The 98,429-nt window shown below is 65.0% G+C and carries 89 protein-coding genes and 1 tRNA gene; 43 read left to right on the forward strand and 47 right to left on the reverse strand.

Features of this window, described 5'->3' with window-relative positions:
• Positions 1-291 precede the first annotated feature (291 nt).
• Positions 292-2,361, reverse strand: coding sequence for a glycosyltransferase (locus tag CH339_RS04950; protein ID WP_111433183.1), 2,070 nt, complete (start codon positions 2,359-2,361; stop codon positions 292-294).
• 207 nt (positions 2,362-2,568) lie between these two features.
• Between CH339_RS04950 and CH339_RS04955 the strand changes: the two genes are divergently transcribed.
• The 7 genes from CH339_RS04955 (at position 2,569) to CH339_RS04985 (ending at position 11,737) form a co-directional block, all read left to right on the forward strand.
• The gene (locus CH339_RS04955) at positions 2,569-3,603 is read left to right on the forward strand and encodes a sulfotransferase family protein (protein ID WP_111433184.1); all 1,035 of its coding nucleotides are present in this window, start codon (positions 2,569-2,571) and stop codon (positions 3,601-3,603) included.
• Between the two features lie 411 nt (positions 3,604-4,014).
• Entirely contained in the window at positions 4,015-5,004 is a 990-nt protein-coding gene (locus CH339_RS04960) for a dTDP-glucose 4,6-dehydratase (RefSeq protein WP_111433185.1), read from the forward strand.
• A 144-nt stretch (positions 5,005-5,148) separates the two neighbouring features.
• Positions 5,149-5,970: an NAD-dependent epimerase/dehydratase family protein gene (locus CH339_RS04965; RefSeq protein WP_111433186.1), complete on the forward strand. Its 822-nt coding sequence runs from the start codon at positions 5,149-5,151 to the stop codon at positions 5,968-5,970.
• 4 nt (positions 5,971-5,974) lie between these two features.
• On the forward strand, positions 5,975-8,539 hold the full coding sequence (locus tag CH339_RS04970) for a glycosyltransferase family 4 protein (protein WP_111433187.1): 2,565 nt from the start codon (positions 5,975-5,977) through the stop codon (positions 8,537-8,539).
• Positions 8,536-9,282, forward strand: a complete 747-nt coding sequence (locus CH339_RS04975) for a glycosyltransferase (protein ID WP_111433188.1) — start codon at positions 8,536-8,538, stop codon at positions 9,280-9,282. Before CH339_RS04970 ends, CH339_RS04975 begins: the two co-directional genes overlap by 4 nt.
• Positions 9,283-9,398: 116 nt before the next feature.
• Positions 9,399-10,826, forward strand: coding sequence for a class I SAM-dependent methyltransferase (locus CH339_RS04980; protein WP_170138409.1), 1,428 nt, complete (start codon positions 9,399-9,401; stop codon positions 10,824-10,826).
• Between the two features lie 239 nt (positions 10,827-11,065).
• Positions 11,066-11,737, forward strand: coding sequence for a hypothetical protein (locus CH339_RS04985; protein ID WP_111433190.1), 672 nt, complete (start codon positions 11,066-11,068; stop codon positions 11,735-11,737).
• Positions 11,738-11,753: 16 nt separating this feature from the next.
• Here the strand turns inward: CH339_RS04985 and CH339_RS04990 are convergent, their stop codons facing one another.
• Positions 11,754-12,734: a hypothetical protein gene (locus CH339_RS04990; protein ID WP_111433191.1), complete on the reverse strand. Its 981-nt coding sequence runs from the start codon at positions 12,732-12,734 to the stop codon at positions 11,754-11,756.
• A 195-nt stretch (positions 12,735-12,929) separates the two neighbouring features.
• Positions 12,930-13,676 (reverse strand): TylF/MycF/NovP-related O-methyltransferase, encoded by a 747-nt coding sequence (locus tag CH339_RS04995; RefSeq protein WP_170138410.1) that lies wholly within the window; start codon positions 13,674-13,676, stop codon positions 12,930-12,932.
• Positions 13,677-13,951: 275 nt separating this feature from the next.
• Here CH339_RS04995 and CH339_RS05000 point away from each other — a divergent pair, with 275 nt between their 5' ends.
• The 5 genes from CH339_RS05000 to CH339_RS05020 are packed head-to-tail and all read left to right on the forward strand — an operon-like array spanning position 13,952 to position 20,221.
• Positions 13,952-14,644 (forward strand): class I SAM-dependent methyltransferase, encoded by a 693-nt coding sequence (locus tag CH339_RS05000; RefSeq protein WP_111433193.1) that lies wholly within the window; start codon positions 13,952-13,954, stop codon positions 14,642-14,644.
• A gap of 14 nt (positions 14,645-14,658) precedes the next feature.
• Positions 14,659-16,734, forward strand: coding sequence for a DegT/DnrJ/EryC1/StrS family aminotransferase (locus CH339_RS05005; RefSeq protein ID WP_111433194.1), 2,076 nt, complete (start codon positions 14,659-14,661; stop codon positions 16,732-16,734).
• Positions 16,728-17,960 (forward strand): DegT/DnrJ/EryC1/StrS family aminotransferase, encoded by a 1,233-nt coding sequence (locus tag CH339_RS05010; RefSeq protein ID WP_201240840.1) that lies wholly within the window; start codon positions 16,728-16,730, stop codon positions 17,958-17,960. The genes CH339_RS05005 and CH339_RS05010 overlap by 7 nt, the downstream gene beginning before the upstream one ends.
• Before the next feature lie 5 nt (positions 17,961-17,965).
• Positions 17,966-18,682, forward strand: coding sequence for a WbqC family protein (locus CH339_RS05015; protein WP_111433195.1), 717 nt, complete (start codon positions 17,966-17,968; stop codon positions 18,680-18,682).
• Between the two features lie 3 nt (positions 18,683-18,685).
• Positions 18,686-20,221 carry a hypothetical protein gene (locus tag CH339_RS05020; protein WP_146610116.1) on the forward strand — a complete coding sequence of 512 codons (1,536 nt, stop codon included), beginning with the start codon at positions 18,686-18,688 and terminating at the stop codon, positions 20,219-20,221.
• Between the two features lie 112 nt (positions 20,222-20,333).
• Here CH339_RS05020 and CH339_RS05025 read toward each other — a convergent pair whose 3' ends face one another.
• The 3 genes from CH339_RS05025 to CH339_RS05035 all read right to left on the reverse strand — a co-directional run bounded on the left by CH339_RS05025 (position 20,334) and on the right by CH339_RS05035 (position 23,810).
• A complete protein-coding gene (locus CH339_RS05025) occupies positions 20,334-22,133 on the reverse strand; it encodes a tetratricopeptide repeat protein (RefSeq protein ID WP_111433197.1) in 1,800 nt (599 codons plus the stop codon).
• 26 nt (positions 22,134-22,159) lie between these two features.
• Complete coding sequence (locus CH339_RS05030; RefSeq protein ID WP_111433198.1) at positions 22,160-23,014, reverse strand: class I SAM-dependent methyltransferase; 855 nt, start codon at positions 23,012-23,014, stop codon at positions 22,160-22,162.
• Positions 23,015-23,734: 720 nt separating this feature from the next.
• Positions 23,735-23,810: transfer RNA gene (locus CH339_RS05035), tRNA-Ala, on the reverse strand.
• A gap of 169 nt (positions 23,811-23,979) precedes the next feature.
• Between CH339_RS05035 and CH339_RS05040 the strand changes: the two genes are divergently transcribed.
• From CH339_RS05040 to folD, 3 genes are read left to right on the forward strand one after another with little or no spacing between them, the layout of a single operon-like run.
• The gene (locus tag CH339_RS05040; protein WP_111433199.1) at positions 23,980-24,273 is read left to right on the forward strand and encodes a YggT family protein; all 294 of its coding nucleotides are present in this window, start codon (positions 23,980-23,982) and stop codon (positions 24,271-24,273) included.
• Between the two features lie 17 nt (positions 24,274-24,290).
• On the forward strand, positions 24,291-24,620 hold the full coding sequence (locus CH339_RS05045; protein ID WP_111433200.1) for a DUF167 family protein: 330 nt from the start codon (positions 24,291-24,293) through the stop codon (positions 24,618-24,620).
• A gap of 43 nt (positions 24,621-24,663) precedes the next feature.
• Complete coding sequence (gene folD / locus CH339_RS05050; protein WP_111433201.1) at positions 24,664-25,557, forward strand: bifunctional methylenetetrahydrofolate dehydrogenase/methenyltetrahydrofolate cyclohydrolase FolD; 894 nt, start codon at positions 24,664-24,666, stop codon at positions 25,555-25,557.
• A 147-nt stretch (positions 25,558-25,704) separates the two neighbouring features.
• Here the strand turns inward: folD and CH339_RS05055 are convergent, their stop codons facing one another.
• A complete protein-coding gene (locus tag CH339_RS05055; protein WP_111433202.1) occupies positions 25,705-25,944 on the reverse strand; it encodes a DUF1674 domain-containing protein in 240 nt (79 codons plus the stop codon).
• A 176-nt stretch (positions 25,945-26,120) separates the two neighbouring features.
• On the opposite strand from CH339_RS05055, the gene htpX reads away from it, so the two are divergent.
• The 4 genes from htpX (at position 26,121) to purH (ending at position 32,139) form a co-directional block, all read left to right on the forward strand.
• Complete coding sequence (gene htpX / locus CH339_RS05060) at positions 26,121-27,140, forward strand: zinc metalloprotease HtpX (protein WP_111433283.1); 1,020 nt, start codon at positions 26,121-26,123, stop codon at positions 27,138-27,140.
• A gap of 35 nt (positions 27,141-27,175) precedes the next feature.
• Positions 27,176-28,483 (forward strand): RsmB/NOP family class I SAM-dependent RNA methyltransferase, encoded by a 1,308-nt coding sequence (locus tag CH339_RS05065; protein WP_245408099.1) that lies wholly within the window; start codon positions 27,176-27,178, stop codon positions 28,481-28,483.
• Positions 28,484-28,619: 136 nt separating this feature from the next.
• Complete coding sequence (locus CH339_RS05070; protein ID WP_201240839.1) at positions 28,620-30,398, forward strand: heparinase II/III family protein; 1,779 nt, start codon at positions 28,620-28,622, stop codon at positions 30,396-30,398.
• Between the two features lie 124 nt (positions 30,399-30,522).
• Entirely contained in the window at positions 30,523-32,139 is a 1,617-nt protein-coding gene (purH, locus tag CH339_RS05075) for a bifunctional phosphoribosylaminoimidazolecarboxamide formyltransferase/IMP cyclohydrolase (RefSeq protein WP_111433203.1), read from the forward strand.
• A 395-nt stretch (positions 32,140-32,534) separates the two neighbouring features.
• Here purH and CH339_RS05080 read toward each other — a convergent pair whose 3' ends face one another.
• Both CH339_RS05080 and CH339_RS05085 read right to left on the reverse strand, forming a co-directional pair.
• A complete protein-coding gene (locus CH339_RS05080) occupies positions 32,535-33,062 on the reverse strand; it encodes an OmpA family protein (RefSeq protein WP_111433204.1) in 528 nt (175 codons plus the stop codon).
• Between the two features lie 17 nt (positions 33,063-33,079).
• Positions 33,080-33,712: a L,D-transpeptidase gene (locus tag CH339_RS05085; RefSeq protein ID WP_111433205.1), complete on the reverse strand. Its 633-nt coding sequence runs from the start codon at positions 33,710-33,712 to the stop codon at positions 33,080-33,082.
• A 319-nt stretch (positions 33,713-34,031) separates the two neighbouring features.
• On the opposite strand from CH339_RS05085, the gene leuS reads away from it, so the two are divergent.
• The 3 genes from leuS to holA are packed head-to-tail and all read left to right on the forward strand — an operon-like array spanning position 34,032 to position 38,247.
• Entirely contained in the window at positions 34,032-36,647 is a 2,616-nt protein-coding gene (gene leuS, locus CH339_RS05090) for a leucine--tRNA ligase (RefSeq protein WP_111433206.1), read from the forward strand.
• 46 nt (positions 36,648-36,693) lie between these two features.
• A complete protein-coding gene (gene lptE, locus CH339_RS05095; protein ID WP_201240838.1) occupies positions 36,694-37,182 on the forward strand; it encodes an LPS assembly lipoprotein LptE in 489 nt (162 codons plus the stop codon).
• A gap of 33 nt (positions 37,183-37,215) precedes the next feature.
• Positions 37,216-38,247, forward strand: coding sequence for a DNA polymerase III subunit delta (gene holA / locus CH339_RS05100; protein ID WP_111433208.1), 1,032 nt, complete (start codon positions 37,216-37,218; stop codon positions 38,245-38,247).
• A 350-nt stretch (positions 38,248-38,597) separates the two neighbouring features.
• Here holA and CH339_RS05105 read toward each other — a convergent pair whose 3' ends face one another.
• The 5 genes from CH339_RS05105 to mnmE form a co-directional block, all read right to left on the reverse strand.
• Positions 38,598-39,470 carry a ParB/RepB/Spo0J family partition protein gene (locus CH339_RS05105; RefSeq protein ID WP_111433288.1) on the reverse strand — a complete coding sequence of 291 codons (873 nt, stop codon included), beginning with the start codon at positions 39,468-39,470 and terminating at the stop codon, positions 38,598-38,600.
• Between the two features lie 87 nt (positions 39,471-39,557).
• Positions 39,558-40,388, reverse strand: a complete 831-nt coding sequence (locus tag CH339_RS05110; protein WP_111433209.1) for a ParA family protein — start codon at positions 40,386-40,388, stop codon at positions 39,558-39,560.
• A gap of 30 nt (positions 40,389-40,418) precedes the next feature.
• Complete coding sequence (gene rsmG, locus CH339_RS05115; protein ID WP_245408100.1) at positions 40,419-41,060, reverse strand: 16S rRNA (guanine(527)-N(7))-methyltransferase RsmG; 642 nt, start codon at positions 41,058-41,060, stop codon at positions 40,419-40,421.
• The gene (gene mnmG / locus CH339_RS05120) at positions 41,057-42,931 is read right to left on the reverse strand and encodes a tRNA uridine-5-carboxymethylaminomethyl(34) synthesis enzyme MnmG (RefSeq protein WP_111433210.1); all 1,875 of its coding nucleotides are present in this window, start codon (positions 42,929-42,931) and stop codon (positions 41,057-41,059) included. The genes rsmG and mnmG overlap by 4 nt, the downstream gene beginning before the upstream one ends.
• Positions 42,932-43,112: 181 nt before the next feature.
• Positions 43,113-44,444 carry a tRNA uridine-5-carboxymethylaminomethyl(34) synthesis GTPase MnmE gene (mnmE, locus tag CH339_RS05125; protein WP_111433211.1) on the reverse strand — a complete coding sequence of 444 codons (1,332 nt, stop codon included), beginning with the start codon at positions 44,442-44,444 and terminating at the stop codon, positions 43,113-43,115.
• A gap of 77 nt (positions 44,445-44,521) precedes the next feature.
• On the opposite strand from mnmE, the gene CH339_RS05130 reads away from it, so the two are divergent.
• Positions 44,522-46,537 (forward strand): thioredoxin domain-containing protein, encoded by a 2,016-nt coding sequence (locus tag CH339_RS05130; RefSeq protein WP_111433212.1) that lies wholly within the window; start codon positions 44,522-44,524, stop codon positions 46,535-46,537.
• A 42-nt stretch (positions 46,538-46,579) separates the two neighbouring features.
• The gene (locus tag CH339_RS24595) at positions 46,580-47,032 is read left to right on the forward strand and encodes a hypothetical protein (RefSeq protein WP_170138411.1); all 453 of its coding nucleotides are present in this window, start codon (positions 46,580-46,582) and stop codon (positions 47,030-47,032) included.
• Here the strand turns inward: CH339_RS24595 and rho are convergent.
• From rho to hemE, 3 genes are all read right to left on the reverse strand, one after another.
• Positions 47,029-48,294 (reverse strand): transcription termination factor Rho, encoded by a 1,266-nt coding sequence (gene rho / locus CH339_RS05140; RefSeq protein ID WP_111433214.1) that lies wholly within the window; start codon positions 48,292-48,294, stop codon positions 47,029-47,031. The genes CH339_RS24595 and rho overlap by 4 nt on opposite strands.
• A gap of 242 nt (positions 48,295-48,536) precedes the next feature.
• Entirely contained in the window at positions 48,537-48,911 is a 375-nt protein-coding gene (locus tag CH339_RS05145; protein ID WP_244668914.1) for a CopD family protein, read from the reverse strand.
• A 181-nt stretch (positions 48,912-49,092) separates the two neighbouring features.
• Complete coding sequence (gene hemE / locus CH339_RS05150) at positions 49,093-50,148, reverse strand: uroporphyrinogen decarboxylase (protein WP_111433216.1); 1,056 nt, start codon at positions 50,146-50,148, stop codon at positions 49,093-49,095.
• A gap of 385 nt (positions 50,149-50,533) precedes the next feature.
• Between hemE and CH339_RS05155 the strand changes: the two genes are divergently transcribed.
• The 5 genes from CH339_RS05155 to dnaQ are packed head-to-tail and all read left to right on the forward strand — an operon-like array spanning position 50,534 to position 54,187.
• Positions 50,534-51,373, forward strand: a complete 840-nt coding sequence (locus tag CH339_RS05155) for a pyruvate, water dikinase regulatory protein (protein ID WP_111433217.1) — start codon at positions 50,534-50,536, stop codon at positions 51,371-51,373.
• A 21-nt stretch (positions 51,374-51,394) separates the two neighbouring features.
• Entirely contained in the window at positions 51,395-51,991 is a 597-nt protein-coding gene (locus CH339_RS05160; RefSeq protein ID WP_111433218.1) for a Maf family protein, read from the forward strand.
• Complete coding sequence (locus CH339_RS05165) at positions 51,988-52,845, forward strand: shikimate dehydrogenase (RefSeq protein WP_111433219.1); 858 nt, start codon at positions 51,988-51,990, stop codon at positions 52,843-52,845. The genes CH339_RS05160 and CH339_RS05165 overlap by 4 nt, the downstream gene beginning before the upstream one ends.
• Complete coding sequence (coaE, locus tag CH339_RS05170; protein ID WP_111433220.1) at positions 52,842-53,459, forward strand: dephospho-CoA kinase; 618 nt, start codon at positions 52,842-52,844, stop codon at positions 53,457-53,459. The genes CH339_RS05165 and coaE overlap by 4 nt, the downstream gene beginning before the upstream one ends.
• Positions 53,460-53,482: 23 nt before the next feature.
• Positions 53,483-54,187, forward strand: coding sequence for a DNA polymerase III subunit epsilon (dnaQ, locus tag CH339_RS05175; RefSeq protein ID WP_111433221.1), 705 nt, complete (start codon positions 53,483-53,485; stop codon positions 54,185-54,187).
• 425 nt (positions 54,188-54,612) lie between these two features.
• Here dnaQ and secB read toward each other — a convergent pair whose 3' ends face one another.
• Positions 54,613-55,131: a protein-export chaperone SecB gene (secB, locus tag CH339_RS05180; protein WP_111433222.1), complete on the reverse strand. Its 519-nt coding sequence runs from the start codon at positions 55,129-55,131 to the stop codon at positions 54,613-54,615.
• A 128-nt stretch (positions 55,132-55,259) separates the two neighbouring features.
• Positions 55,260-55,763 (reverse strand): FxsA family protein, encoded by a 504-nt coding sequence (locus tag CH339_RS05185; protein WP_111433223.1) that lies wholly within the window; start codon positions 55,761-55,763, stop codon positions 55,260-55,262.
• A gap of 275 nt (positions 55,764-56,038) precedes the next feature.
• On the opposite strand from CH339_RS05185, the gene CH339_RS05190 reads away from it, so the two are divergent.
• The 4 genes from CH339_RS05190 to CH339_RS05205 all read left to right on the forward strand — a co-directional run bounded on the left by CH339_RS05190 (position 56,039) and on the right by CH339_RS05205 (position 59,110).
• A complete protein-coding gene (locus tag CH339_RS05190) occupies positions 56,039-56,761 on the forward strand; it encodes a Tim44/TimA family putative adaptor protein (protein WP_111433224.1) in 723 nt (240 codons plus the stop codon).
• Between the two features lie 132 nt (positions 56,762-56,893).
• The gene (gene mltA, locus CH339_RS05195; RefSeq protein ID WP_201240837.1) at positions 56,894-58,003 is read left to right on the forward strand and encodes a murein transglycosylase A; all 1,110 of its coding nucleotides are present in this window, start codon (positions 56,894-56,896) and stop codon (positions 58,001-58,003) included.
• The gene (locus CH339_RS05200; protein ID WP_111433226.1) at positions 57,990-58,628 is read left to right on the forward strand and encodes a Smr/MutS family protein; all 639 of its coding nucleotides are present in this window, start codon (positions 57,990-57,992) and stop codon (positions 58,626-58,628) included. Before mltA ends, CH339_RS05200 begins: the two co-directional genes overlap by 14 nt.
• Before the next feature lie 110 nt (positions 58,629-58,738).
• Positions 58,739-59,110, forward strand: coding sequence for a helix-turn-helix domain-containing protein (locus CH339_RS05205; RefSeq protein ID WP_111433291.1), 372 nt, complete (start codon positions 58,739-58,741; stop codon positions 59,108-59,110).
• Between the two features lie 260 nt (positions 59,111-59,370).
• On the opposite strand, the gene CH339_RS05210 is transcribed toward CH339_RS05205, so the two are convergent.
• From CH339_RS05210 to mutS, 5 genes are all read right to left on the reverse strand, one after another.
• Positions 59,371-59,817 (reverse strand): YaiI/YqxD family protein, encoded by a 447-nt coding sequence (locus CH339_RS05210; protein WP_111433227.1) that lies wholly within the window; start codon positions 59,815-59,817, stop codon positions 59,371-59,373.
• A 2-nt stretch (positions 59,818-59,819) separates the two neighbouring features.
• Positions 59,820-60,878 carry a tryptophan--tRNA ligase gene (trpS, locus tag CH339_RS05215; RefSeq protein ID WP_111433228.1) on the reverse strand — a complete coding sequence of 353 codons (1,059 nt, stop codon included), beginning with the start codon at positions 60,876-60,878 and terminating at the stop codon, positions 59,820-59,822.
• Positions 60,879-60,945: 67 nt separating this feature from the next.
• Positions 60,946-62,520, reverse strand: a complete 1,575-nt coding sequence (murJ, locus tag CH339_RS05220; protein WP_111433229.1) for a murein biosynthesis integral membrane protein MurJ — start codon at positions 62,518-62,520, stop codon at positions 60,946-60,948.
• A gap of 121 nt (positions 62,521-62,641) precedes the next feature.
• Positions 62,642-65,446 carry a [protein-PII] uridylyltransferase gene (locus CH339_RS05225; protein ID WP_111433292.1) on the reverse strand — a complete coding sequence of 935 codons (2,805 nt, stop codon included), beginning with the start codon at positions 65,444-65,446 and terminating at the stop codon, positions 62,642-62,644.
• A gap of 158 nt (positions 65,447-65,604) precedes the next feature.
• Entirely contained in the window at positions 65,605-68,316 is a 2,712-nt protein-coding gene (gene mutS / locus CH339_RS05230; protein WP_244668907.1) for a DNA mismatch repair protein MutS, read from the reverse strand.
• 164 nt (positions 68,317-68,480) lie between these two features.
• Here mutS and CH339_RS05235 point away from each other — a divergent pair, with 164 nt between their 5' ends.
• Positions 68,481-70,763, forward strand: coding sequence for an NADP-dependent malic enzyme (locus tag CH339_RS05235; protein WP_111433230.1), 2,283 nt, complete (start codon positions 68,481-68,483; stop codon positions 70,761-70,763).
• A 249-nt stretch (positions 70,764-71,012) separates the two neighbouring features.
• Positions 71,013-71,405 carry an acyl-CoA thioesterase gene (locus CH339_RS05240; protein ID WP_111433231.1) on the forward strand — a complete coding sequence of 131 codons (393 nt, stop codon included), beginning with the start codon at positions 71,013-71,015 and terminating at the stop codon, positions 71,403-71,405.
• A 4-nt stretch (positions 71,406-71,409) separates the two neighbouring features.
• Here CH339_RS05240 and CH339_RS05245 read toward each other — a convergent pair whose 3' ends face one another.
• Both CH339_RS05245 and nth read right to left on the reverse strand, forming a co-directional pair.
• On the reverse strand, positions 71,410-71,745 hold the full coding sequence (locus CH339_RS05245) for a hypothetical protein (RefSeq protein WP_111433232.1): 336 nt from the start codon (positions 71,743-71,745) through the stop codon (positions 71,410-71,412).
• Positions 71,746-71,932: 187 nt separating this feature from the next.
• Positions 71,933-72,709, reverse strand: a complete 777-nt coding sequence (gene nth / locus CH339_RS05250) for an endonuclease III (RefSeq protein ID WP_111433233.1) — start codon at positions 72,707-72,709, stop codon at positions 71,933-71,935.
• Between the two features lie 22 nt (positions 72,710-72,731).
• On the opposite strand from nth, the gene CH339_RS05255 reads away from it, so the two are divergent.
• Both CH339_RS05255 and CH339_RS05260 read left to right on the forward strand, forming a co-directional pair.
• Complete coding sequence (locus CH339_RS05255) at positions 72,732-73,235, forward strand: DUF2244 domain-containing protein (protein WP_111433234.1); 504 nt, start codon at positions 72,732-72,734, stop codon at positions 73,233-73,235.
• A 138-nt stretch (positions 73,236-73,373) separates the two neighbouring features.
• Entirely contained in the window at positions 73,374-74,261 is an 888-nt protein-coding gene (locus CH339_RS05260; RefSeq protein WP_111433294.1) for a methylated-DNA--[protein]-cysteine S-methyltransferase, read from the forward strand.
• 205 nt (positions 74,262-74,466) lie between these two features.
• Here CH339_RS05260 and coaA read toward each other — a convergent pair whose 3' ends face one another.
• The 10 genes from coaA to rph all read right to left on the reverse strand — a co-directional run bounded on the left by coaA (position 74,467) and on the right by rph (position 82,869).
• Entirely contained in the window at positions 74,467-75,420 is a 954-nt protein-coding gene (gene coaA / locus CH339_RS05265; RefSeq protein WP_111433235.1) for a type I pantothenate kinase, read from the reverse strand.
• A 52-nt stretch (positions 75,421-75,472) separates the two neighbouring features.
• Positions 75,473-75,793 carry a phosphoribosyl-ATP diphosphatase gene (locus CH339_RS05270; RefSeq protein ID WP_111433296.1) on the reverse strand — a complete coding sequence of 107 codons (321 nt, stop codon included), beginning with the start codon at positions 75,791-75,793 and terminating at the stop codon, positions 75,473-75,475.
• A gap of 244 nt (positions 75,794-76,037) precedes the next feature.
• Positions 76,038-76,658 carry a 2,3-bisphosphoglycerate-dependent phosphoglycerate mutase gene (locus tag CH339_RS05275; protein ID WP_111433236.1) on the reverse strand — a complete coding sequence of 207 codons (621 nt, stop codon included), beginning with the start codon at positions 76,656-76,658 and terminating at the stop codon, positions 76,038-76,040.
• Between the two features lie 54 nt (positions 76,659-76,712).
• Entirely contained in the window at positions 76,713-77,528 is an 816-nt protein-coding gene (gene dapB, locus CH339_RS05280; protein ID WP_111433237.1) for a 4-hydroxy-tetrahydrodipicolinate reductase, read from the reverse strand.
• 81 nt (positions 77,529-77,609) lie between these two features.
• The gene (locus CH339_RS05285; protein WP_111433238.1) at positions 77,610-78,107 is read right to left on the reverse strand and encodes a GNAT family N-acetyltransferase; all 498 of its coding nucleotides are present in this window, start codon (positions 78,105-78,107) and stop codon (positions 77,610-77,612) included.
• On the reverse strand, positions 78,104-78,406 hold the full coding sequence (locus CH339_RS05290; protein ID WP_111433239.1) for a DUF1330 domain-containing protein: 303 nt from the start codon (positions 78,404-78,406) through the stop codon (positions 78,104-78,106). The genes CH339_RS05285 and CH339_RS05290 overlap by 4 nt, the downstream gene beginning before the upstream one ends.
• Positions 78,407-78,797: 391 nt before the next feature.
• Positions 78,798-80,288, reverse strand: a complete 1,491-nt coding sequence (locus CH339_RS05295; protein ID WP_111433240.1) for a gamma-glutamyltransferase — start codon at positions 80,286-80,288, stop codon at positions 78,798-78,800.
• A gap of 70 nt (positions 80,289-80,358) precedes the next feature.
• Complete coding sequence (gene hemW / locus CH339_RS05300; RefSeq protein ID WP_111433241.1) at positions 80,359-81,504, reverse strand: radical SAM family heme chaperone HemW; 1,146 nt, start codon at positions 81,502-81,504, stop codon at positions 80,359-80,361.
• The gene (gene rdgB, locus CH339_RS05305) at positions 81,501-82,142 is read right to left on the reverse strand and encodes an RdgB/HAM1 family non-canonical purine NTP pyrophosphatase (protein ID WP_111433242.1); all 642 of its coding nucleotides are present in this window, start codon (positions 82,140-82,142) and stop codon (positions 81,501-81,503) included. Before rdgB ends, hemW begins: the two co-directional genes overlap by 4 nt.
• A gap of 13 nt (positions 82,143-82,155) precedes the next feature.
• Positions 82,156-82,869 (reverse strand): ribonuclease PH, encoded by a 714-nt coding sequence (gene rph / locus CH339_RS05310; protein ID WP_111433243.1) that lies wholly within the window; start codon positions 82,867-82,869, stop codon positions 82,156-82,158.
• Positions 82,870-83,045: 176 nt separating this feature from the next.
• On the opposite strand from rph, the gene hrcA reads away from it, so the two are divergent.
• Positions 83,046-84,128: a heat-inducible transcriptional repressor HrcA gene (gene hrcA / locus CH339_RS05315; RefSeq protein ID WP_207189511.1), complete on the forward strand. Its 1,083-nt coding sequence runs from the start codon at positions 83,046-83,048 to the stop codon at positions 84,126-84,128.
• Positions 84,129-84,714: 586 nt separating this feature from the next.
• On the opposite strand, the gene hisF is transcribed toward hrcA, so the two are convergent.
• Genes hisF through hisB form a run of 5 tightly spaced genes read right to left on the reverse strand, consistent with a single transcriptional unit; the run spans position 84,715 to position 88,039 of the window.
• Positions 84,715-85,494, reverse strand: coding sequence for an imidazole glycerol phosphate synthase subunit HisF (gene hisF / locus CH339_RS05320; RefSeq protein ID WP_111433244.1), 780 nt, complete (start codon positions 85,492-85,494; stop codon positions 84,715-84,717).
• A gap of 60 nt (positions 85,495-85,554) precedes the next feature.
• On the reverse strand, positions 85,555-86,280 hold the full coding sequence (gene hisA / locus CH339_RS05325; protein WP_111433245.1) for a 1-(5-phosphoribosyl)-5-[(5-phosphoribosylamino)methylideneamino]imidazole-4-carboxamide isomerase: 726 nt from the start codon (positions 86,278-86,280) through the stop codon (positions 85,555-85,557).
• Positions 86,277-86,927, reverse strand: coding sequence for an imidazole glycerol phosphate synthase subunit HisH (hisH, locus tag CH339_RS05330; protein WP_111433246.1), 651 nt, complete (start codon positions 86,925-86,927; stop codon positions 86,277-86,279). Before hisH ends, hisA begins: the two co-directional genes overlap by 4 nt.
• A gap of 17 nt (positions 86,928-86,944) precedes the next feature.
• Complete coding sequence (locus CH339_RS05335; RefSeq protein WP_111433247.1) at positions 86,945-87,433, reverse strand: DUF2628 domain-containing protein; 489 nt, start codon at positions 87,431-87,433, stop codon at positions 86,945-86,947.
• A 12-nt stretch (positions 87,434-87,445) separates the two neighbouring features.
• The gene (gene hisB, locus CH339_RS05340) at positions 87,446-88,039 is read right to left on the reverse strand and encodes an imidazoleglycerol-phosphate dehydratase HisB (RefSeq protein ID WP_111433299.1); all 594 of its coding nucleotides are present in this window, start codon (positions 88,037-88,039) and stop codon (positions 87,446-87,448) included.
• 147 nt (positions 88,040-88,186) lie between these two features.
• On the opposite strand from hisB, the gene pyrF reads away from it, so the two are divergent.
• Positions 88,187-88,900 carry an orotidine-5'-phosphate decarboxylase gene (gene pyrF, locus CH339_RS05345; protein ID WP_111433248.1) on the forward strand — a complete coding sequence of 238 codons (714 nt, stop codon included), beginning with the start codon at positions 88,187-88,189 and terminating at the stop codon, positions 88,898-88,900.
• Between the two features lie 176 nt (positions 88,901-89,076).
• Here pyrF and CH339_RS05350 read toward each other — a convergent pair whose 3' ends face one another.
• Positions 89,077-89,634, reverse strand: a complete 558-nt coding sequence (locus CH339_RS05350) for an HNH endonuclease (protein WP_111433249.1) — start codon at positions 89,632-89,634, stop codon at positions 89,077-89,079.
• A 184-nt stretch (positions 89,635-89,818) separates the two neighbouring features.
• On the reverse strand, positions 89,819-90,463 hold the full coding sequence (locus CH339_RS05355; protein ID WP_111433250.1) for a DNA-3-methyladenine glycosylase family protein: 645 nt from the start codon (positions 90,461-90,463) through the stop codon (positions 89,819-89,821).
• 135 nt (positions 90,464-90,598) lie between these two features.
• Here CH339_RS05355 and gluQRS point away from each other — a divergent pair, with 135 nt between their 5' ends.
• A complete protein-coding gene (gluQRS, locus tag CH339_RS05360; protein WP_111433301.1) occupies positions 90,599-91,453 on the forward strand; it encodes a tRNA glutamyl-Q(34) synthetase GluQRS in 855 nt (284 codons plus the stop codon).
• Between the two features lie 104 nt (positions 91,454-91,557).
• Positions 91,558-91,989 carry a peptidoglycan-binding protein LysM gene (lysM, locus tag CH339_RS05365; RefSeq protein ID WP_111433251.1) on the forward strand — a complete coding sequence of 144 codons (432 nt, stop codon included), beginning with the start codon at positions 91,558-91,560 and terminating at the stop codon, positions 91,987-91,989.
• Between the two features lie 67 nt (positions 91,990-92,056).
• Here the strand turns inward: lysM and CH339_RS05370 are convergent, their stop codons facing one another.
• A complete protein-coding gene (locus tag CH339_RS05370; RefSeq protein WP_111433252.1) occupies positions 92,057-93,013 on the reverse strand; it encodes an AEC family transporter in 957 nt (318 codons plus the stop codon).
• A 157-nt stretch (positions 93,014-93,170) separates the two neighbouring features.
• Here CH339_RS05370 and CH339_RS05375 point away from each other — a divergent pair, with 157 nt between their 5' ends.
• The gene (locus CH339_RS05375) at positions 93,171-94,370 is read left to right on the forward strand and encodes an ATP-binding response regulator (protein ID WP_111433253.1); all 1,200 of its coding nucleotides are present in this window, start codon (positions 93,171-93,173) and stop codon (positions 94,368-94,370) included.
• A 163-nt stretch (positions 94,371-94,533) separates the two neighbouring features.
• Here CH339_RS05375 and CH339_RS05380 read toward each other — a convergent pair whose 3' ends face one another.
• The 3 genes from CH339_RS05380 to CH339_RS05390 all read right to left on the reverse strand — a co-directional run bounded on the left by CH339_RS05380 (position 94,534) and on the right by CH339_RS05390 (position 97,428).
• On the reverse strand, positions 94,534-95,265 hold the full coding sequence (locus tag CH339_RS05380; RefSeq protein WP_111433254.1) for a DUF429 domain-containing protein: 732 nt from the start codon (positions 95,263-95,265) through the stop codon (positions 94,534-94,536).
• A gap of 18 nt (positions 95,266-95,283) precedes the next feature.
• Complete coding sequence (gene pdxY, locus CH339_RS05385; protein WP_111433255.1) at positions 95,284-96,156, reverse strand: pyridoxal kinase; 873 nt, start codon at positions 96,154-96,156, stop codon at positions 95,284-95,286.
• A gap of 96 nt (positions 96,157-96,252) precedes the next feature.
• Positions 96,253-97,428, reverse strand: coding sequence for an NAD(P)/FAD-dependent oxidoreductase (locus tag CH339_RS05390; RefSeq protein ID WP_111433256.1), 1,176 nt, complete (start codon positions 97,426-97,428; stop codon positions 96,253-96,255).
• A 93-nt stretch (positions 97,429-97,521) separates the two neighbouring features.
• Here CH339_RS05390 and CH339_RS05395 point away from each other — a divergent pair, with 93 nt between their 5' ends.
• A complete protein-coding gene (locus CH339_RS05395) occupies positions 97,522-98,415 on the forward strand; it encodes an HpcH/HpaI aldolase/citrate lyase family protein (protein WP_111433257.1) in 894 nt (297 codons plus the stop codon).
• Positions 98,416-98,429 lie beyond the last annotated feature (14 nt).

Genomic DNA, 98,429 nt, shown 5'->3' on the forward strand with positions numbered 1-98,429 from the left:
CGGAAGGTCTGCGAGCAGGTGCCGTGGTGGCGGTAAAAGGCCCCGACCGTGGCAAAGGCCGACGACCGGCCGGCCTTGACCTCCTCATATTCCCTGATCAGGAAACGCCACTTCTGAACATAGTTCCGTTCAATCGTCCGGTCATAGCTGTTGTCGCGCATGGGTCGCTCCTTTCCGCAATCCCATCAGCGAATATCTGAACTTGCACAGCAATGACGACAGAATGCGTGGCGTCATTGTGAGGAGGCCGCGAGGCCGACGCGGCAATCCAGACCTTCTTGCTCCGGCATATCACAAACCCAACAGCCGCCGCAGGCGCGCCCAGAACCCCGTCTTGCGCACAGGCGCCGGCGGCGGCTCCGTTCCTTGCGAGGGATCGACGCCGCCGCGGTGGAAGAGGCCCTGGGCATAGAGCAGCGCGAGCTGCGTGTCGCGCGGGTCGATTCCTGCGAGCAGCCGGAACACCTGGTGCCGGGCGCCCTCGTGGTTGGCCTTCTTCCAGTTCTTCTTGACCGCCCCGGCGCTTTCGCGGAACAGCACCACCGCCTCGGGCAACACGCCGATGCGCTGGCCGTGGGCGCTGAGGAGCGCCATCAGGTACCAGTCCTCGCTGACATAGCTGTAGCCCGGATCGGGAAAGCGGCCGACGGCCTCGAACGCCTTGCGGGTGACGACCATGTTGGTGTCGCCCATGGCGTTGGAAAACAGCGACAGCGCCCCGGCGCTGCCGGCAAAGAGCTGGCGCCGGTGGATGCCGGCCGCGTCCGAAGGCGGGGCGTCGCCCTCGAAACAGTCGAGCGGCGAGGCGACGGCATCGAACCGGCCGCTATCGACAGCCTTTGCATAGGCCCGAAGCGCATCCGGCGTCAGCGCGTTGTCGTCATCGAGGAAAACGATGGCCTCGCCCGTCGATGCGTCGAAACCGGCATTGCGGGCAAGCATCGGCGATAGGTGTTCGTCGAGCCGGACGATCTTCCAATCCTTGTCGGCGAATTCTGTTTCGAGGTCGGCGAGGAGTTTACACGCGGCCTCCGTCTCGCTGGCATTGTCGACGAGGACGACTTCGTCCGGCAGCCGGGTCTGGGCATCGAGGCTTTCCAGCGCCTGGCGCAGATAATCCGGCCGGTCGCGGTGCAGGATGATGACCGAGAGGTCGTGATTGAGCGGTGCTGGCGACGCGGTGCGGCCGGCAAGCGTGGTCGCATGGGCCGACCAAGCGGCGGCGATCCCGTCACGAGGAAGCGCCGGCATGGGCGCCGCAAAACCGTCGGCAAGCGCCGCGGAGATCGTGTCGGCAAGCGCGGTCATCTTCGGCGCCACCGCAGCGCTTCGGCTTTCCGGCGCCAACATGTCGGCAACGCCGTCGATGTCGGTGGTGACGAACGAAAAGCTCCCGGCAAGGAGATCGGCAATCAGCCGCCGGTCGGGCGCGGCGAGGAACGGCGCGACGACGAGGGCATTGTCGCGACGCTCTGCCAGAACGGCGATGGCCCCGTCGTAGCTCTCCGCCGGAACGTGGTCGAAATCGATCCCCCAGCGCGCCGTACGGTAGCCCAGCGAGCGGGCGGACAGCCCGTCGCCGCCGCGCTCCAGCGGCCCTATCGCCGTCACCTTGACGCCGGAGAGCGCGCCGCGGGCGATCAGCGTTTCGATGACATCGCAGAACAGCCAGACGCCCGAAGCCGCGTCGAGCCGGCCGAAAAAGACGATTTCCCCGATCGGCGCGGCCTGCGCCGTCGTTGTCCGTCGCCCCGCCATGGGGACCGGCAGCACGGCGGGCTGCGGCGCTTCCGGAACGATCCCGGTGAGGCGGTCGGCGACGGCCGGGTCGGGAACGACGACGGCATCGGCGAGGCGGACGACGTCGCGCTCCAGCGCATCCGAGAGCAGAAGCTCAGGGTGCGCGAGCGTCGCGTCCTGCAGCAGAACCGGATCGGCGACCGGCGCGTCCAGGACGGCCACCACGGGCATCGTGATGCCGCCAAGGCCCATCGCCCGGTCCATCGCGGCGACCGCCGCGCATTCCGGCGCGCCGACCGCATAAACCGCATCGAAGCTCTGCTCTTTGAGCCAGCGATGGAAGGTCTCGGCACGGATGAGCGCCGAACCGGGAGAACTCATATGCGGCTGAAAATCGCGGCGCGGGGCCTGCGGCGCGGAGATTTCCACAAGGCGGATGCCGTCATCGCCGGACAGAGATGACATCGCGCCCGGCCAATGGGCCAGCGTCACCTTGTGGCCGGCATCCGCGAAGGTTCGCGCCAGTGCCTCCGCGTCGGCCATGGCCTGCCAGCGGCGCCCCATGCCGGGAGCGGCCGGATCGACGGGAACGGCAACGCAAAGGGAAAGCGGGGCGGCCATGGCGATCGGTCGGGGCGTCCTTGTTGCGGCGGAATGCCGCCCGCCGGATGTAGCCCGCTTTCGCGCCCATGTGCAATCACCGGGCCGTTGACCCGCATCGCGGATCGTCCTCTCGACAGCGACGGGCGCCCGGAGTAAGTCTCTCGCGCCCGACCCGCCCGGCCCTGTTGCGGCGGGCCTGTTTACTCCGCGTTATCACGGGATCCCATGTCCGGATCAAGCGCTCCCCGCGAAATCGTCTTCGTCCATATCCCCAAGACCGCCGGGACGGCGGTGCGCAGCGCGCTCGTCAAGGCGCTTTCGGACTACGAGACCGTCTTCGACTACGGGCCCAAGTCGCCGGCGACGTCGGAAGCCTGGCGCGAGGCGCTCGCCGTTGCCGACAATCCGATGGCGCTCACCGGGTTTCGCCAGGCAATCGCGGACGTCGACCGGGTGCTGCTGGCCGGGCATTTCCCGGCCTTCAAATACTGGCACCTCTTTGCCCCGGAGAGCTTCATTGCGATCCTGCGCGATCCCGTCGAGCGGGTGCTGTCGGAGTTTTCCCACCATCGCGGCCGTTACGGCTACGAGGACCCGATCGAGGTCTTCATCGAGCGGCCGCGGCTGCGCAACGTCATGGCGCGTTATCTGCGCGGCACCGACCCGCGCCGCTTCGGCTTCATCGGCATATCGGAGCGCCTGGAGCGCGACATTCCACGCCTTTCGGAGCGTCTCGGCGTCAAGCTGAAGGTGCCGCGGACCAATATCGGCGTCCATGACGAGGTGGTCGCCGGCCACATGAAGGATGCCGCGTTGCGGCAGCTGATCCGCGAGCTCAACGCCGAGGACCAGGCGCTCTACGACTTCTTCCTCGACCGCGCACCGGGGCAAACGGTGCGCGACGCCCTGCCAGGCGTGCTCGCCGGCCTCGGCGTCATCGGCCGCGCTCGGGTGACGCTTGACGGCGAACTGCTCGGCTGGGCCGTCGACGGCGCGGACGAGACAATCGTCGAGCTGGAGGTACTCTCCGGCGAGCGTGTCATCGGCCGTATCCGGGCCGACGGCTTCGGCAAATGGCTGCTCATGCGCCAGCTTTCCCGCAATGGCATCGGCATGTTCTCGTTCGACCTGAAATCCGCTCTGATGGGGCTGCCCGAAGCCGAGCGGCTCGCCACCGTCACCGTTCGGCCCGTCGGCGGCCAGATGCCGATCGCCGGCACCCTGCGCGAAAAGCGCCTGTCGCTGGTGCTCGGCGGCTGACGGACGGACAACCGAAACCCGATCGGCGAGGCCCGCAATGTCCCGGCATGGCAACCTCGGGATCCACGCCGCCTTGCCCGAAGCATTGTCGCTTCGCCCGGAACACACGACCCGCTTCAGTCCGTTGTTCCGACGCCGTTTCGTGGCCCCGAAACACATCGCCTTTTGAGGGCACACGCTCGTCCCGCACCTTCCTGCTGTGCCCTGGAAACACGCCGGCCCGGCCACGACCTTTGGCCCGGGACAGCGCGCCCGCGAAGCGGTTGACTACCTTTCGGTCTACGCTTATCACTGCTCCACAAATCGCCGATGTTGTCGATCTGCAAGTATGCAGCAAGTACAAATTATCGAGTGATTAGCATTTGCTCGTGCGAACAGGCAGCCTGAAGGCTCCTTGCAAAGGAAAATCCGTTGTCGCTGAATTGTAAAAATGTAGTCGTAACTGGCGGCGCCGGTTTTGCTGGCTCACATATCGTTGATTTAGTGTGCCAGAGATTTCCCGATGCGGAAGTTCGCGTTGCAGACAAAATGACTTATGCGGGAGACATTCGCAATATTCTCCCCCTTATTTCGGCAAACCGGGTCAACCTCATGGTTGGCGACGTCAGCGACACCGATTTTTGCCACAGGGTCGTCAAGGGAGCGGATCTCGTCATCCACGCGGCGGCCGAAAGCCACGTCGACAACTCCTTCCACAGCTCGTTGAATTTCACGAAATCGAACGCCCTTGGCACCCACGCGATGGTAGAAGCCTGCCGCGATCTGGAGGTGCCCGCCTTCGTCCATATCTCAACGGACGAAGTCTACGGCGAGGTCATCGACGGATCGGCGCCGGAGGATGCGCCGTTGCTGCCGACGAATCCGTATTCGGCCTCCAAGGCGGCCGCCGAGATGATCGTGCGCGGCTATGCACAGAGTTTCAAGCTGCCGGTCAAGATCATCCGCGCGAACAATCTGTACGGCCCGCGCCAATACCCCGAAAAGATCATTCCCAGGTTCATCTGCCACATGATGCTGGGTCGGCCGTTGACGCTGCACGGCGATGGCTCGAACCGGCGCCACTACCTGGCGGTGGAGGATTTTGCCGAGGCGGTCCTGCACGTGGCGGAGCACGGGACGGTCGGCGAGACCTACAATATCGGCACGGATGAGGAATACCGGAACATCCATATTGCCGAGACCATCGCCGGGTTCTTTCAGAAGGACCTGGCATCGGTCGTCGAATACGTGCCGGATCGCCCGTTCAACGACGCCCGCTATTCGGTCGATGCCTCCAAACTGGAACGTCTCGGCTGGAAGCCCCGGCGCCGGCTCGCGGACAACCTGCCGGACGTGGTTGCCTGGTACAAGGAGAACTTCTTCCGATACGAACCGCTGTTCGGAACGATCGGCGACTTCTAGAGCGCGGTCCCCGACCGAAGGTTCCCGCCAGCGCAAGGCGGGCACCGGTAGCCGGACGAGAATACGCGCTAAAACAAAAGGTTAGAGCATTTCGCGTGGGCCCGCATTCGCGACGAATGCTCTCGATCAAAGAGCTGGACAGGCATGATCATCCTGGTGGGAGCGCATTCCTTCATTGGTCGGGCGATATCGACGATAGCCCCGCAATGGCAGGTCCTGTCCCACCGCGACGTGCTCGCCGATCCGTCCTGTCTCGACCGCGCCGCGGTCGTCGTCAATGCCAGCTACAACAAGGGCCTGGTGCATGACGGCTATCGCGAGGACCGGGATTTCGATCTGACGGTTGCCCGGCGCCTTGCGGAGCGGCAGGACGCTCGCATGGTGATGCTGAGCTCGCGCGCCGCCTATGGGCCCGCGCAGCCCGGACGGGCATTTTTCGAAGAAGATCCGTGCGCGCCGGCAGCGCCGTACGGGGTCGCCAAGCTGAAGGCCGAGCAAGCGGCCGGGGCCGTCCTGGGGGACCGCCTGACCGTCCTGCGCCTGGCCAATATTTTCGGCGACGAGCTTGAGGACGGGCGGCGCAGTTTCCTGTCCATCGCCCAGGGCGCCCTGAAGGCCAGCAACCGCATGGTCTTCGACATGAGCCCGTGCGTGGAGCGCGATTTCCTTCCGGTCGAGAAATGCGCCGAAGATATCGTGCGGATCGCGAGCGGGCCGAAGCCGGGCGTGTTCAATATCGGGTCGGGTTTCGGAACGCCGGTGGGCCGCATCGCGCAATGGCTTTCGGAAGGCTTTGGCGGCGGCGAGCTGCTGGTTACGGACCTTCGCGATTTCGACAATTTCCGGCTCGATATGTCGAAGAGCCGGGAGGCCTTCGACCTTGGCCCGGTCCATCCCGACGACATCAGAAAGGCTTGCCTTAAGGCAGGCGCCGCCCTGTTGCCATCAAGCAATCGCACAAGGTGAACACATGACGTCTGCTGACGATACGCAAGTTTCGCACGATGACAGCATATCGTATTGGGCCGAAGCGCTTTTTTTTGAACCCTTTTACGCAGAAAAGAAAATCGAGAAGAAGTTTCGCGATAACGATTCCACGTTGGAGAATTTCATTAGCTTCGGCGCGGAGCGGAATATTGCTCCCAGTCCGCTCTTCTCCATCCAGTATTATCGCCGTCTTCGAAGTGCGGACGCGGACGCCGGACCGGACCTGGCCAAGGGCGCGTTTTTCGACTGGGTCCGCCATGGCGTCGCCAGGCGGATCGTGCCGACCATCCATTTCGACAACGAATGGTACGAGGTCCAGTACGCCGACGACTTGGCCGACGGCCAGTGGGGCTTTGAGCATTACCTGACCCGCGGGCGTCTGGAGCCGCTTCGGTTTCAGCCCAATCCCTGGTTTTCGCCCGAGCAGCTTCTTGAGCCGGGGGCCAACACCTTCCCGCCCGACCGCGTCTATGAGGCTTGCCTACAAGCCGGCAACAAGCTGGGCCGGCCATTCAATCCGTACTTGCGAACCTGGGGTCGCCCCTACGGCCCGGCCTGGACGCCGGAAAATGCGCCACCGGTGGAGCATGTGAGCGGGATGCCGCCGAGACGCCTCCTGGATTCCCTGTGCCGGGGATGGGAGGGCGAGGAGGTGCGGCGCTACCTCCAGCATGTCTCGGTGCTGGTGACGATCTTTCAACGGGAATTCTACGTCCGGGTTGCCGAACTGGACCCGATGACGCCGCATGTGGATGCCTTTTTCGACTTCCTGCGCAACGGCATGGACCAAGGGTTGCCGCCGACCCCCTTCTTTGACCCCGACATCTATTTCGAACGGCTCGCCGAGGCCGGTCATGCGCTGCCGGAGCCGGAGCATGCGTTTCGGCATTGGCTGGAGCACCGCAAGGACCATGGCATCGTTCCGACGCTGTTGTTCGAGCGTGACTACTACATCAGCCAGCTCGAGGGTGCCGACGCCGAGGCCGCGGCGCGAGACCCGTTGATCCACTATCTGACCGCAGGGATCGTATCCCGTCTGTTGCCGGCACCCGATGTGACGAGGATCATTCTCGACAAGGCGATGCGCATCAACCCCGGCGACATTCCCGCTATTTATCGCTATCTGCTCTTCGCAGAGACCCACGAGGAGTATTTCGATGCCGGTCCGTCGGTCGCGGCGGTCATGGAGCGAACCTATCCCAACGGCGTATCGTTCGCGCTCAGCCGGCTTGAGACATACCTCATACAGGCGCGGCCGACACATATCCGCGAGCGCCTGAATGGGCCGGTCATTTCGGAGATATGGCGCCGCGCGGCGGCCCTGGAGCCCCGTGTCGGCCACACCGATTACACGTTTCGCGTGGCGATACCCCCTTTTCAGTCCGCCCTGGCGAAGGCAGTCAAGCAGGTACGTTCCTCGCTGGAAAAATCGCAATACGACACGGTGGTGTGCGTACCGCATTGCCGCATGTCGGGTGCGGCCCTGGTTGCGGGCGCGTTCTGCAAGGCGATGCGTGCCGCCTATCCGGAACGCTCCATGTTGCTGGTGCGCACCGACGGACCCTATTTCCAGCGACCGGAATGGTTTCCCGACGACATCGACAACCTCGATTTAAGCACGATCGCCAAAGAGGTCCCGAACCATGACCGGGACAGATTGCTGATGGATCTCCTGATCGGGGTGGCGCCCTCGACGATCGTCAACGTCAACAGCTACCTGGCATGGGAAACATTTCTGGAGTTCGGCGACCGCTTGAAGCTTTTCGCGGACCTCTACGCCTATATGTTCTGTTTCGATCACAACAAAAAGGACGTACTGACCGGCTACCCGGCGCGTTTCTTCGATACAACGATCGAGCATGTGAAAGGGATGATGTTCGATACGCAGTATCTGAAGGGTCAGTTGACCGACATCTTCAAGCTGCCGACAGCTATCCAGGACAAGCTTTGGCCGATCTACTCCTATGTTCCCATGGAGCCCCTGGACGAGCCGCTCGTGAACACCCTTGCCGACCGAGAGCGGCCGAACGACCGCTGGCGGGTGTTCTGGGGCGGACGCCTCGACCGCCAGAAACGCTTCGATCTGGTGATCGAGATTGCCCGGGCCATGCCCGACGTGGATTTTGTCTGCTGGGGCGCGGCGGTGTTGGACGAAAGTCCCTACGACCCGAGCACGTTCCCGGAGAACCTTACGCTCAACGAGCCCTACGAATCCTTTGCCAAATTGCCGATCGATGCGTGTGACCTCTGGCTTTACACATCGCAGTGGGACGGTCTGCCGACGGTGCTGATAGAAGTCGGGCTTGCCGGCCTGCCGATCGTTGCGTCCCGGGTGGGAGGCGTCGGCGAACTCGTCTCCGAAGAGACGGGCTATCCGGTCGACGACTACGCCGACCCCAGTGCCTATGTGGACCAGATCAGGGCCATTCAGCAGGCGCCGGGCGTCGCACGGGAACGAACCCTCCGGCTGCATGAACTCGCCATCACGCGGCATTCGCAGGGCCGATATGTGGAAGAGCTGAGGCTGATGCTGGGAGAACCATCATGACCGACGAAGTCGACATCACGGTCATCGTGACGGGTCATCACGAGGGCGTGCTCATGGGGCCGACGCTGGCAAGCCTTTGCGAAGCAGCCGATACCGCGCGCGACGACGGGCTTGTCGTTGAATGCATCGCCGTCCTCGACCGGGCGAGCGACCGCACCCGCGCCATGTTCGCAGCCGGTGCACCGATGGAAGGTGTTTTCCGCGTCGAGGAAGTCGATCTCGGCGATCAGGGGCTGGCGCGCAACCACGGCGTCTCTAAGGCGCGCGGCCGTTACCTGGCGATGCTCGACGGGGACGATCTGTGGAGTTTCAATTGGCTTTCCGCCGCCTACAAGCTTTGCCGGGAGGCCAGCACGCCCATTATTGTTCAACCTGAGTTCAATATCTTTTTTGAAAATTATCACGGCACCTATGTAAATGTCTCGTCGGAGTCCGAGCTGTTCGATGAGGATGCGTTCCGCGCCTTCAATTACTGGGATGCTCTGTGCTTTTGTGAACGATCGATCTTTCTCGACTATCCCTACGAGCGCCGCGACATCGCGAATGGATTCGCTCTGGAAGATTGGCATTGGGCTTGGGAGACCTATTGCGCGGGCATCAAGCACGTGGTTGCCCCCGATACGGTCCATTTCAAACGGCGCCGGATCCGGTCGCAGAGCGTTGAAGCCAAGGCGCGCCGGGCTTTGCCGCCCTTTCATCCCATTCAACGTTACGCCTGGCACGATCGCGCCAAGCAAGGGTAGGTGACATCGACACGGGCGCCGTGATGCGAAAAGCGGTCATTGGGCCGCGGCCCGCTTTCGCACGCAGTCGAAATTCGCTACGTACGGCCGTTCGGTCTTGGTCTGGAGAAATCGAAGTGATTGGAAGCGGTGAGCTGAGCGAGGACTCGCGCAGGAAACTTGAGGTTTCGCACGACGCGGCATTCCTGGAAATCTGGGATGCCGTTCAGCCCCTTACGACCACCTCGGTCGAGCATGGGCTCGGGCTTTTCCGGGCCTGCCGCTATCTGGCGGAGCGGCCCGTGCCGGGCTCGATCGTCCAGTGCGGCCTCGAGGACGTCGGATCGGCAATGATTGCCATGGCGACGTTGAAGACGTTCGGCTCTGCAGACCGGGCGTTTTTCCTGCTGGACGCATTCGACGCGGCGACGAACGACACCGGCGAGACGCCAGCGCCGGGCGCGCACGGGTCGCTCGATCAGCTTCGAGAGACCCTTGCCAAGACCGGATATGACATGGATCGCGTGGTCTTCGTCGAAGGCGACGTTGCCGAGACCCTTGCGAAAACACGGACCGGAGTGGCGGCGCTGATCAAACTCGATGCCGCATCCTATGACGTTACCCTCCTGGAGATCGAGGAGCTTTACCCGCGGCTTACCCAGCACGGCGTGATTGCGGTCGACGGCGGCGACCGTTGGCAAGGGATGCGCAAGGCGCTCGACACGTATTTCTCGCGCGATGAAACCGCGGACGGTTACCAGGTCAAGAAGCCGCTCTTTCAGCACACCGACCTCACGGCGTGTATCGCGATACGCTCGGCTCCGACGCCGCGGCGCCAGGTTTGGCGGTACGACTACGTTCCGCCGAACCTTGAGAAAATCGACCTCCTTCCGCATTTTCCATCGCTCGCGGAGACGGACACCAGGACGATCGGCTGGCGCTACCTGCGCAAGGAAGTGCCGCATATCTTCCGCACCGATCTGCGTTCCATCGTGCCCAATATCGGCGTCCTCTCCATGGAGGAGGCCCACATCCTCTATAACCTGGCAAGGGCGTTCGCCGGCAAACGCGGCCTTGAAATCGGCTGCCATCTCGGCTGGTCGACCGCCCATATCCTGGCCGGCGGGATCGACCTCGACGTCATAGATCCCCGATTGATCAAAGCCGAGCACCGCACGTCCGTGGAGGACTCCATTAGGCGCAGCAATCCCGAGGCAGCCGTGCGGCTTTGGGCCGGCTTCTCGCCTTCCATCGTTCCCGCCATCGCAGCCGCCGATGAGCGGCCGTTTTCCTTTGCCTTTATCGATGGCGACCATGACGGCGAGGCGCCGCGCCTGGACGTGGAAGCCGTTGCGCCCCTTTGTGCCGAAACAGCGTGCCTCGTGTTCCACGATCTGGTTTCCCCGGCCGTTGCAGCCGGCTTCCAGGCGGCGGGCAAGATGGGCTGGAACACCAGGATCTTCAATACGATGCAAGTCATGGGCGTTGCCTGGCGCGGCGATTTCACCCCGTTCGAACATATCCCGGACGAACGAACGCCCCCGTTCTCCCTGCAGGCTTCCTGAGGCACCTGAAGACCGAGGCAGCGGGCGGAAACCGGGCACCAGCGACCGCAGCGGCAGACGCCATCCGGCACCGCCCCGCCCCTGTAGCGGAACCGCCCGAGCGCCTGCTCGGAGCCATGGCGGCCAGGCTTGCGAAAGGCTGTTCGAGTGGCTATCACCGCGATTGATTTTTCTCATGAGCGCGCAATGGGCGGCAGCCCGCCAATGCCTCTCCTGAGATTTGGCAGAGGTGCCAGGATATGACGGAAGACGATCTGGAACTGGCCGGTCGAATTGTCTCCCTCGGGGACAATTGCGAGTTCGGCTTCGTGCAACGGCATCTTGGCCTTGAGCCGTCAGGTCTCCTCCGCTGGGCCATCGCTTGGCCGGAAAACGTCATCGCGCTTCTTGAAAGGATCGCCGCTGGCGACCCCCTGGAGGGCTTTTTTGCCTTTCCCGGGATTGAGCCCTACAACGCCGGCATGGTTCGCGAACCCGTCACGGGGCTTTTGTTCCATTCCCAAATGCGGTCTTCCAAGGACCCTGAGACCGGTGTTTTTTCCTTCCAGCTGCCAGACGACGCCCGGCGCGAGATACACAGCACCGAGGAAAGCAAGTTTTCCTACCTTTTACAGAAATTCCAGAGCACCTTGCGGGACGAGGCGCGCCTTTACGTCATCCGCGGCACCAAGAAGCTGACCGATGCGGAGATCAGCCGGGTGGACATGCTGCTGCGCGGGTTCAATCCGGGCAACCGTCTGCTGGTGCAGACGGCGGATCCGGAACGGCCGGGCACATTCGAGACCCGGGACGACGGCATCCTCATCGGCTATGTCAGGCAACTGGCGACATATGTGCAGGCCGACTGCTACGACCGCGAAGGCTGGGCGGATTTGATCAAGGCGCTCCGCGCCGAACTCAAGGCGTATTGAACGGTTTCAGGGACCGCTATTTGCTGAGCAGCATCCAGGCGAGGGCCGCTACCGCCTTATCGGCCTCGACGCCGCCATAGGGCCGTTCCGGCTCGCGCGCTCGAGGCGGCTTTTCGAAAAGCGGCCCGCCGTCAAAGTAGATCCGGGCGACCTCGCCGTTGCCGTCCTCAAAGCCAGCCAGCAGGTCGTCGAGTTCGGCCCCGCTCGCCACGGGGGCATCGGAGAAAAACCCGTCCATCTGCGTCGTCAGTTTCATCAGCTCATGGTGGAAGCGGCGCTTCTCGACGATTTCCAGCGGCAGGCGGTTGATGATGCGCTGGATTTCAAGGAGATCGCGATTGAGGCTGACATTGGTGCTCTGCCCCATCGCCTGTTGCGCGTCGGCAGCGATCGCCGGACACGCCAGCCCCCAGAAATCCGACATCAATCCCGGGCCGTCGACGTCCTGGCTCGGATAGCGGCGCACCAGCATGGTCTCCCTACCGAAGGCGTTCGACCAGCGCGCAAGCTGGCTCCGGTAGTCGCCCAGCCACATCTGCGCATGGAGCGCGTCCGCGAACGTGCCCGAAAACCCCTGGGCCTTCACGAGCTGATTGTACCAGGACACCAGCAGGTCGTCCTGGCGGCGCAGATAGACAATGACCTTGACCGCACGCCCCTCGAGAAGTCCGGTGTCGCGGACGAACTCAAACAGCCTTTCGGGCTGCGGAAAGAGGTAGAAATTCTCGCTCGAAAGAAGGACGTCGCCGTCGAATTCCAGGCACTCGGAACGAAGCGCGCCGGCAAGGTCGCCAAGAGGCCGATCCTGCGGCTTCGCCCAATCGGGGTAGCCTCCGTTCAGGAGAAAGGCGACGTCGTGGTGTCCAAAACCACGCAATGCCGCCGATGGATAAAGCAGGCCCTTCTCGCGCAGCAGTTGACGGTTCTCCGTGGCAAAGTGCTGGATCGCCGTGGAACCGGTTTTCGGAACGCCAATATGGATGTAGGTGGTGGACATACGCGCGCGATCGCTAAGAAATTTCGTCTAGAGCCGTACTCGTGACGGCGGGCTCACTTGAAATGCTCCGACCCGCGGGTCGGAAATACACTCACGCGCGGGTTGCGTTTTTCCCGAAACAGACAACGTGCCTCAGCCCTTTGTTGTGACGCGATTTCCCATCCAAAACACCGCTCGCCTCCCTTGGAACGCATGCTAGAGGCGAACCGCCATCCGACCCGTATAGTCGATCCAATGAAACAGCGGCGGCGGCGGCGCGTCCGGGAATTGGTCGCCGCTTCGCGAAAAGTATTCGTCGACAGCGCGGCGCGCGCCCTGCCAATGGCCGTAGTCGTCAACGATCAACACGCCCTGCGGCGTTAGCCGGGGATATAAGATGACCAGCTCGTCCAATGTGCTTCTATAGAAATCGGTATCCAGGCGAAGGATGGATATCGCTCCCGTATCGGTCTTCGGGAGCGTATCACTCACATCCCCTTCGATGAACGTCACCAAACCGGTATTGTAACCGGTCTTTGCGATGTTTTCGCGCACGACATCTATCGATGCCATCGCCCAGACGAGGGACTGCTCCCGGTTGCCGGAATCCTTTTCCAGCAGGTCTTCCGCATCGTGACCCTGCCAGTCCATGTCCTCTGTCGTGGGCGGCGTCATGCCATCGAACGTATCGAAGAGGAAGAACTCCCGATCGCCCGCGCCGAGCCGTTGCAACGCCAACATGGCGATCATCGCAGATCCGCCCTGCCAAACGCCGCATTCGACGAATGCGCCCGGCAACTGGCGCTCGACCACGTAGCGGCAGGCGCGGAAAAGGGCGTGACCGCGCTCGAACGATGTCATCGTATGAGGCTTGGCCATTTCCCAGATCGGCAGAAAATCCGCGTCCTCCGACGCCTCGAATTTCCTGCGCAGATCGGTCGTCAGCTCTCCGCGTCCAATCACGTCCCGCTCCCGAGAAAACCGCATTGGGCTTGTGTTTAGTCGGAACCTGATGGAACCGCAATGTCGGCCGCATGGAGCCGCCGCACCCGCCGCTGCCGGCGACGCTGACCGAGACGCCGATTTCGTGGCCACGCCGCCGTCACCCCCCTGGTCCCCGACCCGCAAACTCGTGATGAACCGGATTCCATCATGCAATGGCGCCGGGTCGTTTTACTGGCTATATGAGGCATGATATGAAGCCCGTGAATTCACGTCGAACGCTGGAGAAGCCTTAAATGCCTAGCCTGGAAGGTGCCTATGAAAGGCACGCGAGAAACTGCGACGAGCAGGATTTCTGGCGCCAAGTTCGACGGACGATCAACGGCCAGCCGGTCCCGGAAGACCAGATCCAAATGATCATTCGGGAAATGATCTCCTTGATGGATCTGGAGAGCGACGACGTTCTCCTGGATATTTGCTGCGGGAATGGCGCTCTCAGCACCTATTTCTGGGAGAAATGCAGCGGCGGCCTCGGCATCGATTATTCCGAGACGCTTATCGGCGTTGCCCAGAAGTATTTTTGCGACAAACCGTCGGTCAGTTATCGGGCGGGTGAGGCGATTGAGTTTTTGAGCAACGAGGAGAACCCGGAACGGTTCAGCAAAGCCGTCATCTTCGGCTCGATTTGCTTGTTCACACGGGAAAACGCCGAACGATTGCTGAAAATCACGCGTGACCGGTTTGTTAACATCAAGAGATTCGTCATCGGCAACGTCGTCGATCGCACCGGCATGGACGATTTTTACAAGCCCGGGGAATACGAACCGGGCATGGAAGATCGTCCCGACACCGCCATTGGCGTCTGGTGGTGGCCGGAGGACTTCAGCGAGATGGCGAAGCGCGCCGGATGGCGCACCGAGATCGTTAAAATGCCGGAAGACTTTTATCAGAGGCACTACCGTTTCGACGCGATCTTGCGGCCAATGTGATTGAAAGACCGGAAATGCTCGAAACGGCTATCTGGGTCACCGGCACGCCATTTTCCGGCGTGGAACTCGTCGCCAGTGCGCTCGCCGAAAAATGCCAGTCATCCGCCGTGGCCATCGACCCGTATCTGCGGTCGAATGCGGACATCGCAGATGTAACTGCGAACGGTTTCGAATGGGAAAGCGTCATCCGTTCGGCGATTGGTTCCCCGCAAGGGCGCCAGGGTTTCGGCACCGACGACCCTGCCGGAACCGGCCGTCCGGCAATCGTGCATTCGTTGCGCCATCACGAAGCTTATTCAGACATACTTGCAAAGGTCGGCTCGCTGAAAATACTCGCGGTCGTCGCCAATCCCGTCGCCTCGATTGCGACCTGGCTTGACGAAATCGGACCTGCAGCGGGGTCCGACGGCGCATCGCCCGACTGGCGCGGTGGGGCAGCGGAAGGCACCGGCAACGGAGCCTTTGGCGGTTTTGAGGACTGGAAACGGATCACGAGCCTTCAAATCGACGGCGCCCGACGGCACCCGGACCGCTTCAGGGTCATCCCCCTCGATGCATTCCAGGAAAACCGCGATGCCGTCGTTGAGGACGTGTTGAACTGGCTTGGCATTGAGCCCGGCCAGGCCCGCGCCCATCTCACGAGCGACGCCGACGCACCCGCGTTCGACGGACCTGCGTACGCCGCCAACGCCCTTGACGCGGTGGACCCGGCCGTTCGTTTCGAGATCGGGCGCGAGCTGGTCGGCACTCCCCTGGCACGGTTCTGTGACACCAGGACACTGGCGGTCGGAGCGGGTTGGACCGGACCGCCCGCCGACCGGAACGTTGGCAAAGCCAAGGCCGGCATCGATGACCTCGCTTTTTTTGGCGGCCCCGCCCTATTCCAGCGCGGCGCTCCCAGGCCGATTGGTCAACTGGTACAGCCGAGCGCCGAGGCTTTCAGCGATGCGGTCGATACGATTTACGAAACCCAGCGCATTTCCAACAATGGTCATCTGGTCCAGAGCCTGGAGGAACGCCTAAAAGCCTACCATTCGGTACGCAACTGCGTTGTCATGGCAAGTGCCTCGCTGGCGATCATCGGCCTGCTGCAACTGGCAAGCCGGACAGACCGCCGGAACATCGTTCTGCCGGCGTTTACATATGTTGGGTTGCCCCATTTGGCCCGCTGGGCGGGTTTCGAACCCCTCTTTTGCGATGTCGACCGGACCACGCACACGATTTCCCCAACGGACCTCGAGAGATTGATCGGAGACGATGTCGCTGCGGTGCTCGCCGTCCATCAGGTCAACGCACCGTGCCACCACGCCGAACTGACGGAGATCGGCGACCGGCACGGTGTGCCCATCATCTACGACTCGGTCCATGCGCTGGGGTGTACGTTGCCGGACGGAACGCCTATCGGCGCACTTGGCGTGGCGGAAGTCTTCAGTCTCCATGCAACGAAAATGCTGAATGGATTTGAAGGCGGCTACATCACGACCAACGACGACGACCTCGCCGAGAGACTTCGCAAAGTCAGGAACTTCGGGTACCGCAACGAAATTTCCACCGAGATGATCGGCCTGAACGCCAAGCTCAACGAGATTCACGCCGGCTTCGCGCTCGCCTCCCTCGATGAGATCGATGACGTCATTCGGCGCAACAAGGAACGATATGATCGCTACAAAGCCGCATTCGATGGCATTCCGGGCGTGACGATCCTGCCCTATGGCGAAGGCTATCGGGACAAGAACTTCGAATTCGCGCTGATTGATGTTTCCGAAAGCTGGCCATTGGGCCGCGACGAAACCGTGCAGCTGCTGCGCGCGGAAAATGCGCTGGCCCGCCAGTATTACAATGAGCCGCTCTATCTGCATTCGGACTATCCGAGCGCAGGGAACCGTCAAAAGCCCAACCTTCCGCAGTCGGTGGTGATGCCGCTGATGCCTGTGACGGACGCCCTGTCGCGGCGCATCATTCAGATGCCGGTCGGAGAATCCGTTTCCCTGGAAGACATTGACGCGATGGGTGAATGGTTCCGTTTCATTTCGTCAACGGCCTCGGATATCATCCCGCGGCTGCGTGAGACGGGAGCGCCGGTGTGGTAGCAAAACGCAGTATCGACGACCTGGCCCTCTTTGGCGGGGCGCCTCTATTCCAGACCGTTCGGCCCGTCGGCCAAATCTATATGCCGGCGCGGGATACGTTCGATACCTGGTTCGACGCGATAATCGAGCGACGTTATTACACCAATCACGGTCCGTTGGTTTCCCGTTTGGATCGTGCGATCGCCGAACGCCTTGACGTGAAACATGCCGTCTCCGTAACCAATGGGACGGTGGCGTTGATGGTTGCGCTGGTCGCCCTGGAACTGTCCGGCGACGTTATCGTGCCCGCGTTCACCTTCCCCGCGACGGTGCAAGCGTTGCATTGGGCCGGATTAACCCCGGTCTTTGCCGACGTCGACAGCAGGACGCATATGCTGACGGCGGAAAGCGTCGCCAAGGTGAAGACGGACCGCACCAGCGCCGTGCTGGGCGTTCACGTCTGGGGCCGCGCCTGCGCGCCTGCGGAATTGGAGGCCTATTGCCGGCAAAACGATCTCCGTCTCCTGTACGATGCTTGCCACGCATTCGGCTGCTCGTTCGACGGCAAGATGATCGGGAATTTCGGCGATGCGGAGGTGTTTTCGTTTCACGCGACGAAGATCGTCAACGCGGCGGAAGGCGGGTGCATCACCACCAACGACGACGACCTCGCCGCCCGCCTGATAACCGCTCGAAATTTCCATCGCTCACCGAAGGACCAATCCGTCTACGTTCGGTTGAACGGGAAAATGAGCGAAGCGCAGGCGGCAATGGCCTTGATGGCACTGTCGCAATTCGAGGAATTCGTCGACCGGAACGAGGCCATTTATTCGACCTATGAGCGCGGCCTTGAGGGCACGAGCGGAATAAAGGCAATTCGTTACGACAGACGTAATCGTAACAATTTCCAATATGCGGTTTTCGAGATTGAACCGGAAAGCTCCCTGTCCAGGGACCAGATTCTGGACGTTCTGCGCGCTGAAAACATCTACGCGCGCCGATATTTCTTTCCGAGCGTCCACCGATTGTCGCCCTATTGCGATGCCCTGGACGGCGAAAAACGCGAGCTCCCCGTAACAACGTCGCTGTGTCAGACCGTATTGCAGCTGCCGCTGGGCGCCCAAATCAATCCCGAGGACGCGGAGCTGATCGCGGCACTACTCGATCTTATTTTGGAAAATGGTGATGAAATAAAAGCAAGGGCTGAGGCCACGGCAGGTGCAAATAGTTTGCGAAGCGGTTGGTGACGCAAATGCGCTTGGGCATCATGCAGCCGTACTTCTTTCCGTATATTGGCTATTTCGACGTCATCGGCAAAACGGATCAGTGGATCGTCTTCGACGTAGTTAAATACCAGCCGAAGCACTGGATGAATCGCAACCGCATACTTGAGCCAAACAAGGGCGAACAATACATCACCGTTCCCGTCGACAAAGCATCGGGGAGCCTCCTGACCGAGGTTCGGACCAAGGACGCTGACGCGGCGCGGGACAAGATACTCCGCCAGCTCTCCCTTTACAGATCAGTCGCACCGTTTTTCGACGATGTGTATGCCTTGGTCGATGAAACGTTCGCCAGATTTGACGGCGGCCTCCTGCGCGACCTGAATGTTATCGGCTTGCAGCTTGTTTGCGCGCGCCTCGAAATTCCGTTCAATTATAGTTTGTGCTCCAGCCACGATTTCGATTTTTCAAATGTTTCTCACGCCGGTCAGTGGGCGCTTGAAATCTGCGACCAGTGTGGGGCAACGGGCTACGTCAACCCGCCGGGCGGGCGACCGATTTTCAAAATCGAAGAATGGCGCGAGCGCCAGATCGATATCGCGTTCACGTCCATGCCGGATTTCCGCTATGACGTCCGCAACCGATGGCAGTTCGTGCCGAACCTTTCCATACTCGACTGCATGATGTGGTCATCGCCGGATCGCATTCGCAGCTATCTCGCTGGCCTGAGCCTCGACCATCCATAACATTTGAACGCCGGCATGCGACCTCCACGATTTCTCAGATCCGTTTTCACCCGATCGGCGAAGGGCATCGATGCGCCCGTTGATGATGCCTTCTACAACAAGAATTATGCCTACGATCTTCGCGGAATAGCGCCGTCCAAACACTACAGAAAATATGGTCGGGAGCGCGGGTTTCTGCCATCCCAGGACGTCGATCCCGACGCACAAGCACTTCTGGGGGGCCTCGGCGGCGGTGCCGAAGCGGATTTAAGTCCGGCGGAAATCTACGAAAAGCTTTGTCGGCATATTCTCGTTCACTTCCCGGAGTATGACGGTTTTTTCTGGACGTTCCTGGACACTCAGGCGCCGCCCGTGGCGGGCGCCCGCCGCTCCTACGATGAGGACCAGATGCGCCGCCGGGAACGACTCGCCGAGATGTCGTTCACGCTCGGCGGGCGCACCTGCCAGATCGATCAGCCGTCGACAGACGAGTTCCTGTCGTCACTGTCGTCCTCGACCCCGGTCTTCCATGGCCGCTTGCCGCACGGGTTCTGGGATGCGCTCTCCAGGACCTTCACGATCCGGCGCATTCTGGCGGACCAGTTCAGTCAAGATCCCGCCGATGAAAAGACGCTTCGGCTCGCCATTCGCATCACGCGGGCGATCGCACCGCATACACCGGTCCTGTTTGAGAACGTCATTTCAGAGACCTTCGATATCGCGAACAAATTGCCGACGGATCTGGAAATCGCGTTGGCCTTCAAATCCTTCCCGGATGGCGGCCCGGGTATTTTCGGCAGCGCAGCGGAATTGCCGCCGCGCGCGCCGTTCGTGTTCGAGGCCGCCGCAGAATGCCTGGGCGAACGACGCGTGTTCGGCGACGCCATGCTGCTGAAGCGGGTTGTCATGGCCGGCGAGTTCAACGCCTTCATCGACACCATCCGCGGCCGGCCTGTTCTGTTGATTGCGAACGAGGGGCTTGCCGACTTTGGCCGGCGTTTTGATATCCCGAATTGCCTTTTCATAGAGATCCCCCCCTTCGACTCGCAGGAATTCCGGCAACAGATCCTGCAGAGGTGCCGCGAGGGGCTTCGCCACCTGTCGGATCAGAGCTCGCGCCAGACGCCGCCTATTGTCCTCACGCGGTGTGGCGGGTCGTTCAGCTTCTGGCTTTTCGGTCAGTTGCACGCCGAATTTCCGTCGGCATCCTATGTCGACATCGGACAAGCGATAAATCTCTGGTTCCTCGACAAAGAGGGCATCGTGTTGCCCGGCGGCTTGCCGTGGACAGCCGGGTTGGAAAAACAGCTCGCGCTCAACAAGTTGCAGGAATTCTACAGAGAGAAACTGCGCATCGATGATTTCAAATCATTCCATATCGAGCGCCACGGCGTTGCCGACCCGCAAACCCGTTGGCGCAGCGGCAGCCGCTTCATGGACTACGCCCGACTCCTGTCTCGTTTCGGCTTGATGGAGAACGTGCGCGTTTGCGTGGAGCGTGCATTGGAAGAACGCCCGGACGACCCAGCCGCACTGCAAATGCTGTCAAGATTGTCATAGCGCGGATTCCCGAAAAGCGGAAACCGGTTTGCCGGCAAGAATACGCGTCAAAACAAAAGGTTAGAGCAGTTCGGGCGATTCCGTAATCGCCTGAAATCATCCAAGCGTGCGGTCACGCACCCTGTTTTTTTACCAATTGGTTCAACCGGTTCGTAAATTGCGGTTTCTCGCCGAGTTGCCGCATTGCCTCCGTCAGCACGGCGATTGCCCGGTCGGCCCTGCCCGTCTTTTCATAGGCTATGGTCAATTGGATGACCGGGACACGCGATAGGTCGTCGCCAATACGCGAGGTCAAGTCGATGAACTCTTCAAACCGCCGTTCGTCGAATAGAATGGCGGCGTATATTTGCTTTGCGACAATGAGCGAGTCGTCCAGGTGAATCGCTCGCTCGGCGGAGAGCTTCGCTTCCGGAAGATTTCCGATGCGCCTGTAAAGGCGCGCAAGCAGAACATGCGTTCTGGACAGGTCCGGCGCCGTCTCCCTGGAGCGCTCCGCGAAAACCACAGCCCGTTCGTACAGTTCGAAACGATTAAGAAGGTTGGCAAAGTCGAGGTTGCCATCGAATTTTGGCAGGGATTTCAAATAGGTCCCATCGAAAAACCGCTGACGTAGAACATCCCTGCTGTCGGAAACGCCTAAGAGCTCGTCGTAGAACGAAAAAAGATCATTGGATTCAAGGATCTTCTCCCAAAAATCCTGCAACCAGAGCATATCCGGTTTGCCCGCCTCGGCATCATCGAGAAACCAGATGTTGATGGCCTGCCCGATGTCAAAATAGGCAGCATCCGGACAGCGCTGTGAGAGATGAAACAACAGCCAGAAGGCGAAGGACCCGCCGGCCTGGGTCAGCACGATCGGCACCTCCGTCGACCGCGATTCAGCTCGGACGGACGCCATGAATTCGCACACCTCATCGAGAATCCGGTGCCGTATCGCAAGGCTGTCCCAGGGCGGGATCTCGAAGTGATGGAAATCTCTCAATCCCCATCTGCGACCGAGATCGGCAAAGCCCGAATTCGCGATCAGAATGACGGTTCGGTCCCTCATGGCATCGATCAGGCGCCGGATGCTGCCGGTGGAGGCGTATCGCTTCCAGGCAATGCCATCTTCAAAGACAAAGCCGTCGGGAAAGTGCTTGATCAAGAACGCGGTCGTCGCCTCGAAGCGGCGCTGCGTGGGCGGAGCCGACCCGAACAAACCATCCGGAATCTCCGGATGCGCCTTCAGGGCCAGACACACCGAAAAGGTCCCGCCATTTTCGAGGAGGATCGATTCGACCTCCTCGACGAAATTCTCCGTGAACAATGGGTGATTGGGAAAGACCTGCTTGAGGATCCGGAGCCCCAGTCTCTGCGCTTTCTCTTCGGTGTCGACGATCGGCCATAGTCGTCCAATGATCGGCGAAATGACGTTGAGGCGCGCAATCATGTCCAGAAAGCCATGCGGCAAACGGGGAAACAGGCAGGCCTTGCCGGACGCGATTATCTCGCAGAGATCGTCGGGAGCCCGCTTTCTTAGCTGGAATTTCTTGTCGCCAGCGGCGAAGGAAATCGTGCCTGCCGCGTCGACCTTGTCCCATTGTCGCAACGTCGACCTGTTGCGCTTGAAATGATCCTTCTCGATCTGGGTATCGGAGAACCGCCAAAAAAAGGCGTCCGCATCCTCGACGCACGCCAGGACATCGCGCGCGATCGATTTGAGGAGCGCGTCCAGTCCGGCCTCGGCGATGCCGCGCGCCTGGGACTCTTCATCCAGATCCGGATAGCAAATCGCGGCGACCAACGGATCGAACGCCGCATTCGGCATCAGGCCTTTCGAGCGACCGTCCCGTTCGTAGTGTTCGCCAGGTGTCAGCGGCCCGCTCAGAAGTTTGTAATGCTGACGGTAAAAGACGTCATCAACGAACATCATGCACTCGCGGGAACACAAGGGTTTCTTTATTTTTTCTTCGTGAAGATCATCGCATAATCAGCGGGAAACTTTTCCGATTGCTGGCTCTTGTAGTCCCGGTTGATGTAGCGAGAGAGCATTCCATTCATTCGGGACAGTTCCCGATCGTTTGCGGCTTGCGCAAAATGTCCCATCGCGAACAGGGCCAGCGACAGGAAAAGATCGCCGTTTGGTCTGACCTCGAGGTTCAGGTCGTTGCGTTCGGCGTATTCGTGATAGATGTCGATTGTCGGTGTCCCGCACTCCAAGTGCTCGACAATCCACTGGAGCGGCCCGAAAACTTCGAGCAAGAATTTCTGACGTTCGACGGCATCCCCGGTATCGACGGGATTGCAGAGGATCACGCCCTTTTTTCCAAGCGCCAGCAAGGATTGGAAAAAATCTTCCTTATCGTCGTCGGGAATATGTTCGAAGACATGGACAGCGAGAGCGACGTCGAATTCGTAGCCAGCGGCCACAAGATCCGTCGACATCATGTTGTTGATCGTCGGCTCGCATAACAGGTAATTCGCATTTTTCAAGAACTGCGCGATGAAACCGGTGTGGCCGCCAATGTCGACGATGCTGAGGTCGTCATGGCCAAAATGCTCGAAGACGAGATCGGCCGTTCTCTGGTTCCTGGCGTAGCGCACCCCCTGATTGAGGAGCTGATCCCCGGTCATTTGTGTCGATGCAAGGTCATCCTGGTCGACGTCGGCACCGAGGAACTTGGCCGAGCGGAGCATGGAATGCGCGAGCACGATTTGCCCCGACGCCTTCGCACGCCTTGCGGCATCGACGTAAGCATTCGCATCGAAAATGTCTTCTTTTTCAATCCAAAGTTGGTTTTCGTTGCCAGGCACGTGACGCGACCAATCCTCTGTGAGGGAAAACTTGTCGGCAGAAATGGCGCCGCCAATCCCCCCGTTTAACCGTATCGATCCTTTACCATAAGCCACGCGAACGCGGCTATGACTTTCTCACCGGCCGCCCCGGAACAAGACAGCATTGTCTCGTCCGTTCGGGGGCCGGCCTCAAGGAGAAACACCGCACCGGAAAATGCTCGTGCAATGGCACGTTTCTTTTTTCATGAAATCGGTTTATTCGCAGGCGCCATGCCGCCGACACACCTTTCGAGGTTCAGCATAGATCTCGCGTCAACGGAACCGGAAACATAAGAATGCTTGGGGAAACCTGTGGATGCACCCGACGTGCATCGAAACCAATTGGCGGCGCACCCCGCGACTGCTGCGCATTGTCTCCGAAAACGAGGCCGCGGCCCGCGCCTTCGCCCGCCTCCGCGGAGCAAGGGAATGAACGGAGCTTCGTGGCCGGAAAACGGGTGGATGTGACCGGAACGATTTCCAGCCCCGTGGGCTCGCAAGGCCGAACGGCCGGCCCGGCCGCCCCCGCGGGGCCGCGAACAAGGTGAGCTGGCGTGAGCGGGACTATTGGAGAAATGGTGGACGTAACTGGAGTGAATTCGAACCCGCAGGGTTCGCAAGCGCGACCGCGCGCCGGTCGGTCAGACCGCCCCATCGGAGACCTGAGCGAAGCGAAGATACGTCGCGAGATATGGAAACTGGTGGAGCCGAGGGGAATCGAACCCCTGACCTCTGCAGTGCGATTGCAGCGCTCTCCCATCTGAGCTACGGCCCCGGAATGTCGGCCATTTAGAGTCCGGCCCCGGAAGCTGTCAAGCGCAATGCGGCGCACCGCCCCGTTTTCGCGCGGCAATTTGCGGGTGCCGCGGTCTTGCGGGGCGACGTCCGCACAGCTACATCTTGCCGAAATCAACGCAACACCCCAAAGCGAGCGGATCCGCTTCATGTGCTCTGTCACCCAATTGCTGCTGGTTATCCTCAACCTGATGATCTGGATCGTGGTCGCCAGCGCGATCTTCTCCTGGCTCTACGCCTTCAACGTGGTCAACCCGCGCAACCAGTTCATCGCCATGATCGGCAATGCGCTCTACCAGTTGACGGAGCCGCTCTACCGGCCGATCCGCCGCTTCCTGCCCGATCTCGGCGGGCTCGACCTGTCGCCGGTGATCGTGCTGCTCATCATCTTTTTCCTCGACATGCTGATCCGCAACAACCTGGTGCCGATGTTCTGCTACTGACCGGCGTCGCGGCGCCGATGGCGGACCTTGCCGGAATAGCGGAGATCGGGCCGGATGCCCTGACGCTGACGGTCCGGCTGACGCCGAAGGCGTCGAAAGACGGCATCGACGGCGTCAAGGCGCTGTCCGACGGCCGCCAGGTCCTGGCCGCCCGGGTCAGGGCGGTGCCGGAAAAGGGTGCGGCCAATGCGGCGCTGGAAAAGCTGCTCGCCAAGGCGCTCGGCGTCGGCAAGAGCCAAGTGGCCGTCGTTTCCGGCGCAACGTCGCGGCTGAAGACGGTCAGGATCGCGGGCGACGGCGCCGCGATCTCATCGGCGCTGCAGCGGGCGCTCGACGACACGGCGTGAGCTGCGCAAGCGCCAACAGTTTTCATTGCAGGGGAGTGGGGCCATGACGGCGACGATCATCGACGGAAAGGCGCGGGCGGCGGCCCTTCGCGAGGACGTGGCCGGCGAGGTCGCGACCCTGAAGCGGGACCATGACGTGACGCCCGGGCTCGCCGTCGTGCTGGTCGGCGAGGACCCGGCCTCCAAGGTCTATGTCGCCAACAAGGCCAAGCAAACGGTCGCCGCCGGCATGGTCTCCTTCGAGCACAAGCTGACGGAAGAGACCTCCGAGGCGGCGCTCCTGGAGCTCGTCGCCCATCTCAACGCCGATCCGGACGTCGACGGCATCCTGGTGCAGATGCCGCTGCCCAGGCACATCGACACCGACCGCGTCGTGGAGGCCATCGATCCGGCCAAGGACGTCGACGGCCTGCACCCGATGAACGCCGGCAAGATCGTGCTCGGCCGGCCGGGGCTCGTCCCGTGCACGCCGCGCGGCTGCGTGATCCTCGCCAAGGAGGCCATCGGCAATCTTGCCGGCAAGCACGCCGTCGTCGTCGGCCGCTCGATCCTCGTCGGCAAGCCGGTCTCGCTCTTGCTGCAGAACGAGAACTGCACGGTCTCCATGGCGCACAGCCGCACCGTCGACCTGCCGTCGCTCTGCCGCCAGGCGGATATCCTCGTCGCCGCCGTCGGCCGGCAGGAGATGATCCGGGGCGACTGGGTGAAGCCGGGCGCGTGCGTCATCGACGTCGGTATCAACCGCATCCCCGCGCCGGAAAAGGGCGACGGCAAGACGCGCCTCGTCGGCGACGTGGCGTTCGAGGAGGCGGTCGAGGTCGCCGGCGCGATCACGCCGGTGCCCGGCGGCGTCGGCCCGATGACCATCGCGTGCCTCCTCGCCAACACGGTAACGGCCGCGCGGCTCAGGCGCGGATTGCCGGCCGTGGATTTGTAGAAGGCCCCACACACAAAATACGTGCGCGATTCAAGGGCGATCGAGCCCAACGGGCTCGCAAGGCCGAACGGCCGCCCGAGCCGTTGCGAGGCCCCATCGGAGGCCAGCGAGCGTCAGCGAGCACTCCGCCGCGAGACAAACAACTTCTCAAAAATCGACGGCGATGCCCTTTTTCTCCCAGTCGCCATAGCGGACCGGTTCGAGCCCCTTGCGCCGGCCGCCGATCTCCTTGGGCTGCGGTTCGGCGGCATCGGCCAGGCGCCGCCGTTCGTCGGCCTCGGCAAGCGCCCGCTGCGCGGCCGGCGACAGTTTCGCCCGGCGGGCCTTCTCGGCGTCCGAAAGCGCGAGCCCGGCCCCATCTGTGCTTTTGTCTCCATCGTCCGCCATCGCCGTTTCTCCACTGAACGCTGCACCTTGCACAAACGTCTCCGGCCGCGGCGCCTTGCAGCAAGCCATGGCCGAACCCATCATATACTATGGCGCTCGCGCGGCAGGGCAAATCCCCGGAGGGGTCCGCCGCGCCGCGGTGCCTTTGTGTGATGGTGTTGGAGACGAACGACGCGATGAACTATTTCCGCACGGCCCTTCTGCTGGCCGCCATGACGGCGCTGTTCATGGGGCTCGGCTACCTGATCGGCGGCCCGACCGGCATGACGATCGCCTTCGTCGTCGCGGCCCTGATGAACGTGTTCAGCTACTGGAACGCGGACAAGCTCGTCCTCCGGATGCACAACGCCGTCGAGGTCGACGCCCGGACCGAGCCGCGTTTCTACAATCTCGTCGCCCGACTGGCTGAGAACGCCGGCCTGCCGATGCCGCGGGTCTTCGTCATCGAGGAGGCCCAGCCAAACGCTTTCGCCACCGGCCGCAACCCGGAAAACGCCGCCGTCGCGGCGACCCGAGGCCTGCTGCAGTCGCTGAGCGAGGAGGAAGTGGCCGGCGTCATGGCCCACGAACTCGCCCATGTGAAGAATCACGACACGCTGATCATGACGATCACGGCGACCATCGCCGGCGCCATCTCCATGCTCGCCAATTTCGCGCTGTTCTTCGGCGGCAACCGCAACAACAACCCGCTCGGCATCATTGGCGTCATCGCCGCCATGATCGTCGCGCCGCTCGCCGCCATGCTGGTGCAGATGGCAATCAGCCGGACACGGGAATACGCGGCCGACAAGGCCGGCGCGGAGATCTGCGGCCAGCCCCTGTGGCTCGCCTCCGCCCTCGGCAAGATCGCCGGCGGCGCGGCCCATATCCCCAACCGCAACGCGGAGGACAATCCGGCGACCGCCCACATGTTCATCGTCAACCCGCTCAGCGGCCAGAACATGGACAATCTGTTCTCCACCCACCCGGCAACGGAAAACCGCATCGCCGCATTGCAGGACATGGCGCGCAATGCACCGCCGTCGCGGCCCGCATCGCCTCCGAGGCCCGAGCCGTCCGGCACCAGCTCCGCACCGACCAGCGGATCGTCCTCCGGCCCGTGGGGCGGCAGCGGCCCCGCGCGGCCGCACGGCACCGGCAGCAGCAATCCGGGGCGTCCGCCCCGCACCGGCCGGCGCCGCGGACCCTGGGGGTGAGGCCAAAACGCTCAAAATCCGCAGAGCTCGCCCAGGTGGGACTTGCTGCCCGCCGCGCTGCCGTCGATATCGTGGAAGCCGTCACCGATCGCGGACGCCGGCTTGAAGACGTCCTGGAAGGCGAACTGGCGTCGGGCGCGGCAAGCGCCCTCATCGCCAAGGACCGGGCGCTGGTCCGCGCCATCGTCGGCACCACGCTCCGCCGCAAGGGCCAGATAACTGATGCCCTCGACAGGCTGATGAAATCGTCGCTGCCGGCCAAGGCCCACCGCCTCGACCACATCCTTGCCGTCGGCGCCGCCCAGATCCTCTTCATGGACGTGCCGGACCATGCCGCCGTCTCGCTGGCGGTGACGCAGGCCGTCGCCGAGCCGCGCCTCCGCCCGTTCAAGAACCTCGCCAACGGCGTGCTCCGCAATCTCGGGCGCCAGCGCGATACCATCCTCGCCGACCAGGACGCCGAAAGGCTCAACACGCCGGACTGGCTGTGGCAGCGCTGGCGGAAGACCTACGGCGCGGAAAACGCGCACCATTTCGCGGCCATGCACGCGATCGAGCCGACCCTCGACATCACGGTGCGGAGCGATCCGGCAGGCTGGGCCGAGCGCCTCGGCGCGACGGTCCTGCCGACCGGCTCCCTGAGGCTCGTCCCCTCCGGCCCTATCGAGCGGCTGGACGGCTTCGACGAGGGCGCCTGGTGGGTGCAGGACGCCGCCGCCGCATTGCCGGCCCGGCTCCTGGGCGACGTTGCGGGAATGCGCGTTGCCGACCTTTGCGCGGCTCCCGGCGGCAAGACGGCGCAGCTCGCCGCCGCCGGGGCGGCGGTCACCGCCGTCGACATCTCCGCCGCGCGTCTCACCCGGCTCGAACAGAACCTTGCCCGCCTCGGCCTTGCCGCGGAAATCGTCGCCGCCGACCTCACGGACTGGACGCCCGCCGCGCCGTTCGACGCCATTCTGCTCGACGCCCCCTGTTCGGCGACCGGCACGGTGCGCCGCCATCCTGACCTTCCCTGGCGCCGCTCCGGCGCGGAGATCGACTCGCTCGCCGCCCTGCAGGCGCGGATGCTGCAGCGGGCAATTTCCTGGCTGAAACCGGGCGGTGAGATCGTCTACTGCACCTGCTCGCTGGAGCCGGAAGAGGGCGAGGCGCAGATCGCGCGCTTCTTGCAGGAGACGCCCGGCTTCGAACGCCGCCCGATCGCGGCGAGCGACATCGGCGGCCTCACAAAGCCGATTACCCCCGACGGCGACCTGCGCACCCTGCCGTACCACCTTGCCGCCGATGAGCCGCGCCTTTCCGGCCTCGACGGCTTTTTTGCCGCGCGACTCCGCCGGCTCTGATTTCTGGATTGCAAAGTCGGATAAATATCAACGATCTCGTAACCTTAATGATTGATTATGACCGAGCGGAAGGTGTGCTCGGACCGCCCGAATCAGCCGCACCGCCAGGAAATAAAGGAAAGGGCAGACTGACCCGATGGTAGCGCGCGTCCTGTCCGAGCAGCTACAGATCTGGCGGCTCGTGCTCAGCCACATGTCACGTCATGCCATGGGCTGGATGCGCGCCGGCCTTGTCGGGCGGATTCTGCCCGGCACGCCGCTGCCCGACCGCCTGGTCATCGCGCCGCAGGATATCCGCACCGCCGATCCGATCATCGCCGAGGACATCTATGCCGGCCGCTTTGCCTTTGTCGGCCAGCTCGTCGAGGTCGGCGGCCAGTCGCCCTTCGAGATCCGGCCGCCCTCGGCCGAATGGTCGCGGGCGCTGCACGAGTTCGGCTGGCTGCGCCACCTGCGCGTCTCCGACCGGGCGCTGTCCCAATCCAACGCCCGGGCGCTGATCGAGGACTGGATCCGGTTGACCCCGCGCAAGCACCCCATCGCCTGGGCGCCGGAGGTGGTGGCGCGGCGCGTCCAGTCGTGGCTCTCCCAGTCACCGCTGTTCCTGGAAGGCTGCAACCGCACCTTCTACCGCCGCTTCATGCGCTCCCTGCACAAGCAGATCGTCTATCTGCGCAACATCATCAACGAGGCGCCGGAGGGCATGGCGCGCATGCGCGTCGCCATTGCGCTCGCCGCCGCCTCGGCCTCGGCCTCCGGCTCGTCCCGCTTCGTGCGCCAGGCGGCAAAGCGCCTCGACTACGAGCTGGAGCACCAGATCCTGCCGGACGGCGGGCATATCTCGCGCAGCCCCGGCGCCATCATCGAGATCCTCGCCGACCTTTTGCCGGTCCGCCAGGCCTTCAACGCCCGCGGCATTGCCCCCTCCCAGGCGATGATGAACGCCATCGACCGCATGATGCCGATGCTGCGCTTCTTCTGGCACGGCGACGGCAGCTTTGCGCTCTTCAACGGCATGAGCACGACGCCGACGGACCTCGTCGCAACCATCCTGGCCTATGACGACGCCCGCGGCGCCCCGCCCAACAACGCCTCCCATTCCGGCTACCAGCGCATCGCCTCGGGCCGCACCGTGGTCATCCTCGATGCCGGTCCGCCGCCGCCGGCCGCGGTCAGCCACCGCGCCCATGCCGGGTGCCTGTCCTTCGAGATGAGCTCCGGGCGCAACATCATCGTCGTCAATTGCGGCGCCCCGACCCGCGACCGCGAGGCCCTGTGGCAGGTGGTGCGCGCCACCGCCGCCCATTCCACCGCCGTCCTCAACGACACCTCGTCCTGCCGCTTCCTGCGGGCCGCCTGGCTGCGCCGCTGGATCGGCACGCCGATCCTGTCCGGCCCCAAGAAGATCGACGTCGACCGGCGCGAGGACGACGGCGTCATCAGCGTCACCGCCAGCCATGACGGCTACGCAAGGCGCTTCAACGTGATCCACGAGCGCGGCCTGCTGATGACCGCCGACGGCGGCCGCATCATCGGCGTCGACCGCTTCCGCACGGTCGGCAAGGGCCCGCGCCGCGACGCCGACCAGTACGCGATCCGCTTCCACCTGCACCCGACGGTGAAGGCGAGCCGGCTGCGCAGCGGCGATGCCATCCTCATCGTCTGCCCCGACGGCGAGGCCTGGGAATTCACCGCCCATTCCAGCGAGCCGGGTGATCCGGATGCCGAGCAGCTCGACGCCATGCTGGAGGAATCGATCTACCTCTCCGACACCCACGGCCACCGGCGCACCGAGCAGATCGTCGTCTACGGCCGCATCCGCCACGCGCCCACCGTCACCTGGTCGCTGACCCGCCAGGCGGCCGCCACCGCAACCCGCGGCCGCACTTACGGCGAACCCGAACTGCCCCTGTGACCGCAGCGGCCGTTCCCAACGGCCATGATCCCCGGTTAAGACCATCCGCCCGCTGTTCGCGGACGGAATTTCATGCTATCGCGCGGCCATCCCTCATCCCCATCCCTGAATGGTTGCCCGATCCATGTCCGTTACCGTGAAAGCCGTCGCCACTCCCGATCACGTCGCCGCCAGGCGCGCGCTCCTGTCCGTCTCAGACAAGGCCGGGCTCGTCGATTTCGCCCGCGCTCTCGCGAACCGCGGCGTCGAGCTCGTCTCCACCGGCGGCACCAGGAAGGCAATTGCGGACGCCGGCATTGCGGTCATCGACGTTGCCGAGGTCACCGGCTTTCCGGAGATCATGGACGGACGGGTGAAGACCCTGCACCCCAAGGTCCATGGCGGCCTCTTGGCCGTGCGCGACGACCCGGAGCATGCCGCGGCCATGGAAGAGCACGGCATTTCCGGCTTCGACATCGTCGCCATCAACCTCTACCCGTTCGAAAAAACGGTGGCCGGCGGCGCCGACGCGGCGACCGCGATCGAGAACATCGACATCGGCGGGCCGGCGATGATCCGCGCCGCCGCCAAGAACCACGCCTATGTCGCCGTCCTCACCGACCCGGCCGACTATGCGGACCTGCTTTCGGCCCTGGAAGAGACCGGCGGCGCCACCACCAAGGAGCTGCGCACCCGGCTCGCGGCAAAAGCCTTCCAGCGCACGGCCGCCTATGACGCGGCGATCACCAGTTGGTTCGCCGGCCACCTCAATGACGCCGCTCCGGACCGGCGCATCTTTGCCGGCACCCTTGCCCAGACCCTTCGCTACGGCGAGAACCCGCACCAGAGCGCCGCCTTCTACCGCACGGGCGACGACCGGCCGGGCGTTGCCACGGCCCGCCAGCTCCAGGGCAAGGAACTCTCCTACAACAACATCAACGACACCGACGCCGCCTATGAGCTGGTCGCCGAATTCGATCCGGGCCGCACGGCGGCAGTCGCCATCATCAAGCACGCCAACCCTTGCGGCGTTGCCGAGGGCGCGACACTCTTAGAGGCCTATGAGAAGGCCCTGCGCTGCGACCCGGTCTCGGCCTTCGGCGGCATCGTCGCCCTCAACCGCACGCTCGACGCCGAGGCGGCCGAAAAGATCGTCGAAATCTTCACCGAGGTGATCATCGCGCCGGACGCCACCGACGAGGCGATCGAGATCGTCGCGAAAAAGAAGAACCTGCGGCTCTTGCTCGTCGGCGCCCTGCCGGAGGCCCGCGCCGCCGGCCTCACCTTCAAGTCGGTCGCCGGCGGCATGCTGGTGCAGACCCGCGACAACGCCGTCGTCGACGATCTCGACCTGAAGACCGTGACCAAGCGCGCACCCAGTGACCGGGAGCAGTCCGACCTGCGCTTTGCCTTCCGCATCGCTAAGCACGTGAAATCAAACACCATCGTCTATGTCCGCGACGGCGCCACGGTCGGCATCGGCGCCGGCCAGATGAGCCGGGTCGATTCCGCCCGCATCGCGGCGCGCAAGGCCGCCGACGCAACTGAGGCCGCAGGCCTCGACGAACTTCTCACCAAGGGATGCGTGGTCGCCTCCGACGCCTTCTTCCCGTTCGCCGACGGGCTGATGGCGGCCGTCGAGGCGGGCGCCACGGCGGTCGTCCAGCCGGGCGGCTCGATGCGCGACGACGAGGTCATCAAGGCCGCCGACGAGGCCGGTATCGCCATGGTCTTCACGGGCGTCCGCCACTTCCGGCACTAGGACGGGGTGCTTGGCCTTCCACCAAGCCGCGGGGACGGGGATTTTCCTTGCTGTCTCGCCCCTCTCATGCGTCATTGCCGGGCTTGATCCGGCAATCCATAGGGCCTTTATTTCAAACCGTTAGGCTGGATTTTGCCGCACCTCATCATGGACCACCGGGTCAAGCCCGGTGGTGACGCGGAGGAGGTGGCGTCGGAGCGAAAAGCCGAAGCCGTTAGGCTTCGCAAGCCCGAACGGGCGCCGCGCGAAGGTGCGCTCCGTCGGAGGCCAGTAAGCGTAAGCGAACGCTCGGCCGGGAGACACCCCGAAGCCACGAGGCTTCGCAAGGGCGACCGCCCGCCGGCGCCGATGCGCCGCCCCGCGGAGCCGCGAGCGAAAAAAAACGCGAAAAACCCTTAACTCTCGAACTCATCGCGCAGATTGGTGATCGCGCGTCGGTTCTGGGACTTGCAGACGAGGTCGGCGCAATCGCGCACGATGCGCTCCTTGCCGTAACCCTTGATCCACATCCGCTTGGCATCGACGCCCTGGGCCACCAGATAGTCGCGGACGTTGGCCGCCCGCTTCTCCGACAGCGCCTTGTTGGCCGCGTCCGAGCCCGGATCGTCGGCAAAGCCCTGGACCTTGATCTTCCAGCGGGTGTGTTCGTTGAGCCAGACCGCCTGTTTGTCGAGGGTCACCCTGGCGGTGTCGTCGAGCTCCGCCGAGCCGGCCTTGAAATAGGTCCGCCGGCCGACATTCAGCATGAAGTCCTCTTCGCTGCCGGCCCGCATGTTCTCAAACCCGGGTGCCGGCGCGTTGGTCTTGTCGGGCGTTGCCACGGACGAAAGCCCGCCCTCGCAGGCGCCGAGCGCCAATGCGGCGGCAATCGCCAATGCGAACAGGCCGATCCGCCGGCCGCCTTCCCCCGTGAACATGCTCATCTGGACTCCCCCGGGGCTTAGCCCTTGTGCTCGGCGATATGCTTCAGGACCAGGACCTCCGTGCCGATCGGGCAGCGCTGGTAGAGGTCGATGACGTCCTCGTTGAACATGCGGATGCAGCCGGACGAGACGTCGCCGCCGATCGTCCACGGCTCCGTCGTTCCGTGCAGCCGGTAACCGAGGTCGCCGCCGTTTCGATAGAGATAAAGCGCGCGCGGGCCGAGCGGATTGCGGGCGCCCCCCTCGACGGCCGTCGGCAGGTTCGGCTGGCGCTTGCGCATCTCCGGCGGCGGCACCCAGCGCGGCCAGATCGCCTTGCGGTCGATGCGCGCGCGCCCGTACCATTTGAAGCCCTCGCGACCGACGCCGACGCCGTAGCGCAGCGCCGTCTGGTTCTCCCAGATGACGTAGAGGAAATGGTGCTTGGTATCGACGACGACGGTGCCGGGCTTCTCCGAGCTGAGGTATTTGACCATCTGCCGCTGCCAGCGCTTGTCGATCTTCTTGAAGTTCGTCGAGCGGAAGGTGATGCCGTTGTCGGTGACCGGTGCGCCGTAATAGGCGGCCGCGGATGCATGGGCGCCGCCGCTGGTGCCGACGGCCGCGGCAGCGGCCGCGCCGGCGACGAAGTCCCGTCGGGAAAGCTCCACGATGATTTCCTCCCTGGCGGCCTCTATGCCCGCTTCTCTGCCCCGTCCCGTGCGGTATTAGGCGCAGAGAACGCGAAAGGGTCAAGTCGTCGCAGCCCCGGCCGTCGCGCCGGGGTTAATACATCGCAGTTAAAAAGACGAGGGGCGGACGGGCCGGTCCCGCTCGGGGCCGAAGACACCGTCGCGGCCGCACAACAGGGCTCCGGCAAATGGCCAAAAAGACGCGTTGACCGGCCCATGCCATTGACCGTTGACCCGGTTTCTGGTGAAGGTCGCGCCACCGAACGTCCCTCATACTCCGAAAGACACGACAGGCACGATGGCGAGCGCGCGATACAACGCCCGCGAGGCGGAACCGAAATGGCAGAAGATCTGGGACGAGGCGGGCGTCTTTCGCACCGACAATGACGACCCGCGTCCGAAATACTACGTCCTGGAGATGTTCCCCTATCCGTCCGGGCGCATCCATATGGGCCATGTGCGCAACTACACCATGGGCGACGTCGTCGCCCGCTACAAGCGCGCAAGGGGCTTCAACGTGCTGCACCCGATGGGCTGGGACGCCTTCGGCATGCCGGCGGAAAACGCGGCGATGCAGAACAAGGTCCACCCCAAGGAATGGACCTACGCCAACATCGCGGCGATGCGCGCGCAGTTGAAGTCGATGGGCCTGTCGCTCGACTGGGCCCGCGAATTCGCCACCTGCGACGTCGATTACTACCACCGCCAGCAGAAGCTGTTCCTGGATTTCCTGAAGGCCGGCCTTGCCTATCGCCGCAAGTCCAAGGTCAACTGGGACCCGGTCGACCACACCGTGCTCGCCAACGAGCAGGTCATCGACGGCCGCGGCTGGCGCTCCGGCGCCCTCGTCGAACAGCGCGACCTGACCCAGTGGTTCTTCAAGATCACCGACTTTTCCGAGGACCTTCTGAAAGCGCTCGGTACCCTCGACCGCTGGCCGGACAAGGTGCGCCTGATGCAGGCCAACTGGATCGGCCGCTCCGAAGGCCTGCATGTCCGCTTCGAGTTCACCAACACGCCGCCCTCGGGCGATGCCGCGCTGGAAGTCTTCACCACCCGCCCGGACACGCTCTTCGGCGCCAGCTTCATGGCGCTGTCGTCGGAGCATCCCGTCGCCAGGGCGCTCGCCGAGACCAATCCGGAAATCGCCGCCTTTGCCGAGGAATGCCGGCGCATGGGCACCAGCGTCGTCGCCATCGAGACGGCGGAAAAGAAGGGCATCGACACCAGCCTTCGCGTCAAGCACCCGTTCGATCCGGACAAGACCCTGCCGGTCTATATCGCCAATTTCATCCTCATGGACTACGGCACCGGCGCTATCTTCGGCTGCCCGGCCCACGACCAGCGCGACCTCGACTTCGCCCGCAAATACGGCCTGCCGGTGACGCCCGTGGTTGCCCCGGCGGACGCAGACGCCGCAAGCTTTGAGGTCGCAGACGAGGCCTTCGTCGACGACGGCCGGATGATCAATTCCGAGTTCCTCGATGGCATGTCGATCCCGGAGGCCAAGGAGGAAGTGGCGAGCCGCCTGGAAGCCGTCACCATCGACGGCACGCCGCAGGCGACCCGCAAGGTCAATTTCCGCCTGCGCGACTGGGGCATTTCCCGGCAGCGCTACTGGGGCTGCCCGATCCCGGTGATCCATTGCGAGAGCTGCGGCACCGTGCCGGTGCCCGAAGCCGACCTGCCGGTGAAGCTGCCCGAGGACGTTTCCTTCGACACGCCCGGCAACCCGCTCGACCGCCATCCGACCTGGAAGGACGTGCCTTGCCCCGAATGCGGCAAGCCGGCGCGGCGCGAGACCGACACCATGGACACCTTCGTCGACTCGTCCTGGTATTTCGCCCGCTTCACCGACCCGAAGAACGATGCCCCGACCGACCCTGCGGTCGCCGACGCCTGGCTGCCCGTCGATCAGTATATCGGCGGCATCGAGCACGCGATCCTGCACCTGCTCTATTCGCGCTTCTTCACCCGGGCCATGAAGGCGACCGGCCATCTGGACCTGAAGGAGCCGTTCGGCGGCCTCTTCACGCAAGGAATGGTCACCCATGAGACCTACCGCTCGGCGGGCGGAGACTGGGTCAATCCGGCCGACATCCGCATCCTCGAGGACGGCGGCGCGCGGCGCGCGGAAATGCTCGACGGCGGTGCCCCGGTCGAGATCGGCCCGGTCGAAAAGATGTCGAAGTCGAAGAAGAACACCGTCGACCCCACCGACATCCTGCAGACCTACGGCGCCGACACGGCGCGTTGGTTCATGCTCTCCGACACCCCGCCGGACCGCGACATCCAGTGGACCGATGCCGGCGCGGAAGGCGCCCATCGCTTCGTCCAGAGGGTCTGGCGCATCGCCACCGAGGTCGCCGAGCTGGACAACGTGCCCGCCGAGCGCCCGGCCGACTTCTCCGCCCCGGCGCTGGAGGTCCGCAAGCTCGCCCACAAGACCCTTGCCGCCGTTGAGAGCGACATCGACCAGCTCGCCTTCAACCGCGCCGTCGCCCGGCTCTACGAACTCGGCAACGGCCTCGGCAAGGCGCTGGCGGCAGCCAAGTCCCCGTCCGCGGACACCGCCTTTGCGCTCCGCGAAGCGGCGGAGATGATGATCCGGATGATGGCGCCGATGACGCCGCATCTGGCCGAGGAATGCTGGAAAGCTTTGGGCCACGGCAGCCTGCTCGCCTCCGCCGACTGGCCGGCGATCGAAAAGGACCTTCTGGCGGAGGACACCGTCGTCCTGCCAGTTCAGGTCAACGGCAAGCGTCGCGGCGAAGTCACGGTTTCCCGCGATGCCGCCAACGACGAGATCGAATCGGCCGCCCTTGAGATCGACGCCGTGCAGAAAGCCTTGCAGGGCAAGCCGCCGCGCCGCATCATTGTCGTCCCGCAACGCATCGTGAACGTGGTCGCCTGATATGTCTCATCGACGGGAGCCGACACGCCGGGCCCTGGTCCTCGGTATGCTTGCTGCGGCGGGCCTCGGCCTTGCCGGCTGCCAGATCCGCCCGCTCTACGGCACGCTGCCGTCCGGCGGCACGGTCCGCGACGATACAAGGGCGATCCGCATCGAAGCGGCGACGACGCGCGTCGGCCAGGAACTGCGCAACGAGCTGATCTTCGCCTTTACCGGCGGCGGCAGCGCCGCGGCCCAGCCGCTCTACAGCCTCCGGATCGTGCTGTCCGAGCACGAATCGGCCGTTGGCGTCGAAAAGCTCGCCGACGTCCCGGCCGCCTATTTCATTCTCGTGCGCGCGTCCTTCGTCCTCACCGAGATCGCCACCGGCACCACCGTCCTGTCCGGGTCGAGCTTCGCCAGCGCCTCCTACGACTTCTCCACCCAGCGCTTCGCCAATCTGCGCGCCAAGCGCGACGCGGAAGACCGTGCGGTCAAGGTGATTTCCGACGACATCCGCACCCGCATCGCCGCCCATTTCGCCACCGCCGGCTGATCCGGCCGCAAAGCCCGACCCCGGGAGCCCGCCATGGCCTTGATCAAGGGCCGCGACATCGACCGGTTCCTGAAGTCCCCGCCCGCCGACCTTGCGCTGGTTCTCGTCTTCGGGCCCGACACCGGCCTCGTCAACGAGCGCTGCAAGGCGCTGGTGACGACGGCGACGGCCGGCTCCGAGGATCCCTTCGCCCTCGTCACCCTCGATGCCTCGGAAATCGCGTCCGATCCGAGCCGGCTCGCCGACGAGGCGCTGCAGATCGCCATGTTCGGCGACCGCCGCACGGTCTGGGTGCGGAATGCCGGCACCCAGAACATCGTCCCCGCCGTCGAGCCGCTCATCGCCGAGCCGCCGACCGATTCCCTCGTCGTCATCGAGGCTGGAGACCTTAAAAAAGGTACGGGATTGCGGCGTCGTTTCGAAGCCGATTCGAAAGCCGTGGCGATCGCCTGCTACGCCGATGCCGCCGCCGACCTCGATCGCCTGATGGACGAAGAGGCAAGTGCCGCCGGCCTTGAGATCGACCGCGACGCGCGTCAGGCGCTCCATGCCCTGATCGGCGCAGACCGCCTCGCCTCGCGCGGCGAACTCGCAAAACTCTGTCTTTATGCCCGCGGCGACAAACGCATCACCATCGAGCACGTGGCGGCCGTCGTCGGCGACGCCTCCGGTCTTGCCGTCGACGAACTCATCGACGCGGTCTTTGCCGGCAACATCGACCAGGTCGTGCGCAACTATCGCCGCATGATCGCCGCCGGCACCTCGCCCGCGTCCATCGGCACAGCAACGCTCCGACACATGCAGATGCTGCACCGCGCCCGCGCCGACGTCGATGCCGGCAGTAGCGCGGAATCGGTCGTCGCCAGGGCCCGCCCGCCGATCTTCTTCCGCCGCCGGCCGCACATCACCCGCGCGCTCGCGCGCTGGAGCTCGCACCGGCTGGAACATGCCATGGGCGTGTTGAACGAGGCGATCCTCAACGCAAGGCGCCTGCGCGAGCTCGAGGACGACATCCTCGGCGAGGCCTTGCTGCTGATCGCCAGGGCGGCGCGGGCGCCGGGGTAGGGGACAGCAGGCCTTCCGAAAGATTTGCTCGCCGCCATTGCCGCGCTTGATAGGGCCACTTCGGACCAATCTGCTGACGCTGACTGGATCGCCGCGTCGGCCTTACGGCCTCCTCGCGATGACGCCGAGAGGAAATATACGTCATTACGAGCGCAGCGAAGCAATCCAGAAACGGCCTTTCGACACCCTCGCCGTGAGAGGGGATGCCGGCACACGGGGTCGAACAGCCCCGATGCCAAGTGAGCGCTGGCCATCATCGCGTCGTTTCGGACCCGAACCGAGGCAGGGAAAGCTGCCGCCTCGCGACCGTGTACCAGCCTAAAACCTAGTCGCCAGGCTCGTCGGAGGAATTACCCCCTGAGCCGCGCGCTGATCTCGTCGAGCTGTTCCAATGTCTTGTAGCGGATCTGGACCGAGCCGCCGGCCTCGCCGCGATGGTCGATGACCACGTTTAGGCCGATGGCATCGGTCAGGCTCTTTTCCAGCGCGCGGGTGTCGGCGTCCTTTTCCGGCTTGGCCCTGGCCGCCTTCTTCGGCCGGTCCGACACGGTCTGGGTCATCAGCTCCGCCTCGCGGACGCTGAGATTGCCGTCGACGATCTGCCTGGCGAGGTCTTCCGCATCGTCGCGCGTGATCAGGGTGCGCGCGTGACCAGCCGTGAGCTTGCCGTCGAGCACATAGGTCCGCACCACCTCCGGCAGGCGCAGGAGGCGCATGGTATTGGCGACGTGGCTGCGGCTCTTGCCGATGACCTTGGCGAGTTCGGCCTGGGAATAGGAGAATTCCTCGGTCAGCCGCTCATAGCCGAGCGCCTCTTCGATGGCGTTGAGGTCGGAACGCTGCACGTTCTCGATGATCGCCAGCTCCAGCGCCTCGCGGTCGGTGACGTTGAGGACAACCACCGGCACGTCGTGGAGGCCGGCACGTTGCGCCGCCCGCCAGCGTCGCTCACCGGCGATGATCTCGTAGGACCGGCCACTGTCGTCGACGGGGCGCACCACGATCGGCTGGACGATGCCCTTTTCCTTGACGGAAGCGACGAGATCGGCGAGGTCGTCCTCGTTGAAATTGCGCCGCGGGTTGCGCGGGTTGCCGCGCAGGAATTCCACGGGAAGCCGGCGCTGGCTGTGCGCGCGCTCGACCGCGGCGTCTTCCGTCTCCACATCGCCGAGCAGGGCGGCAAGCCCCCGGCCGAGCCGCTTTTTCGATGCTGCCTCGCTCATCGATTTCTCCTCAAAGGTCATTCCAGCAAGCAGACTCCGAATCATTTCGGATGCGAATCCGCCCTTCGCCAGTCTACATCGTTTCGGTTATGCTGCGGCGTTGTTCAGGCGCTTTTCGCGCTGGATGATCTCCGAGGCCAGCTTCAGGTAGGCCTGACTGCCGGCGCAGTTGAGATCGTAGAGCAGCGCCGGCTTGCCGTAGGACGGCGCTTCCGACACCCGGACATTGCGCGGGATGACGGTCTGGTAGACCTTGTCGCCGAGGGTCTCGCGCACATCGGCCGCCACCTGGTCCGACAGATTATTGCGGCTGTCATACATGGTCAGCACGATGCCGTGGATGGAAAGGCCCGGGTTGAGTGCCGTCTTGACCTGCTCGACCGTGGAGAGGAGCTGGGTCAGGCCTTCCAGCGCAAAGAACTCGCACTGCAGCGGCACGAGGATGGCGTTGGAGGCGACGAGCGCGTTGATGGTGAGGAGATTGAGCGAGGGCGGGCAGTCGATGAGCACGTAGGAGAACCGCTCCTCCGGCTCCAGCGCCGACATCTTTTCCTCAAGCCCGGCGATCGCCTTCTTGAGCCTGACGGACCGATCCCGGTCCTGGGAGATCTCAAGCTCGACGCCGAGCAGGTCGAGCGTCGACGGTGCGATCCAGAGCCGCGGCACCGATGTCTCCAGGATGACGCGGGCCAAAGGCGCCTCACCGGTCATGACGTCGTAGGTCGAGGCCTCGCGCGCCTTGCGGTCGATGCCGAGACCGGTCGATGCGTTGCCCTGGGGATCGATATCGAGGATCAGCACCCGCTCGCCGATCGCCGCCAGCGCCGTGCCGAGATTGATTGCCGTCGTCGTCTTGCCGACCCCGCCCTTCTGATTGGCAAGGGACAGGATACGCAAACCCTTCGTCTTCGAAATCATGGTGGTCACCTCTCGTAACCGGCCCGCTTGTTACCGCCGCTGCAGGTGTCGAATCACGACGATCCGACTGTCCGGTTCGATACTGCTCGCCTTTTCTACCAGATCGATGATCCAGAAACGATTTGCTTCTTCCAGTTCCCGGGAAAAATCCCGTCCCTTGTGGAAAACGGCAACAGCGCCTTGCACGACAAGTGGTGCGGCGAATCCGCAAAGCTCGGAAAGCGAGGCGAGCGCCCGGGCCGAAACCGCATCGACCGGGGCGTCCCAGTCGGCAACCACGTCCTCGATACGGGCCACATGGACCGTCGCGGGAATACCGGTTTCACGTGAAACCGTTCGTAAAAACGAGGCCTTGCGCTGATCGCTTTCGACCAGATCGACGTTGGCTCCGGGCGTCTCGGCAAGCAGGATCGCGGTGACGATGCCGGGGAATCCGGCGCCGCTGCCAAGGTCCATCCAGCGCTTCGCATGGGGGGTGGCGGCAAGTGCCTGGGCGCTGTCTGCCACATGCCGTGTCCACAAGTTCTCCACAGTCTTTCCAGAGACGAGGTTGATACGTTTCTGCCAGCGCCTCAGCAGATCGACATAGATCGACAGCCGTTCGGCCGATTCACGTGAAACATCGAGAATGGATCGGACGGCCTCGACACTCTCCGGCAGCGGCTTGGTCACGCCGCATCCTCGCTCGCCCGCCGGCGCCTCGCATGGGCGAGAAGCAGGGTCAGCGCCGCCGGCGTCATGCCGTCGATGCGCGCGGCCTGGCCGAGCGTTTCCGGCCGGACGCGCTCCAGCTTGTGGCGCACCTCGTTGGAAAGCCCGGAAATGGACCCGTAGTCGAGATCGGCCGCAAGTCTCAAATCCTCGTCGCGCCGGAACGCGGCGATGTCGGCGTCCTGGCGCTTCAGATAGACGGCGTAGACCGCCTCGATCTGGAGCTGTTCGCGGATTTCCGGAGACAGAGCACCGACCTCCGGCCAGATGGCGGCAAGCCGGTCCGCATCGATATCCGGAAAGGAAAGGAGTTCCAGCGCTGTCCGCCGCGTGCCGTCCTGATTGAGAGAAAGGCCGTGGCGCTGGCCTTCGCTGGGCGTCAGGCTGAGAGCGCTCAGCATCTCCCGGCCTCGCTCCAGGACCGCCATCTTCTCGGAGAAACGTCCTGACCGCTCCGGGCCGACACAGCCCCACGCCTCCCCGAGTGGGGTGAGTCTCTGATCCGCATTGTCCGCCCGCAGCGACAGCCGGTATTCGGCCCGCGAGGTGAACATCCGGTAGGGCTCCGAAACACCCCGCGTCACGAGATCGTCGACCATGACCCCGAGATAGCCCTCGTCGCGCCCGACTGTGACGCCGTCGCCGCCGCCCGCAAGGCGCGCCGCATTGACGCCGGCCAAGAGCCCCTGCGCCGCCGCTTCCTCATAGCCCGTGGTGCCGTTGATCTGGCCGGCGAGGAAAAGACCCGCGACGCGGTTGGTCTCAAGCGTCGGCCGCAGCTCGCGCGGATCGATGTGGTCGTATTCGATGGCGTAGCCAGGCTGCAGGATCGTCGCGCGCTCAAGGCCGGGAATGGTCCGCACATAGGCTTCCTGCACCTCTTCCGGCAGGCCGGTGGAAATCCCGTTCGGATAAACGGCGTGATCGTCGAGACCTTCCGGCTCCAAAAAAATCTGGTGGCCGTCCCGGTCGCCGAACCGGACCACCTTGTCCTCGATGGATGGGCAATAGCGCGGACCGGTGGAATCGATCTGGCCGGAATAGATCGGCGACAGCCCGATATTGTCGCGGATGATGTCGTGGGTCTGTTCCGTCGTCCGGGTGATGTGGCAGACGATCTGCGGCGTCGAAATCCGATCCGTCAGCGTGGAGAACGGCATCGGCGGATCGTCGCCTTCCTGCACGGCAAGCGCATTCCGGTCGATCGTCCGCCCGTCGAGCCGGGGCGGGGTCCCGGTCTTCAGCCGCCCGAGCCGGAACCCGAACCGTTCGAGGCTGGCGGACAGGCCCGTCGCCGGCGCCTCGCCGACCCGCCCCGCCGGTATCTTTTTCCGGCCGATATGGATCATACCGCGCAGGAACGTGCCCGTCGTGAGCACGACCGCGCCGCAGGCAAAGGACCGACCATCGGAGAGCACGAGCCCAGTCACCCGCTCACCCGCGAACGAAATATCCTCCGCCCCGCCCTCGATCACCGTCAGGTTTTCCGTTGCGGCGATTTCGGTCTGCATCGCCTCGCGATAGAGCTTGCGGTCGATCTGGGCGCGCGGCCCGCGCACGGCCGGACCCTTGCGCCGGTTGAGGAGGCGGAACTGTATCCCGGCCCTGTCGGCCATTCGGCCCATGAGCCCGTCGAGGGCATCGACCTCGCGCACCAGGTGGCCCTTGCCGAGACCGCCGATCGCCGGATTGCAGGACATCGCGCCGACCGTATCGAACCGGTGGGTGACGAGGGCCGTGCGTGCGCCGAGCCGCGCGGAAGCGCTTGCGGCCTCCACGCCGGCATGCCCGCCGCCGATCACCATCACGTCGAAATCGGTCGCTCTCGTCATCCGCTTTCCGTAAATCCATCGCGCGCCGGGAGCAAATCGCCCCGCCGCTTTGCCCCGGTTATGGGTACAAACATGTGGAAAATCAATTCGCAAACCCGGTTTTGAGTCGACTTTTGGGAAAACCTGTTTCACGTGAATCCGGCGTCTCGGCCGTATATCGGATTCACGTGAAACATACGGCCTATTTGCCGATACAGAACTCCGCGAAGATCACGTCCAGCACATCCTCCACATCGATCCGCCCCGTGATCCGCCCGAGCGCATCGCCCGCGTGCCGCAGTTCTTCCGCCATCAGCTCCGCGTCGCCAACGGCTTCCGCCCGCACCAGCGCGTCCCGGCATGCCGTAAGCGCCGCCCGATGCCGCTCCCGCGTCGCCATCGCAGACCCAAGCCCCGCGAATTTTTCTCCGGCAAACGCCGCAAGCTTCTCCTGAAGACGGTCGAGGCCCGCACCAGTCTTCACCGAAATCGCGAGTGCATCGTCTCCGGCATCAAAACCGTCCCCGACCAGATCGGCCTTGTTGGCAATCGGCCAGACCGTTCCCGCCGCTGACACGACCCCGTCCGGCACACCCGTCCTCCGCCCGGATGCATCCTCCATCCACAACACGAGGTCCGCGTCACTCCCCCGCGCCAGTGCCCGGCGGATGCCCTCGCGCTCGACGATCCCTTCCGCTTCACGAAGCCCGGCCGTGTCGATCAGCATCACCGGATAGCCGGAAAGGTCGAGATGGACCTCCAGCACATCCCGCGTCGTGCCCGCCTCCTCCGTGACGATAGCCACGTCGCGCTTTGCCAGCGCATTCATCAGGCTCGATTTGCCCGCATTGGGCGGTCCCATCAGAGCGACCTGCAGCCCGTCGCGCAGCCGCTCTCCGCTCCGGCCTTCTCCGAGCTTCGTTTCGATCCCGATTCGAAGATCGGAAAGAACCGCGCGGTCCGCATCCGTGACCGAGGCGAGCACATCCTCCTCCTCGGCAAAGTCGAGCCCGGCCTCGATACGGGCCCTCAGCCCGATCAGGCGGCGGCGCCAGCCTTCCACCAGATCGCCGAAGCTGCCGCAAAGCTGCGACAGCGCCTGGCGCCGCTGCGCCTCCGTCTCCGCAGCGATCAGATCGGCAAGCCCCTCGACCCGTGTCAGATCCAGCTTGCCGTTGTCGAAGGCGCGCCTGGAAAACTCTCCCGCCTCCGCCGGCCGCACCCCCTCGAACGATCCGAGCGCCTCGAGCACCGCCCCGACCACCGCCCGTCCGCCATGGACATGAAATTCCGCAACATCCTCGCCGGTCGCGCTCGCAGGCCCCTCGAAGAACAGCACCACGGCCTCGTCGAGCACGGCACCGTCGCGCGGATCCTTCAGCGCCCGCAGCATCGCCCGCCGCGGCTCCGGTACGATTCCAGCCATCGTTTCGAGGACGAATCGAACCCTCGGCCCGCTCAGCCGAACGACCGCGATGGCCGAGGGAAGCGCACCGCTCGATAGCGCGAAGATCGTTCCTGTCCGATTGTCCACGCTGGCCTTTTCTCCGTGGACCGTCCCGCTAGTTAGGAACGGAAGCCGTTTTTGCGATTTCACCAAAAGGATTTCCCGTGACCGAAAACCTCCTGAAGCACGAGACCAGCCCCTACCTTCTCCAGCACCAGGACAATCCGGTACACTGGCGACCCTGGGGGAAGGCGGCCTTCGAGGAGGCGGAGGCCACCGGCAAACCGATCCTTCTGTCCGTCGGCTATGCCGCCTGCCACTGGTGCCACGTCATGGCCCATGAAAGCTTCGAGGACCCGGACGTGGCGGCGGTGATGAACCGTCTCTACGTCAACGTCAAGGTCGACCGGGAGGAGCGGCCGGACGTCGACCAGATCTACATGGCGGCCCTCCATGCCCTCGGCGAACAGGGCGGCTGGCCGCTGACGATGTTCCTGACGCCGAAGGGCGCGCCGTTCTGGGGCGGCACCTATTTCCCCAATACCGCGCGCTTCGGACGACCCGGCTTCGTCACCGTGCTGGAAGAGATCGCCCGCATCGTCCGGGACGAGCCGGAAAAGGTCGAGGCCAACCAGAGCGCCATCGTCGAGCACATCTCGGCTCGTAGCGCGGCCGGCTCGAGCCTTTCTCCCGGAGTCCTCGACAAGGCCGCCGAAGGCCTCCTGGGGGTCATGGACCCGGTCAATGGCGGCACCAAGGGCGCACCGAAATTCCCCAACGCCTCCGTCTTCGAGCTCCTGTGGCGAGCATACCGGCGCACCGGCAACGCCGATATGCGCGACGCCGTCCTGCTGGCGTTGCGCCGGATCTCGCAAGGAGGCATCTACGATCACCTCGGCGGCGGCTTTGCCCGCTATTCCGTCGACGACCGCTGGCTCGTCCCGCATTTCGAAAAGATGCTCTACGACAACGCCCAGCTCGTCTCGCTCCTGACGTCCGCCTGGCTCCAGACCGGCGACGACCTCTTCCGCCGCCGCGTCACGGAAACCATCGCCTGGCTGGAACGGGAAATGACCCTCGACTGCGGCGCCTTTGCCGCCAGTTTCGATGCCGATTCCGAAGGCGAGGAGGGACGGTTCTATGTCTGGACCCGGGGTGAAATCCTGACGCTCCTCGGCGACGACGACGGTGCCTTCTTCTCCGACCTCTACGACGCCAAGCCCGGCGGCAACTGGGAAGGAAAGGTCGTCCTCAACCGGCTCCACACCCCGGATACGGATGATCCGGCAACCGAGGAACGGCTGGCGATCCTTCGCCAGAGGCTCTTCGAGCACCGCGCGAGCCGCATCCCGCCAGCCCGCGACGACAAGGTGCTGGCCGACTGGAACGGCCTGGCCATCTCCGCCCTAGCCCGCGCCGCCATCGTCTTCGACGAGCCGGTCTGGCTGGAACGGGCCATATCGGCCTACCGTTTCATGTCCGAATCGATGGTCAAGGACGGCCGGCTCGGCCATTGCTGGTGTGCGGGAAAACTCGTCTATCCAGGCCTTGCCTCCGACCACGCCGCGATCTGCGACGCCGCACTCGCCCTTTACGAGGCGACACGCGAAGAAACCTACCTCGCCGACGCCATCGCACGGGCCGAAAACCTGGAACAGCACTATGCGGACAGGGAAGCCGGCGGCTACTTCCTTACCGCAGACGACGCCGACGACCTCATCCTGCGGCCCAAATCATCCGCCGACGAAGCGACCCCCAACGCCAATGCCGTCGCCGCCAGGGCCCTTGTGCGCCTGTGGACGCTGACCGGCAACGACATCTACCGCCAGCGCGCCGACGACATCCTTGCCATCTTTGCCGAGGACATCGCGAAAAACGTCTTCATGACGGCGGCCCTCCTCAACGCCTTCGACTTCCGGCTCGATCCGGTTTCCGTCGTCATCGTCGGCGGAACCCCTGGCGAGGTGTCGCCGATGGTCGGCGCGCTCCGCCGTTGCGACCATCCCAACGTCGTTCCTTTCGTCACCGAATCGACCGAGGCTCTGCCGCCATCGCACCCGGCCGCCGGCAAGACGGCGATAGAAGACAAGGAGACGGCCTATGTCTGCCACGGCGACCGCTGCGGCCCGCCGGTGACGGCCCCGGAAGCCCTCCTGGAAGCGATTCACGTGAAACATTAGGCGTTAAGACGCGCCCGAACCCGCGGCTTTTTCATATGCCGCATGGTGGTCGATGCGGGCAAGAAACCGGTCCGCCCGCGCCACCGCATCGCCGAGATACTGATCGGGCCCGAGCATCTTGCGCCGGTTCAGCGCACCGGTGTCGAGGAGATCGAAATCGACACGGTCGATCCGGCAATTCCACCCCGGCTGCTGCCGGCACCAACAATTCCGATGGTGACCGACAAGACGCTCACGCAGCGCATAGCCGTGGAAATCGAACACCACCGTTCCGTCCGTCACGAAGATATGGTTTCCGGAAAAGCCGTCCCTAGGCACGACGCGCTCGCCATGGAATCCGGCAAGCGGCTGCCGCAACAGAAAAACGCCCGCCAGGATATGGCAGGCGCCGAAGCCGAAAAAGATGCGGTCGGGGAGAGCCCAGCGGCGTTCCGGATCGCGCTTGATGCCCGGTTTCAGGACATACATGCCGCGCGACCCGAAATATCCCGCTAGGTGTTCATGGAGTCGAAGAACTCGTCGTTGTTCTTCGTCTGCTTCAGCTTGTCGAGCAGGAATTCGATGGCGTCGACCGTGCCCATCGGATTGAGGATACGGCGCAGCACATACATCTTCTTGAGCTGCTTGGGATCGACCAGAAGCTCCTCCTTACGGGTGCCGGAGCGCTGGATGTCGATCGACGGGAAGACGCGCTTGTCCGCGACCTTGCGGTCGAGGATGATTTCGGAGTTACCCGTGCCCTTGAACTCTTCGAAGATGACCTCGTCCATGCGGCTGCCGGTATCGATGAGGGCCGTCGCGATGATCGTCAGCGAGCCGCCTTCCTCGATGTTCCGCGCCGCGCCGAAGAACCGCTTCGGCCGCTGCAGGGCGTTGGCGTCGACACCGCCGGTCAGCACCTTGCCCGAGGACGGCACGACCGTGTTGTAGGCGCGCCCGAGCCTTGTGATGGAGTCCAGCAGGATCACCACGTCGCGGCCATGTTCGACCAGGCGCTTGGCCTTTTCGATGACCATTTCCGCCACCTGCACGTGCCGCGCGGCCGGCTCGTCGAAGGTCGAGGAGATCACCTCGCCGCGCACCGAGCGCTGCATGTCGGTAACTTCTTCCGGCCGCTCGTCGATCAGGAGCACGATGACGTAGCATTCCGGGTGATTGGTGGTGATGGAGTGGGCGATGTTCTGGAGAAGCACCGTTTTACCGGTGCGCGGCGGGGCCACGATCAGCCCGCGCTGGCCCTTGCCGAGCGGCGAGGTCAGGTCGATCACCCGCGCCGACTTGTCCTTTCGCGTCGGATCTTCCGTTTCCATGTGGAACCGCTCGTCCGGATAGAGCGGCGTCAGATTGTCGAAATGGACCTTGTGACGGGTCTTGTCCGGATCCTCGAAATTGATCGTGTTGACCTTGAGGAGCGCGAAATAGCGTTCGCCCTCTTTCGGGCTGCGGATCTGGCCTTCGACCGTATCGCCGGTCTTCAGCGAAAACCGCCGGATCTGCGACGGCGATACGTAGATGTCGTCCGGACCGGGCAGGTAGTTGGCGTCCGGCGAGCGCAGGAAGCCGAAACCGTCCTGCAGCACTTCCACGACGCCTTCGCCGATGATCTCGATATCGTTCGCCGCGAGCTGTTTCAAAATCGCGAACATCTGCTCCTGGCGGCGCATGGTGCTCACATTTTCGACTTCGAGCTCTTCGCCGAAGGCAGCCAGATCGGTCGGCGTCTTCGCCTTCAATTCCTGAAGTTTGATTTCCCGCATGGGGTTGAGATTCCTTGGGACCACGACGTCGGGAAACGTCGCTGCTTTTGAGGGTTTGGGAAAATTCGACAGATCTTAGGTTCGATCGTTCGCCGAACCTCGGTGCCTCGTCGCGAATCGCTCGGGCGCCCGCCTGTCTTTCAGAGAGGTTTGATGGAACATAGTCGCTTCCGCGGGACCCGACAAGACCCGTGGTAATATAACCAAGGGGTGTTCTGCAGCCGCTTTTCGCCCCGACGCCGTCAGAACGGTTTGAAGATAACGAGGATAACCGCGACGATCATGATCAATGTGGGGATTTCATTGATCACCCTGTAAAACCGTTCGGAATGCTCATTCGCATCGTCTGCAAAAGCTTTTCTAAGCTTCCCGAGCCACATATGATACCATGTCAACAGCCCAACAAATACAACCTTAAGAATAAACCAGATATCGAAATAGTAATCCATATCCCAGGCGATCCAGAGACCGAATATCCAGCTTGAAATCATCGCCGGATTACCGATCATCCTGAGAAGTTTCCGCTCCATGACCTTGAAGAGTTCGGACTGATCGGAGCCGACGGGTACCTTGGTATGGTAGACATAGAGCCGCGGCAGGTAAAAAAGCGCCGCCATCCAGGCAATGATCGAAATGATGTGAAGCGTTTTCAGCCAGGAATAAAGATCGTCGAACACCGTCGCACGCCCCTCTGTTCAATTGGAACGGACATTGACCGCGGCGTGCCGGGCCGCCGGAAAAGCCATTTCTTTCCTGTCCTTCGCCCGTTCCGGAGCGAAGGTCCTCAATGTCCTTTGGTCAAACCGTTTCGCCGCGCACCAGCGCGACCATTTCCGCAACATTCTCCACCGGCGTGTCCGGCGTCACCCCGTGACCGAGATTGAAGATGAAAGGACCGGAGCCGAGCGCATCGACGACCCGTCGGACACCCGATTTCAGCGCCTCACCGCCGGCAACCAGACGCATCGGATCGAGATTGCCCTGTACCGCACAGGTCTTCTGCAGCCTCTTGGCGAAATCGAGCGGCACCGACCAGTCGAGGCCGACCGCATTGACGCCGGTCGCGTCCACATAGCGTTCCAGGAACATGCCGACGCCCTTCGGGAAGCCGATGATCCGCGCGCCCGGTATTTCCGCCCGCACGCCGGCGACAATACGCCGCATGGGATCCACCGCCCAGCGTTCGAAGCCTTCCTCGTCGAGCGCACCGGCCCAACTGTCGAAGACCTGGACGGCATCCGCGCCGCGCTCGAACTGGGCGACGAGATAGCGGATCGAGGCTTCCACCAGCCGGTCGATCAGCCGGTCGAAGCCGGCGCTGTCGGAAAAGGCGACCCTGCGGGTCGGCGCCTGGTCGGACGAGCCGCGACCGGCAACCATATAGGTGGCAACGGTCCAGGGCGCCCCGCAAAAGCCGAGCAGCGTCGTCTCCGACGGCAGACTGGCGCGGATGAGCCCGACCGCATCGAGCACCGGCGCCAGCTTCTCCGTCACGACGCTCGGGTCGAGCTTGGCCGCCGCATCAAGGCCGATCGGCTCCAGGATCGGACCGATCCCTTCTTCGAAGCGCACCGGCTGGCCGAGCGCATCGGGAACGACGAGGATGTCGGAGAACAGGATCGCCGCATCGAAGCCGTAGCGCCGGATCGGCTGCAGCGTCACTTCGCACGCCAGCTCCGGGTTATAGCAGAGATCGAGAAAGCTGCCGGCCTCGGCCCGCGTCGCCTTGTATTCCGCCAGATAGCGTCCGGCCTGCCGCATCATCCAGACAGGCGGCGGAGACAGTGTCTTGCCATCCAGAGCCTGGACGATCCGGCGCTCGGTGCGGGTGTTTTCCTGACTGCGATAATCCACGGCGATCCTCTAATAGAGTCTAGAATCCAGACTGATTTTGTTGTTTGCGCGTGGATTATCGGGATAAAGCATCATCCACATACGATACAGTTTTTTCCGGGCCACCATTGCGCCATAGGGTCGCGAAACCCGAAAGGCTGTTAAGTTCGGGGACAGGCACCCATGCCATATGGCATTCAAAGGGATGGCGGCGCTATTTCGGAAAACTCCGGGTTGACGAGGGGGGAAAGCGTGTCCCCAATCCCCGCTTTTCACCGTCCGGGCTTGTCCTTTTTCCCGCAAGCGGTTTTGTTGAAAACCGGACGGGCTGTCCCGCCCGCCGCTCCACCCGCCGCATCCGTCACGCGGTTTTCCGGATTTTGTACACAGCACTGGGGATGAAGGCGTGCGCAACAACCTCGACTACTTCCATCTCCACCTGGTCTCCGATTCCACCGGCGAGACGCTGATGACGGTGGCCCGCGCCGCCGGCGTGCAGTACCGCGAGACCCAGCCCGTCGAGCATGTCTATCCGATGATCCGCTCCGACCGGGCGCTCGACCGGGTGCTGGTGGAATTGGAACATGCGCCGGGGATCGTCCTTTATACGGTCATGGACCTGGAAATCGCCGCCCGCCTGGAAAACCGCTGCCTGGAGCTGGGCCTTCCCTGCGTCAACGTGCTCGATCCCGTGCTCAACGTGTTCCAGAACTATCTGAACACGCCGCTCGCCCGCCGTGTCGGCGGCCAGCACGAGATGAACGCGGAATATTTCGACCGCATCGAGGCCCTCAATTTCACCATGGCCCATGACGACGGCCAGATCCCGGACAATGTGGATTCCGCCGACGTGGTCGTCATCGGCATCAGCCGGACTTCCAAGACCCCGACCTCGATCTATCTCGCCAACCGCGGCATCAAGGCGACCAACATCCCGATCGTGCCCGGCATCCCGCTGCCGCCGGCCCTGTTCGAGGCCAAGAAACCATTGATCGTGGCGCTGATCGCCACGGCCGAACGGATCGGTCAGATCCGCCAGAACCGGCTGCTGGCGCTGAATGCCAGCGACGCCAATTCCAGCTATGTGGACCGCCGCGCCATCGCCGAGGAGGTGACCTACACGCGGCGCATGTGCGCGGAACACGGCTGGCCGCTGATCGACGTCACCCGCCGCTCCATCGAGGAGACCGCAGCGGAAATCCTGTCGCTCCTCAGCCAGCACCGGGCCCGCCAGCACGAGCAATAAGTAACTGAAAGGAAAAGGCCTTTGCCTTCGATTATCCTGGCCTCCGAAAGCACCACCAGGATCACGCTCCTGGAAAACGCCGGGGTCTCCTTTACGTCGCAAGGCGCTGCCGTCGATGAGGAGACCGTCAAGGCGCCGCTCCTCGTCAGCGGCATGCCGCCGGACGACATCGCCACGGTCCTTGCCGAAGCCAAGGCGCTGGCGGTTTCCGAACGCCATCCCGATGCCCTCGTCATCGGCGCCGACCAGACGCTCGCCTTTCGCGATGCGTGCCTGTCGAAGCCCGAGACCATGCAGGACGCTCGCCGGCTGCTGCTCGATCTCTCCGGCCAGAGCCATTCGCTCCATGCCGCCGTCGCCTGTGCCCGCAACGGCGAGACCCTGTGGCGGTTTCTGTCGACTGCGCACCTGAAGATGCGGGCCTTCTCGCCGGAATTCGTCGGCCGCTACCTCGCCGATGTCGGCGAGGCGGCGCTGACCAGCGTCGGCGCCTACCAGCTCGAGGGCTGCGGCGTTCAGCTCTTTGAAGAGATCGACGGCGACTTTTTCACGATTCTCGGACTGCCCATGCTGCCGCTTCTCGATTTCCTGCGCGCCGAGGGAGCGATCGACAAATGACCACGGACGCCAAGACCGCACTTTTGCGCGCCGGTATCATCGGATGGCCGGTCGGCCATTCCCGCTCGCCGGTCATCCACAGCTATTGGATTGCCAGATACGGCATCGACGGTGCCTACGACCGCTACGGCGTGCCGCCCGACCAGATCGAGGCGTTCCTTGGCCGGTTCTCTGACCACGGCCTCATCGGCTGCAATGTCACCCTGCCGCACAAGCAGGCCGCCTTTGCCGCCTGCGACGACGTCGACGAGGTCGGCCGCACCCTTGAGGCCGTCAACACATTGTGGCTCGACGAGGGCCGGCTGCACGGCGCCAACACCGACGCCTACGGCTTTCTCGCCAATCTCGACCAGGCCGCAAAGGGCTGGGACAAGAACCCGGGCGCGGCCGTGGTGCTGGGGGCGGGCGGTGCCGCCCGCGCCATCGTCTGGGCGCTGTTTTCCCGCGGTTTCGATCCCGTCCACATCGTCAACAGGACCGTGGAAAAGGCCGAAAGCCTCGCCGCCTTCTTCGGAACCGGGACCCGAGCCCATGCCTGGGACGCCCTTCCGGGCCTGCTTCAGACGGCCAATATTGTCGTCAACAGCACCTCGCTCGGCATGGCCGGCAACCCGCCGCTGGAGATCGACCTTGCGCCCCTGCCGGAGACGAGCCTTGTCGCCGATGCCGTCTATGTGCCGCTCGAAACCAGCATCCTGAAGGCCGCCCGCGCCCGCGATCTCGTCGCCGTCGACGGCCTCGGCATGCTTCTCCACCAGGCCGTGCCGAGCTTTGCCAAATGGTTCGGCAAGGTCCCCGAAGTCACCGACGAATTGCGCGCGCACGTCGTCGCCGATCTTTCCAAAGACGGATGATCGTCCTCGGGCTGACCGGATCGATCGGCATGGGCAAGTCGACGACGGCCGCCATGTTCGCCGCCGCCGGCCTGCCGGTCCACGATGCCGACGCCACCGTCCACAGGCTTTATTCCGGATCGGCCGCGCCGCTCATCGAGGTGGAATTTCCCGGCACCACGCGGGACGGAACGGTCGATCGGGCAAGGCTCTCCGAAAAGGTCCTCGGCGACCGGAAGGCCCTGACGCGCCTTGAGGCCATCGTTCATCCGCTGGTTCGTGAGGCCGAACGGGAGTTCCTCAGACAAGCGGCGAGGGACCGCGCTGCCGCCGTCATCCTCGATATTCCGCTGCTGTTCGAGATCGGCGGTGATGCGCGGGTCGATGCCGTCGTTGTCGTCACCGCCGCTGCCGATATCCAGGCGACGCGTGTGCTCTCCCGCCCCGGCATGACCAGGGACCGCTTCGAGCAGATCCTCGCCCGCCAGATGCCGGATGCGGAAAAGCGCCGCCGCGCCCATTTCCTCATCGACAGCGGCCACGGCTTCGAGCCGGCCCGGCGCCAGGTCTGCGGCGTCTGCCGGGTGTTGGCGCAAATGGCGGGGAAAGGCATCGGGCCGGACTTGCGCGCATGAAGCTCCCGTGATTCCCTGCCGCCATGCGGGAAATCGTCTTCGATACGGAAACCACCGGCCTCAAGGCCAATGGCGGCGATCGCGTCGTGGAAATCGGCGCCATTGAGCTCATCAATCACATTCCGACCGGCGCCGTCTTTCACGAATATATCGACCCGGAACGGTCGATGCCGGTCGAGGCCTACAACGTCCACGGCCTTTCGGAAGAGTTCCTGACCGGCAAGCCGAAATTCGCCGAAGTCGCCGGTAAGTGGATCGATTTCATCGCCGATGCCCGGCTGATCGCCCACAACGCCTCCTTCGACATGGGTTTCATCAACGCCGAGCTTGCCCGCCTCGGCGTTGAGGCCATCGGCGAGGAGCGCGTCGTCGATACGCTGCAGATCTCGCGCCGGCGCAATCCGGGCGGCCAGCACTCCCTCGATGCGCTCTGCAGCCGCTTTGGCATCGACAATTCCCGCCGCACAAAGCACGGCGCGCTGCTCGACGCCGAATTGCTGGCCGAGGTCTATATCGAACTCATCGGCGGCAAGCAGGCCGCCCTCGGCTTTGCCACCGACCGTGACGCGGAAGACGCCTACGCCCCGCGGACGCGCCCCAAGGCCGCAGCCGCCAGGCCGCAGCCGCTGCCGCCGCGCGTCACCCCCGACGAGACCGCCGCCCACCGGGCCTTTGTCGAGACCCTCGGCGACAAGGCCCTCTGGCGGCGCTACCGCGACGCGGACTGACCGTCTGAACCGGCGGCTTTTGGTCTCGATCTTTGTTGAAAAATGAAATGATATCGGAGATGCAAGCCAGCGGAGCACCCGGTTTTTCCGCGACTCCGCCCCTTCCTCCCCATCATTGCCGGGCTTGACCCGGCAATCCATAGGGCCTTTCATTTCAAACCGTTAGTCTAGATTGCGCCGCAATTCATCATGGACCACCGGGTCGAGCCCGGTGGTGACGCAGGGTGGGTGGCGCCGGGAGTGCGCGAGCCGTCACCCGGATCGCAAGTGGCTTGACCCGGAAATGATGCCGAGCGGGATGTCAGGCAGACGCCTGACCGCCTTCGCCGAAATCAATGCCCCACACGAACGCCAAACAAAAACGGCACCGCGGGGTTTTCCGCAGCGCCGTCTGAATGGTCGTAACCGGATTTACCCGTTGCTCGTCAGGCGTTCGGCGTCGGCGCGGCACCTTCGCCGCCGGCATTCTTGGCGGCGTTGTGCTGGTAGAGCGCGGCGAAATCGATCGGGTCGATCATCAGCGGCGGGAAGCCGCCGGCGCGCACCGCTTCCGCGACAATTTGACGCGCGAAGGGGAACAGCATCCGCGGGCACTCGATCAGCACGAAGGGGTGCAGGTGCTCCTGCGGCACGTTCTGGATCCGGAACACGCCGCAATAGGTCAGTTCCACGTTGAACATCAGGTCGTCGTCGGTGCCGCCCTTGGCGTTCATCACCAGCGACACCTCGAACTCGTTGTCCGACAGCGGGTTGGCGTTGACGTTGACCTGGATGTTGATGGACGGGGAAGTCTCGCGCGGCGCCAGCGAGCGCGGCGCATTCGGGTTCTCGAACGAGAAGTCCTTCACATACTGCCCGAGGATGTTCATGCCCGGGGCGGCGTTCTGGGCGTTGGCGCCGCCGGCCGCGGCGGTACCGTCGCCGTTCTGGGAATTTGTGCTCATGGTTTGTCGTGTCCGGTCTGGAACGTGATTGAAATGGCCGGCATGGGCCGCCACAGGATTTGGCCGGTGGCTAACACGGTGCCGGGGTTAAGTACAGGCGCCGCCCGCGAATTTCCGGCGCCTCAGCGCTATTTGCGGTCTTCCGGGCGCCACGGCGTGTCCGGGTTGGGCGTCTCCGCATAGTCGTCCGCATCGAGCTCGACGGTGCGCGGACCCTGGCGCGACTCCGGGCGCGGCGGCGCGCCCCGGCCCTGGCCGGCGCTGACCACGGTCACCTTCAGGCGCGAGCGCACGAACGCCCAGATGCCCTCGCGCACCGGCGGGACGAACAGGAGGAAGCCGATCGCGTCGGTCACGAAACCCGGCGTCAAGAGCAGGATGCCGGCGACGAAGATCATCGCCGCATGGCCGATCTGTTCCCCCGGCAACCGCCCGGCATCCATTTCCGCACGGATCCTGTTGATCACCGAGTAGCTCTGGAACCTCAGGAGCGCGCTGCCGATGATTGCCGTGATGACGACCATGGCCAGCGTCCAGAAAAGACCTATCTTTCCGCCGATGACGACGAAGGCGGCGATTTCCGCCAGCGGCACGCCGAGGAACAGCAAAAACAGAAGAAAACCGAGCGGCATAAAAAAACCTTGTCCTTTTGACCCTTTGGCGATCGGCCCTTGCTACCTACATAAGGAAAAAGACAAATCGCTCTTTGCCGTCCCTTGCGGCGTCGTTTAGGGTGGACGCTGCGAATGGGGGGTAAACGGCGGTTGCGGAATCGTGTGCGGATGCCGTATCGAGACATAGATAAGTGGTGCCTCGACAATAGAAAGACCGTCGGGACCGTTCTCTGCGACATCCGGCCACAAACCGCCCGGCCACAAATCGCTATGAAGGCTTCCGGTATCCGGTGATGACCGAATTTCTCGACGTTTATAACATCTTCTTCCTGATCCTCGCGGTGGCCATTTTCCTGCGCCTGCGCAGCGTGCTCGGCCGGCGCACCGGCCATGAGCGGCCGCCCTTCGACCCCTATTCGTCGAGAGGCGAGCAGGAAAAGCCGTCCCGCTCCGGCGGCGACAACGTGGTCACATTGCCGCGCCACCGGGACGAGGCGCCGGCCACCGGCATCGAGACCGACGAGCGCATCGAGAATGTCGACCGCATGGCCCCGGAGGGCTCGGCCCTCAACAACGCCCTGCGCACGATCGTCTCGGCCGACCGGTCGTTCGATGCCAAGCACTTCCTCACCGGTGCCCGCAGCGCCTACGAGATGATCGTCACGGCCTTTGCCGACGGCGACCGGCGTTCGCTGCAGAACCTTCTCGCCAACGACGTCTATGACAGCTTCGTCGGCGCCATCGCCGACCGGGAGTCCCGTGGCGAGACCATCGAATCCACCTTCATCGGCATCGACAAGGCGGAAATCGTGGAAGCCGGCCTGCAGGGCGCGACGGCGCAGATCACCGTGCGCTTCAAGAGCCAGCTCATCTCCGTCACCAAGGACAGCGAAGGCCGCATCGTCGAGGGCGATCCCAACGCCGTCAACGAGGTGACCGATATCTGGACCTTCGCCCGCGATACCGAATCGCCCGATCCGAACTGGAAGCTGGTGGCGACCGAAAGCGGCGACTGAGCCGTTCCGGGGCCGGGTCCGATGCGCCGATGCGGGCCGCGAACGCGCCGCGTTTCCCACGCGGCGCTTCTCGTTTTTATGACCGTCGGCCTTTCCCTTCAGGCAACGGCGCAAAACCGCGAGAAGGATCCCGTGTCTGCGATCGTCGCCGCCCCCTCCGATCTCGGTTTCGACGACCTGCCGGGATGGGCTGAGGACGATCACCTGGCGGCGCTGGAAACCTTCCGGCTGAGTTGCGGGCCGAATGCCAACCCGCCGGAGACGGGCAGCCTCAAGATCGATGCCGCCGCGATCCGCGCCCTCTGCGTGAAGGCGCAAGGCCTTGAGATCGAAGATGCCATCGCGGCAAAGCGCTTTTTCGAGACCCATTTCGTGCCGGTCCGGATCGCCGATCCGGGAGCGGCCTTTTTCACCGGCTATTTCGAGCCGGAAGTCCCCGGCTCGCGGGAAAGAACCGAGCGTTTTTCCACGCCGCTCCTGAAGCGGCCCGACGACCTCGTCAAGCTGACCCCCGAGATCCACCCCGAAACCCTCGATCCCGCGCTCGAATGGGCGCGCCGGACGAAGAACGGCCTCGTCGAACACCCCGACCGGGCCGCGATCATGGACGGCGCCCTGGACGGCAGGGGTCTAGAACTGGTCTGGGTGGAGGATCCGGTCGATGCCTTCTTCGTCCATGTCCAGGGCTCGGCCCGGATCCGCCTTTCGGATGGCAGCGCGATGCGCGTCGGCTTTGCCGGCAAGACCGGCCATCCCTACTCCTCGGTCGCGCGGATGCTGGTCGAGGCCGGCGAGTTCGCCCCGGAGGACCTCACCGCCGACGTCCTGAAGGCCTGGCTGAAGGCGCATCCGGAGCGGGCCAGGCGCCTCATCGCGAAAAACCGCTCCTTCATCTTCTTTCGCGAATTGACCGGCCTCGATCCGGACCTCGGCCCCGTCGGTGCCGCCGGCGTGCAACTGACGGCCGGGCGCAGCATCGCCGTCGACAGGCGCTTCCACACGCTCGGAACGCCCGTCTATGTGGCCGTCGACCTCCCGCAGGAGTCCGGCGAGCAGCCGATGCCCTACCGGCGCCTGATGGTCGCTGAGGATACCGGATCGGCGATCGTCGGTGCGGCGAGGGGCGATCTCTTCATCGGATCGGGCGAGGCCGCCGGCCTCTTTGCCGGCCGCATCCGCCACCGCGGCGATTTCTTTGTCCTCGTCCCCCGCACCGGAGCCGTATCCGATGGCCAGCGGTAGGCGCCGGCGCGGCCAACTCTCCGAGGAGGACCGCGCCCTCTGGGATGCGGTGAAAAAGACCGTCAAGCCGCTTCGCGACGAGCGCGTTGTTGAGCGCACGGCAAGAGCCCTGGAAGACGAGGTCTCGGCTCCGAAAGCCCCCGCGGACGGCGCCGCAAAGCGCACCGCCAAGACGGCGGCCGCCCTGAAGCCCGGCCGCAATCCGCCGCCGAAAAAAGCTGCGCCTCCGGAAAAGACCTACCATCCGCCCGCCCCGCCGACCCTCGACCGTCGCACCAGGCAGCGCATCGCCCGCGGCAACATCCCCATAGACGGCCGCCTCGACCTCCACGGCATGACCCAGCGGGAGGCGCACACGCGCCTGCGCGCCTTCCTCTCTGCCGCCCAGATGGAGGGCCGGCGCCATGTGCTGGTCATCACCGGCAAGGGCGGCAATGGCGGCGCCTGGGCTGCCGCCGACCGCTACGGTCACGATTTTTCCGAGCGCGGCGTGTTGCGCCGGGTCGTGCCCCACTGGCTGTCGATGCCGGAGTTCCGGCACTATGTTTCGAGTTTCGAGGAGGCGCACATCGCCCATGGCGGCGCCGGCGCCTTCTATGTCCGCATCAAGAAGCGCAGGCCATAGACTTCCGCGCCTGCGGCCCCGCGCTTCCTGTACAAGGCCTTTTGCCGCTCATAGGCTTGCACCGGAGCGACACCTACGGCAGAGCCCAAAAAGAAGCCACTGAAGAGACCATGACCCCATTCGGCGCAAAAATCCGCCAGTTGCGGCGCGAACGCGGCATCACCCTGAAGGAGATGGCGGCGGCCCTCGACGTCACCAGCGCCTATCTCTCGGCCCTGGAGCACGGCAAGCGCGGCCGCCCGACCTGGTTCATGGTCCAGAGGATCATCGCCTTCTTCAACGTCATCTGGGACGAGGCGGAGGAATTGCAGCGGCTTGCGGAAATCTCAGATCCGCGCGTCGTTGTCGACACGGCCGGGCTCGACCCCAAGGCGACGGAACTCGCCAACTTGCTGGCCGACAAGATCGCCGGCCTCTCGGAAGCCTCGCTCACCCAGTTGTTGCACGACCTGCGCAGCGCCGCGGCCCACGACGGGGCATAAATTTTTGTCTCACGGCAGGCTCGCTTCGCTCGCACCTCCGACGGGGCCTCGCAACAGCTCGGGCGGCCAGTCGGCCTTGCGAAACCTCACCGCTTCGATTGGCCTTGCATCACACTCAGGCGTCATCGCGAGGAGCCGTAGGCCGACGCGGCGATCCAGGTGGCATCTCAGCACGCTCAGAGCTTCGATTGCCCTGGATCGCTTCGCTACGCTCGTGATGACGGCAGAGGATCAGGCGGGCCGAGCCCGCAAGCGCCGCCTCAACTCCGCTTCAGCCGCTGCACCATGTTTTCCAGTTCATTGAGGAACCGTGAGCGGTCCTTCGGCGAGAAAGCCGGCCCGCCGCCGCGGATGGCGCCGCTATCGCGCAGTTCGGCGTTGAGGTCGCGCATGGCGAGCGCCATGCCGATATTGTCGTCGGTGAACGGCTTGCCGGTGCCGGAAAGGGCGGCCGCGCCCTTCTTCAGCACCCGCGAGGCGAGCGGGATGTCGGCGGTAATCACGATGTCGCCGGCAGCAACGTTGTCCACGATCCAGTCGTCGGCCGCATCCGGCCCCTCGGAGACGATGACGCGCTTTATCAGCGGGTGGTCGTCGAGCCGCATCCAGCTATTGGCGACCATATGGACGGTAAGGTCGTGGCGGTCGGCGACGCGCAGCACCTCGTCCTTGACCGGGCAGGCATCCGCGTCGACGAAGATCTCCAACGCTACTTCTTCCGTCCGGAGACGAAGCCGACGATGGCGCCGACCTCGGCCATGACCTTTTCCGCGATCACCGCCGCCTTTTCCGCGCCGTCGGAGAGGATCGCATCGACGGTGCCGGGATCGGCGGTGAGCCGGCGCATTTCGTCGGCGATCGGGGCGATTTTCTCCACCGTCAGCTCGGCAAGCGCCGGCTTGAAGACGGAAAAGGCCGAGCCGCCATATTCCTTCAGCACATCGTCCCGCGACCGGTCAGACATGGCCGCAAAAAGGCCGACGAGGTTTTCCGCCTCGGCCCGGCCGGCAAGGCCCTCGGCCTCGCTCGGCAGCGGCTCCGGATCGGTCTTTGCCTTGCGGATCTTCTTGGCGATGGTGTCGGCGTCATCGGTCAGCACGATACGGCTGTAGTCGGAGGGGTCCGACTTCGACATCTTCTTGGAGCCGTCGCGAAGGCTCATGACCCGTGTCGCGGGGCCCGTGATCAGCGGCTCCGGCAGCGGGAAATAGGCATCCTCGAAGCCGTTCCTGGCGATCGAGCCGGCGAAGTCGTTGTTGAACTTCTGGGCGATGTCGCGGGTCAGCTCCAGGTGCTGCTTCTGGTCGTCGCCGACCGGCACATGAGTGGCACGATAGAGCAGAATGTCCGCGGCCATCAGTGTCGGATAGGCGAACAGGCCGACGGAGGCGTTCTCCTTGTCCTTGCCGGCCTTTTCCTTGAACTGGGTCATCCGGTTGAGCCAGCCCATGCGGGCAACGCAGTTGAACAGCCAGGCGAGCTCGGCGTGCTGCGGCACCTGGCTCTGGTTGAAGATGATCTGCGTCTTCGGGTCGATGCCGGCGGCCAGATAGGCGGCCGCGACCTCGCGGGTGTTGGCGGCAAGCCCCTCCGGCCCGCCCCAGACGGACGGCGGCTGGGTGATGGCGTGCAGGTCGACGACGCAGTAGAGGCAGGGATAGTCGTGCTGCAGTTCCGCAAAGCGCTTGATGGCGCCGAGATAGTTGCCGAGGTGCAGGTTGCCCGTCGGCTGGACGCCGGAAAAGACGCGCTGTTCGAAAGCCGCCATGGCTTCAAGTCCTTATGTTCTCAAAGGTTGCCGGGGTTATCGCCAAGCGGGCCGGCGAGATCAACCCTCAATCCTCTGCCGGCACCTTCCGCCGCTTCAGCATGGCGTAGTAGCGCCTGGCGTCGACCGCGCTGGTGGCGGTGGCGAGCACGAAGAAGGCTGCCGCGCCGATGACGACGACGAGGCCGAGGGTTGCGGCCCTGACGGCCAGCGATGCATCGGTGAGCCAGGGGGAAAGCAGCTCGGCCGCACCGTAGACGACCGCGCCCATGGCGACGCTGCAAAGCAGCGTCAGCGGCAGGCGCCGGACGAGCAGGTGATCCGCCTTGTAGTGGCCGCGCCGCCAGAGCGTCACCCCCAGGAGCAGGGCATTGACCCAGCCGGCGAGCGAGGTGGCGATGGCGATGCCGATATGGGCAAGGAACGGGAACAGGATCAGCGATCCGGCGACGTTGACGACCATTCCGGCGCCGGCGAACCACATCGGCGTTGCCGTGTCCTCGCGGGCAAAGAAGCCCGGCGACAAGACCTTGATGAGGACGAAGGCCGGCAGGCCGGCACCGAAGGCGGCAAGCGCTGGTGCCGTTGCCGCGGTATCGGAGGCAAGGAACGCGCCGCGCTGAAACAGCACCTGGACGATCGGCCCGGCGATGACGATGAGGGCGACGGCCGCCGGCAGGGTCAGCACGAGGGCGAATTCCAGCGCCCGGTTCTGGGTGTGGAAGACGTTGGAATGATCGCCGGAGCGAAGCTGGCGGGCAAGGTCCGGCAGGAGCACGACGCCGATGGCGACCCCGACGACGCCGAGCGGCAACTGGTAGACCCGGTCCGCATAATAAAGATAGGAGACCGCGCTCGCCGAAAACGAGGCGATGATCGTGCCGACCATGATGTTGAGCTGGGTGATGCCGCCGGCAATGACGCCCGGAACGCCGAGCTTGACCAGCCGCCTGACGCCGGGGGTCACGCGGGGCCGGCGCAGGGTGAGGCGCATGCCGGTGGGCTTCAAGGCGAGCACCAGGGCAACGAGCTGAACGACGCCGGCGATGGCGACGGCAATCGACAGCAAGGTGCCGGACAAAAAACTCTGGCCGGTGTCGAGGAAGCCGATCACGATCAGAGTCGCGATGAACACCACATTGAGCAGCACCGGCGCGAAGGCGGCAGCGGCGAAGCGGCCGAGGCTGTTGAGAATGCCGGAGAGAAACGCCACCAGCGACACGAACATCAGATAGGGAAAGCAGATCCGCGAAAAGGTGACGGTGGTCGCGAATTTGTCGGCGTCGTCGGCAAAGCCCGGCGCCAGCACGAAGACCAGAGCCGGCATGGCGATTTCGGCGACGATGCTGACGAGGATCAGGGTCGTCAGGAACGCGGCAAGGATTTCTTCCGCGAACTTTCGCGCGCCCTCCTCGCCCTTTTCCTCCAGCGCCCGGGCGAACAGCGGCACGAAGGCGGAGTTGAAGGCGCCCTCGGCGAACAGCCGGCGGAACAGGTTCGGCAGCTTGAAGGCGACGAAGAAGGCATCGGCGATCGGCCCGGCGCCGAGAGAGGCGGCGATCGCCACGTCGCGGATGAAGCCGAGCAGGCGGCTCACCATGGTGGCGCCGCCGACGGTCGCGAAATTGCGCAAGAGATTCAAGGACGGCCCTCCGGGCGCCGGCAGCCTGCAGGTGGCGTCGTCGCGGCGCGAAAATCCGGCGAGTTATACTGCGGGCGGAGCAGGCGCGAAAGGGCTACGGCTCGGGCCCACAGCCCAAAAATCACGCCACCGCCGCGCGTTCGTCCTTGGCCTCGTCGTCTTCTCCGGTGCCCTCGAAGGCGCGGGTCAGGCGGCGGCGGATCGCCGCCTGGCGGCTGCCATTGGTGATCTTGCCGTTGGTCAGGTCGGTCACGTAGAAGACGTCGACCGCGCGCTCGCCGAAGGTGGCGATGTGGGCCGAGCCGATGTCGAGGCGAAGATCGGACATTTCGCGCGTCAGGTCATAGAGGAGGCCCGGCCGGTCGAGCCCGGAGACCTCGATGACGGTGAAGTGGTCCGAGGAATAGTTGTTGACCAGCACCTCGGTCGCCAGCCGGAACGCCTTGACCCGGCTGGAGCGCGATTCCACCGCCGCCGCGATCCGCTTCGGCAGTTCCTCCTCGCCCTTCAGCGTCTGCTCGATGATGGTGCGGATGCGCTCCGCCCGCCGGTCCTCGTCCTCGTCGGTATCGAAGGCGCGGCGGATGAAGATGGTGTCCAGCGCAAAGCCGTCGGAGGTGGTGAAGACCTGGGCGTCGACGATGTTGGCGCCGGCGACCGTGCAGGCCCCGGCGATCGTCGACAGGACGCGCGGATGGTCGGGCGCAAAGACGGTCACCTCGGTGACGCCCTCCGCCTCGTGGCAGGTGCTGGTGGTGGCAAGCTTGGTGCCGGCCCTGTCCGCGGCGCGGATCAGTTCCGCATGCTCGATCTTGCGGTTGAGGTCGATCCTCAGCCAGTAGGCCGGATAGTGCCGCTCGGCATAGGCCTCGATCTCCGGTTTCGTCCAGCCTTCCAGCGCATTGCCGAGCTCCGCGCGTGCCGCTGCCACCCGCTGGTCGCGGGAGATGTGCGAGAAACCGCCGGCGACGACGGACTCGGTCTCGTAGTAGAGCGTCCTGAGGAGCTGGCCCTTCCAGGCATTCCAAACCCCCGGGCCGACGGCCGTGATGTCGGCGATCGTCAGGATCAGGAGCATCTGCAGCCGCACCGGGCTCTGCACGATATTGGCGAAATCGTTGATGGTCTTGCGGTCGCCGAGGTCGCGCGACTGGGCGACCATGCTCATCAAAAGGTGATGTTCGACCAGCCAGGCGACGGTCTCGGTCTCGGCCTGCGTGAAGCCGAAGCGCGGGCCGATCCGGCGCGCGATCTTCATGCCGGCGAGCGAATGGTCCTCCGGCCGGCCCTTGGCGATGTCATGTAAGAGGACGGCGAGGTAGAGCACCTTGCGGCTCGGCAGATTGTTCATTAGCTCGGTCGCCAGGCCCAGATCGTGCGGCACCTCGCCCTTTTCGATCTCCGACAGCATGCCGATGGCGCGTAGGAGGTGCTCGTCGACCGTGTAGTGATGGTACATGTTGAACTGCATCATCGCGACGATCTTGCCGAAGTCCGGCACGAACCGGCCGAGGACCCCGGTCTCGTTCATGCGCCTCAGCACCGTTTCCGGATCGTTGCGCGAGGTCAGAACGTCGACGAAGAGCTGGTTGGCCTCCTCGCTCTCCCGGAGTTTGGTATCGATCAGCTTCAGCGAGCGGGTGAGCAGCGTCAGGGCATCGGGATGGAAGGCGACGTCGTAGCGGTCGGCGAGCTGGAAGATCCTGAGGATATTGACCGGATCGCGGGCAAAGACCTCGTCGTCGGCGACGGTGATGCGGTCATTGTCGATGACGAAATCGCCCGACTGGGCGACCTTGCGGCGGCGTCGGCGGATGGTGTTGAAGAGCCGGCTCAGGGGCGGCGTCGTCTTGACGTGCTTGTCTTCCAGGCCGGCGCAGAAGATGCGGGTCAGGTCGCCCACATGCTTGGCCATCAGGAAGTAGTGCTTCATGAAGCGCTCCACGTCCTTGAGGCCGGCATGGGAGGTATAGCCGAGGCGGCTGGCGATTTCCGGCTGGACGGCGAAGGAAAGTCGCTCCTCGGCCCGCCCCGACAGGAAGTGCAGGTGGCAGCGGACGGCCCAGAGGAAACTTTCCGCCTTCTTGAAGAGATTGTATTCGCGCCGGGAAAAGACGCCGAGCTTCGGCAGTTCGGCGGCGGACCGCACCCGGTAGAAATATTTGGCGATCCAGAACAGGGTATGCAGGTCGCGAAGGCCGCCCTTGCCCTCCTTGACGTTCGGTTCCACCAGGTAGCGCGACTGGCCCTGGCGGACATGGCGCGAATCCCGCTCCGCCAGCTTGGCGCCGATATATTCCGAGCCGGATTTCGCCGCGACCTCGACGTCGAACCGCTCGACGAGCTCGTCGAACAGGCTCTCCTCGCCCCAGATGAAGCGCGCCTCCAGGACGGCGGTGCGGATCGTCAGGTCGGATTTGGCAAGCCGCACGCACTCGTCGAGATTGCGCGTTGCGTGGCCGACCTTGAGGCCGAGATCCCACAGCATGTAGAGCAGGTACTCGTTGATGGTCTCGCCCCAGGCCGTCTGCTTGTAGGGCAGGAGGCACAGGATATCGACGTCGGAAAACGGCGCCAGCATGCCGCGGCCATAGCCGCCGACGGCAACCAGCGCCATCCGTTCCGCGGACGACCGGTTGATCGAGCGGAACACATGGGCGACCGCGAAATCGTAGATGACGCGGATGATCTCGTCCTGGATGTGCGACAGCCGCTGGGTGCAGAGCGTTCCGTCATTGTCGGCCTCGAACCGCCGCTTCACGTCGGCGCGTGCCTCGGCCAGCGCCGTCTTCAGGAGCTTCAGGACTTCGGCGCGAATCTTCGTGCTCGAACCGTCGCCGTCGGTCTCCAGCGTCAGCGCGGTGAGGGAGGCCCTGAGGGCGTCCGAATCGATGCAGTCGGTCACATAGGGGGGAAGCTTGGTCATGCGCTCCGCGTTCTGTCGGTGGGCGGGCGGCTTCAAGCGTCTGAGAGCCGCCGGCCGCGTCCCCAATAGCTAGAGCAGTTCGTGCCGGTTGTGAACCATCGGGGCATCTGCGGCGCTGCGGCCGGCATTGCCGCCGAGGCAAGGACCGCGGCAAAAGCTCAGCCCTTGGCCGCTTCCGCCTTCAGCTTGTAGAGCAGCTCCAGCGCCTCGCGCGGCGTGAGGTCGTCGGGATTGCTGTCGGCAAGGAGCGTCAGCGCCGGGTTCCGGGCAGTCGGCGCGCCGGCCGCCGGCGCCGGCTTGTCGCGCAGGGCGGAGAAGAGCGGCAGATCGTCGATCATCATCTCCACCGGCGACTTGCGCTCGTGCTCCTCCAGTTGCGCCAGCACCTGGCGGGCGCGAGTGATGACCGCTTCGGGCAGGCCGGCGAGGCGAGCGACCTGGATGCCGTAGGAATGGTCGGCCGCACCAGAAACGATCTCGTGCAGGAAGACGACGTCGCCCTCCCATTCCTTGACCCGGACCGTGGCGTTGTGGAGCCGGGCGAGCGTTTCCGACAGCGCGGTCAGCTCGTGATAGTGGGTGGCGAACAGGCTGCGCGAGCGGTTGACCTCGTGCAGGTGCTCGATCGCCGCCCAGGCGATGGAAAGCCCGTCGAAGGTCGCCGTGCCGCGGCCGATTTCATCCAGAATGACCAGCGAGCGCGGGCCGGCCTGGTTGAGGATCGCCGCCGTCTCGACCATCTCCACCATGAAGGTGGAGCGCCCGCGGGCAAGGTCATCGGCCGCGCCGACGCGGGAAAACAGCCGGTCAACGACGCCGATATGGGCGTGTTTCGCCGGCACATAGGCGCCGATCTGGGCAAGGACGGCGATCAGCGCGTTCTGCCTGAGGAAGGTGGACTTGCCGGCCATGTTCGGCCCGGTGACGAGCCAGATCCGGCCATCGCCCTCCCCGTCCGCCGGCCCGAGTGACGCGTCGTTGGCAACGAACGGGTCCTCGCAGCGCTTGCGGAGCGCCTGTTCCACGACCGGGTGCCGGCCGCCGGAAATATCGAAGGCGAGCCCGTCGTCGACCCTCGGCTGGGTGTAGTCTTCGGCTTCGGCCAGCACCGCATGGCTCGCCGAGACGTCGAGGACGGCAAGGGCCCGCGCGGCGTCCTTGATCGCCTCGGCCTCCGCCGTGATCCGCGCGCAAAGGTCGTCGAACACCTCCTGCTCGATGGCGAGTGCCCGGTCCGAGGCGCTCGAGATCTTGGCTTCCAGATCGGCAAGCTCGGTGGTGGTGAAGCGCATGGCGTTGGCCATGGTCTGGCGGTGGATGAACGTCGCGGCCGTCGCCCCAGTTGTCAGCTTGTCGGCATGGTTGGCGGTGACCTCGACGAAATAGCCGAGCACATTGTTGTGCCGGACCTTGAGGGAGCGGATGCCGGTCTCGTCCTGGTAACGCGCCTGCAGTTCGGCGATGATCCGCCGGCTCTGGTCGCGCAGCGCCCGAAGCTCGTCGAGATCGGCGCGGTAGCCGCCGGCAATGAAGCCGCCGTCGCGGCGAAAGACGGGGAGTTCCTCGGCAAGGGCATTGGTCAGTTCGTCGCGCAAGGGATCGGGGAGGGCCGCAAGCGCCGCTTTGGCGTTGGTGACCTCGGCTGCGCTGCTGGCATCGGCCTCGCCGAGAAAGGCTGCGATGTCGCGCGCCGCATCGAGCCCGGCGCGGATGGCATCGAGGTCGCGCGGGCCGCCGCGGTTGAGCGACAGGCGGGAAAGGGCGCGTGAGATGTCCGGGGCGCCGGCAAGCGCTTCGCGCAACCGGGACCTGAGGCCCGTGTCGCCGAGGAAAAAGCCGACGGAGGCGAGCCGCTTGCGGATTTCGTCCGGGTCGGCGAGTGGCGCCGACAGTCGTTCGGCCAGCAATCTGGCGCCGGCGCCGGTCACCGTGCGGTCGATGGCATCGATGAGGCTGCCCGCGCGGCCTCCGGAAAGGGTTTTCAGAAGTTCAAGGTTCGCCCGCGTCGCCCCGTCCACATGCATCAGGCGGCCGGAGTCCTGGCGCGTCGGCGGATCGAGGGGCGGGCGCTCGCCGAGCTGGGTCTTTTCCACATAGGCAATGGCGCCGGCCGCCGCGGCCGTCTCGGCCCGCGAAAAGCCGCCGAAGGCATCGATGGTGGCGACGCCGTAGAAGCGGGCGATGCGGTCGGCCGCCGTCGCGCCGTCGAAATAGGCCCGCGGTACCGGCATCACGGCAAAGGAGAGCTGGCGCCAGAAGCCGGCGAGGCTTTCGTCCTCAAAGAGTGCGTCGGAGACGATCAGTTCGCGCGGGTCGATCCGCGAAAGGTCGGCGGAAAGCCGCTCGAACGTCGTCTCGCCGACCCGGAAGACGCCGGTGGAAATGTCGATCCAGGCAAGGCCGAAGACGCCGTGCGGATCATCGGTGCCGGCGCGGATGCGGGTGACGGCAGCCAGATAGTTGGAGCGGCCGGCCTCCAGGAGAGTCTCTTCGGTGAGCGTGCCGGGCGTCACCAGCCGGATGACGTCGCGTTTGACGACGGATTTGGCGCCCCGCTTTTTGGCCTCGGCCGGGTCCTCGGTCTGCTCGCAGACGGCGACCCTGTAGCCGAGCGCGATCAGCTTTTGCAGATAGTCGTCGGCGGCATGGACGGGCACCCCGCACATGGGGATGTCGGCGCCGAGATGCTTGCCGCGCTTGGTGAGCGTGATGCCGAGCGCCCGCGATGCCTCCTCCGCGTCCTCAAAGAACAGCTCGTAGAAATCGCCCATGCGATAAAACAGCAGGCAGTCCGGGTTGGCCGCCTTGATCTCGATGAATTGCTCCATCATCGGCGTGACCCGGCCCGTCTCGGGCGAACTCTTTGACATCGCTTCACTCATGACGGTGGACGGTATCAGAACTGCCATGCGGATTCATCGCCCCAGAGCAGTCCCGGCATCGGGTTGTGGATAGTCGGTCGCGCGGATATTGTCCTCACCCCCGCCGCACGGCGGCAACCCTCAAAAAGACCGAAAACAAGCGAGTAAAAAGAATGCCAGGGAGCGACAAGTCCGATAAGTCGGGACCGTCCTTTACCGACCAGGAAGCGCTGCTGTTCCACCAGCAGGGCCGGCCGGGCAAGCTGGAGATCACCCCGACCAAGCCGATGGCGACCCAGCGCGACCTGTCGCTGGCCTATTCGCCGGGCGTCGCCGTTCCCGTACGCGCCATCGCCGACGATCCGAGTCGCGCCTTCGACTACACCACCCGCGGCAATCTCGTCGCCGTCATTTCCAACGGCTCGGCTATTCTCGGCCTCGGCAATCTCGGCGCGCTCGCCTCCAAGCCGGTGATGGAAGGAAAGGCGGTGCTGTTCAAGCGCTTTGCCGACGTCGATTCCATCGACCTGGAGATCGACACCCAGGACGTCGATGCGTTCGTCGACAGCGTGCGCTATCTCGGGCCCTCCTTCGGCGGCATCAATCTTGAGGACATCAAGGCACCGGACTGCTTCATCATCGAAAGCCGGCTGCGCGAGCTCATGGACATTCCGGTGTTCCATGACGACCAGCACGGCACGGCGATCATCGCCACGGCCGGCATCCTCAACGCGCTGCACCTGACCGGCCGCGAGATGGCCGACGTCAAGCTCGTCTGCAACGGCGCCGGCGCCGCCGGCATCGCCTGTGTGGAGCTGGTCAAGGCGATGGGCATGCGCCACGAAAACATCACGCTGTGCGACACCAAGGGGCCGATCTATGTCGGCCGCGAAGAGGGCATGAACCAGTGGAAGTCCGCCCACGCCACGAACACCAAGGCCCGCAGCCTCGCCGAGGCGCTTGACGGTGCCGACGTCTTCTTCGGCGTCTCGGCCAAGGGCGCGCTGACCCAGGACATGGTCGCCGCGATGGCGCCGAACCCGATCATCTTCGCCATGGCCAATCCGGATCCGGAGATCACGCCGGAGGAGGTTGCCGAGGTCCGCCAAGATGCCATCATGGCGACCGGCCGGTCCGACTATGCGAACCAGGTCAACAATGTGCTGGGCTTTCCCTACATCTTCCGCGGCGCGCTCGACGTCCAGGCGACGACCATCAACGACGCCATGAAGATCGCCGCCGTCGAAGCGCTCGCCGAATTGGCGCGGGAAGACGTGCCCGACGAGGTCGCCTCCGCCTATCGCGGCAACCGGCCGAAATTCGGCCCCAACTACATCATCCCGGTGCCGTTCGACCCGCGGCTGATCTCCAAGGTGCCCCCGGCGGTGGCCCGTGCGGCGATGGAGAGTGGCGTTGCCCGCCGGCCGATCGTCGACATGCACGCCTATGCCGAAGGGCTGAATGCCCGCCGCGATCCGGTCGCCGGCACCCTGCAGAGCATCTTTTCCAAGGTGCGCCAGAACCCGCGCCGGGTGGTCTTTGCCGAAGGCGAGGAGGACCAGGTCATCCGCGCCGCCGCGAGCTTCGTCTCGCAGGGGCTCGGCACAGCGATCCTGGTCGGGCGCACCGACGAGATCCAGGAACGGGCGGCCGAGGCCGGCGTCGAACTGCGCGACGGCATCGTCGTGGAGAATGCCCGCACGTCGGACCGTAGCGGCGACTATGCGGACTTCCTCTACAGCCGCCTGCAGCGCCGCGGCTTCCTGAAGCGCGACTGCATCCGGCTCGCCAACAACGACCGCAACTATTTCGGCGCCTGCATGGTGGCGCTCGGCGATGCCGATGCCATGGTGACGGGCCTGACCCGCAACTACTCCATCGCGCTCGGCGCCATTCGCGACGTCATCGATCCGAAACCCGGCCACCGGGTGATCGGCGTCTCCATCGCCCTGTCGCGCGGCCGTACGGTGCTGGTCGCCGACACCGCCGTCATCGACATGCCGACGTCGGAGGAGCTTGCCGACATTGCCGAGGAGGCGGCCTCCGTCGCCCGCCGCCTCGGCTACGAGCCGCGGGTCGCCATGCTCGCCTATTCCACCTTCGGCCATCCGCCGGGCGAGCGTGCGGAGCGGCTGAAGGAGGCGGTACAGATCCTGGAGCGCCGGCGCGTCGACTTCGAGTTCGACGGCGAGATGGCCGCCGACGTGGCGCTCAATGCCGATCTGATGGCGCGCTATCCGTTCTGCCGGCTGTCGGGTCCGGCCAATGTGCTGATCATGCCGGCCTTCCACGCCGCCTCGATCTCCACCAAGATGCTGCAGGAACTGGCCGGCTCCACGGTGATCGGGCCGCTGCTGACCGGTCTCGACAAGCCGGTGCAGATCCTGCCGCTCGGCGCACGGGATTCCGATATCGTCAACATGGCGGCGATCTCCGCCTATAATCTGGGAGCATGACGCCGGCCCCGCAAAGCGCTTTCCCAAGGCGTTGACGGATTTTCCGGACAGGAAATCGCGCTAGAACATCGGACCAAGGCATGTTTCACATGAAACGCGACATGCCCTGGCCGCAAAAAACGCGGCGCGAAGGGGCAGGGGCAGACCGAACGATCTCTGCCGGCGCGGAAAGGCGTGCCGGCATCTCTCCACATGCGAACGATCGGCACGCGCCATGGAGCGGCGCGCCGAGCCAGGAACGAGACGGACATGAGCGAAGAAGAAAACCAGCCGCGCGGCCAGTTGACCATCCGCATCCTTGCCATGCCGGCGGATGCCAACCCGGCCGGCGATATCTTCGGCGGCTGGGTGCTGTCGCAGATGGACGTTGCCGGCGGGCTGTGCGCCGGCGATCGCGCCCGCAGCCGCGTCGTCACCGTGGGCGTCGAGGCGATGACCTTCATCCGCCCGGTCAAGATCGGCGACGTGATGTGCGTCTATACCGAGCTCTTGAATGTAGGGCGCACTTCGATCCGCGTCGGCATCGAGGCCTGGGCCCTGCGCGACCGCCTCGGCAGGCGCGAACGGGTGACGAAGGCGATCTTCACCTATGTGGCCCTCGACGAGAACGGCCTGTCGATGGTGGTGCCGCCGGAGGCCTGAGGGATCAGCCCTTCTTGTCGCGGCGCGGCTTGTTCTTGTTGGCGCATTTCTGAAGCTGCTTGGCGCGCTCCTGCTCCTGGTCGCGCATCTTGCCGCGATTGGCCTTGCGTTCGCGGCACCAGGCGGCGTGGAACTGCTTGGAGGCATTCCAGCGGTTGCCGTTGAAGCCGCAGTTCATCCTGACGTTTTCGGCGTTGTCGTCGACGGCGCGCTGGGCATAGTTGCGGCAGATGTCCTGAATGTCTTTGGCGGCGGCCGGCTGGGCGGCGATGCCGAGCATCAGCGGCGCGGCAAGGGCGGCAGCAACGGCGAGGCGTGTCGAAATGCGTGTCGTCGTCATGGGTTCTGAAAACTCCCTTTTTGAAGTGAAAGGCGCCCGTTGCCGGGCGCCGAATCGGTGACTGTTGTCTATCAGACCGCGTGAATGGTTCATGAATAGGGCAGCAGGGACCTTTTCGCGCACGCGCCCCGGTGCCGCTGACGGGAGGAATGCGGGGGAGGCCCCAACGGTTCCCGACGGCCGCGCCCTATGCCGCAGCCAGGGTCTTGTCCGGCGCCTTGCAGATGTCGCGGATGACGCAGTTGGGGCAGGCGGGCTTGCGCGCCTTGCAGACATAGCGCCCGTGCAGGATCAGCCAGTGGTGGGCGTGCCGCAAAAAATCATCCGGCACGATCCGCTCCAGCTCCTGTTCCACCTCCAGCGGCGTCTTGCCGGGGGCGAGCCCGGTGCGGTTGCCGATCCGGAAGATGTGGGTATCGACGGCGATCGTCGGCTCGCCATAGGCGACGTTGAGCACGACGTTCGCGGTCTTGCGGCCGACGCCCGGCAGCGCCTCCAGCGCCTCGCGCGAGCGCGGCACCTCGCTGCCATGCTCCGCGATCAGCGCTTCGGAGAGCGCAATGACGTTCTTGGCCTTGTTGCGATAGAGCCCGATGGTCTTGATGTAGTCGCGGACCGCGTCCTCGCCGAGCGCGACCATTTTCTCCGGCGTGTCAGCGACCGCAAAGAGCGGCTTCGTCGCCTTGTTGACGCCGACATCCGTCGCCTGCGCCGACAGCACCACGGCGACCAGGAGCGTGTACGGATTGACGTAGTCGAGCTCGCTCGCCGGCTCCGGGTTCATCTCCGAAAGCCTTGAGAAGATGTCGTAAATCTCCTCGCGCGAATAGCGGCAGCGGGCCCGGCGCTTGCGGGCGGCGGGCTTCTTCGCAGGGGCCTTTTTGGTCCCGCCCGCCTTGCCGGAGGCCGGTTTGGCGGCCGATTCCTGCGCCGAAAGGTTATTTTCCGTCTTTGTTTTCGCCATCACGTAGATATACTTAGTCGTTATGGGTGACCGCAATCCGGAAACCGACGACCCGTTCTTTTCGGCGCTGGTGACGCCGCACCGCTCCCTGCCGCGCAGCGGGTTCAGGGCGGTGATGATCGTTGCCGGTCTGGTCTGCCTGTCCTCCGGTCTGGTCTTCTGGTCGATGGGCGCCTGGCCGGTGGCCGGCTTTTTCGGCCTCGATATCGCGGCCCTTTGGCTCGCCTTCCGCCTCAGCTACCGGTCCGGGCGCGCCTATGAAGAGGTCAATGTGTCCTACCACGAGGTCCATGTGCGCAAGGTCTCGCCTTCGGGCCGGATCGAGGATTACCGATTCAATCCGCTTTGGATACGGCTTTCGGTGACGCGGCTGGAAGACGAGGGCTGCGTGAAGGTCTCGCTGGTCGGCCGCGGCATCGACCTGGTGCTCGGCGGCTTCCTCAATCCCGCCGACCGCGAGAGCTTCGCCAACGCCTTTTCCGGCGCGCTCAACGCGGCCCGGTCCGGGCCGCTGCAGCCGGCCTGAGGTTTTCCCTCCGGGCGCGAATTTTAGAACGCAAATCTTGCGGCGCACGTTTCGGGTGGTCTCGCTTTTTCCCTCTTCCTAGTGTTGGCTGTGGAAAGGGAGTGAAGAGCCATGAACGCGATCCAGGGATCGGTCATCATGCCGGACCGAAACGGGGTTCTGCCGTTGGACCCGCAATCCGCGCGCGACTATGACATCGTCCGCCGCGCCATCACCTTCATCACTGAGAACAGGCTCGACCAGCCGCCGCTGGAGGCGATCGCCGCCTCGGTCGGCATGTCGCCGGCCCATTTCCAGCGCCTCTTCACCCGCTGGTGCGGCCTGTCGCCGAAGCAGTTCCTGCAGGCGCTGACCCTCGATCACGCGCGCGCGCTGCTGCGCGATTCGGCGAGCGTGCTCGATGCCACCTATGAAGTGGGGCTCTCCGGCCCCGGCCGCCTGCACGATCTGTTCGTCTCCTACGAGGCGATGACGCCCGGCAACTACAAGGCACGGGGCGGCGGCATCGAGATCCGCTGGGGTTTCCATCCCTCGCCCTTCGGCCGGGCGCTCGTCATGATCACCGAGCACGGCCTCGCCGGCCTCGCCTTCGCCGACGATCTCAGCGCGGAAGGGGCCGCCTTCGAAGACATGGCCGCCCGCTGGCCGAACGCCGACTATGTGGAGGACCTTACCGCCACCGCGCCCTTCGCCTCGCGGATATTCGACCCGGGCCATTGGGACCCGCAAACGCCGCTCCGGGTGGTCTTCATCGGCACCGACTTCGAGGTCCGGGTCTGGTCGACGCTGCTGGCGATACCGTTCGGCAAGGCAACGACCTATTCCGACATCGCCGAGCACCTCGGCAAGCCGAAGGCGGCGCGCGCCGTCGGCGGCGCGGTCGGGCGAAACCCGATCTCCTTCGTCGTCCCCTGCCACCGCGTGCTCGGCCGCTCCGGCGCTATCACCGGCTACCACTGGGGCCTGACCCGCAAGCGCGCCATCCTCGGCTGGGAGGCGGGCCTTTCCGGCAGCGCGGGGGAGTGATTCGACCGGCGTAGTCGGTGGCCCTGGATTGCCGCGTCGGCCTACGGCCTCCTCGCAATGACGCTGAAAATACAAAGCAATTCCCAACACCGTCATTGCGAGCGTAGCGAAGCAATCCAGAGCGGCCGTTCAAAATACCCGGCCCTGGTCCCTCAACACAAAAGGCTTTGACGACTACTCGATCGACCCGGTCAGTGCCCGCCCCTCAAAGCTTCCTGAGCGCCACCGTTTCGATGCGATGGTTCGGGTCCTTTGCCAAAATAAGGTCGGCCCTCAGCCGCGTCGGCAGGATGTTTTCGTTGAGGTTGGCGAGGTTGATCTCGGTCCACAGCCGGTTCGCGGTAGCCAGCGCTTCCTCGGCGGAAAGCTGCGAATAGCGGTGGAAGTAAGAGCCGGGGTCCTTGAACGCGGTCTCGCGCAGACGCATGAACCGCTCCACATACCAGCGGTGGGCGTCTTCCGTGTCGGCGTCGATATAGATCGAGAAATCCAGGAAGTCGGAGACAAACGGGATCGCCTTGCCGTCCGGCGGCATGTTGCCGGTCTGCAGGATGTTGAGGCCTTCCAGGATCAGGATGTCCGGCCGGTCGACGGCGATCGTCTGGCCCGGCATGACGTCGTAGTGGAAGTGGGAATAGACCGGCGCACGGACCGCATCGTTGCCGGCCTTGATGTCGGTAAGGAAGCGCAGAAGCGCGCCGACGTCGTAGCTCTCCGGAAAGCCCTTGCGGTTCATCAGCCCTTCCGCCTCCAGCACCGCGTTCGGCAACAAAAAGCCGTCGGTGGTGATGAGGTCGACCTTGGGGCTTGCCGGCCAGCGGGCAAGCAGCGCCTTCAAGATCCGCGCCGTCGTCGACTTGCCGACGGCGACCGAGCCGGCGATGCCGATGACGAAGGGCATCTTGCCGTCAGTGGTGCCGAGGAAGCGCTTGGTCGAGGCGTGCAGGTTCAGCGTCGCCTCGACATAGAAGGACAAGAGCCGCGACAGCGGCAGGTAGATCTCCTCCACCTGGTCCATGGAGAACGGATCGTTGAGGCTGTGCAGCCGCTTGACCTCGTCCGGCCTCAGCGTCATCGGCGTGTCGGCACGCAGCCGCGCCCATTGGTCACGCGAGAATTGCCGGTAGGGGGTCAGTTCGCTGCGATTGATCTGGTCCATCGTCGTTGCGGTCGTCAACCACCGCTCCTCAGCACGCTTCGGCGACGGGTCTTCAGCCCGCTCGCGACGCCTTTTCCTCCAGGCCCGTCCGGCCGGTGCGCCCTTCCAGCTCGGCCATCACCTCGTCGAGCGTGACGCCAGATGCTTCCAGCACGACCAGCAGATGGTAGAGCACATCGGCCGCTTCGGACCGCAATCCGTCGTGGTCACGTTCGACCGCGGCGATGGCCGCTTCCACGGCTTCTTCGCCCAGCTTCTGGGCGCATTTGGAAATCCCCTTGCCGATCAGCTTGCGGGTATAGGATTTTTCGTCGTCGGAGCGGGCCCGCACGGCGATGGTCTCGGCCAGATCTTTAAGGGTGAAATCTGTCATGTTCTTCGCCGGCAGGTCGTCGGCGCCATGTTGCACTGCAAACGCGTTGCGATTTTAAGCAGGAATTTCATCGAAATGCCATCCGCAACCACCCGACCGCGACAAAGAGGGTGCCATGATTCGGCATTTTTCCTTAATCGATGGGGACTTGGCGGAAAGCATCGAGGCCAAGAAAAGAGCCCGACGAACCGACGTCCCCGGGCCCTTTCGTTTCTGTCATCCGGCGGGCGCCTGCAACGGCGCCTCAGCCCTTCAGATCGCGGTATTCGGCAACCGAGGCGTCCTCGTTGAGGCGGTAGATCATCGGAACGCCGGTGCCGAGCTCGCGCTTGACGATCTCCTCGCCGGACATCTTTTCCAGATCCATGATCAGGGCGCGCAGCGAGTTGCCGTGGGCGGAGACGAGGATGCGCTCGCCACCGAGGACGCGCGGCAGGATGTGCTCCTTGAAGTAGGGCAGCACGCGCGCAGCGGTGTCCTTCAGGCTCTCGCCGCCCGGCGGCGGCACGTCGTAGGAGCGGCGCCAGACATGGACCTGCTCGTCGCCCCATTTCTCGCGCGCGTCGTCCTTGTTGAGGCCGACGAGGTCGCCGTAGTCGCGCTCGTTGAGGGCCTGGTCGCGGGTGATCGGCAGGTCGTTCTGGCCGAGTTCGGCGAGCATCAGGTCGAGCGTCCTCTGGGCCCGCTTCAGGGCCGAGGTGTAGCAGGCATCGAACCGGAGCCCTTCGTCCTTCAGCTTCTTGCCGGCGGAGATCGCCTCGGCGACGCCCTTGTCGGTGAGGTCGACGTCCTTCCAGCCGGTGAAGAGGTTCTTGAGATTCCATTCGCTCTGGCCATGGCGCACGAGCACGAGAAGACGTTCCATAGTCTTTGTCCCTTTCGTCGAATTGCGGTCGGCCATCGGTCCGGGCGGGGCGGTTCAGGCGCCGGTCAGCCCGAGAACGTCGGCCATGGAGAACAGCCCGGGTTTGCGGCCGCGCGCCCATAGGGCCGCCTTGACGGCGCCGCGGGCAAAGATCGACCGGTCCTGGGCGATGTGGGAGATGACGATGCGCTCGCCCTCGCCGGCGAAGACGGCGCTGTGCTCGCCGACGACGGAGCCGCCGCGCAGCGTCGCAAAGCCGATGTCGCCCTTCGGGCGCGGGCCGGTAATGCCGTCGCGGCTGCGCACCGAGCGGCTGTCGAGGTCGATGCCGCGGCCTTCCGCGGCGGCGCGGCCGAGCATCAGCGCGGTGCCGGAGGGGGCGTCGACCTTGTGCTTGTGGTGCATTTCCAGCACTTCGATGTCGAAGTCCTCATCGAGCGCCCGCGCCGCCTCGCGCACGAGCTGCGCGGCAAGGTTGACGCCGAGGCTCATGTTTCCAGACTTGACGGTCGCGCAGTGGCGGCCGGCAGCGGCAATGCGCTCCTCGTCCTCGGCCGAAATGCCGGTGGTCCCGATGACATGGACGATGCGGGCCTGGGCGGCGAGTTCCGAAAACCAGAGCGATGCCTCGGGCGTCGTGAAGTCGAGCACCCCCTCCGAGGCGGCAAAGGCAGCGAGCGCGTCCTCGGTGACGGCAACGCCGTTCTCGCCGACGCCGGCGAGCGTTCCGGCGTCCATGCCGAGGCAGTCCGAGCCCTCGCGCTCGATGGCGCCGGAAAGGACGACGCCGTCCATTTCGGTCACTGCTGTGATGAGGGCGCGGCCCATCCGGCCACCGGCACCGACCACGACCAGACGCATGTCGGACATATGCTGCTCCGCAAAATCTATTCGTCCGGGTCTATAGCAGGCGACCGCAGTCCGGCAAAGGGGTGAGCGGTTGCGGGAAGGCTAAAGACGGCGGGCGAGGGCACACTTGATCGGCGCGTTGGGATCGTCGCCGAGGAGGGCGGCAAGGCCGGCGGACTCCCGACCCTCCGGCAGGTCGACAAAGCCGCAATGGCGCAGGAATGTGGCGCCGGCGCCATGCCGTGCTGTGACGGTGACGAGAGCCGGGTATTGCGCGGCGATGCCGAAATCCACGACGGGCTCCAAGAGCCTCCTTCCGATGCCCTGAAGGCGGGCGTCTTCCGCCACGCCGAGGACGGAAAGGAAGAGCTGGGAATCGATCTCGCCGGCTGCCGCCAGTCCGACCGGCGCACCATCGGCGTCGAACGCGGCCCAGACCCGGCGGTCGGCGACCAGCACGTCGAGTTCGGCAAGCAGCGGCGCATCATCGCTCTCCGCCGGCGCCCAGTCGTACCGATCGGGCGCGGTGAGCCACATTTCGTGCAGCGCCACCGTCTCCGGCGCCCGGGCCGTGCGGACCTCGATGTCGTCCGGCGTCACGGCTGAGGCCCCTCATAGCCGTGGACGAGGATGAGCTCGCCTTCGGAACAGGGCAGGCGCTTTTCCCGGGCCGCCTGGTATTCCGGCGAGTTGTAACAGGCGAGCGCCGTCTCAAAGTCCTTGAACTCGATGACCACATTGCGGTCGCGCGGCGTACCCTCCGGCGCGGTGAATTCGCCGCCGCGGACGAGGAACCGGGCGCCGTATTTGGCAAAGGCGGCGCTTCCCGCCTCGACATAGGCCTTGTAGGCGTCCGCATCGTCGACGGTCATGCGGGCGATCCAATAGCCCTTGGCCATGGCGGTTGTCCTTCGTCGGCTATCAATGGTCGGGCGGAGAGTTTGGCGCCATCGGCCGGCGGAATCCACTGTCGGAGGCAAAAATCGCGTCGTTTCAGGCAAATGCGGCTCGAAAACCGACGCCATGGGTAAGCGTCGATGTAGGCAGTTCCGGTTCTGCGCCTCACGTGCCCCCTTCCTCGGCGTCATTGCCGGGCTCGACCCGGCAATCCATGAGGCATTGATTTCAAACGAGAAAGTCGATGTGTGCCGCGACGCATCATGGATCACCGGGTCAAGCCCGGTGATGACGCGGAGAGTGGGGAGGGCGGAGCGGCAGGGACCGCCGACGAACGACTTCGCGGCAGCGTCGCCTTTCCATATGATGGCAGGCGACGCGCCCTTCGACCGATCACACCACCTTAAAAACGCCCTCGCGGCGCGGATCGCCGCTGCCGGCAAAGGCGCCATCGGCGCGGCGTTCGACCGAATGGACGCCGCCGTAAAAAAGGCTCGGCTCGGGCCAGGCGCGGTGGTCGCGGAACGCTTCCATAAGCGCAGTCCGCGCCTCCTCGCCAAAGAAATCCTCGAAGTCGAGATGGCCTTTTTCCACGTGCATGCGCGGCGCGGTGACGGCGGCTTCCAGGTCGAGGCCCTTTTCCAGCCGGTGGATCAGCACCTGCAGGACGGCAGTGCGGATGCGGTTGGAGCCGCCGCTGCCCAGCGCAACGAGGTCGCCCGCCCCGGAGACCGCGACCGTCGGCGCCATCATGGAGGACAGCCGTGCGCCGGTCGCCCAGCGGTGGAAGCCGCCCGGATTGACGTCCTCCTCGCCGAGCATGTTGTTGAGCATGAAGCCGCAGCCGGGGACGATGCGCCCGTTGCCCTCGCCATTGGAGACGGTGACGGCGGCGACATTGCCCTCCCGGTCGACGACGCCGACATGGGTGGTGCCGCGGGTGGCGAGCCCGGCAACGAGCGGCTGGGCGGTGCCCAGCAGCCGGCCAGGATCCGTCGGCGCCTCGCGCCAGCGCCGGTCGGTGGCATCGATCGCCTCGGCAAGCGCGAGCGCATCGGGGCGGCGCAGGGGATCGCGGGCGGAGAGCATCGCGGCGATCAGCGTGCCGCCCATGGAGGGCGCCGGATTGAGGGCGATCTCCCAGCCTGGCAGCTTCCGCCGGATCGGCTCGCGCCGCGCCACCTCGTAGGAAACGAGATCCTCGCGCGTCAGGTGGCCGGCCTCGCGCGTCTCGCCGAGCATGGCGGCGGCCAATTCGCCCTCGCGGGCAAAGCGCTCGCCCTCCCGGCCGATCTCGTCGAGGACATCGGCAAGGTCGGGGTTGCGATAGGGCGCGCCCTCTTCCAGCAGCTTGTCGTTCGGCGAAAAGACGGCGCGGGCCGGCGCGGTCCAGATGAGGATCGGGCTCACCACCTTGAAGAGGAAGGCCTGGAACGCGGTGACGGTCACGCCTTCCCGCGCAGCGCGGATCGCCGGCTCCACCAGCCGCTTCATGGGAACGCGGCCATGGGCGGCATGGACCGCAAAGAGGCCCGGCACGAAGCCCGGCGTCGCCGCCGCCCCCGCGCCGATATGGAAGGCCTGGGTGGCCGTCCCGAAATCGGCGAGGATTTCGGCAAATTCGATGTCGTCCTCGGGACGTTTTTTCAGCGGCGTGTCGACGAAGAAATCGTAGAGCGTCAGCGCGCCGGCCGCCGGCCGGGCCATCAGAAAACCGCCGCCGCCGGGCGAGGCGAACACAGGCTCGGCAACGCACGCCGTCCACAGCGCCGCAATCGCCGCATCGAAGGCGTTGCCGCCCTCGGCGAGGATTTCCTCGGCCGCCGCCGCGGTGACGCCATGGCCGGCGGCAACGGCGCCGTATCGTCCGTGTCGGTAGGTCATTCAGCCGTTATTGCGGTCCGCTTGCGGCTTGGCAAGCGCCGGATTGGCGCGGGAAGGCCCCGGGGGAGACTTAAGCGGCGAGGTCGGCGACGACCGCATCGAGCACGAGGGCGCCGGCAGGCGTGGTGCGTAGGCGCGCGGGACCGAGTTCCTCCACGAGCCCGTGGGCGATGAGGTCGGCGCGACGCGACGGGCTCAAGGTCCGCCCGGACAGAAGCTCGAAGCGGGCAAGGTCGACGCCCTCGGCAAGCCGGAGGCCCATCAGGAGGAATTCGTCTCCCACCTCTTCGGCGGTCAGTACCTCGTCGGCGATCCTGCCGTGGCCGTGGCGCTCGACGAGGTCGAGCCAGCGCTCCGGATTGGGCTCGGTCGCCGTCGCCGTGCGGGTCGGGCCCTCGATCAGCCGGCCATGGGCGCCTGCGCCGATGCCGGCATATTCGCCGTAGCGCCAGTAGAGGAGATTGTGGCGGCATTCCGCGCCGGGGGCGGCGTGGTTGGAGATCTCGTAGCCCGGAAGGCCGTTGGCGGCGCAGATCTCGGCCGTCGCCGTATAGAGGTCGGCGGCGCGGTCGTCCGGCGGAACGCTCAGCTTGCCGGCGGCGCGCAGCCGTGCGAACGGCGTTTCGGGCTCGATGGTGAGCTGGTAGAGCGACAGATGGTCGGCCGCATAGCCGATGGCGCGCTCAAGTTCGCGCGTCCAGGCGGCAAGGGTCTGGTCCGGCCGGGCGTAGATGAGATCGAAGGACAGCCGAGGAAAGGTTTTTCGGGCAAGCTCGATGGCGCCGAGCGCCTCGTTCGCATCGTGCAGCCGGCCGAGGAATTTCAGGTCGACGTCGTTGAGCGACTGTACACCGAGGGAAAGCCGGTTGACGCCGGCGGCGCGGTAGCCGGAAAAATTCTCCGCATCGGCGCTGTTGGGGTTCGCTTCCAGCGAGACTTCCGCGCCGTCCTCCAGCGTCCAGTGCCGGGCGATGGCCTCAAGGATGGCCGAGACCGTTGCCGGCTTCATCAGCGACGGCGTACCACCGCCGAAAAAGACGCTGGAAACCCTGCGGCCGGGAATGCGCTCGGCCGTCGTCGCGATTTCCTTCAAATACGCAGCGGTAAAGCGCGCCTCGTCGATGCCGCCATGGCGGACATGACTGTTGAAATCGCAATAGGGGCATTTAGCGGCGCAGAACGGCCAGTGGACGTAGACGCCAAAGGGTTCTGTCATTTTTCGAGGCACGCCGCGGCGAACTTGGCAAAGGCGCGGGCGCGGTGGGAAAGCCCCTCCGGCTCGCCGGGCTTCCAGCCGTGCTTTTCCTCCGCCGTCATCTCGCCGAAGGTGCGCTCATGGCCGTCCGGCAGGAACACCGGGTCATAGCCGAAGCCCGCGGTCCCGCGTGGCGGCCAGACCAGCGTGCCTTCGACCTCGCCGAGAAAATCCTCGCGGTGGCCGTCGGGCCACGCAAGGCAGAGCGCGGCGACGAACTTGGCCCGGCGCTTCTCCGGCGTCGTCGCGCCGGCGGCTTGCAGCTTTTCCTCGATATTGCGCATGGCCATGGCGAAGTCGCGGTCCGCTCCTGCCCAGCGCGCCGAATGGATGCCCGGATCGCCGCCCAGCGCCTCCACCGCCAGCCCCGAATCATCGGCCAGCGCCGGCAGTCCCGAGGCCGTTGCCGCGGCCAGCGCCTTGATGCCGGCATTCTCGGTGAACGTCGTGCCGGTCTCTTCCGGTTCGGCCAGGTCGAGGGTTCCCGCCGAGACCGTTTCGATTCCGAAATGGGCGACGAGATCATTGATCTCGCGCACCTTTCCCGCGTTATGGCTGGCGACCACCAGGCGCGGCTCGGTGAGTTTGCGAACGGTCATGGCGCCAGTGCCTTCAAGAGATCGCCATCTTCTGCAGGTCGACCAGCCGCGTGATGCCGGCGGACGCCAGATCGAGGAGGCTGTTGAACTCGTCGCGCGAGAACGGCGCGCCCTCGGCGGTGCCCTGGATTTCGACGATGCCGCCGGCGCCGGTCATGACGAAATTGGCGTCGGTCTCGGCATCGGAGTCTTCCAGATAGTCGAGGTCGATGACCGGCGTTCCGGCATAGATGCCGCAGGAGATCGCCGCGATGTGGTCGGTCAAGACGTTGTCGCGGACCATGTCGCGGGCCTTCATCCAGGACAGGCAGTCGTTGAGGGCGACCCAGGCGCCGGTGATCGACGCCGTGCGGGTGCCGCCATCGGCCTGGATGACGTCGCAGTCGACGGTGATCTGGCGCTCGCCGAGGGCTTCCAGGTTGACGACGGCCCGGAGCGAGCGGCCGATCAGGCGCTGGATCTCCTGGGTCCGGCCGGACTGCTTGCCGGCGGTCGCCTCGCGGCGCATGCGCTCGCCGGTGGCGCGCGGCAGCATGCCGTATTCGGCCGTCACCCAGCCGCGATTCTGGCCGCGCAGCCAGGGCGGCACGCGTTCCTCAAGGCTCGCCGTGCACAGGACATGTGTCTCTCCGAACTTGACGAGGCACGAGCCTTCCGCATGGCGCGAATAGCCGCGTTCCAGGGTCACCGACCGCATTTCGTCGGCGGCGCGTTTCGATGGGCGCATCGATCTCTCCATTTGCACCGCATCGCGGCGATGGTCACAAGGCCGCGGTAAGGCGCGGCATCGGATTGCGCCTTGTAGCGTTGCCGGCGCGGCGCCGTAAAGTCCGGCTTGCATCTTCGCCACGTTTTGCCGTTAGAATCACCGTTCGACCCGTTCCCTGAAAACCGGAGAGCCCTTTGGGTGACCTTGTGACCAGCCTTTCCTCCTCGATCAGCCTGAAGGATCTGGACGCGCGCTCGCGTGATATCTTCAAGCAGATCGTGGAAAGCTATCTGGAGACCGGCGAGCCGGTCGGCTCGCGCAATCTGTCGCGGCTGTTGCCGATGGCGCTTTCGCCGGCATCGGTGCGCAACGTCATGGCCGACCTGGAACATCTGGGTCTCATCTTCGCGCCCCATGTCAGCGCCGGGCGCCTGCCGACCGAGCAGGGGCTGCGCTTCTTCGTCGACGCGCTTTTGGAAGTCGGCGACCTTTCCTCCGACGAGCGCAAGCGGATCGAGGCCGACATGCAGACGGCCGGGGCCGACCGCTCGGTCGAATCGCTGCTGACCGAGGCGAGCCAGACGCTCTCCGGCCTGTCGCGCGGCGCCGGCGTGGTGCTCACCCACAAGAGCGACATGCGGGTCAAGCACATCGAGTTCGTGCGCCTGGAGCCGACCCGCTCGCTGGTCATCCTCGTCGGCGAGGACGGCTCGGTGGAAAACCGCATCATCGACCTGCCGCCGGGCCTGCCGGCCTCGGCGCTGACGGAGGCGACGAACTACCTCAACGCCCAGATCCGCGGCAAGACGCTGGCCGATGCGCGCACCGAGATCGAGCGCCGGCGGGCCGAGGCCCAGGCAGAAGTCGATGCGCTGACGCGGCGGATCGTCGACGAGGGGCTCGCGAGCTGGTCCGGCGCCTCCAAGGATTCCCCCGGCCAGCTCATCGTCCGCGGCCGCGCCAACCTCCTGGAGGACGTGCGCGCCCAGGAGGACCTGGAGCGCATCCGCCGGCTCTTCGACGAGCTGGAGACCAAGCAGGAGCTGATCCACCTCCTCGGCTCGGCCGAACGCGGCGACGGCGTGCGCATCTTCATCGGCTCGGAAAACAACCTCTTCTCACTCTCCGGCTCCTCGCTCGTCGTCGCCCCCTACCGCGACACCGAACAGCGCATCATCGGGGTGCTGGGCGTCATCGGTCCGACAAGGCTCAACTACGGCCGCATCATCCCGATGGTCGACTATACGGCGAAGGTGGTGGGGAAGCTGTTGAGATAGGGGTTTTTGGTCTCGCGGCCGAGCGCTCGCTTTCGCTCGCTGGCCTCCGCGAGGGCGGCGCACGAACGCCGACGATCGTTCGGCCTTGCGAAGCCTCGCGGCTTCGAGCATGGCATTGGCCCAATGATGGCCGTCACCCCGGGTTCGACCCGGGGCCCATTGCCCATCTCGGCATCGTAGCCCATCTTGGGTATCGCACGGCATCGACCCGGGCTCATGCCCGTTCCACACGACACCCGACATACCGTGTGGAGGTGGGCAATAGGCCCCGGCTCTCCGCTTCGCTACGGCCGGGGTGACGAAGGAGGATAGGGCCGCGGGAGTGCATCAAACAAAGATTGCAGGAGGTCGCCGATGCCGCATGGATTGCCGCGTCGGCCTGACGGCCTCCTCGCAATGACGTTGAAATTATTTATGAAAATCCCATCCGCCGTCATTGCGAGCGCAGCGAAGCAATCCAGAGCGGCCTATCCGGTGGCGCCGACGCCGCAATCGAAAACGAGCGCCCGACCCCGGTCATCCGCTGCGCTGCGGTCGGCTGACGGCTGAGGAGTGGGCACGCGGAACCGCCGAAAACCCGAAAAACTCAGGCGTCGAGCCGCACCGAGACCCCGGCCGCGGCCATGTGCTCCTTGGCCTCGCGGATCGAGTGGGTGCCGAAGTGGAAGATGGAGGCGGCGAGGACGGCCGTCGCGTGGCCCTCGGTAATTCCGTCGACCAGGTGATCGAGATTGCCGACGCCGCCGGACGCGATCACCGGCACGGGCACCGCATCGGCGATCGTCCTTGTCAGCTCCGTATCGAAGCCGATCTTTGTGCCGTCGCGGTCCATGGAGGTGAGCAGGATCTCGCCGGCCCCGAGGGAAACCACCTCGCGGGCATAGTCCACCGCATCGAGGCCGGTCGGGTTGCGCCCGCCATGGGTAAAAATCTCCCAGCGCGGGTCCTCGCCCTCGGCCGACACCCGCTTGGCGTCGATGGCGACGACGATGCACTGCTCGCCGAATTTCTCCGCCGCCCGCCGCACGAAGTCGCGGTCGTTGACGGCGGCGGTGTTGATCGAGACCTTGTCGGCGCCGGCGACGAGCAGCTTGCGGATGTCTTCCGTGGTGCGCACGCCGCCGCCGACCGTCACCGGCATGAAGCATTCCTCCGCCGTCCGCCGCACCACGTCGAGGATGATGCCGCGGTCCTCGTGGCTTGCCGTGATGTCGAGGAAGCAGAGCTCGTCGGCGCCAGCAGCGTCATAGGCCTTGGCGGCCTCGACCGGGTCGCCGGCATCGATCAGGTCGACGAAATTGACGCCCTTGACGACGCGGCCGTCCTTGACGTCGAGGCAGGGAATGACACGGGCTTTGAGGGTCATGGCGTGCTGTCCGGGAAATGTGATGGCGCTGTCATGACACCGAACGGGCCGGCCGTAAAGTCAGCCCTTCAGCACCGCCAGCGCCTCTTTCGGATCGAGCCGCCCGTCATAGAGCGCGCGGCCGGAGATGGCGCCTTGAAGGATCGCGCAGTCGGGCTCGGTCAGGCGCCTGACGTCGTCGATGGAGGCAAGGCCGCCTGAGGCGATGACGGGAATGGTGACGGCGTTGGCGAGTTCCAGCGTCGAGGGGATGTTGAGGCCCTTGAGGACGCCGTCGCGGTCGATGTCGGTGTAGATGATCGCGGCAACGCCCGCGTCCTCGAACTTTTTTGCAAGGTCGATGGCGGAAAGCGTCGAAGTCTCGGCCCAGCCTTCGACGGCCACCTTGCCGCCCTTGGCGTCGATCCCGACCGCGATGCGCCCCGGACGGGCCTTGCAGGCGGCCTTGACCAGCTCCGGATCACGCACGGCGACGGTGCCGAGGATCACCCGCGTAATGCCCTTGTCCAGCCAGGCCTCGATGCCGGTCCTATCGCGGATGCCGCCGCCGAGCTGAATGGGAATATCGATCGCCGCGCGGATCGCTTCCACGGCCGCGCCGTTGACGCTGCGGCCTTCGAAGGCGCCGTTGAGGTCGACGACGTGGAGATACTCGAACCCCGCGTCCTCGAAGGCCTTGGCCTGGGCGCCCGGATCGTCGTTGAAGACGGTGGCCTGGCCCATGTCGCCGAGCTTCAGCCGGACGCATTGGCCGTCTTTGAGGTCGATGGCGGGAAAGAGGATCATGGCACCCACTTCAGGAAATTTGCGATCAGGGCCAAACCCAGCGCCTGGCTCTTTTCCGGGTGGAACTGGGTGCCGACCTTGTTGCCGCGAGAAACCATTGCCGTCACCGGTCCGCCATAGTCGGCGACGGCGACCATGTCGGCTGCGTTCTCCGCCTTCAAATGGTAGGAGTGGACGAAATAGGCGTGCAGCCCGTCCGGGCCGGTCTCAATGCCGTCCATCAGCGGATGGTCGCGCAACAGCCGGATGGTGTTCCAGCCCATATGCGGGATTTTGAGGCCCGGGTCGGCGGGGGCGATCCGGGTGACCTCGCCGGGGATCCACCCGAAACCTTCCGTGACGCCGTGTTCCAGGCCGCGCGCGGCCATGAGCTGCATGCCGACGCAGATGCCGAGGAACGGTTTTCCATCCGTCTCGACGGCGGTCATCAGCGCCTCGGCCATGCCGTCGACGGCAAAGAGCCCGGCCTTGCAGTCGGCAAAGGCGCCGACGCCCGGAAGCACGACCCGCTCGGCGCGCGCAACCACGTCCGGGTCGGAGGTCACGACGATCTCCTGGCCGAGGCCGGTTTCGCGGGCGGAGCGCTCGAAGGCCTTTGCGGCCGAGCGCAGATTGCCGGAGCCGTAGTCGATGATTGCGACGGTCATAAAAACCCCCCTGGCATTCACGCCCCCCTTGGCGTCGGCATCGAGCCGATGACGCCGGTGCCTGCGCGGGTCCTGGGCGGCTCGGCGCGCCGGCGCTCGGTTGCAGGTATCGTCTCGTCCTGCGGCTGTCCGCGTACCAGCAGGCGGTCGAAATAGCGCCGCTCGTAGTCCTCGCGGTCGCGGCCGACGACGATGCCGGAAAGCTCCCAGCCGCGGCGCTGCAGGGTCCAGCGGCGGAGCTGGTTGGCCTCCAGCGCAAAGAGCAGCGAAAACGCCAGCGACAGAACCTCGCCGGCGCCCATGCTAAAAAAGTCGCCGACTGCGCCGATGGCAAGGCTGACGACGATCCACAGGCCGAGCACCAGCCAGAGGCCGTGATAGAGCGCCCACAGCGGCGCGAAGAAGAGGGCGACCCACGAAAAGCCGTCCTTGACGAAGGCGGTTCTCACCGCATCGCTCAAGGGATCGCCGGAGGCCGGCGGGATCATCACCATGAAGGCTGCCATGGCCGAAATGCCTTATCCGCCGAGCTGGCCCTTGGTGGAGGGAACGGCCCCGGCGCGGCGCGGATCGATCTCCAGCGCCTGGCGCAGCGCCCTTGCCAGCGCCTTGAACGAACTTTCCACGATGTGGTGGCTGTTCGTGCCGTAGAGATTTTCCACGTGCAGCGTGATGCCGGCATTCATGGTGATCGCGCGGAAGAACTCCTCCACCAGCTCGGTGTCGAAGTCGCCGATCTTGGCCTTCGGAATGTTCACCTTGAAGACGAGGAACGGCCGCCCGGAGACGTCGATCGCCGCCCGCGTCAGGGTCTCGTCCATAGGCAGCAGCACGTCGGCATAGCGGGTGATGCCGGCCATGTCGCCGAGCGCCTCGGCAATCGCCTGGCCGAGCGCAATGCCGGTGTCCTCCACCGTGTGGTGCATGTCGATGTGGAGATCGCCCTTGGCGCGGACCGTCAGGTCGATCATGCCGTGGCGCGAGAGCTGGTCGAGCATATGGTCGAAAAAGCCGATACCGGTGTCGATATCGCCCTTTCCGGTGCCGTCGAGATCAAGGCTGACCGAGATCTCGGTTTCCTTGGTGGTGCGGGTAACGCTCGCCTGGCGCATGGTCGTGAACTCCTTCATGCGAGCGGTCTTTTATCAAGCCGCCAAGGTCCTGCATAGGCCGGTCCTGCATAGGCCCGGCCGGCGCTAGGCAAAGCGGCGAAGGCCTGCGATATAGACGCGGACCCCCGAGACGACAGGAGCCCCGCCATGACGCTTCGCCCTGAAACCGCCACCGACCGGCTGATGGTCGCCCTCGACGTGCCGACCGTTGCCGAGGCCCGCACCATCGTGGAGGAGACGCGCGGCGCCGTCGGCGTCTACAAGATCGGCATGCAGCTCCAGTTCGCCGGCGGGCTGGCATTTGCCAGGGAACTGGCCGGGGAAGGCCAGAAAATCTTCCTCGACGTCAAGCTTCTGGATATCGACAACACCATCGGCAAGGCGGTGGAGAACATCGTGAAGATGGGCGTTTCCTTCGTCACCATCCACGCCTATCCGAAGGCGATGCGGGCGGCGGTGGCGGCCAGGGGCGATGCGCCGCTGGCGCTCCTCGGCGTGACGGTGCTGACGTCGATGGACGATGGCGACCTGGTGGAGGCGGGTTATGCGGAAGGCGTTGCCGATCTCGTCGGACACCGGGCGCTCGATGCCAGGACCGCCGGCATGGCGGGCGTCATCTGCTCGCCCCGGGAGGCTAAGGCCTTGAGGGGAAAAGTCGGCGACGACCTGCTACTGGTGACCCCCGGCATCCGCCCGGCGGGCGCGGATATCGGCGACCAGAAACGCATCATGACCCCGGCCGACGCGATCCGCGCCGGCGCCGACTACCTCGTCGTCGGCCGCCCGGTCGTCGGCGCGACCGACAGGCGCGCGGCGGCGGAGGCGATCGTTGCGGAGATCGAGGGGGCGCTCGGGGGATAAGGGTCCGGCGAGAGGGTCATTTCGCATCGGCCCGGTCGCTGGATTGCCGCGTCGGCCTATCGGCCTCCTCGCAATGACATTGAGAATAAAGGAGAATCCGTCATTGCGAGCGCAGCGAAGCAATCCAGGAAACGTTGGTGGCCGGGGAAAAGCGCCCGACCCACGACCCCCCGCCCCTACGGCTCCAGCTCGGTGTCCCAGTACAGAAAATCCATCCAGCTATCGTGGAGGTAGTTCGGCGGGAAGCGGCGGCCGTTGCGGTGCAGGTCGTTGAGCGACGGGCGGAACGGCATCTGCGTCGGCCACATGTCGATGTCGCGGCAGGACTTGTTGCCTTTTTTGAGATTGCAGGGGGCGCAGGCGGTAATGACGTTTTCCCAGGTGGTCATGCCGCCCCGCGAGCGCGGCACCAGGTGGTCGAAGGTGAGGTCGACCGGCGCGCCGCAATACTGGCACTGGAATTTGTCTCTAAGGAAAACGTTGAAGCGGGTGAAGGCGGGGGTTCGGTTCGGTCTGACGTAGCTCTTGAGTGAGACCACGCTCGGCAGGCGCATCTCGAAGCTCGGACTTCGGACCGTAACGTCGTATTCGGAGACGATGTTGACCCTGTCGAGGAAGACCGCCTTCAGGGCGTCCTGCCAGGCCCACAGGGACAGCGGATAGTAGCTCAACGGCCGGTAGTCCGCGTTGAGGACAAGCGCCGGATGCGCTCCGGGTGATACGGCAACTGTCACGCCAGATCCTCGCGTCGAATCATGGATTTCCGCTCGGCGGCGCAATATTGTTAGGTTGACGTGTCAGATTTGTGAAGACCCTGGCTCCTTCTGAGGGGTCCTGAGCGGCCGCAGGCGGCCGTTTCGTGGCCCGTCTAAAGCGTCCTTGCCGCCGGACCGGGGCGGTCCCTTTCACGCCGCATCCTCAGATCGGCATGACGTCCCGTCCCTTCCGGCAGACGCTATAGTAGGACCAAAAGAGCCGCGAGGCTACACTGCGCCACGGCGCCCAGCTTTCCGCCATTTCCGCAACGGCCTTCGGTTTCGGCCGTCCTTCAAGGCCGAACGCCTCGCCGACGGCGACCTGGAGGGCAAGGTCCCCGGCCGGGAAGATATCGGGATGGCCGGCGCAGAACATGAGGTAGACCTCGGCGGTCCAGGGGCCGATGCCGCGGATCGCGGTGAGGACCGCAATCGCCTCCTCCTGCGGCAATTCGCCAAGGGCCTCCAAGGCGAGATGACCGCCGGAGGCGGCCTCGGCGATGGCGCGGAGCGTGCGGATTTTGGGAGCGGAGAGGCCGCACGCGCGGAGATCGGTTTCCTCGATGGCCAGCAGGCCGTCCGCGGTGAAGGGCGTCAGTGCGGCCTCGAGCCTTCGGAAGATGGCGTCGGCGCTGGCCTTGGAAAGCTGCTGGGCGACGACGATCTCGCACAGCCCGTCGAGGCCGCCATGGCGCCGCCGCAGCGGCACGCCGCCCGCGGCCTCGATGATCGGTACGAGGCGCGGATCGGTCCTGGCGATGTGGGACAAGCCCTCGGCGATGTCGGCCTCGGTTTCGATGCGGCGCATGGCTGGCTCCCTGTTCGCCCAAAGGCAAGACGCTCTCGCCGTATCCGTCAAGCCGGAACCGGCGCGATGGGTTTTGCGCCGTGGTCTTCGCCCGTCTATGAGTTCCCGATCCGTCGATACAAGGGTTCCCCGTTCGTGACCGGTCCCGTCTTGCGTTTCGCGCCCAGCCCCAACGGCCGCCTCCATCTCGGTCATGCGCTCTCCGCGCTGCTCAATTTCGAGATGGCCAGGGACGCCGGCGGGCGTTTTTTGCTCAGGATCGAGGACATCGATGTCGGCCGGGCGCGGCCGGAATTCGAGCAGGCGATCTATGAGGACCTCGCCTGGCTCGGCATCGCCTGGGAGGAGCCGGTGCGTCGCCAGTCGGAGCATTTTTCCGACTACGAGGCGGCGCTGAAGACCTTGAAGGCGCAGGGCCTCGTCTATCGAAGCGTGGCCACCCGCAAGGAGATTGCGGACGAGATCGCCTCGCGTGAGGCGAAGGACGGAAAACCCTGGCCGCGCGATCCGGACGGCGCCCCGCTCTATCCGTTCGAGCCCGGCGACGCACCCGCCGGCGATGCCCCGCCCGCCTGGCGCCTCGATATGCGAGCGGCCATCGACCGCATCGGCCAGCCCCTTTCGTGGCAGGAGACCGGCGCGGGTCCGGACGGCGAGACGGGTGAGGTGGCGGCAAGGCCGCAGGCCTGGGGCGACGTTCTGGTGGCACGAAAAGAGGTTCCCACCAGCTACCACCTGTCCGTCGTCGTCGACGATGCCTTAGAGGGCGTCACCCATGTGGTGCGCGGCCGCGATCTCTTCTGGTCGACGTCGGTGCACAGGCTGCTGCAGGGCCTCCTCGGCCTTCCCGCCCCCGTCTACCGCCATCACCGGCTGATCCTCGACGATGACGGCCGCAAGCTCTCCAAGTCGCGCCGCGACACCAGCCTTTCGGAACTGCGCGCCGCCGGCGCGACGCCCGCCGATATCCGGCGAATGGTCAGGCTTTGACCCGGCCAAACATATCTTCGCCGTAGTTTTTCTAGTCAAGCGATTGACAAGTCGCTATTGCAAAATGACTTGGTAATTCTGCCGAAGCATGGAGGGAGAGCAGGATGGGATTTTTCGATTTCGTCAAGGACGCGGGCAAGTCGCTCTGGGGCGGTGACGATGAGGCGGAGGCCGCCGAGGCCATCGAGAAGGAAGTGAAGGATCTCGGCCTTGAGGGCGACGTTCAGATCAAGGTCGACGGCGACACGGTGAAGATTGCCGGCATGGCGCCGAGCCAGGAGATCAAGGAGAAGATCATCCTCGCCGCCGGCAACGTCGCCGGCATCGGCAAGGTGGAAGAGGAGATCGGCACCGACGAGGCGGCCGACCCGGCGGTGTTCCATACCGTGGCAAAGGGCGACACGCTGTGGGCGATCGCCGAAAAGCACTATGGCAACGGCTCGAAATACGCCGCGATCTTCGAGGCCAACCGGCCGATGCTCAGCGATCCGGACAAGATCTATCCCGGCCAGGTGCTGCGCATCCCGGCGCATTGAGGGCGTCGAGCCGCAACGAAGACAGAAGGCGGCCCCTTTGAGGCCGCCTTTTTTGTCGCCAACCGGCTCAGTTCACGCCGAGGATCGCCAGAAGCATGGTCACGGTGACCACCGAGGCGGCCGTGGTGATGGTGATGGTGTTGGAGGCGAGTGCCAGGCCGGTCCGGAAGCGGTTGGCCATCAGGTAGGTGTTGACGCCGGCCGGGCAGGCCGCGCCGATGGTGACGACCGTGACCCAGAGCGGCGGCAGGTTGGTGAGGTAGCGCGCGAACACGAAGACGATGATCGGCAACACCAGCACCTTCAGCACCGACAGCGCCAGCGCCGGGCCGACATTGCCGCCGATGCCGTAACGTTTCAACGCCATGCCGAGGGCAAAGAGGGCGCAGGGCGTGGCGGTCGCGGTGAGCTGGTTGACGAGCGCCTTCGGCAGGCCGCCGAGCGTGAGCCCGGTGAAGCGGAAGCCGATGCCGACGAGGATCGCCAGGATCAGCGGATTGACGATCAGGTTGCGGGCGAGAGTGCGCGCCAGCTTTGCCGGGCTCGGCTTCTCGCCGCCCGTGTCTTCCAGCCGGTTGGCGCGCTCGATCAGAATGGTGCCGACCACCATCATGATCGGCAGGTGGACCGAGATCAGGATCAGCAGCGGAACGGTGCCGGCCTCGCCGAAGGCGGTATAGGTGATCGGCACGCCGACCAGCACCAGGTTGGAATAGCCGGCGGCGAAACCGGCGACGACGCCGGCATGGACGTTGCGCTTGAAGCCCTTGCGGATGAGGAGGTCGGCGATGACCCAGATGATCGCGACGGCCGAGAAATAGGAAATCCACACCGGCCAGGGCGAGATATCGGGGAAGTCCGCAGTGGCCAGCGTACGGAAGATCAGCACCGGCATGGCGATGGTGAAGACGAAATCGCCGAGCGCTTCGCCGGTCTCGCTCTTCAGGATGTTGAGCCAGGCAATCGCATAGCCAAGGCCGATGAGCGCGAATGCGGGCAGGACAATGAGGGCAACATCAGTCATGCGCGTGCCTCCGGGCACGCCGGCCAGGCGCGATATGTCGCGCTTGCGCCGTCTGGAATTCCGAACAATTTCGAGTTTTTACCGCGCCTCCGGTCGACCTCGGGAGCAGTTCGAGTAGAGTGCGGCGCTGACAGGACAACCGAGCAGCATTTCCCTCATGACCGATGACAGTCCCGATGACAAGACACTTGCGGTGGAATCCAAGGTTGCCGAGGAGGATGCGCCCTTCCTTGCGGTGATCGGTCACGAGTTACGCACGCCGCTCGGGGCCATGATGACCGCTGCCGATCTCCTCGCCGAGACGTCGCTGACGGAGCGCCAGCGCGGATATCTGAAAACCCTGAAACAGGCGGCCGAGGGTAGCCTGATGCTGGCGGAACTGCTGTTGGCGGTGGGCCGGCGGGGGCCGGCCGGCGTGCGCGAAGAGATGGCGCCGTTCGAGCCGGCGGCCGTCATCGGCTCGGTCGTCGACCTGTTCCGCCCGCTCGCCGGGCACAAGGGGCTGGAACTCGCCGCCGAGCTGCCTGCGGCGACGCATCGCAGGGTCTCGGGACGGCCGAAGACCCTGCGCCAGGCGGTCACCGCGCTCCTCGACAATGCGGTCAAATATTCCGACCGGGGCACGATCGCGCTGACGGCCGATCTCGCCGGCGATGGCGGCGGCACGGCCGATCTCGTCGTGACGATCCGCGACGGCGGGCCCGGAATCGCCGGCAGCGAGCGGGCCCGGGTGTTCGAGGCGTTCCAGCGCGGCACCGGCGCCGACGGCATTTCCTCCGGCTACGGCCTCGGCCTGTGGATCACGGCAAAGCTGGCCGAGGCCGCCGGCGGCAGCCTGGCGCTCGACGACGATGTCGACGCCGGTGCGTCCTTCCGGCTGCACTTTCCGGTTGAAATCGTCGATGCGGGCGATGCGGAAACGGATGTCGACGCCGAGCTCCCCGTTGTCCCCGATACGGCACCGCTGGCGGAGCGGCACGGCCTGTCCGGCGCCCGGTTCCTCGTCGTTGACGACAACGCCCTCGGCCGGCGCCTGATCGCGGCCTGCCTCGACGGCTTCGGCGCCACCTACCGGATGGCCGGCAGCGGTCGCGAGGCGCTGGAGGCCCTGCGGATGGAGCGGTTCGACGCCGTCCTGATGGATATCCGCATGCCGGACATGAGCGGCGTCGACGTCGCAAAGCACATCGCCACCATGCCGGCGCCGCCGCCGGTGATCGGCCTTTCCGCGGACGTGCCCGAGCCGGGCTCTCCCGCGGCCGACGAGACCCTCTTTGCCGCCTTCATTGCGAAGCCTTTCCAGCCTGCGGCCCTGCACGAGACGCTGACGAAGGTGCTGGCGCGGGCGGACGTTTGAGGCGTGTGATTTCTTGAGATTGTATAAGGCAGCTACGTCATCGCGAGGAGGCCGCTAGGCCGACGCGGCGATCCAGGACAACTGGCCCGGAGCTTTGGGCCCTGGATTGCCGCACTCGCTACGCTCGTTCGCAATGACGACCACGGACCTGAGCCGCGTGTTGCTACGCCCAGATGGCGATCCTGAGCCCCTTGGCATCCCGCGGCGGCTCCAGCGGGAACGGGGTCGCGGTGCCGTCAAGAATGCGGCCGGCGATGGCCGCGCAGGCGCAGGCATCGACCATGTCGTCGAGGCCGCAGCCCGGAAGCGGCCGCTCGAAAAGTTTCGGATCGTAGCCGAAACAGCCCAGCAATTCTGCCCGCTCGGCAATGCCTTCAGGGTTCGCCCGGCTCTTCACCTTCTTCGGCAGTGTCATCGGCGCCCTGCCGTTGAGCCGCCAGAAGGCAAGTTCCGGATGGACCTCGAAGACGCGGTCCTCCAGCACCGGCGCCATCAGCGCGTCGATCTCGCGGATTTTTGGAAAAATGTTGAAGGCCTGCTTGGAGATCTTTTTCGGCGGGTCGGAGGCAGCGAGCGCCAGGGAACAGGCTTTGCAGTAGTCCTCCTCCATCACCGCTGCGCGGGCGGGAATGGAAAACACCGACGACTGGCGCTGTCCGAGCAGCGACCGCACCGCCTTTTCCGCCGCCCGTCCGCTTCCCGTAATCCGCTCCGGCAGGCCGATCGGCATGTCGACGGCGATGATTGCCGGGGCTTCCGGCGCCTTAAGAATATCGGCGAAGCGGGAAAAGGGTTTGAGGACCGTGGCGCCGGGATCTCCGACCGGGTGAAAGGCTGCGATCCAGCCGCCTCTGATGCCGTCGACGCCGGCAACGATGGCCGCCCGATCGGCCATTTCCGTCAGCCGTGTCTGTCAGCCATTGGCGGCCTTGGCGCCGATCCGGCGCATGGTGACCATGGCCATCGGCTTGTCGAGGGCGATCTGTTCGGCGGCGATCGCCAGCTCGTCGTCGCCGCGCTTGACGCTGCGCGAGACAAGTTCGTAAACGGCCGCCGCCGCCCGCGACAGGGCCGCTTCCCGGTCGCGGCCGTCGACGATATGGGCAAGGAACAGCGCGGCAAGGAGGTCGCCCGGCCCGTGCGGCGCTTCCGGCACGACGGTGTGCTCGGCCATGATCGCCTCCGTCCCGGTCACCAGGAGATTGCCGATGCCGCCGCGCAGATAGCCGGGGATCGAGGAGACCAGAACCTGCGCCGGCCCGAGCCCGCGGGCCGCAAGCACCGCCTCGTCGGCGGTGCCCGGTGTCGTGTCGGTGAACCAGCCGAGCTCGAAAAGGTTGGGCGTTGCGATATCGGCGACCGGCAGCAGTTTTTCCTTCAGCGCCTCGGCAACAAGCTCGGGCACATAGAGCGCGCCGCGGTCGCCGGCGATCGGATCGCAGAGATATTTCAGGTCCGGGTTCTTTTCCCGGGCAATGGCCAGAAAGCAGGAGATCGCCTCGGCCTGTTCCGCATCGCCGAGATAGCCGCTGAGGACGGCGCCGACCTCGCCGAGATAGTCGGAGCTGGCGAGATCGTCGAGGATCGCGGCGAAGTCCCGCATCGGCGGGGAAAACCGCGTGGCCGGCCCATGGCCCGGATGCCAGGGCAGCACCACCGTTGGCACGAACCAGACCGGGAAGCCGAAGCGCTGCAGGGCAAAAAGCGCACCCCGTCCGCCCACAGCGCCGCGCGAGACCAGCGAGTTGATGACGACGATGGCGGGTTTCTTGGGCGCAAGCAGCATGTTCGGTCGGTCGTTGGCGCGCGGCAATCGCGCGAATCGCGGAACTGACAGCATTCACCCGGAACGCCCGCTTCGGCAAGCGCTGCGGCGTTGGCGTCAGATCACGGCGAGTTCGCGCACCGGGCTTTCCGCGGCGATCCGGTCGTAGGAAAACACCGACAGATCGAGCGTCTGGTAGGCCCCGGTGGTGATCAGTTCGGCAAGCGCCCGCCCGGCCGCCGGCGCCTGCTGCAGGCCGTGGCCGGAAAAGCCGTTGGCAAAGAAGAAGTTGGACAGCTCCGGATGGGGCCCGAGAATGGCGTTCTGGTCGAAGCGGTTGTAGTCGTAGTGGCCGGCCCAGGCGTTGAGGCACTTGATCGCCTCGAAGGCGGGCACCCGGTGGGCGAGCGCCGGCCAGATCACCTCGTCGAAGAGGTGCCAGTCGGGATCGAAGTCGCCGGGTGCGGCCGGGCCGTCGTCGGGCTCGGCCGGCGACATGCCGGAGATGAAATGCTGGCCCTCGGGCCGCACATAGACGCCGCTCGGATCGACCATCAGCGGCATCGGGCCGAGCTTTTCCCGGCAGTCGAAGACGAAGACGGAGCGCTTGCGCGGCTCCACGGGCAGCGCGACGCCGGCAAGCCCGGCAAGGGCGCCGGCCTCGGGGCCGGCGGCGTTGACGATGATGCCGGCCGGAACGACGGTGCCGTCGGCAAGGTGCACGGCGGTCAGCCGGTCGCCGCTGCGCGAAAAGCCGTGCGCCTCGCCGGTGATGGTCGTGACGCCGTGGGCGGCCGACGCCGAACGCAACAGGGAAAGCAGCGAATGGGCGTCGAACCAGCCCTCGCCGGAGCGCCCGAAGGCACCGGCCGAAAGGTCGTCGACATTGAGGAACGGAAAGGTCTCCGCGAGCACGTCCGGGCCGAGGAGGTCGATGTCGGCGCCGGCGTCCCTCTGGATGCGGTGGTTGGCGGCAAGGATGTCGCGCCCGGCCGGGCCGGCAAGCAACAGATAGCCGTTCTCCTTGAAGGCGATGTCGGCCTCGAAGCCGAAGCGGTCGCGGATCTCGCGGATGAAGGCGAGGCCGAAGCGCGACATGGCGATGTTTTCCGGGGTGGAAAACTGCTGGCGGATCGAGGCGGCGGACAGCGTCGTTGCCGATCGCGCAAAGGTGGTGTCGCGCTCGATCACGGCGATGGAGCCGGTGAACCCGGCCGCCTCGGTCAGGAAATAGGCCGTGCTGGCGCCGATCGCGGCACCGCCGACAATGACCACGTCGAACCCGGTCGTCACTTCTGTCCTCCGACACGCCCAATTTGAGACTGGCACGGTTTGCCGACAACGACTAGTGTCCGGCCAACTCCGTCAGCCCCGAAAGGTAGCACTATGAGCGAACTCTTCCGTCCGCGACGCAGCGTTCTTTATATGCCGGGATCGAATGCCCGGGCACTGGAAAAATCCAAGACCCTTGACGCCGATGCCCTCATCCTCGACCTGGAAGACGCCGTGGCGCCGGAGGAAAAGGATCTCGCCCGCGAGCAGGTCGTCGAAGCGGTCAAATCCGGTGAGTATGGCGACCGGGAACTGATCATCCGCATCAACCCGGCCGGCACGCCCTGGGCCACCGCGGACCTGGAAGCGGCGATCGAAGCCGGCCCCGACGCCGTGCTGGTGCCGAAGGTGAACACTGCGGCCGACATCCACCAGGTCGGCCGCAAGCTCGCCGAGCTCCACGCCGACGCCCATGTGCGCATGTGGGCGATGATGGAAACGCCACTCGCCATGCTCAATGCCGGCGAAATCGCCGCGGCGGCCGCCAGCCAGTACGGACGCCGGCTCGCCGCCCTCGTCATGGGCACCAACGATCTCGCCAAGGACAGCCGGGCCCGCCTGATCGCCGGACGCCAGCCGATGCTGGGCTGGCTCTCCAACACCGTCGTTGCCGCCCGCTCCTACGGCCTCGACATCATCGACGGCGTCTTCAACGACCTCGACGACATGGAAGGCTTTGAGGCCGAGTGCGCCCAGGGCCGCGATTTCGGCATGGACGGCAAGACGCTGATCCATCCGCGCCAGCTCGGGCCGTGCAATGTCGTCTTCGCGCCGCCGGAGGAGGACATCGCCTGGTCGCGCAAGGTCATCGCCGCCTTCGAGGAACCGGAAAACGAGGGCAAGGGCGTGATCAAGATCGGCGGCAAGATGGTCGAGCTGCTGCACCTGGAGATGGCCCGGCGCACGGTCCACATCGCCGAGGCCATCGCCGCGAAGTCCGCCGGCTGAACCGCGCCGTAGCA

This window comes from Rhodobium orientis, assembly GCF_003258835.1.
GTDB lineage: Bacteria > Pseudomonadota > Alphaproteobacteria > Rhizobiales > Rhodobiaceae > Rhodobium > Rhodobium orientis.

Excerpts from the sequence above, each read along its gene's own strand:
- CH339_RS05045 (WP_111433200.1), top strand. The coding sequence starts at position 24,291 with ATGGCGGACCTTGCCGGAATAGCGGAGATCGGGCCGGATGCCCTGACG.
- CH339_RS05240 (WP_111433231.1), top strand. The coding sequence starts at position 71,013 with ATGAGCGAAGAAGAAAACCAGCCGCGCGGCCAGTTGACCATCCGCATC.
- CH339_RS05200 (WP_111433226.1), top strand. The coding sequence starts at position 57,990 with ATGGCCAGCGGTAGGCGCCGGCGCGGCCAACTCTCCGAGGAGGACCGC.
- nth (WP_111433233.1), bottom strand. The coding sequence starts at position 72,709 with ATGGCGAAAACAAAGACGGAAAATAACCTTTCGGCGCAGGAATCGGCC.
- CH339_RS05165 (WP_111433219.1), top strand. The coding sequence starts at position 51,988 with ATGACCACGGACGCCAAGACCGCACTTTTGCGCGCCGGTATCATCGGA.
- CH339_RS05185 (WP_111433223.1), bottom strand. The coding sequence starts at position 55,763 with ATGCCGCTCGGTTTTCTTCTGTTTTTGCTGTTCCTCGGCGTGCCGCTG.
- CH339_RS05005 (WP_111433194.1), top strand. The coding sequence starts at position 14,659 with ATGCTCGAAACGGCTATCTGGGTCACCGGCACGCCATTTTCCGGCGTG.
- CH339_RS05395 (WP_111433257.1), top strand. The coding sequence starts at position 97,522 with ATGAGCGAACTCTTCCGTCCGCGACGCAGCGTTCTTTATATGCCGGGA.
- holA (WP_111433208.1), top strand. The coding sequence starts at position 37,216 with ATGGCCTTGATCAAGGGCCGCGACATCGACCGGTTCCTGAAGTCCCCG.
- CH339_RS05260 (WP_111433294.1), top strand. The coding sequence starts at position 73,374 with ATGCCGGACCGAAACGGGGTTCTGCCGTTGGACCCGCAATCCGCGCGC.
- secB (WP_111433222.1), bottom strand. The coding sequence starts at position 55,131 with ATGAGCACAAATTCCCAGAACGGCGACGGTACCGCCGCGGCCGGCGGC.
- dapB (WP_111433237.1), bottom strand. The coding sequence starts at position 77,528 with ATGTCCGACATGCGTCTGGTCGTGGTCGGTGCCGGTGGCCGGATGGGC.
- CH339_RS05015 (WP_111433195.1), top strand. The coding sequence starts at position 17,966 with ATGCGCTTGGGCATCATGCAGCCGTACTTCTTTCCGTATATTGGCTAT.
- CH339_RS05225 (WP_111433292.1), bottom strand. The coding sequence starts at position 65,446 with ATGACCAAGCTTCCCCCCTATGTGACCGACTGCATCGATTCGGACGCC.
- trpS (WP_111433228.1), bottom strand. The coding sequence starts at position 60,878 with ATGGCGGCTTTCGAACAGCGCGTCTTTTCCGGCGTCCAGCCGACGGGC.
- CH339_RS04990 (WP_111433191.1), bottom strand. The coding sequence starts at position 12,734 with ATGTCCACCACCTACATCCATATTGGCGTTCCGAAAACCGGTTCCACG.
- CH339_RS05375 (WP_111433253.1), top strand. The coding sequence starts at position 93,171 with ATGACCGATGACAGTCCCGATGACAAGACACTTGCGGTGGAATCCAAG.
- leuS (WP_111433206.1), top strand. The coding sequence starts at position 34,032 with ATGGCGAGCGCGCGATACAACGCCCGCGAGGCGGAACCGAAATGGCAG.
- CH339_RS05355 (WP_111433250.1), bottom strand. The coding sequence starts at position 90,463 with ATGCGCCGCATCGAAACCGAGGCCGACATCGCCGAGGGCTTGTCCCAC.
- pyrF (WP_111433248.1), top strand. The coding sequence starts at position 88,187 with ATGACGCTTCGCCCTGAAACCGCCACCGACCGGCTGATGGTCGCCCTC.
- CH339_RS05105 (WP_111433288.1), bottom strand. The coding sequence starts at position 39,470 with ATGAGCGAGGCAGCATCGAAAAAGCGGCTCGGCCGGGGGCTTGCCGCC.
- CH339_RS05110 (WP_111433209.1), bottom strand. The coding sequence starts at position 40,388 with ATGATTTCGAAGACGAAGGGTTTGCGTATCCTGTCCCTTGCCAATCAG.
- dnaQ (WP_111433221.1), top strand. The coding sequence starts at position 53,483 with ATGCGGGAAATCGTCTTCGATACGGAAACCACCGGCCTCAAGGCCAAT.
- CH339_RS04985 (WP_111433190.1), top strand. The coding sequence starts at position 11,066 with ATGACGGAAGACGATCTGGAACTGGCCGGTCGAATTGTCTCCCTCGGG.
- rph (WP_111433243.1), bottom strand. The coding sequence starts at position 82,869 with ATGCGCCCATCGAAACGCGCCGCCGACGAAATGCGGTCGGTGACCCTG.
- CH339_RS04955 (WP_111433184.1), top strand. The coding sequence starts at position 2,569 with ATGTCCGGATCAAGCGCTCCCCGCGAAATCGTCTTCGTCCATATCCCC.
- hemW (WP_111433241.1), bottom strand. The coding sequence starts at position 81,504 with ATGACAGAACCCTTTGGCGTCTACGTCCACTGGCCGTTCTGCGCCGCT.
- CH339_RS05025 (WP_111433197.1), bottom strand. The coding sequence starts at position 22,133 with ATGATGTTCGTTGATGACGTCTTTTACCGTCAGCATTACAAACTTCTG.
- CH339_RS05040 (WP_111433199.1), top strand. The coding sequence starts at position 23,980 with ATGTGCTCTGTCACCCAATTGCTGCTGGTTATCCTCAACCTGATGATC.
- mutS (WP_244668907.1), bottom strand. The coding sequence starts at position 68,316 with ATGTCAAAGAGTTCGCCCGAGACGGGCCGGGTCACGCCGATGATGGAG.
- lptE (WP_201240838.1), top strand. The coding sequence starts at position 36,694 with ATGCTTGCTGCGGCGGGCCTCGGCCTTGCCGGCTGCCAGATCCGCCCG.
- hisH (WP_111433246.1), bottom strand. The coding sequence starts at position 86,927 with ATGACCGTCGCAATCATCGACTACGGCTCCGGCAATCTGCGCTCGGCC.
- rdgB (WP_111433242.1), bottom strand. The coding sequence starts at position 82,142 with ATGACCGTTCGCAAACTCACCGAGCCGCGCCTGGTGGTCGCCAGCCAT.
- mnmG (WP_111433210.1), bottom strand. The coding sequence starts at position 42,931 with ATGACGAGAGCGACCGATTTCGACGTGATGGTGATCGGCGGCGGGCAT.
- coaE (WP_111433220.1), top strand. The coding sequence starts at position 52,842 with ATGATCGTCCTCGGGCTGACCGGATCGATCGGCATGGGCAAGTCGACG.
- CH339_RS04975 (WP_111433188.1), top strand. The coding sequence starts at position 8,536 with ATGACCGACGAAGTCGACATCACGGTCATCGTGACGGGTCATCACGAG.
- CH339_RS04965 (WP_111433186.1), top strand. The coding sequence starts at position 5,149 with ATGATCATCCTGGTGGGAGCGCATTCCTTCATTGGTCGGGCGATATCG.
- CH339_RS05145 (WP_244668914.1), bottom strand. The coding sequence starts at position 48,911 with ATGGCGGCGCTTTTTTACCTGCCGCGGCTCTATGTCTACCATACCAAG.
- CH339_RS05380 (WP_111433254.1), bottom strand. The coding sequence starts at position 95,265 with ATGGCCGATCGGGCGGCCATCGTTGCCGGCGTCGACGGCATCAGAGGC.
- coaA (WP_111433235.1), bottom strand. The coding sequence starts at position 75,420 with ATGGACCAGATCAATCGCAGCGAACTGACCCCCTACCGGCAATTCTCG.
- CH339_RS05205 (WP_111433291.1), top strand. The coding sequence starts at position 58,739 with ATGACCCCATTCGGCGCAAAAATCCGCCAGTTGCGGCGCGAACGCGGC.
- CH339_RS05290 (WP_111433239.1), bottom strand. The coding sequence starts at position 78,406 with ATGGCCAAGGGCTATTGGATCGCCCGCATGACCGTCGACGATGCGGAC.
- CH339_RS05245 (WP_111433232.1), bottom strand. The coding sequence starts at position 71,745 with ATGACGACGACACGCATTTCGACACGCCTCGCCGTTGCTGCCGCCCTT.
- hisF (WP_111433244.1), bottom strand. The coding sequence starts at position 85,494 with ATGACCCTCAAAGCCCGTGTCATTCCCTGCCTCGACGTCAAGGACGGC.
- CH339_RS05295 (WP_111433240.1), bottom strand. The coding sequence starts at position 80,288 with ATGACCTACCGACACGGACGATACGGCGCCGTTGCCGCCGGCCATGGC.
- purH (WP_111433203.1), top strand. The coding sequence starts at position 30,523 with ATGTCCGTTACCGTGAAAGCCGTCGCCACTCCCGATCACGTCGCCGCC.
- CH339_RS05255 (WP_111433234.1), top strand. The coding sequence starts at position 72,732 with ATGGGTGACCGCAATCCGGAAACCGACGACCCGTTCTTTTCGGCGCTG.
- CH339_RS05055 (WP_111433202.1), bottom strand. The coding sequence starts at position 25,944 with ATGGCGGACGATGGAGACAAAAGCACAGATGGGGCCGGGCTCGCGCTT.
- rho (WP_111433214.1), bottom strand. The coding sequence starts at position 48,294 with ATGCGGGAAATCAAACTTCAGGAATTGAAGGCGAAGACGCCGACCGAT.
- CH339_RS05190 (WP_111433224.1), top strand. The coding sequence starts at position 56,039 with ATGACCGAATTTCTCGACGTTTATAACATCTTCTTCCTGATCCTCGCG.
- CH339_RS04950 (WP_111433183.1), bottom strand. The coding sequence starts at position 2,361 with ATGGCCGCCCCGCTTTCCCTTTGCGTTGCCGTTCCCGTCGATCCGGCC.
- CH339_RS05080 (WP_111433204.1), bottom strand. The coding sequence starts at position 33,062 with ATGAGCATGTTCACGGGGGAAGGCGGCCGGCGGATCGGCCTGTTCGCA.
- CH339_RS05070 (WP_201240839.1), top strand. The coding sequence starts at position 28,620 with ATGGTAGCGCGCGTCCTGTCCGAGCAGCTACAGATCTGGCGGCTCGTG.
- lysM (WP_111433251.1), top strand. The coding sequence starts at position 91,558 with ATGGGATTTTTCGATTTCGTCAAGGACGCGGGCAAGTCGCTCTGGGGC.
- CH339_RS05270 (WP_111433296.1), bottom strand. The coding sequence starts at position 75,793 with ATGACAGATTTCACCCTTAAAGATCTGGCCGAGACCATCGCCGTGCGG.
- folD (WP_111433201.1), top strand. The coding sequence starts at position 24,664 with ATGACGGCGACGATCATCGACGGAAAGGCGCGGGCGGCGGCCCTTCGC.
- hisA (WP_111433245.1), bottom strand. The coding sequence starts at position 86,280 with ATGATCCTCTTTCCCGCCATCGACCTCAAAGACGGCCAATGCGTCCGG.
- CH339_RS24595 (WP_170138411.1), top strand. The coding sequence starts at position 46,580 with ATGGTGGTCGATGCGGGCAAGAAACCGGTCCGCCCGCGCCACCGCATC.
- htpX (WP_111433283.1), top strand. The coding sequence starts at position 26,121 with ATGAACTATTTCCGCACGGCCCTTCTGCTGGCCGCCATGACGGCGCTG.
- CH339_RS05275 (WP_111433236.1), bottom strand. The coding sequence starts at position 76,658 with ATGGAACGTCTTCTCGTGCTCGTGCGCCATGGCCAGAGCGAATGGAAT.
- CH339_RS04970 (WP_111433187.1), top strand. The coding sequence starts at position 5,975 with ATGACGTCTGCTGACGATACGCAAGTTTCGCACGATGACAGCATATCG.
- hisB (WP_111433299.1), bottom strand. The coding sequence starts at position 88,039 with ATGCGCCAGGCGAGCGTTACCCGCACCACCAAGGAAACCGAGATCTCG.
- CH339_RS05335 (WP_111433247.1), bottom strand. The coding sequence starts at position 87,433 with ATGGCAGCCTTCATGGTGATGATCCCGCCGGCCTCCGGCGATCCCTTG.
- CH339_RS05235 (WP_111433230.1), top strand. The coding sequence starts at position 68,481 with ATGCCAGGGAGCGACAAGTCCGATAAGTCGGGACCGTCCTTTACCGAC.
- pdxY (WP_111433255.1), bottom strand. The coding sequence starts at position 96,156 with ATGCTGCTTGCGCCCAAGAAACCCGCCATCGTCGTCATCAACTCGCTG.
- CH339_RS05370 (WP_111433252.1), bottom strand. The coding sequence starts at position 93,013 with ATGACTGATGTTGCCCTCATTGTCCTGCCCGCATTCGCGCTCATCGGC.
- CH339_RS05000 (WP_111433193.1), top strand. The coding sequence starts at position 13,952 with ATGCCTAGCCTGGAAGGTGCCTATGAAAGGCACGCGAGAAACTGCGAC.